Origin of the sequence: Saccharopolyspora taberi, assembly GCF_039534165.1 — a bacterium.
In the GTDB taxonomy this organism is placed as follows: Bacteria; Actinomycetota; Actinomycetes; order Mycobacteriales; family Pseudonocardiaceae; genus Saccharopolyspora_D; species Saccharopolyspora_D taberi.
In genome coordinates this window covers 151,580-261,744 of the sequence record NZ_BAAAUX010000001.1, presented here as the reverse complement: position 1 = coordinate 261,744, position 110,165 = coordinate 151,580, and the positions used below count along the sequence as shown (strand labels likewise).

119 protein-coding genes, 1 tRNA gene and 2 pseudogenes (2 of these 122 running past the window's edge) are annotated in these 110,165 nt (G+C 69.0%); 57 read left to right on the top strand and 65 right to left on the bottom strand.

Annotated features, from left to right (window positions below; genetic code table 11):
- Both ABD691_RS01565 and ABD691_RS01560 read right to left on the bottom strand, forming a co-directional pair.
- A protein-coding gene (locus tag ABD691_RS01565) for a non-ribosomal peptide synthetase (RefSeq protein WP_344677492.1) crosses the window boundary here: on the bottom strand, positions 1–3,084 show its 5' portion. Its footprint begins 303 nt before the window's first position; only the first 3,084 of its 3,387 coding nucleotides appear in the window; its start codon is at positions 3,082–3,084; the stop codon falls past the left edge of the window.
- Positions 3,085–3,095: 11 nt separating this feature from the next.
- Entirely contained in the window at positions 3,096–5,579 is a 2,484-nt protein-coding gene (locus ABD691_RS01560; protein WP_344677491.1) for a Pls/PosA family non-ribosomal peptide synthetase, read from the bottom strand.
- Positions 5,580–5,982: 403 nt separating this feature from the next.
- On the opposite strand from ABD691_RS01560, the gene sbnA reads away from it, so the two are divergent.
- The 8 genes from sbnA to ABD691_RS01520 all read left to right on the top strand — a co-directional run bounded on the left by sbnA (position 5,983) and on the right by ABD691_RS01520 (position 13,649).
- Positions 5,983–6,966 (top strand): 2,3-diaminopropionate biosynthesis protein SbnA, encoded by a 984-nt coding sequence (gene sbnA, locus ABD691_RS01555; RefSeq protein ID WP_344677490.1) that lies wholly within the window; start codon positions 5,983–5,985, stop codon positions 6,964–6,966.
- 298 nt (positions 6,967–7,264) lie between these two features.
- Entirely contained in the window at positions 7,265–7,909 is a 645-nt protein-coding gene (locus ABD691_RS01550) for an HAD family hydrolase (RefSeq protein WP_344677489.1), read from the top strand.
- Entirely contained in the window at positions 7,906–8,925 is a 1,020-nt protein-coding gene (locus ABD691_RS01545; RefSeq protein WP_344677488.1) for a phosphotransferase family protein, read from the top strand. The genes ABD691_RS01550 and ABD691_RS01545 overlap by 4 nt, the downstream gene beginning before the upstream one ends.
- 1 nt (position 8,926) lies before the next feature.
- Positions 8,927–10,138 carry an acyl-CoA dehydrogenase family protein gene (locus ABD691_RS01540; RefSeq protein ID WP_344677487.1) on the top strand — a complete coding sequence of 404 codons (1,212 nt, stop codon included), beginning with the start codon at positions 8,927–8,929 and terminating at the stop codon, positions 10,136–10,138.
- A gap of 34 nt (positions 10,139–10,172) precedes the next feature.
- The gene (fabG, locus tag ABD691_RS01535) at positions 10,173–10,934 is read left to right on the top strand and encodes a 3-oxoacyl-ACP reductase FabG (RefSeq protein ID WP_344677486.1); all 762 of its coding nucleotides are present in this window, start codon (positions 10,173–10,175) and stop codon (positions 10,932–10,934) included.
- A complete protein-coding gene (locus ABD691_RS01530; RefSeq protein WP_344677485.1) occupies positions 10,931–12,112 on the top strand; it encodes an acyl-CoA dehydrogenase family protein in 1,182 nt (393 codons plus the stop codon). The genes fabG and ABD691_RS01530 overlap by 4 nt, the downstream gene beginning before the upstream one ends.
- Positions 12,109–13,188 (top strand): acyl-CoA dehydrogenase family protein, encoded by a 1,080-nt coding sequence (locus ABD691_RS01525; RefSeq protein WP_344677484.1) that lies wholly within the window; start codon positions 12,109–12,111, stop codon positions 13,186–13,188. Before ABD691_RS01530 ends, ABD691_RS01525 begins: the two co-directional genes overlap by 4 nt.
- 8 nt (positions 13,189–13,196) lie before the next feature.
- On the top strand, positions 13,197–13,649 hold the full coding sequence (locus ABD691_RS01520; protein WP_344677483.1) for a MaoC family dehydratase: 453 nt from the start codon (positions 13,197–13,199) through the stop codon (positions 13,647–13,649).
- A 196-nt stretch (positions 13,650–13,845) separates the two neighbouring features.
- Here the strand turns inward: ABD691_RS01520 and ABD691_RS01515 are convergent, their stop codons facing one another.
- Complete coding sequence (locus tag ABD691_RS01515) at positions 13,846–14,838, bottom strand: NADPH:quinone oxidoreductase family protein (RefSeq protein ID WP_344677482.1); 993 nt, start codon at positions 14,836–14,838, stop codon at positions 13,846–13,848.
- 140 nt (positions 14,839–14,978) lie between these two features.
- On the opposite strand from ABD691_RS01515, the gene ABD691_RS01510 reads away from it, so the two are divergent.
- Positions 14,979–15,749, top strand: a complete 771-nt coding sequence (locus tag ABD691_RS01510) for a GIDE domain-containing protein (protein ID WP_344677481.1) — start codon at positions 14,979–14,981, stop codon at positions 15,747–15,749.
- 4 nt (positions 15,750–15,753) lie between these two features.
- Here ABD691_RS01510 and ABD691_RS01505 read toward each other — a convergent pair whose 3' ends face one another.
- The 4 genes from ABD691_RS01505 to ABD691_RS01490 form a co-directional block, all read right to left on the bottom strand.
- Complete coding sequence (locus ABD691_RS01505; RefSeq protein ID WP_344677480.1) at positions 15,754–16,365, bottom strand: TetR/AcrR family transcriptional regulator; 612 nt, start codon at positions 16,363–16,365, stop codon at positions 15,754–15,756.
- A 129-nt stretch (positions 16,366–16,494) separates the two neighbouring features.
- Positions 16,495–17,262, bottom strand: coding sequence for an SDR family oxidoreductase (locus tag ABD691_RS01500; RefSeq protein WP_344677479.1), 768 nt, complete (start codon positions 17,260–17,262; stop codon positions 16,495–16,497).
- The gene (locus tag ABD691_RS01495; RefSeq protein ID WP_344677478.1) at positions 17,262–18,011 is read right to left on the bottom strand and encodes an SDR family oxidoreductase; all 750 of its coding nucleotides are present in this window, start codon (positions 18,009–18,011) and stop codon (positions 17,262–17,264) included. The genes ABD691_RS01500 and ABD691_RS01495 overlap by 1 nt, the downstream gene beginning before the upstream one ends.
- A complete protein-coding gene (locus ABD691_RS01490; RefSeq protein ID WP_344677521.1) occupies positions 18,008–19,663 on the bottom strand; it encodes an AMP-binding protein in 1,656 nt (551 codons plus the stop codon). Before ABD691_RS01490 ends, ABD691_RS01495 begins: the two co-directional genes overlap by 4 nt.
- A gap of 182 nt (positions 19,664–19,845) precedes the next feature.
- Here ABD691_RS01490 and ABD691_RS01485 point away from each other — a divergent pair, with 182 nt between their 5' ends.
- From ABD691_RS01485 to ABD691_RS01475, 3 genes are all read left to right on the top strand, one after another.
- Entirely contained in the window at positions 19,846–20,862 is a 1,017-nt protein-coding gene (locus ABD691_RS01485; RefSeq protein WP_344677476.1) for a chitinase, read from the top strand.
- A 168-nt stretch (positions 20,863–21,030) separates the two neighbouring features.
- Positions 21,031–21,615, top strand: coding sequence for a DNA-binding protein (locus tag ABD691_RS01480; RefSeq protein WP_344677475.1), 585 nt, complete (start codon positions 21,031–21,033; stop codon positions 21,613–21,615).
- A 36-nt stretch (positions 21,616–21,651) separates the two neighbouring features.
- Positions 21,652–22,308, top strand: a complete 657-nt coding sequence (locus ABD691_RS01475; protein WP_344677474.1) for an RES family NAD+ phosphorylase — start codon at positions 21,652–21,654, stop codon at positions 22,306–22,308.
- A gap of 85 nt (positions 22,309–22,393) precedes the next feature.
- Here the strand turns inward: ABD691_RS01475 and ABD691_RS01470 are convergent, their stop codons facing one another.
- Positions 22,394–23,365, bottom strand: a complete 972-nt coding sequence (locus ABD691_RS01470; protein WP_344677520.1) for a TerC family protein — start codon at positions 23,363–23,365, stop codon at positions 22,394–22,396.
- A gap of 608 nt (positions 23,366–23,973) precedes the next feature.
- On the opposite strand from ABD691_RS01470, the gene ABD691_RS01465 reads away from it, so the two are divergent.
- Genes ABD691_RS01465 through ABD691_RS01455 form a run of 3 tightly spaced genes read left to right on the top strand, consistent with a single transcriptional unit; the run spans position 23,974 to position 28,281 of the window.
- On the top strand, positions 23,974–26,805 hold the full coding sequence (locus ABD691_RS01465; RefSeq protein WP_344677473.1) for an alpha/beta fold hydrolase: 2,832 nt from the start codon (positions 23,974–23,976) through the stop codon (positions 26,803–26,805).
- Complete coding sequence (locus ABD691_RS01460) at positions 26,802–27,716, top strand: ABC transporter permease (RefSeq protein ID WP_344677472.1); 915 nt, start codon at positions 26,802–26,804, stop codon at positions 27,714–27,716. Before ABD691_RS01465 ends, ABD691_RS01460 begins: the two co-directional genes overlap by 4 nt.
- A 25-nt stretch (positions 27,717–27,741) precedes the next feature.
- Positions 27,742–28,281 (top strand): SMI1/KNR4 family protein, encoded by a 540-nt coding sequence (locus ABD691_RS01455; RefSeq protein WP_344677471.1) that lies wholly within the window; start codon positions 27,742–27,744, stop codon positions 28,279–28,281.
- Between the two features lie 37 nt (positions 28,282–28,318).
- Here the strand turns inward: ABD691_RS01455 and ABD691_RS01450 are convergent, their stop codons facing one another.
- Positions 28,319–28,693, bottom strand: a complete 375-nt coding sequence (locus ABD691_RS01450) for a MerR family transcriptional regulator (RefSeq protein ID WP_344677470.1) — start codon at positions 28,691–28,693, stop codon at positions 28,319–28,321.
- Between the two features lie 88 nt (positions 28,694–28,781).
- Here ABD691_RS01450 and ABD691_RS01445 point away from each other — a divergent pair, with 88 nt between their 5' ends.
- The 7 genes from ABD691_RS01445 (at position 28,782) to ABD691_RS01415 (ending at position 34,935) form a co-directional block, all read left to right on the top strand.
- Positions 28,782–29,681 (top strand): LysR family transcriptional regulator, encoded by a 900-nt coding sequence (locus ABD691_RS01445; RefSeq protein WP_344677469.1) that lies wholly within the window; start codon positions 28,782–28,784, stop codon positions 29,679–29,681.
- Positions 29,682–29,824: 143 nt separating this feature from the next.
- A complete protein-coding gene (locus ABD691_RS01440; RefSeq protein ID WP_344677468.1) occupies positions 29,825–31,018 on the top strand; it encodes a CaiB/BaiF CoA transferase family protein in 1,194 nt (397 codons plus the stop codon).
- Positions 31,015–31,791, top strand: a complete 777-nt coding sequence (locus ABD691_RS01435; protein ID WP_344677467.1) for a crotonase/enoyl-CoA hydratase family protein — start codon at positions 31,015–31,017, stop codon at positions 31,789–31,791. The genes ABD691_RS01440 and ABD691_RS01435 overlap by 4 nt, the downstream gene beginning before the upstream one ends.
- Complete coding sequence (locus tag ABD691_RS01430) at positions 31,776–32,531, top strand: acetoacetate decarboxylase (protein WP_425564935.1); 756 nt, start codon at positions 31,776–31,778, stop codon at positions 32,529–32,531. The genes ABD691_RS01435 and ABD691_RS01430 overlap by 16 nt, the downstream gene beginning before the upstream one ends.
- On the top strand, positions 32,528–33,463 hold the full coding sequence (locus tag ABD691_RS01425; RefSeq protein WP_344677466.1) for a 3-hydroxyacyl-CoA dehydrogenase family protein: 936 nt from the start codon (positions 32,528–32,530) through the stop codon (positions 33,461–33,463). The genes ABD691_RS01430 and ABD691_RS01425 overlap by 4 nt, the downstream gene beginning before the upstream one ends.
- 8 nt (positions 33,464–33,471) lie before the next feature.
- Positions 33,472–34,653 (top strand): acyl-CoA dehydrogenase family protein, encoded by a 1,182-nt coding sequence (locus ABD691_RS01420; RefSeq protein ID WP_344677465.1) that lies wholly within the window; start codon positions 33,472–33,474, stop codon positions 34,651–34,653.
- A 129-nt stretch (positions 34,654–34,782) separates the two neighbouring features.
- Positions 34,783–34,935: a hypothetical protein gene (locus tag ABD691_RS01415; protein WP_344677464.1), complete on the top strand. Its 153-nt coding sequence runs from the start codon at positions 34,783–34,785 to the stop codon at positions 34,933–34,935.
- Positions 34,936–35,169: 234 nt separating this feature from the next.
- On the opposite strand, the gene ABD691_RS01405 is transcribed toward ABD691_RS01415, so the two are convergent.
- The 6 genes from ABD691_RS01405 to uvrB form a co-directional block, all read right to left on the bottom strand.
- Positions 35,170–35,613, bottom strand: a complete 444-nt coding sequence (locus tag ABD691_RS01405) for a VOC family protein (RefSeq protein WP_344677463.1) — start codon at positions 35,611–35,613, stop codon at positions 35,170–35,172.
- Between the two features lie 61 nt (positions 35,614–35,674).
- Complete coding sequence (locus ABD691_RS01400; protein ID WP_344677462.1) at positions 35,675–35,932, bottom strand: SHOCT domain-containing protein; 258 nt, start codon at positions 35,930–35,932, stop codon at positions 35,675–35,677.
- 108 nt (positions 35,933–36,040) lie between these two features.
- Positions 36,041–36,697, bottom strand: coding sequence for a response regulator (locus tag ABD691_RS01395; protein ID WP_344677461.1), 657 nt, complete (start codon positions 36,695–36,697; stop codon positions 36,041–36,043).
- On the bottom strand, positions 36,694–37,842 hold the full coding sequence (locus tag ABD691_RS01390; RefSeq protein ID WP_344677460.1) for a sensor histidine kinase: 1,149 nt from the start codon (positions 37,840–37,842) through the stop codon (positions 36,694–36,696). The genes ABD691_RS01395 and ABD691_RS01390 overlap by 4 nt, the downstream gene beginning before the upstream one ends.
- Positions 37,843–37,921: 79 nt before the next feature.
- Positions 37,922–38,998 carry an FAD-dependent oxidoreductase gene (locus tag ABD691_RS01385; protein ID WP_344677459.1) on the bottom strand — a complete coding sequence of 359 codons (1,077 nt, stop codon included), beginning with the start codon at positions 38,996–38,998 and terminating at the stop codon, positions 37,922–37,924.
- A gap of 56 nt (positions 38,999–39,054) precedes the next feature.
- Positions 39,055–41,208 (bottom strand): excinuclease ABC subunit UvrB, encoded by a 2,154-nt coding sequence (gene uvrB / locus ABD691_RS01380; RefSeq protein WP_344677458.1) that lies wholly within the window; start codon positions 41,206–41,208, stop codon positions 39,055–39,057.
- A 295-nt stretch (positions 41,209–41,503) separates the two neighbouring features.
- On the opposite strand from uvrB, the gene ABD691_RS01375 reads away from it, so the two are divergent.
- From ABD691_RS01375 to ABD691_RS01365, 3 genes are all read left to right on the top strand, one after another.
- Positions 41,504–41,935, top strand: a complete 432-nt coding sequence (locus ABD691_RS01375) for an SPW repeat protein (RefSeq protein ID WP_344677457.1) — start codon at positions 41,504–41,506, stop codon at positions 41,933–41,935.
- 141 nt (positions 41,936–42,076) lie between these two features.
- Entirely contained in the window at positions 42,077–42,631 is a 555-nt protein-coding gene (locus ABD691_RS01370; protein WP_344677456.1) for a ribonuclease FAU-1 family protein, read from the top strand.
- Positions 42,632–42,809: 178 nt separating this feature from the next.
- The gene (locus ABD691_RS01365) at positions 42,810–43,289 is read left to right on the top strand and encodes a DUF402 domain-containing protein (protein WP_344677455.1); all 480 of its coding nucleotides are present in this window, start codon (positions 42,810–42,812) and stop codon (positions 43,287–43,289) included.
- A 14-nt stretch (positions 43,290–43,303) separates the two neighbouring features.
- Here ABD691_RS01365 and ABD691_RS01360 read toward each other — a convergent pair.
- Together ABD691_RS01360 and ABD691_RS01355 are read right to left on the bottom strand one after the other, a co-directional pair.
- A pseudogene (locus tag ABD691_RS01360) lies at positions 43,304–43,938 on the bottom strand (response regulator).
- Complete coding sequence (locus ABD691_RS01355) at positions 43,935–45,080, bottom strand: sensor histidine kinase (protein WP_344677454.1); 1,146 nt, start codon at positions 45,078–45,080, stop codon at positions 43,935–43,937. The pseudogene ABD691_RS01360 and the gene ABD691_RS01355 overlap by 4 nt, the downstream one beginning before the upstream one ends.
- Positions 45,081–45,280: 200 nt before the next feature.
- Between ABD691_RS01355 and ABD691_RS01350 the strand changes: the two genes are divergently transcribed.
- Positions 45,281–45,820: a GlcG/HbpS family heme-binding protein gene (locus ABD691_RS01350; protein ID WP_344677453.1), complete on the top strand. Its 540-nt coding sequence runs from the start codon at positions 45,281–45,283 to the stop codon at positions 45,818–45,820.
- A 367-nt stretch (positions 45,821–46,187) separates the two neighbouring features.
- Positions 46,188–47,693: a PucR family transcriptional regulator gene (locus tag ABD691_RS01345; protein WP_344677452.1), complete on the top strand. Its 1,506-nt coding sequence runs from the start codon at positions 46,188–46,190 to the stop codon at positions 47,691–47,693.
- 205 nt (positions 47,694–47,898) lie between these two features.
- On the opposite strand, the gene ABD691_RS01340 is transcribed toward ABD691_RS01345, so the two are convergent.
- Complete coding sequence (locus ABD691_RS01340) at positions 47,899–48,747, bottom strand: polysaccharide deacetylase family protein (RefSeq protein ID WP_344677451.1); 849 nt, start codon at positions 48,745–48,747, stop codon at positions 47,899–47,901.
- Between the two features lie 163 nt (positions 48,748–48,910).
- On the opposite strand from ABD691_RS01340, the pseudogene ABD691_RS01335 reads away from it, so the two are divergent.
- Positions 48,911–50,164, top strand: a pseudogene (locus tag ABD691_RS01335) (NAD(P)/FAD-dependent oxidoreductase).
- The gene (locus ABD691_RS01330; protein ID WP_344677450.1) at positions 50,161–50,316 is read left to right on the top strand and encodes a hypothetical protein; all 156 of its coding nucleotides are present in this window, start codon (positions 50,161–50,163) and stop codon (positions 50,314–50,316) included. The pseudogene ABD691_RS01335 and the gene ABD691_RS01330 overlap by 4 nt, the downstream one beginning before the upstream one ends.
- Here the strand turns inward: ABD691_RS01330 and coaE are convergent.
- Complete coding sequence (gene coaE, locus ABD691_RS01325; RefSeq protein WP_344677449.1) at positions 50,285–51,475, bottom strand: dephospho-CoA kinase; 1,191 nt, start codon at positions 51,473–51,475, stop codon at positions 50,285–50,287. The two genes, ABD691_RS01330 and coaE, sit on opposite strands and share 32 nt — an antisense overlap.
- A gap of 391 nt (positions 51,476–51,866) precedes the next feature.
- Positions 51,867–53,366, bottom strand: a complete 1,500-nt coding sequence (gene rpsA / locus ABD691_RS01320; protein WP_344677448.1) for a 30S ribosomal protein S1 — start codon at positions 53,364–53,366, stop codon at positions 51,867–51,869.
- A gap of 306 nt (positions 53,367–53,672) precedes the next feature.
- Here rpsA and ABD691_RS01315 point away from each other — a divergent pair, with 306 nt between their 5' ends.
- From ABD691_RS01315 to ABD691_RS01300, 4 genes are all read left to right on the top strand, one after another.
- The gene (locus tag ABD691_RS01315; RefSeq protein ID WP_344677447.1) at positions 53,673–54,569 is read left to right on the top strand and encodes a class I SAM-dependent methyltransferase; all 897 of its coding nucleotides are present in this window, start codon (positions 53,673–53,675) and stop codon (positions 54,567–54,569) included.
- Positions 54,570–54,720: 151 nt separating this feature from the next.
- A complete protein-coding gene (locus ABD691_RS01310; RefSeq protein WP_344677446.1) occupies positions 54,721–55,659 on the top strand; it encodes a GNAT family N-acetyltransferase in 939 nt (312 codons plus the stop codon).
- A 56-nt stretch (positions 55,660–55,715) separates the two neighbouring features.
- Complete coding sequence (locus ABD691_RS01305) at positions 55,716–56,384, top strand: hypothetical protein (protein WP_344677445.1); 669 nt, start codon at positions 55,716–55,718, stop codon at positions 56,382–56,384.
- Positions 56,381–58,447: a YhgE/Pip family protein gene (locus ABD691_RS01300; RefSeq protein WP_344677444.1), complete on the top strand. Its 2,067-nt coding sequence runs from the start codon at positions 56,381–56,383 to the stop codon at positions 58,445–58,447. Before ABD691_RS01305 ends, ABD691_RS01300 begins: the two co-directional genes overlap by 4 nt.
- 252 nt (positions 58,448–58,699) lie before the next feature.
- Here the strand turns inward: ABD691_RS01300 and ABD691_RS01295 are convergent, their stop codons facing one another.
- Positions 58,700–59,086, bottom strand: a complete 387-nt coding sequence (locus tag ABD691_RS01295; RefSeq protein ID WP_344677443.1) for a VOC family protein — start codon at positions 59,084–59,086, stop codon at positions 58,700–58,702.
- A gap of 191 nt (positions 59,087–59,277) precedes the next feature.
- Positions 59,278–61,959 carry a DNA polymerase I gene (polA, locus tag ABD691_RS01290; protein WP_344677442.1) on the bottom strand — a complete coding sequence of 894 codons (2,682 nt, stop codon included), beginning with the start codon at positions 61,957–61,959 and terminating at the stop codon, positions 59,278–59,280.
- A 125-nt stretch (positions 61,960–62,084) separates the two neighbouring features.
- Between polA and ABD691_RS01285 the strand changes: the two genes are divergently transcribed.
- On the top strand, positions 62,085–62,465 hold the full coding sequence (locus tag ABD691_RS01285) for a PaaI family thioesterase (RefSeq protein WP_344677518.1): 381 nt from the start codon (positions 62,085–62,087) through the stop codon (positions 62,463–62,465).
- Here ABD691_RS01285 and ABD691_RS01280 read toward each other — a convergent pair whose 3' ends face one another.
- On the bottom strand, positions 62,466–63,080 hold the full coding sequence (locus ABD691_RS01280) for an ANTAR domain-containing response regulator (protein WP_344677441.1): 615 nt from the start codon (positions 63,078–63,080) through the stop codon (positions 62,466–62,468).
- A gap of 120 nt (positions 63,081–63,200) precedes the next feature.
- Positions 63,201–64,556, bottom strand: coding sequence for an amino acid permease (locus ABD691_RS01275; RefSeq protein ID WP_344677440.1), 1,356 nt, complete (start codon positions 64,554–64,556; stop codon positions 63,201–63,203).
- Positions 64,557–64,701: 145 nt separating this feature from the next.
- Here ABD691_RS01275 and ABD691_RS01270 point away from each other — a divergent pair.
- Both ABD691_RS01270 and ABD691_RS01265 read left to right on the top strand, forming a co-directional pair.
- Positions 64,702–64,774, top strand: a tRNA-Leu gene (locus tag ABD691_RS01270).
- Positions 64,775–64,867: 93 nt separating this feature from the next.
- The gene (locus ABD691_RS01265) at positions 64,868–66,100 is read left to right on the top strand and encodes a site-specific integrase (RefSeq protein WP_344677439.1); all 1,233 of its coding nucleotides are present in this window, start codon (positions 64,868–64,870) and stop codon (positions 66,098–66,100) included.
- Between the two features lie 101 nt (positions 66,101–66,201).
- On the opposite strand, the gene ABD691_RS01260 is transcribed toward ABD691_RS01265, so the two are convergent.
- Positions 66,202–66,441: an HC3 family zinc finger protein gene (locus ABD691_RS01260; protein ID WP_344677517.1), complete on the bottom strand. Its 240-nt coding sequence runs from the start codon at positions 66,439–66,441 to the stop codon at positions 66,202–66,204.
- Positions 66,442–66,691: 250 nt separating this feature from the next.
- On the opposite strand from ABD691_RS01260, the gene ABD691_RS01255 reads away from it, so the two are divergent.
- The 3 genes from ABD691_RS01255 (at position 66,692) to ABD691_RS01245 (ending at position 68,750) form a co-directional block, all read left to right on the top strand.
- A complete protein-coding gene (locus tag ABD691_RS01255) occupies positions 66,692–67,594 on the top strand; it encodes a helix-turn-helix domain-containing protein (protein WP_344677438.1) in 903 nt (300 codons plus the stop codon).
- Complete coding sequence (locus ABD691_RS01250) at positions 67,542–67,733, top strand: DUF397 domain-containing protein (RefSeq protein WP_344677437.1); 192 nt, start codon at positions 67,542–67,544, stop codon at positions 67,731–67,733. The genes ABD691_RS01255 and ABD691_RS01250 overlap by 53 nt, the downstream gene beginning before the upstream one ends.
- 639 nt (positions 67,734–68,372) lie before the next feature.
- Entirely contained in the window at positions 68,373–68,750 is a 378-nt protein-coding gene (locus tag ABD691_RS01245; RefSeq protein ID WP_344677436.1) for a hypothetical protein, read from the top strand.
- A 17-nt stretch (positions 68,751–68,767) separates the two neighbouring features.
- Here the strand turns inward: ABD691_RS01245 and ABD691_RS01240 are convergent, their stop codons facing one another.
- From ABD691_RS01240 to ABD691_RS01115, 26 genes are all read right to left on the bottom strand, one after another.
- Entirely contained in the window at positions 68,768–70,528 is a 1,761-nt protein-coding gene (locus tag ABD691_RS01240; protein ID WP_344677435.1) for a glycerophosphodiester phosphodiesterase, read from the bottom strand.
- Positions 70,525–70,842 carry a hypothetical protein gene (locus tag ABD691_RS01235; protein ID WP_344677434.1) on the bottom strand — a complete coding sequence of 106 codons (318 nt, stop codon included), beginning with the start codon at positions 70,840–70,842 and terminating at the stop codon, positions 70,525–70,527. The genes ABD691_RS01240 and ABD691_RS01235 overlap by 4 nt, the downstream gene beginning before the upstream one ends.
- Positions 70,843–70,847: 5 nt before the next feature.
- A complete protein-coding gene (locus tag ABD691_RS01230) occupies positions 70,848–71,795 on the bottom strand; it encodes a peptidoglycan recognition protein family protein (RefSeq protein ID WP_344677433.1) in 948 nt (315 codons plus the stop codon).
- Positions 71,795–72,328 carry a 3'-5' exoribonuclease domain-containing protein gene (locus tag ABD691_RS01225; RefSeq protein WP_344677432.1) on the bottom strand — a complete coding sequence of 178 codons (534 nt, stop codon included), beginning with the start codon at positions 72,326–72,328 and terminating at the stop codon, positions 71,795–71,797. The genes ABD691_RS01230 and ABD691_RS01225 overlap by 1 nt, the downstream gene beginning before the upstream one ends.
- Complete coding sequence (locus ABD691_RS01220) at positions 72,325–73,191, bottom strand: hypothetical protein (RefSeq protein ID WP_344677431.1); 867 nt, start codon at positions 73,189–73,191, stop codon at positions 72,325–72,327. Before ABD691_RS01220 ends, ABD691_RS01225 begins: the two co-directional genes overlap by 4 nt.
- Positions 73,188–73,493, bottom strand: coding sequence for a hypothetical protein (locus ABD691_RS01215; protein ID WP_344677430.1), 306 nt, complete (start codon positions 73,491–73,493; stop codon positions 73,188–73,190). The genes ABD691_RS01220 and ABD691_RS01215 overlap by 4 nt, the downstream gene beginning before the upstream one ends.
- 14 nt (positions 73,494–73,507) lie before the next feature.
- Positions 73,508–73,798 carry a hypothetical protein gene (locus ABD691_RS01210; protein ID WP_344677429.1) on the bottom strand — a complete coding sequence of 97 codons (291 nt, stop codon included), beginning with the start codon at positions 73,796–73,798 and terminating at the stop codon, positions 73,508–73,510.
- 20 nt (positions 73,799–73,818) lie between these two features.
- Complete coding sequence (locus tag ABD691_RS01205; RefSeq protein WP_344677428.1) at positions 73,819–74,469, bottom strand: hypothetical protein; 651 nt, start codon at positions 74,467–74,469, stop codon at positions 73,819–73,821.
- 9 nt (positions 74,470–74,478) lie between these two features.
- The gene (locus ABD691_RS01200; protein ID WP_344677427.1) at positions 74,479–76,731 is read right to left on the bottom strand and encodes a hypothetical protein; all 2,253 of its coding nucleotides are present in this window, start codon (positions 76,729–76,731) and stop codon (positions 74,479–74,481) included.
- Between the two features lie 2 nt (positions 76,732–76,733).
- Positions 76,734–77,579 (bottom strand): phage head spike fiber domain-containing protein, encoded by an 846-nt coding sequence (locus ABD691_RS01195; RefSeq protein ID WP_344677426.1) that lies wholly within the window; start codon positions 77,577–77,579, stop codon positions 76,734–76,736.
- Between the two features lie 3 nt (positions 77,580–77,582).
- Positions 77,583–81,242 carry a phage tail tape measure protein gene (locus ABD691_RS01190; protein WP_344677425.1) on the bottom strand — a complete coding sequence of 1,220 codons (3,660 nt, stop codon included), beginning with the start codon at positions 81,240–81,242 and terminating at the stop codon, positions 77,583–77,585.
- 18 nt (positions 81,243–81,260) lie between these two features.
- The gene (locus ABD691_RS01185) at positions 81,261–81,644 is read right to left on the bottom strand and encodes a hypothetical protein (RefSeq protein WP_344677424.1); all 384 of its coding nucleotides are present in this window, start codon (positions 81,642–81,644) and stop codon (positions 81,261–81,263) included.
- A 92-nt stretch (positions 81,645–81,736) separates the two neighbouring features.
- Positions 81,737–82,099: a hypothetical protein gene (locus ABD691_RS01180; protein ID WP_344677423.1), complete on the bottom strand. Its 363-nt coding sequence runs from the start codon at positions 82,097–82,099 to the stop codon at positions 81,737–81,739.
- A 9-nt stretch (positions 82,100–82,108) separates the two neighbouring features.
- On the bottom strand, positions 82,109–82,957 hold the full coding sequence (locus tag ABD691_RS01175) for a phage tail tube protein (protein ID WP_344677422.1): 849 nt from the start codon (positions 82,955–82,957) through the stop codon (positions 82,109–82,111).
- Positions 82,958–83,051: 94 nt separating this feature from the next.
- Positions 83,052–83,378, bottom strand: a complete 327-nt coding sequence (locus ABD691_RS01170) for a hypothetical protein (protein ID WP_344677421.1) — start codon at positions 83,376–83,378, stop codon at positions 83,052–83,054.
- A 101-nt stretch (positions 83,379–83,479) separates the two neighbouring features.
- Positions 83,480–83,728, bottom strand: coding sequence for an HK97 gp10 family phage protein (locus tag ABD691_RS01165; RefSeq protein WP_344677420.1), 249 nt, complete (start codon positions 83,726–83,728; stop codon positions 83,480–83,482).
- A 56-nt stretch (positions 83,729–83,784) separates the two neighbouring features.
- Positions 83,785–84,138: a hypothetical protein gene (locus tag ABD691_RS01160; RefSeq protein WP_344677419.1), complete on the bottom strand. Its 354-nt coding sequence runs from the start codon at positions 84,136–84,138 to the stop codon at positions 83,785–83,787.
- A gap of 136 nt (positions 84,139–84,274) precedes the next feature.
- On the bottom strand, positions 84,275–84,652 hold the full coding sequence (locus ABD691_RS01155) for a Gp19/Gp15/Gp42 family protein (protein WP_344677418.1): 378 nt from the start codon (positions 84,650–84,652) through the stop codon (positions 84,275–84,277).
- Between the two features lie 2 nt (positions 84,653–84,654).
- Complete coding sequence (locus ABD691_RS01150) at positions 84,655–84,939, bottom strand: hypothetical protein (RefSeq protein WP_344677417.1); 285 nt, start codon at positions 84,937–84,939, stop codon at positions 84,655–84,657.
- Complete coding sequence (locus ABD691_RS01145) at positions 84,939–85,976, bottom strand: major capsid protein (protein WP_344677416.1); 1,038 nt, start codon at positions 85,974–85,976, stop codon at positions 84,939–84,941. Before ABD691_RS01145 ends, ABD691_RS01150 begins: the two co-directional genes overlap by 1 nt.
- Positions 85,977–85,988: 12 nt before the next feature.
- Positions 85,989–86,366, bottom strand: a complete 378-nt coding sequence (locus ABD691_RS01140) for a hypothetical protein (RefSeq protein WP_344677415.1) — start codon at positions 86,364–86,366, stop codon at positions 85,989–85,991.
- A gap of 11 nt (positions 86,367–86,377) precedes the next feature.
- The gene (locus ABD691_RS01135; RefSeq protein ID WP_344677414.1) at positions 86,378–86,896 is read right to left on the bottom strand and encodes a hypothetical protein; all 519 of its coding nucleotides are present in this window, start codon (positions 86,894–86,896) and stop codon (positions 86,378–86,380) included.
- Positions 86,897–86,932: 36 nt separating this feature from the next.
- The gene (locus ABD691_RS01130; protein ID WP_344677413.1) at positions 86,933–87,919 is read right to left on the bottom strand and encodes a VG15 protein; all 987 of its coding nucleotides are present in this window, start codon (positions 87,917–87,919) and stop codon (positions 86,933–86,935) included.
- Positions 87,846–89,327 (bottom strand): phage portal protein, encoded by a 1,482-nt coding sequence (locus ABD691_RS01125; protein ID WP_344677412.1) that lies wholly within the window; start codon positions 89,325–89,327, stop codon positions 87,846–87,848. The genes ABD691_RS01130 and ABD691_RS01125 overlap by 74 nt, the downstream gene beginning before the upstream one ends.
- 9 nt (positions 89,328–89,336) lie before the next feature.
- On the bottom strand, positions 89,337–91,109 hold the full coding sequence (locus ABD691_RS01120) for a terminase large subunit (RefSeq protein WP_344677411.1): 1,773 nt from the start codon (positions 91,107–91,109) through the stop codon (positions 89,337–89,339).
- Positions 91,078–91,560, bottom strand: a complete 483-nt coding sequence (locus ABD691_RS01115; protein ID WP_344677410.1) for a phage terminase small subunit P27 family — start codon at positions 91,558–91,560, stop codon at positions 91,078–91,080. Before ABD691_RS01115 ends, ABD691_RS01120 begins: the two co-directional genes overlap by 32 nt.
- Before the next feature lie 596 nt (positions 91,561–92,156).
- Between ABD691_RS01115 and ABD691_RS01110 the strand changes: the two genes are divergently transcribed.
- On the top strand, positions 92,157–92,564 hold the full coding sequence (locus ABD691_RS01110) for a hypothetical protein (protein ID WP_344677409.1): 408 nt from the start codon (positions 92,157–92,159) through the stop codon (positions 92,562–92,564).
- A 19-nt stretch (positions 92,565–92,583) separates the two neighbouring features.
- Here the strand turns inward: ABD691_RS01110 and ABD691_RS01105 are convergent, their stop codons facing one another.
- Both ABD691_RS01105 and ABD691_RS01100 read right to left on the bottom strand, forming a co-directional pair.
- On the bottom strand, positions 92,584–92,787 hold the full coding sequence (locus ABD691_RS01105) for a hypothetical protein (protein WP_344677408.1): 204 nt from the start codon (positions 92,785–92,787) through the stop codon (positions 92,584–92,586).
- Positions 92,784–92,936, bottom strand: coding sequence for a hypothetical protein (locus ABD691_RS01100; protein ID WP_344677407.1), 153 nt, complete (start codon positions 92,934–92,936; stop codon positions 92,784–92,786). The genes ABD691_RS01105 and ABD691_RS01100 overlap by 4 nt, the downstream gene beginning before the upstream one ends.
- A gap of 43 nt (positions 92,937–92,979) precedes the next feature.
- Between ABD691_RS01100 and ABD691_RS01095 the strand changes: the two genes are divergently transcribed.
- Positions 92,980–93,138 carry a hypothetical protein gene (locus ABD691_RS01095; RefSeq protein ID WP_344677406.1) on the top strand — a complete coding sequence of 53 codons (159 nt, stop codon included), beginning with the start codon at positions 92,980–92,982 and terminating at the stop codon, positions 93,136–93,138.
- A 65-nt stretch (positions 93,139–93,203) separates the two neighbouring features.
- Here the strand turns inward: ABD691_RS01095 and ABD691_RS01090 are convergent, their stop codons facing one another.
- Together ABD691_RS01090 and ABD691_RS01085 are read right to left on the bottom strand one after the other, a co-directional pair.
- Entirely contained in the window at positions 93,204–93,620 is a 417-nt protein-coding gene (locus tag ABD691_RS01090; RefSeq protein ID WP_344677405.1) for a hypothetical protein, read from the bottom strand.
- A 230-nt stretch (positions 93,621–93,850) separates the two neighbouring features.
- A complete protein-coding gene (locus tag ABD691_RS01085; protein ID WP_344677404.1) occupies positions 93,851–94,654 on the bottom strand; it encodes a hypothetical protein in 804 nt (267 codons plus the stop codon).
- 152 nt (positions 94,655–94,806) lie between these two features.
- Between ABD691_RS01085 and ABD691_RS01080 the strand changes: the two genes are divergently transcribed.
- Positions 94,807–95,025 (top strand): hypothetical protein, encoded by a 219-nt coding sequence (locus ABD691_RS01080; protein ID WP_344677403.1) that lies wholly within the window; start codon positions 94,807–94,809, stop codon positions 95,023–95,025.
- Positions 95,026–95,423: 398 nt separating this feature from the next.
- Here ABD691_RS01080 and ABD691_RS01075 read toward each other — a convergent pair whose 3' ends face one another.
- Positions 95,424–95,855, bottom strand: coding sequence for a helix-turn-helix domain-containing protein (locus ABD691_RS01075; RefSeq protein WP_344677402.1), 432 nt, complete (start codon positions 95,853–95,855; stop codon positions 95,424–95,426).
- 109 nt (positions 95,856–95,964) lie between these two features.
- On the opposite strand from ABD691_RS01075, the gene ABD691_RS01070 reads away from it, so the two are divergent.
- Positions 95,965–96,711, top strand: coding sequence for a hypothetical protein (locus tag ABD691_RS01070; protein WP_344677401.1), 747 nt, complete (start codon positions 95,965–95,967; stop codon positions 96,709–96,711).
- 9 nt (positions 96,712–96,720) lie between these two features.
- Here ABD691_RS01070 and ABD691_RS01065 read toward each other — a convergent pair whose 3' ends face one another.
- Complete coding sequence (locus ABD691_RS01065) at positions 96,721–96,876, bottom strand: hypothetical protein (protein WP_344677399.1); 156 nt, start codon at positions 96,874–96,876, stop codon at positions 96,721–96,723.
- A gap of 61 nt (positions 96,877–96,937) precedes the next feature.
- Positions 96,938–97,528 carry a helix-turn-helix domain-containing protein gene (locus ABD691_RS01060; protein ID WP_344677398.1) on the bottom strand — a complete coding sequence of 197 codons (591 nt, stop codon included), beginning with the start codon at positions 97,526–97,528 and terminating at the stop codon, positions 96,938–96,940.
- A 294-nt stretch (positions 97,529–97,822) separates the two neighbouring features.
- Between ABD691_RS01060 and ABD691_RS01055 the strand changes: the two genes are divergently transcribed.
- The 14 genes from ABD691_RS01055 (at position 97,823) to ABD691_RS00990 (ending at position 107,629) form a co-directional block, all read left to right on the top strand.
- Positions 97,823–98,371: a GntR family transcriptional regulator gene (locus tag ABD691_RS01055; RefSeq protein WP_344677397.1), complete on the top strand. Its 549-nt coding sequence runs from the start codon at positions 97,823–97,825 to the stop codon at positions 98,369–98,371.
- Between the two features lie 3 nt (positions 98,372–98,374).
- Positions 98,375–99,091, top strand: coding sequence for a GntR family transcriptional regulator (locus ABD691_RS01050; RefSeq protein ID WP_344677396.1), 717 nt, complete (start codon positions 98,375–98,377; stop codon positions 99,089–99,091).
- A 159-nt stretch (positions 99,092–99,250) separates the two neighbouring features.
- A complete protein-coding gene (locus ABD691_RS01045; protein WP_344677395.1) occupies positions 99,251–99,463 on the top strand; it encodes a helix-turn-helix transcriptional regulator in 213 nt (70 codons plus the stop codon).
- A 57-nt stretch (positions 99,464–99,520) separates the two neighbouring features.
- Complete coding sequence (locus ABD691_RS01040; RefSeq protein ID WP_344677394.1) at positions 99,521–99,778, top strand: hypothetical protein; 258 nt, start codon at positions 99,521–99,523, stop codon at positions 99,776–99,778.
- Positions 99,775–100,068, top strand: a complete 294-nt coding sequence (locus ABD691_RS01035) for a hypothetical protein (RefSeq protein WP_344677393.1) — start codon at positions 99,775–99,777, stop codon at positions 100,066–100,068. The genes ABD691_RS01040 and ABD691_RS01035 overlap by 4 nt, the downstream gene beginning before the upstream one ends.
- The gene (locus ABD691_RS01030) at positions 100,068–100,226 is read left to right on the top strand and encodes a hypothetical protein (RefSeq protein WP_344677392.1); all 159 of its coding nucleotides are present in this window, start codon (positions 100,068–100,070) and stop codon (positions 100,224–100,226) included. Before ABD691_RS01035 ends, ABD691_RS01030 begins: the two co-directional genes overlap by 1 nt.
- Before the next feature lie 2 nt (positions 100,227–100,228).
- Complete coding sequence (locus ABD691_RS01025; RefSeq protein WP_344677391.1) at positions 100,229–100,492, top strand: hypothetical protein; 264 nt, start codon at positions 100,229–100,231, stop codon at positions 100,490–100,492.
- A gap of 19 nt (positions 100,493–100,511) precedes the next feature.
- Positions 100,512–101,807 carry a DUF2637 domain-containing protein gene (locus ABD691_RS01020; RefSeq protein WP_344677390.1) on the top strand — a complete coding sequence of 432 codons (1,296 nt, stop codon included), beginning with the start codon at positions 100,512–100,514 and terminating at the stop codon, positions 101,805–101,807.
- Positions 101,807–102,235, top strand: a complete 429-nt coding sequence (locus tag ABD691_RS01015) for a hypothetical protein (RefSeq protein WP_344677389.1) — start codon at positions 101,807–101,809, stop codon at positions 102,233–102,235. The genes ABD691_RS01020 and ABD691_RS01015 overlap by 1 nt, the downstream gene beginning before the upstream one ends.
- Positions 102,232–102,756, top strand: a complete 525-nt coding sequence (locus ABD691_RS01010; RefSeq protein ID WP_344677388.1) for a hypothetical protein — start codon at positions 102,232–102,234, stop codon at positions 102,754–102,756. Before ABD691_RS01015 ends, ABD691_RS01010 begins: the two co-directional genes overlap by 4 nt.
- Before the next feature lie 25 nt (positions 102,757–102,781).
- Positions 102,782–103,192, top strand: coding sequence for a hypothetical protein (locus ABD691_RS01005; RefSeq protein ID WP_344677387.1), 411 nt, complete (start codon positions 102,782–102,784; stop codon positions 103,190–103,192).
- Positions 103,193–103,194: 2 nt separating this feature from the next.
- Entirely contained in the window at positions 103,195–104,646 is a 1,452-nt protein-coding gene (locus ABD691_RS01000) for a DnaJ-like cysteine-rich domain-containing protein (RefSeq protein WP_344677386.1), read from the top strand.
- Positions 104,647–104,728: 82 nt separating this feature from the next.
- Positions 104,729–106,648 carry a hypothetical protein gene (locus ABD691_RS00995; RefSeq protein WP_344677385.1) on the top strand — a complete coding sequence of 640 codons (1,920 nt, stop codon included), beginning with the start codon at positions 104,729–104,731 and terminating at the stop codon, positions 106,646–106,648.
- A 147-nt stretch (positions 106,649–106,795) separates the two neighbouring features.
- Positions 106,796–107,629 carry a metal-dependent hydrolase gene (locus tag ABD691_RS00990; protein ID WP_344677384.1) on the top strand — a complete coding sequence of 278 codons (834 nt, stop codon included), beginning with the start codon at positions 106,796–106,798 and terminating at the stop codon, positions 107,627–107,629.
- Positions 107,630–107,710: 81 nt separating this feature from the next.
- Here the strand turns inward: ABD691_RS00990 and ABD691_RS00985 are convergent, their stop codons facing one another.
- The 7 genes from ABD691_RS00985 to ABD691_RS00955 all read right to left on the bottom strand — a co-directional run.
- Complete coding sequence (locus tag ABD691_RS00985) at positions 107,711–107,956, bottom strand: hypothetical protein (RefSeq protein ID WP_344677383.1); 246 nt, start codon at positions 107,954–107,956, stop codon at positions 107,711–107,713.
- 1 nt (position 107,957) lies between these two features.
- Positions 107,958–108,116, bottom strand: coding sequence for a hypothetical protein (locus ABD691_RS00980; protein WP_344677382.1), 159 nt, complete (start codon positions 108,114–108,116; stop codon positions 107,958–107,960).
- 150 nt (positions 108,117–108,266) lie between these two features.
- The gene (locus ABD691_RS00975; protein ID WP_344677381.1) at positions 108,267–108,857 is read right to left on the bottom strand and encodes a hypothetical protein; all 591 of its coding nucleotides are present in this window, start codon (positions 108,855–108,857) and stop codon (positions 108,267–108,269) included.
- A 279-nt stretch (positions 108,858–109,136) separates the two neighbouring features.
- Positions 109,137–109,334 carry a hypothetical protein gene (locus tag ABD691_RS00970; protein ID WP_344677380.1) on the bottom strand — a complete coding sequence of 66 codons (198 nt, stop codon included), beginning with the start codon at positions 109,332–109,334 and terminating at the stop codon, positions 109,137–109,139.
- A gap of 12 nt (positions 109,335–109,346) precedes the next feature.
- On the bottom strand, positions 109,347–109,787 hold the full coding sequence (locus ABD691_RS00965; RefSeq protein WP_344677379.1) for a DUF3307 domain-containing protein: 441 nt from the start codon (positions 109,785–109,787) through the stop codon (positions 109,347–109,349).
- On the bottom strand, positions 109,787–110,053 hold the full coding sequence (locus ABD691_RS00960; protein WP_344677378.1) for a WhiB family transcriptional regulator: 267 nt from the start codon (positions 110,051–110,053) through the stop codon (positions 109,787–109,789). The genes ABD691_RS00965 and ABD691_RS00960 overlap by 1 nt, the downstream gene beginning before the upstream one ends.
- A gap of 66 nt (positions 110,054–110,119) precedes the next feature.
- Positions 110,120–110,165, bottom strand: partial view of a hypothetical protein gene (locus tag ABD691_RS00955; protein WP_344677377.1) — the final stretch only. 149 nt of this gene lie beyond the right edge of the window; 46 of the gene's 195 nt are visible here — the last part of the coding sequence; the start codon falls outside the window, past its right edge; it ends in the stop codon at positions 110,120–110,122.

The following is a 110,165-nucleotide window of genomic DNA, read 5'->3' as shown; positions in this document are numbered from 1 at the left end:
CAGGTCGGCGGCGATCTCGGCGTCGCCGCGCCCGTCCAGCTCGGTGATCGCCGCCCGCCGTCCGGCGGCGTCGCCGAGCAGCTGCGCTCCGACGAACACGCGCTGGACATCGCGCAGCTTCCGCGCCACCGCCAGCGCGAACGCCGCACCCGACGAGTGGCCCCACAGCAGAACCCCGGTCAACCCCCGCGCTTCGATCTCGGCGACGACGCGGTCGACGACCTGCTCCAGGGAGGCGAACTCCGGGCTCCCGGCCGGATCGTGCCCCGGCAGTTCCACCGCGAACACCCGGATCCCGTGCAGCGCGTCGGCCAGCGGGCGGAAGTTCACCGCGTTCCCGCCCGCGGGCGGGAAGCACACCAGCGCCGGACCGTCCGATTCGGACAGCTGTTGCAGCAGTCCGGTGTGGACGCCCGCCCGGTCGTCGGCCAGCTCGGCCTGGTCGGCCAGCACGGGGTGCCGGGTGATGTCGGCGAGCGAGATCTCCCGCTTGAGCCCGATCGCCAGCTTCACCGCCGACAGCGAGGTTCCGCCGCGGTCGAAGAAGTCGTCGTGCCTGCCGACCTCGTCCTCCGGCACGCCGAGGACCTTCGCCCACGCCGCGGCCAGCCGCCGCTCGGTCGGCGTGCTCGGCGCGCGGTAGTCGTCCCGGGCCGCGCCCAGTTCCTCGGCCAGCGCGGTCAGGACCTTGCGGTCGATCTTGCTGTTGGCGGTCAGCGGCAGCTGCTCCCGCCAGTGGAAGTCCGACGGGACCATGTACTCCGGCAGCGCCGCGGCCAGCCGCTCCCGCAGCAGTTCGCCGTCCAGCTCCCGCGGACCGGAGTAGAACGCGACCAGGTGCTTGTTCTGACCGGCCCGTTCGGCGACGACCACCGCACCGTCGCGGACCCCGGGCACCCGCAGCAGGGTGTTCTCGATCTCGCCGATCTCGATGCGGAAACCGCGGATCTTGACCTGGGTGTCCCGGCGGCCCAGGAACTCCAGCTTCCCGCCCGGCCGCCAGCGCCCCTGGTCGCCGCTGCGGTAGAGCCGCTGGCCGGGGCGGTGCGGATCGGTGGTGAACGCGCGCTTCGTGCGCTCCGGGTCGTTGACGTACCCGCGGCCGACGCAGATCCCGGAGAAGACGATCTCGCCGGGTGCGCCGAGCGGCACCGGGGACAGCTGCTCGTCGACGACGCGGACGCTGACGTTGTTGACCGCGGGCCCGAGCGGCACCCGGTCCCCTTCCGGAGGCCGGTCCATGACCTCGTGGTTGGTGTCGTCCGAGGTCTCGGTCAGCCCGTAGGCGTTGACCAGCCGGATTCCCGGTTCGGTGGCGAACCAGCGGTGCGCGAGCTCCAGCTTCAACGCCTCGCCGGTGACCGAAACGCACCGCAGGTCCGGCAGCTCCCGGGGATGATCCTCCAAATAGGACAGAACGACTTCCAGGTAGGACGGCACGACCTGGAGCACGCCGACCCGGCCCTCGGCGATCCGGTCGACGAACCGCTCGACGTCGAGGACCACCTCCTGCTCGACCAGAAGCGTGCGCCCGCCGACCAGCAGCGCCGAGACCAGCTGCCACAGCGAGATGTCGAAGCACTGCGGGGCGGTCTGCGCGACCACCTGCCCCTCGGCGATCTCCAGGTCGTCGATCTTGGCGAAGAGGTGGTTGAGCATGCCGCCGTGCTCGCACATGGCGCCCTTGGGCTCGCCGGTCGAACCCGAGGTGAAGTAGATGTAGGCGAGCTGGTCCGGGGTCACGGCCACCCCGGGATCGCTGTCGTCGTGCTCCTCCTCGTACGCGTCGGTGATGAAGATCCGCCGCACAGCGGGGAGTTCGTCGAGCGCCTGGTCCAATGTGGTCGTGCTTTCCGGTTCGGTCAGCACGAGCGAGCACTCCGCGCGGGTGAGCGTGGTCGCGATGCGGTCGGCCGGGAAGTGCGGCTCGATCGGCAGGTACGCGCCGCCCGCCTTGAAGATCGCGATGACCGCGGCCATCCAGTCCAGGTCGCGTTCGGTCACCACGGCGACGACGCCCTCCCGGCGCAGCCCGCGCGCCAGCAGCGCCCTGGCCAGCCGGTTGGCGCGGGAGTTCAGCTCGCCGTAGGTCCACCGCCGGTCGCCCTGCACGGCCGCGACGGCGTCCGGGTGCAGCGCGGCCCTGGCCTCGAACAGCTCGTGGAACCGGCGGTCCGGCAGCTCCCGGCGCGGACCGGCCAGGTCGTCGAGCTGGTGCTGGAGCTCTTCGACCGACAGCAGGCTCTGGCGCCCGTGCTCGGCGTCCGGGTCGGCCGCGATCAGCTCCAGCGCGGTCCGGTGGTAGCCCGCGATCCGGGCCGCGGCCCCGGCGTCCAGCGCCTCGGTCCGGTAGCGCAGCACGAGCCGGTCCCCGCGGAGGCCGACGTGCAGCACGGTGTCGGCGGCGAGGTCGCCTGCTCCGAACGAAGTCTCGAACAGCGGCTCGGTCAGCCCGGGGAAACCCTTGCGCGACAACAGTTCCGACTCGGTCCGGTGAGTGGCCAGGACCAGCTCCCGCCAGGTCACCGGGCCGGTGGACAGCCGGCACGGCCTCCCGTCGCGGCCGGTCACCACCTCGGTCTCGCCGGAGAGCGCGGACAGCACCTTGGCGTGCGCGGCGAGCAGCACGGCGCCCAGCGGCACCGCCAGCTCGTCGGCCAGCCGGCGCACCGGCTCCAGCGGCAGCGGTTCCTCGTGCTCGGCGACTCCGGGGGGTTCGGCGGCACCGGGACGCTCGGCGGCACCGGGGTGCTCGGCAGCGCCAGGACGCTCGGCGGCATCGGAGCGTTGGGCAGCGCCAGAGCGCTCGGCGACACCGGGACGCTCAGCGGCGCCAGGACGCTCCGCGACGCCAGGACGTTCGGCAGCACCGGGACGCTCGGCGGCGCCAGAGTGCTCGGCGACCCCGGGCCCCTCGGCAGCACCGGAACCCTCGGCAGCACCGGAACCCTCGGCAGCACCGGAACCCTTGGCAGCGCCAAGATCCTCGGCGGCGCCCGCCGCCGGGACGGCGGTCCAGCGCGGAATCGAGGTGCCCCCGCCCGCGGACAGCACGTCGCTCCAGAACTCGGCGTCGGTCCTCATGCGGTCGGTCCTCATGCCACTGCCCTTTCGCCTGCCAGTTCCCGCGCCGGGTTCCCGACCCACTGCGCCTGGTCGGGTACGTACTCGCCCTTCATCAGGAAGGAATCCGGCCCCAGCACCGCGTCGTCGCCCACGGTCACGCCGTAGTGCACGAGCGTGCTGATGCCGACCGTGCAACGGCTGCCCAGCTCGCTGTGGTCGGACTTGAACGACCCGTCCTCCTGCGAGTGGCACTGGATCTTGCTGCCCACGTTGAGGATCGCGTCGTCGCCGATCGCGGTCAGCCTGCGCTCGGAGATGTAGCAGCCGTCGTCGAAGACGCGCTTGCCGACCCGCGCACCCATCAGCCGCCACAGCAGCGGTTTGAACGCGGTGCCGTTGAACATCGCCAGGTAGTCGGTCTCCGGCACCTTCCAGTACCGCTCGTGCCGCCAGAAGCGGAGGTCGTAGATCGAGCAGAACATCGGCCGCTGCGGGTGGACCTTCGTGACGATCCGGTCGACCAGCACGTTGTAGGCGACGGTGAACAGCAGGACCAGGACGGTGGCCAGCGCGACCGACCAGGACGCCATGTGCCCGTAGAGGTCGGCCGCTGCCCCGGCCAGCACGGTGACGACGAAGAGGTGCACCCAGCGGACCAGCAGGAACCAGCCAATGGTGGCGAGGTTGTGCCGGTTCTTGATGCGGAGCCTGCTGTGCCGCTCGTGGTCGGCGACCTCCAGGCTCTTGTCCCGCTGCACCGTGCGCGGGATCTCCATGCTGGGCGCGCCCAGCAGCCCCACGCCCTCGCGGACCTTGCCGTCGATGGGAACCATGACCTTGGTCGCGAGCAGGCAGTCGTCGCCGGTCCGCCCGCCGGGCGGGTAGACGATGTGGTTGCCGAGGAAGTTGTGCGGCCCGACCTTCGCCTCGGCCACGCGGAACGACGTGTTCGAGTACTCGGCGTTGATGACCGAGAGCCCGTCGGCGACCATCGTGCCGCTGCCGACCGTGGTCACGAACGGGTTGTCGTGCTTGACCTCGGTGCCGAAGTTCGACCCGGTCTGCACGACCGGGGTCAGCCGGTACCCGATCCAGCGCAGGTAGGGCACGACGTAGGAGCTGTCGCCGAACAGCAACATGAGGAACTTGCTGTTGGTCATCCGCGCGATGGCCCGCTGGGCCCAGAACCGGATGCCGTAGAGCCGGTACGCCTTGCCCGGAGTGATGGCGAGGTTGAGCAGCCGCGGGATCGTCGCCACCGTCAGCAGGCCGACCACCAGCGCACCGAAGAACAGCAGCAGCGACACGGCCAGCGCCTCGCGCCAGAACGCCCAGGACGTGAAGGCCAGTTCGCCCGCCTGCAGGATCTGGGCCAGCCGCGGGACGCCGGTGAGCAGCATCGTCGCGCCACCGGTCACCAGCGGCAGCGAAATGCTCAGCAGCACCACCAGTTGCAGCGTGGCGTAGACCGCGCGGCGCAGGGTGCCGCAGCGGGCGGGTTCGACCGCCGGGTACTCCATGCCGGTCCGCTGCGCCGGGGAACCGTGCCACCGCTCGCCCGCGGGCACGGCCTGCCCGGCGTGGAGCGAGGAGGACCGGCCGAGCAGGGAGCCGTCGCCCATGGACGTGCCGATGTCGACCACGGACGCCTCGCCGACGAACACGTTTTCGCCGAGGGAGACCGGTCCGGTCTGGATCATCCCGGAGTGCGCGCGGTAGCTCTGGACGTAGGCGTCCTTGCGGACGACCGTGCCCGCGCCGATGGACACCAGGTCAGTGCACACCGGGAGGTGCCTGGTCAGGATCACCACGCCGCGCCCGACCCGCGCGCCCAGCAGGCGCAGGTAGAGCACGTTCAGCGGGGAGCCGGTGAACAGGGCGAGCGGGTTGGCCCGCACCAGCGTTTTGACGAACCAGAAGCGGAAGTAGTCCAGGCTCCAGATCCGGATCTCCCGGGGCTTCCACCGGCCGATGATCGTCCACTTCGCGAGGATCGGGAGCACGCACGCGGCGGTGAAGGTCACGCTGGTGAACAGCAGGGCCCGCAGGTAGATGCCGACAACGCCGGCGCCCTCGGAGATCCACTCGAAGCCCGCGGTCAGCACGATCGAACCGACGCAGGCCAGCAGCAGGAAGGCCAGCAGCTGGAGCGTCCCGCAGAGCAGGTGCTGCGCCCTGCTCACCGGTTCGGCCACCCGCGCCGGCTCCGGGGCGGGCGCCGCGGGCGCCTCGTCGCCGGACAGCGCGGTGGCCAGGCTGCTGATCGTGGGGTGCCGGTAGACGTCCTTCATCGACACCGACGGCAGGTCGTCCCGCTTGCGCACCCGGGCGCAGAACTGGGCCATGACCATGGAGTCGGCTCCGAGGTCGTCGAAGAAGTTGCTGTGGACCGAAACCTGCTCGGTGCGCACGACACCGGCCAGCACCTCGGCGAAGATCTGTTCGGTGCCGACCGGTGTGGTCGTGTTGTCGGTGAGGTCGTCCGGCGCGACCTCGACGGGGTGTCCCGGCACGTGAGCTCCCTTGTGGAGGTGGGCATTTCGCGATGTGTCCGCGGAGTACCCCGGACGAGGTGAAACGATCCGCCGGAAGCCTGCGGCGAACCACCGGGCAGACCCCACAGCCGCTTGGTGCGAGCCCCCGGCTCCGGGTAGGGACAGCACCCCGGGCCCCTCGGGGCACGAGGTCGACCCACCGGTATGGCTCCCGCCGTTCACCTGCCACCGGTAAGGCGCTGCTCAGCTCCGATCCGGAGCGGGGTAGGGATGGCCCCCGCCGCCGGGGCGGGATGACCCCAGCCGGGCTCGGGGGTCGGCTCCGCGCGCGAGGGGGACGACACCATCGATCCGGCGACTCCCGAGTCGGAGCCTGGAGGAGCACCAGCCGCCAAGTGCTGCTTCACCGTAGGGAGTCACCGTGCCAGTCATCTCCGCCCCCCTCGACTTCAACGAGGACGAGCTCTACGTCGACCTGCGGTCGATCTTCGGACACTCGCTCTTCCTGAAGTGCGAGGGCTTCAACTTCGCAGGCTCGATCAAGCTCAAGGCCGCGACCGAGATGGTGGAGGCCGCCGAGCGCGACGGGCTGCTGCGGCCCGGATCGGTGCTGGTCGAGTCCTCGTCCGGGAACCTCGGCGTGGCGCTGGCCATGATCGCGGCGAACCGCGGATACCGGTTCCTGTGCGTGACCGACGCCCGCTGCAACCCGGCGACGATCCGGATGATGGAGGCGCTGGGCAGTCAGGTGCACGTCATCGGCGAGGCCGCGACCAACGGCGGTTTCCTGGCCGCGCGGCTGCACTACGTCCGCGCGCTGTGCGACTCCGACGACCGGTACGTCTGGCTCAACCAGTACGCGAACCCGGGCAACTGGCAGGCGCACTTCCGCCGGACCGCGCCCGCCATCGCCCGCCAGTTCCCCATGCTGGACGTGCTGTTCGTCGGCGCGGGCACCACCGGGACGCTGATGGGCTGCGCCCGCTTCTTCCGGCAGTGGCACCGGCCGGTCCGCGTGGTCGCGGTCGACAGCGTCGGCTCGGTGACCTTCGGCGGCCCGCCCGGGCGCCGGATGATCCCGGGGCTGGGCACCAGCGTCCGGCCGCAGATGCTCGACGAGTCCTACGTGGACGAGGTGGTCGAGGTCGAGGAGGTCGACACCATCCGGGCGTGCCACCGGATGGCCGGGCGCGGGTTCCTGTTCGGCGGGTCCACCGGGACCGTGGTCAGCGGCGCGATGAGCTGGCTGGCCGACTACCCGGACAGCGACCTGACCGCGGTGGCCATCGCTCCCGACCTCGGTGAGCGGTACCTGGACACCGTCTACCGGCCCGACTGGTTGCAGGAGCTCTACGGCGCGGACGCACTCCGCACGGACGAGCCCGCCACCACCCAGGCCGCCTGAGCCGAGGGGGAGGCGGGGCGGCTTGCCCAACGGCAAGCCGCCCCGCCGCGTTCAGGACCAGAACCCACCCCGACCATCGTCCTCAAGCGGCGCCAGCCGCTTAGCCCACCCAAGCAACCGGCACCGCCGCGGGTTCTCAGGCGTCGCCTCGCGAGGACAGCTTTTTCCGTCGTATTGGACATACGTCGGAAAAAGATTCCGGAGCGAGGCGGCGCCTGAGGTTCCGCCACCCGCGCCGCCACCCAAAACGAGCCCCGGAACCCTGGCACACATACCGGCTAGTCGGTATGGTCCAGGCATGTCCTCGACCAACATCAGCGCGGCGATCTTCGACTACGGCGGGGTGCTCACCACCTCCGGCCGGAAGGCGATCGCGGACTGGACCGCGGCAGAGGGCATCCGGCCCGAGACCTACTCCGCCGCGCTCAAGGAGTGGCTGTCGCGCAGCGCTCCCGACGGCACTCCGATCCACCGCCTGGAGACCGGCGAGATCGGTGCCGAGGAGTTCAACGCCGCGCTCGCGCCACGGCTGCGCACCACCGACGGCGGCCCGGTCGCCCCGGAAGGGCTGCTCGGCAGGCTCTTCGCGCACATGCGCGACGACGACGCGATGCTGTCGCTCGTGCGCGAGCTGCGCGACCGGGGCGTGCGCACCGCGCTGCTGTCCAACAGCTGGGGCCACAGCTACCCGTGGGACGTGCTCGACGGGCTGTTCGAGGTCACCGTGATCTCCGGCGACGTGGGCCTGCGCAAACCCGACCCGCGGATCTACCGGCTTACCCTCGAACGCCTCGGCCTGACCCCGGCGGAGGCCGTCTTCGTCGACGACGCCCCGCCCAACGTCGAGGCCGCCGAGCAGCTCGGCCTGCGCGCCGTGCTGCACACCGACGCCGACCGGACCCGCGCCGCACTGGACGCGCTGCTACCCCAGGAGACCCGTTGAACGACCTGCCCGGCCTCGACCTCACCGCCCTGCGGGCGCACCTGGACGCCGAGCTCCCCGGACTCGTCGGCGGCCCGCTGCACGCCGAGATCGTCCAAGGTGGACGGTCGAACCTCACCTACTTCGTCGGCGACGGTGAACGGACGTTCGTGGTCCGCAGGCCCCCGCTGGGCCACGTGCTGGCGACCGCGCACGACATGGGCCGCGAGCACAGGGTTCTGTCCGCGCTGTCCGGGACCGCCGTCCCGGTGCCGCGAACCCGCCTGCTCTGCCAGGACGAATCCGTCATCGGCGCGCCGTTCTACGTCATGGACCACGTGCCCGGCACCGTCTACCGCACCCCGGAGCTGACCGCGCGGCTGAGCGTCGAACAGCGCCGGGAGCTGTCGATGCGGCTGGTGGACGTGCTCGCGGACCTGCACGCGATCGACCCGGAATCGGTGGGACTGGGCGACTTCGGCCGCCCGGAGGGGTTCCTGGAACGCCAGGTCCGCCGCTGGAGCAAGCAGCTCGCCGCCTCGCGCAGCCGGGAACTCGACGGCATCGACGAGCTCTCCGAGCGCCTGGCCGCGACCGTGCCGGCGACCAGCCGCGCGGCCATCGTGCACGGCGACTACCGGCTGGACAACGTCATCGTCGACGACCAGCGGATCGCGGCCGTGCTGGACTGGGAGATGGCCACCCTCGGAGACCCGTTCACCGACCTGGGGCTGCTCGCGGTCTACTGGGAGGGCTTCCGCGGAATCCCGAGGAACCCGATCACCAAGGGCGTCGGCCCCGAGTACGGCTTCCCCACCGCGCGGGAACTCCTCGACCGCTACGCCGGCCGCAGCGGCGCCGACCTGTCCGGGCTGGACTGGTACCGCGCGTTCGCGTTCTTCAAGCTCGCGGTGATCCTCGAAGGGATCCACTACCGCTTCACCCGCAAGCAGACCGTCGGCGAGGGTTTCGACCACGTCGGCGCTCTCGTCGCACCGTTGGTCGCCCAGGGCCTCGCGGCCCTCCAGGAGGTATGACATGGACTTCGCGTTCGACGACCGGACCGAGGAGCTGCGGGAGCGGCTCACGGCGTTCATGACCGAGCACGTCTACCCGGCCGAACCCGTGCTGGCCGAGCAGACCGCCGCGGCCTCGGACGTCTGGGCGCACCCGCCGATCGTCGAGGACCTCAAGGCCGAGGCCCGCGCGCGGGGGCTGTGGAACCTGTTCCTGCCCGGCGAGGAAGGTGCCGGGCTCACCAACCTCCAGTACGCGCCGCTGGCCGAGATCATGGGCCGCAGCCCGCACCTGGCCCCGGAGGCCACCAACTGCTCGGCCCCGGACACCGGCAACATGGAAGTGCTGTCGATGTTCGGCACCGAGCAGCAGCGCGCGCAGTGGCTGAAACCGCTGCTGGAAGGCGAGATCCGCTCCGCGTTCTGCATGACCGAGCCGGACGTGGCGTCGTCGGACGCCACCAACATCGGCACCCGCATCGAGCGCGACGGCGACCACTACGTCATCAACGGCCGCAAGTGGTGGTCCTCGGGCGCGATGAGCCCCCGGTGCAAGATCCTCATCGTGATGGGCAAGACCGACCCCGGCGCGGAACGGCACCGCCAGCAGAGCCAGGTCCTGGTGCCCATCGACACCCCGGGCGTGCGGGTCAAGCGCGGCATGCACGTCTTCGGCTACTCCGACGGCGACCACGGCGGGCACGCCGAGATCGTGTTCGACGACGTCCGGGTGCCGGTCTCCAACGTCATCGCCGGGGAGGGCGAGGGCTTCGCCATCGCGCAGGCCCGCCTGGGACCGGGGCGCATCCACCACTGCATGCGCGCGATCGGCATGGCCGAGCGGGCGCTGGAGCTGATGTGCCGCCGGGTCAGCGAGCGGGTCGCCTTCGGCGGGCCGATCGCCGACCAGGGCGTGGTGCAGCAGTGGATCGCCGACGCCCGGATCCGCATCGAAACCACCCGGTTGCTCGTTCTCAAGACGGCGTGGCTGATGGACACGGTCGGCAACAAGGGCGCGCACACCGAGATCCAGGCGATCAAGGTGGCGGTGCCGGAGATGGTCACCTGGGTCATCGACCGCGCCATCCAGGCCCACGGCGGCGGCGGGGTCAGCCAGGACTTCCCGCTGGCGAACCTGTACGCGCACGCCCGAACCCTGCACATCGTCGACGGACCCGACGAGGTGCACCGGCGGTCCCTGGCCCGCCGGGAGCTGAAGAAGTACCGAGCCTGAGGCGAAAACCCGTTCCCCGTCAAGGAGAGAGAGCATGACGCAGTCCAACCCCCGAGTCGCGATCGTCACCGGAGCCGCGCGCGGCATCGGCGCCGCCACCGCCGTGCGGCTGGCCGAGGACGGCTTCGCCGTCGCCGTGATCGACCTCGACGAGAAGCAGTGCGCCGACACCGTCGCGGCGATCGAGGGCGCGGGCGGCCGGGCGCTGGCGATCGGTGCCGACGTCAGCGACGCCGCGCAGGTCGACGCCGCGGTGACCCGGGTGGCCGAGCAGCTCGGCGCACCGCTGGTGCTGGTCAACAACGCCGGAGTGCTGCGCGACAACCTGCTGTTCAAGATGTCCGAAGAGGACTGGGACACGGTGATGAACGTGCACCTGCGCGGCTCGTTCCTGATGAGCCGCGCGGCGCAGAAGTACATGACCGAGGCGGGCTGGGGCCGGATCGTCAACCTGTCCTCGACCTCGGCGCTGGGCAACCGCGGGCAGGCCAACTACGCCACCGCCAAGGCCGGCCTGCAGGGCTTCACCAAGACGCTGGCCATCGAGCTGGGCAAGTTCGGCGTGACGGTCAACGCGATCGCGCCCGGGTTCATCGCCACCGACATGACCAGGGCGACCGCCGAGCGGGTCGGCGTCTCGTTCGAGGACTTCACCAAGGCCGCGATCGCCGCGATTCCCGTCGGCCGGGCGGGCAAGCCGGAGGACATCGCCAACACCGTGTCGTTCTTCGCCGGCGAGCAGGCCGGGTTCGTCTCCGGCCAGGTCATCTACGTCGCGGGAGGGCCGAAGGCGTGACCACCGCGGAGGAGTTGCGCCGCGGCGTCGCGGACTTCCTCGCCGCGCACGACCCGGCGACCACCGACCGGCTGGAGTTCCTGCGCGCCCGCTTCGACGCCGGGCTGGCGTGGGTGCACTACCCGGCCGGGCTGGGCGGGCTGGGCGCCGCCCGCGAACTGCAGCAGGTGGTGGACGAGGAGCTGGCCACCGCGGGCGCGCCGGACAACGATCCGCACCGGATCGGCATCGGCCTGGGCATGGCGGCGCCGACGATCCTGCGCTTCGGCACCGACGAGCAGCGCCGCCGCTACCTCCGTCCCCTGTGGACGGGCGAAGAGGTGTGGTGCCAGCTGTTCAGCGAGCCCGGCGCGGGTTCGGACCTCGCGGCGCTGTCGACCCGTGCGGTCCGCGACGGCGACGACTGGGTGGTGGACGGGCAGAAGGTGTGGACTTCCCTCGCGCACACGGCGAAGTTCGCGATCCTGGTCGCGCGCACCGATCCGGACCTGCCCAAGCACAAGGGGCTGACGTACTTCCTGTGCGACATGACCGCGCCCGGCGTAGAAGTGCGGCCGTTGCGGCAGATCACCGGTGAGGCCGAGTTCAACGAGGTCTTCCTGACCGGTGTGCGCATCCCCGACTCGCAGCGGCTCGGCGAGGTCGGCCAGGGCTGGGAAGTCGCCATGGGCACCCTGATGAACGAGCGGGTGGCCATCGGCGGCGGCAACACCGAGCCGGAGTCCGGGATGATCGGCGTGGTCGCGCGGCTGTGGCGGGAGAACCCGGAACTGCGCACCCCGGGACTGCACGACCGGCTGCTGCGGCTGTGGGTGGAGGCCGAGGCCACCCGGCTCACCGGCCTGCGGCTGCGCGAGCAGCTCGCCGTCGGCGGCCCGGGACCGGAGGGCTCGGCGGTCAAGCTGGCGTTCGCCCGGCTCAACCAGCAGATCTCCGGCTTCGAGGTGGAGCTGCTCGGCGAGGCCGGACTGTCCTACGAGGACTGGAGCTTCCGGCGGCCGGAGAGCACGGACTTCACCTCGCGCGACGCCGGGTACCGATACCTGCGGGCCAAGGGCAACTCCATCGAGGGCGGCACCTCGGAGGTCCTGCGCAACATCATCGCCGAGCGGATCCTCGGCCTGCCCGCCGAACCTCGGGCCGACAAGGACGTGCCGTGGAAGGAGCTGCCCCGATGAGCCTGCTCTACACCGAAGTCGAGGACGACCTCCGGGCCGGGGTCCGCAGGCTGCTCCAGGACCGCTGCGACTGGACCGCGGTGCTCGCCCGGTGCGAGACCGATCAGCCCTACGACCTCGACCTGTGGCGGACGCTGGCCGGTGAGCTCGGGCTCGCCGGGCTGCTGGTGCCGGAGGAGGCAGGCGGTGCGGGTGCGAGCGCCCGCGAGGTCGCGGTGGTCGCCGAGGAGCTGGGGCGTGCGGTCGCGCCGGTTCCGTTCCTCGGGAACCTGCTGGCGACCACGGCGCTGGCCGAGTGCGCCGGAACCGGCGAGGTTCTGCGGCAGCTGGTCGACGGGACACGGGTCGGCACCGTCGCGGTCGGCCTGACTTCCCTTCCCCACAGCGGATTCCCGTCGTCGGTGAAGGCCGAGGGCGGTGCGCTGACCGGGACGGTCACGACGGTCGTGGATCTGGAGGCGGCTGATGTCGTGGTGGTCCCGGCGGTCGACGGAGACGGTCCGGCGCTGTACCTGCTGGACCCGGCGGCGGCCGAGGTCGTGCCGACGACACCGCTGGACCTGACCCGCCGCATCGCGACGCTGGACCTGCGGTCGGTGAGCGCGGAGCGCGTGGACGGCGACGCGGAAGCCGCTCTTCGGCGCGCGCTGACCGTCGGGGCCGGGATCCTCGCGTCCGAGCAGGTCGGACTGGCCCAGTTCTGCCTGGATTCCACTGTGGACTACGTGCGGACCCGGTACCAGTTCGGCCGCCAGATCGGCTCGTTCCAGGCGGTCAAGCACCGGCTGGCCGACCTGTGGGCGGGCGTCAGCACCGCGCGGGCCACCGCCCGGGCAGCCGCCGCCGCGCTCACCGGCGACGAGCCGGACCTCCGGGTGGCGCTGGCACAGGCGTACTGCTCGGACCTCGCCGTGCTCGCGGCGGAGGAAAGCCTGCAACTGCACGGCGGAATCGGCATGACCTGGGAGCACCCGGTGCACCTTTACCTGGGTCGCGCCAAGAGCTCCCAGCTCGCCTTCGGCATCCCGGACCGCCACCGCACCCGCATCGCCGAACTCGTCGGCCTCGACAGCTAGGAGTACCCATGCGCGTGTTCACCAGCCCAGAGGAAGTCCTCGCGGCCAAGGGCGAGAAGCTCGGCACCAGCGACTGGCTGACCATCACCCAGGAGCAGGTGGGCCTGTTCGCCGACGCCACGCTCGACCACCAGTGGATCCACCTCGACACCGAGCGGGCGGCGCAGGGACCGTTCGGCGGCACGATCGCCCACGGCTACCTCACGCTGAGCCTGCTTTCGGCGCTGAACGCCCAGATCTACCGGTTCGAGGGCGTGAAGATGGGGATCAACTACGGGCTGAACAAGGTTCGCTTCCCGGCGCCGGTGCCCGTCGGTTCGAGGATCCGCTGCCACAGCGAGCTGGCGGACGTGACCGAGACGGCGAACGGGTTGCAGCTGACCATCAACGCCACCATCGAGATCGAGGGCGGCGAGAAGCCCGCCTGCGTCGCCGAGAGCTTGTCCCGGCTGGTCTTCTGACGCGGCGGCCTGTCGGCGCCGGTCGCGGTGTTCGGTGATCGCACCGGACACCCGATCGGCGCCTTCGTCGTCTCCGGGTGGCACGCTCACCGCTCAAGTTCGGGGAGTGAGCCGGCGCCTCACCCTCCGATGTGGACTCCCCCGCTGCGGCGGATTCCCGTGTCCCGCATCGGCAATCCGCCGTCGAAGAGCCCCGCTACGCCCCGGCGTCGAAAGCGACCCGGCCGACGGTCCTGCCGTCGCCGACGCGCTGCACGGCGTCGGCGACGCCGTCGAGCGCGACGCGCTCGCTGATCAGCGGCCGGACCGCGCCCTGCTCCGCGAGGCGCGACAGCTCCGCGTGCGCGTGCCGGACAGCCTCCGGGTCGCGCTCGTTGTAGAGACCCCAGTGCAGGCCGAGGATCGAGTAGTTCTTCACCAGCGCGTGGTTGAGCCCCGGGGACTGGATGGTGCCTCCGGCGAAGCCGATGACCAGGATGCGCCCCTCGAACGCGATGCACTTGGTCGAGCGCTGGTAGGTCTCGCCGCCGACCGGGTCGTAGACGACGTCCGCGCCGCGTCCACCGGTCGTTTCCTTGACCACGGCCACGAAATCCTCGCTGCGGCGGTCGACCACGACGTCGGCGCCGAGCTCGCGGGCGACCTCGGCCTTCTCCGGGCCGCCGACCACGCCGATCACCGTCGCGCCCGCGGCCTTGCCGAGCTGGATCGCCGCGCTGCCGACGCCTCCTGCCGCGGCGTGCACGAGCAGCGTCTCCCCCGCACGCAGGCCCGCCCTGCGGTGCAGCCCGAACCAGCCCGTCTGGTACCCGATGTAGAGCGCGGACGCCTCGGCGTCGGACAGCGCCTCGGGCGCGGGCAGCACCCGGGCGGCGTCCATCAGCGCGTACTCGGCGAACGCGCCGCTGGGCATCACCGCACCGCCGATCACGCGCTCGCCCGCCGCGACTCCGGTGACCTCCGGCCCGAGCTCGACGACCTCGCCGCACAGCTCGACGCCCGGGGTGAACGGCAGCGGCGGCCTGACCTGGTACTCGCCCCGGCACATCAGCACGTCCGGGAAGTTCACCGGGCTCGCCGCGACCCGCACCAGCACCTGGCCGGGCCCGGGCCGCGGCTCCTCCAGCTCGACGAGCCCGAGCACGTCCTTCGGCTCCCCGGTTTCGCCGACCTGCCACGCCTTGACCACGACATCACCTCACAGATCCGAGACCGACTGGTCGGTATGCTAGTCGTGAACTCCGGCGCTGTACACCTCCGCCGCTCCCCTCCGGCCGCGGTCCCCGATAGGGTCACCCCGTTCGTGTCGCCGCGCCGGAAGCCCGCCTCATGCCCCTGATCGTCATCGGATCCCTGCTTCTGCTGCTCGTCCCCGTCGGCCTGACCTTCGTCTTCTCCGCGCGACGCGATCTGCGCGCGGTGCGCGGCGCGGCGACGCTGACCGGGCAGGAGCTGGAAACCCGGCGCCGCGCCGGCGCGTTCCGCGAGTACTGCGCCTTCGTCGGCAAGGCCGACGCGCGGGCCACCGGCATCGCGACCTCCCACTTCGGGCGCACGCCCTGCGCCTGGTACCGCTACCAGGTCGTCGAGCACTACCAGGTCAGGGAGATCAGCGCCAACGGCCGCCGCTGGGTTCCCCGGGAGCAGGTCGTCTTCCAGCACAGCGCCCCCGGCTCGGTCGTCCTGCGCGACTCCTACAGCGCGGTCCGGGTCGACCTGCACGAGGTCGACGCCGACCAGCCCACCGGGCTGGACCAGGTCTTCCACCTCCGGCCCGACGACCAGCGCGCCGCGGCGCCGAGCGCCTTCGGCATCCAGGTCCCCGCGCCGACGCACGGCGGCCGGACCACGGGCTACGAGTACCGGGAGTGGGTGGTCCGCCCCGACCAGCAGCTCTACGTCCTGGGCGAGGCGAGCAACGCCGACGGCTCGATCGCGATCGGCAAGCCCGCCGGCAACCAGCGCTTCCTGGTCTCGACCCAGACCGGCGGCCAGCTTGAACAGCAGGGACGCCGCAACCGCAACGGACACCTCGGCTGCGTCACGGTCGTCGGTGTCCTGGGAATCGTGCTGCTGGCCCTGGGCCTGTTCGTGATGTGACGAGCTAAGGCCGGAGCGAGGCCAGGAGCAGGTCGGCGAAGTTGCGGCCCACTTCCTCCCCGGTCAGCTCGCCGTCCTGGCGGAACCAGGTGCCCAGGTGGTGCACCGCGCCGAAGAAGAAGTCCACCACCAGGTCCGCTGACTTGTCCGAGCGGAACACCCCGGACCGCTGCCCCTCCTCGATCAGCTCCCGCACCCGCTCGTGGTACTTGCGGCGCTGCGCGCGCACCTCGGCCTGCTTGTCCGGGTGCAGCAGGTGCATCGAGCGGAAGAAGATCACCGTGTCGTCGAGGTTGGCCGCGGTGGTCGCCACGACGTCGGCGGCCACCGCGTGCAACCGCTGCTGCACCGGCTCGGAGCTGTCGGCCGCGGTCTGCATCCGCGCGGTCTGCGCGCGCAGCAGCCGGGCGTAGATCTCGTAGAGGAGGTCGTCCTTGGACCCGAAGTAGTGGTACATCGCGCCCTTGGTGACACCGGCCGCGTCGACGATCTGCTGGACCGAGGTCGTCTCGAAGCCCTGCTCGGCGAACAGCCGGGTGGCCACCGCGAGCAGCCGCTGCGGGACCGGTTCCCCGGCCGCCTCCGCGATGCGGACCTCCGTGCCGGCGCGCGCCATGTCTGCCTCCTTCTCCTCCCCCTCAAGGGTACTGACCGACCGACCAGTCCACGCGCGGACCAGCTCGGCGGCCCGGCCGAAGAACGGCCGCTCCGCGCGTTTCCGCAGCTCGGGGCCGGTCGGCCGGGCTCAGTCCCCGTCGAGGCGGCGCTGCAGCTTGCGCATCCCGCCGTGCCACTTGGCGGGATCGCTCGCCCGCAGCGCGTAGTACTCGGCGACCTCCGGGTGCGGCAGGATCAGGAACCGCTTGTCCGCAAAGGACTCCAGCACCAGGTCCGCGACCTGCTCCGGGTCGATCGCTCCCTCGGCCAGCAGCAGCTGCCCCGTTTCCCCGGTCTCGGCCAGCATGTTCGTGCGCACGCCCTGCGGGCACAGCGCCTGCACGGTGATTCCGCGGTCGGCGTAGGTGACCGCGAGCCACTCGGCGAAGGCGAGCGCGCCGTGCTTGCTCACCGCGTACGGCGCGGAACCCAGCATCGTCAGCAGGCCCGCCGCCGACACCGTCGCCAGGAAGTGGCCGCCGCCGTTGTCCAGCCAGTGCGGCAGCACCGCGCGGGCGGCGCGGACGTGGGCCATCACGTTGACCTCCCACGCCCGTGCCCAGTCCTCCTCCGATGCCTCCGGCCCGCCCGCGTGCGCGACCCCGGCGTTGGCGCAGAAGACGTCGATCCGTCCGTACTGCCCGATCGCGGCTCCGACCAGCCTGGACACCCCGGCCTCGGTGGCCGCGTCGCCCGGCACCGCCAGGCCGCCGAGCTCCCCGGCCACCCGGTGCACGGCGCTCGCGTCCAGATCGGCCAGCACCACCTTCGCGCCCTCGGCGGCGAACCGGCGGCTCAGCGCCTCGCCGATGCCGTGGCCCGCCCCGGTCACCACGACCACCTTCCCCGCGAGCATCACACGCCCCCGGTGAGGGTCACGCCGCCGTCGAGGACCAGCACCCGGCCGGTCACCCACGACGCCTCGTCGGAGAGCAGGAACGCCGCCGCACCGCTGATGTCGGACGGAACTCCCAGCCGCCGCAACGGGTACTGCGCCGCGACCGCTTCCTCGTTGTCCTCGTAGAGCGCGGTGGCGAACCGCGTCTTGACCACCGCCGGAGCGACGGCGTTGACCCGCACCTTCGGGCCCAGCTCCACCGCGAGCTCCTTGGTGAGGTAGGTCAGCATCGCCTTGGACGCGCCGTAGAAACCGATCCCGGGCGCGGGCTTCTCACCGGCCACAGAGGACACGTTGAGCACCGAACCGCCGTGCTCGCCCATCCACGCCGCGTGCACCCGCTGCGTCCAGGACAGCGCGCTGAGCACGTTGACCTCGAAGATCTTGCGGGCCACCCCGTGGTCCAGTTCGATCAGCGGGCCGTAGGCCGGGTTGATGCCGGCGTTGTTGACCAGCAGGTCCACCCGGCCGAAGGTCTCCAGCGTCCGCGCGACCGCGTCGGCCTGGTGCTCGGCGTCGTCGGCCTTGCCCGCGACACCGATCGCGCGGTCGCCGAGCTCCTGCACCGCCTCGGCCAGCGGCTCGGGCTTGCGCGCGGTGACGCACACGCTGGCGCCCTCCGACACCAGCCGCTGGGCGATCGCCAGCCCGATGCCCCTGCTGGCACCGGTCACGATCGCGACCCGGCCGTCGAAACGCTTGCTCATCCAGTCTTCCCTTCTCGCAACTCGCGCCGCAGGATCTTGCCCGTGGCCGTCTTCGGCAACTCGTCGAGGATCTCGACGATGCGCGGGTACTTGTAGGCGGCGAGCTGCCGCCTGCAGTGCTCCACCAGCTCCTCGGCGGTCGCCCGCTGCCCGGCGCGGAGGCTGACGTAGGCCTTGACCGTCTCACCGCGGTACTCGTCGGCGACACCGACGACGGCGACCTCGCGCACCGCCGGATGTCCGTAGAGGACGTCCTCCACCTCGCGGGGCCAGACCTTGAACCCGGAGGCGTTGATCATGTCCTTCTTCCGGTCCACGACGTAGAACCAGCCCCGCTCGTCCATGAACCCGACGTCACCGGTGTGCAGCCGCCCGTCCCGGATGCCCGCGCTGGTCTCCGCGGGCTTGTTCCAGTAGGCCGGGACGACCATCGGCCCCTCCACCACGATCTCGCCGACCTCCCCGACCGGCAGGTCCGCGCCGTCGTCGTCGACGATCCGCAGGACGGTGTTGAACGTCGGCAGCCCGACGCTGAGCGTCCCCGTCTCCTCGTGCACCGGCGCTTCCAGGTGGACCGGCACCGACGTGGCGGTCGCGGTGGTCTCGGTGAGCCCGTAGCCGTTGTGGATGTAGTGGCCGAACCGCTCCCGGAAGCGCTCCACCACCGCGGACGGCAGCGGGGCGCCGCCGGAGAAGACGTGGTCCAGCGACGCGAAATGGTCCCGGGTGACGTCGGGGTGGTTCATCAGCGCCATGTACGCGGTGGACGGGCCGATCAGGTAGTCCGGCCGGTGCTCGGCCAGCGCGTCGAGCACCACGCCGGGCTCGAAGCGGTAGGCCAGGTCCAGCCTGCCGCCCAGGGCGATGGCCGCGCCGAGCTGGCAGACCATGCCGGTCATGTGGAACAGCGGCGCCAGCGCGAAGAACCCGGGCGCGTCCCGGGTGGCGCGGGCGCGGAAACCCGCGCAGTTGAAGGTGATGTTGCCGTGGGTGTTGGTCGCGCCCTTGGGCACGCCGCTGGTGCCGGAGGTGTAGGCGAGCAGCGCGATGTCGTCGGCGCGCACCTCGACCTCCGGCGGCCGGCCGCCCTTCCGGGCCACCGCGAGCAGGTCGGCCGCGTCTCCGGCCGGCCTGCGGCGGATCCTGCCGAGGACCCGCTCGTCGCCGCGGGTCTGGAGGTCGAGCTCGCTGGTGGTGATCGCGATCCGGACGCCCGCGTCACGGGCGAGCTCGCCGAGCACCTCGTGCCAGCCGTGCTCGGAGGAGACCACCGCGGTGGGCCGGGCGTCGCCGAGGATGCCGGTCAGCTCGTGCGAGCGGTACATCGGGTTCAGCGGCACCACGATCGCCCCGGCCTTCCAGCCCGCGAGTGCGGCGATCACGAACTGCGGGACGTTCTGCAGGTAGATCGCGAGCCGGTCGCCGGGCGCGAGGCCGCCTTCGGCGAGGTGCGCGGCGAGGCCGTCGCTGAGCTCGTCGAGCTCGCGGTAGGTCAGGCGGCCGTCGAAGTACGTGGTGGCGGTCCGGTCCGGGTACCGGGCCCGGGTGGCGGCGAACATCGCGAGCATCGTGTCGTGCTCCGGGACCAGTTCGCGGGGCAGCTCGTCGCCGTAGCTGGCGAGCCAGGGCCGTTCGTCGTAAGCGCTGACCAACACGCACCTCCGTCCAAGACCGACCAGTCGGTACGCCCAGTCAACGGGGTTGGCCCGCTCGGCGTCAAGCCTTCCGGTCCGCCGTGCTCCGAGCGGAGCAACCCGGTTCCCGGGATCTTGACTCGGGCATTGGTCCAGTCCATTTTTGCGTGACGCAGGTCTCGACCCCCACGGAGGACCGCATGAGCACCCGGTACGCCCTGGCCGCCGCCGCGCTGGCCTCGACCCTGGCGATCAGCCCGGCGATCGCCACCGCCGCACCCCCAGCCCCCGAGTCCCCAGCGCCCGCGCCCTCAGCGCCCGCCCCCGCGGCCAAGCACCAGCTCACCGGCTACTGGCAGAACTTCGTCAACAACGCCAAGCCGCTGAAGGTGAGCGACATATCCCCCGCCTACGACATCGTCGCCCTGGCGTTCGCCAACGCCGACCCGGCCAAGCCCGGCGCGGTCACCTTCGGCGTGGACCCGAAGCTGTCCGAGGCCCTCGGCGGCTACACCGACGCCGACCTCAAGGCCGACATCGCAGCGCAGAAGGCCGCGGGCAGGACCTTCGTGCTCTCGGTAGGCGGCGAGCTGGGCAATGTGGACCTCGGCAGTGAAACAAACGTCGCAAATTTCGTCGATTCGGTGGGAAAAATACTTACGGAATTTGGCTTAGACGGGTTGGACATTGACCTGGAACACGGGTTGAACGTCCCCAACACAGCCTCCGCAATTCGGCAACTCCGCGACCGGGCCGGCGACGGATTCCGGCTGACGATGGCCCCGCAGACGCTCGACGTGCAGCCCGGCGGCCGTTACCTGGAGCTGATCGAGCAGGTCAAGGACCTGATCACGGTGGTGCACACGCAGTACTACAACTCCGGCTCGATGAACGGCTGCGACGGCGGCGTCCACAGCCAGGGGTCGGTCGACTTCATCACCGCGCAGGCGTGCACGCTGCTGAAAACCCTGCGCCCGGACCAGGTTTCGCTCGGCCTGCCCGCGTCACCGTCCGCAGCGGGCAGCGGCTACGTCGACCCACCCGTGATCACCGCGGCACTCGACTGCCTGACCTCGGCGACCAACTGCGGTCAGTACAAACCCGAGCGGGGCCACCCCGAGCTCAGCGGTGTGATGACGTGGTCGATCAACTGGGACGCCACCTCCGGGGACGCGTTCTCCAAGCCCGTTCGGGCCCACCTTGATTCACTCCCGTAACGACTGACGATCACTGCGGGGTGATCGACACCGAGAAGGTGGAATGTTCACCCCGCAGACCCGGGAACTGCTGTTACCCCGTGCATTGCGGCTGCTACTAATAGTGATTTTTCCCACCTGGCGCACGTTGGCGCACACCTTCTCGGCGAAAAGCGTTATCCTGGGGACATGACAGCCGCGTTGGAGACAGTGCTGGCCCGTGCCGGATTGAAGGTCACGGCCAGCCAATTCCTCTCCCTGGTCGAGGACGCAGCCAAGAAGCTGACTTCGCCCCCGGCCGACCCCGCGGCGCACTTCTCCGCCGCCGAACGCCTCGCCCTGACCGACGCCGGGCTGGACCTGGCGCCGCTGGCCGACACCGAACTCGACCCCCGCGCGCGCACCGTCGCCGAACAGGCCGTGCTGCGCGACACCGCGCTGTCGGTCAACCAGGCCGCCGAACGCATCGGGGTCGACAGCAGCCGCATCCGGCACCGCATCGGCGACCGCAGGCTCATCGGCTGGAAGGACCGCGGCGGCTGGCGGCTGCCCGCGTGGCAGTTCACCGACAACGACGTGCTGCCGGGGCTGGAGAGCGTCCTGGCCGCGATGCCGATCGACCAGCCCGCGCTGGTGCTGGCCAACTTCATGGCGACCCCGCAGGAGGACCTCGAACTCGGTGACCGGGCCGTGAGCCCCCGGGAGTGGCTGATGGCAGGCGGCAGTCCGCAGCAGGTCGCCGACCTGGCCGCGACCATCGGCATGCCCGCCTAGCCCCCGCCGCCGACCAGACGACCCCCAGGACCCCCATTGGCACGGCTCCCCCAGCCGCCTGCGCCGGCAGTGCTGCAGGCGATGCTCCGGCGCACCGAGGACGTCATCGCGGTGCCCGCGGGCACCCGGTTGGTCCGCGTGTTCACCTCCGGCGGCAACCACCCGCAGCAGTGGGACACCTTCCGCTACGCCGGACCGCTGCCGCACGCCCGGTTCGACCCGCACGTGGCCAACCCGCAGGGCGGACCCACGGTGACCCGCGAGCACGGCGTGCTGTACTTCTCGCTGTCGGTGCGCACCTGCATCGCCGAGGTGTTCCAGGCGACGTCCACTGTGGACCGCAGGACGCGGAGCCCGCACCTGGTGCTGTTCCGGCCGCGGCGCACCCTGCGGCTGCTGGACCTGTCCGGGCTGTGGCCGACCAGGGCGGGCGCCTCGCAGGCGATCAGCAGCGGCCCGAAGGAGCGCACCCAGGCGTGGGCGCGCAGCATCCGCGCCGCCTACCCGGAACTCGACGGCCTCTGGTACCGGTCCTCCATGGACGCGGGCAACCCGTCGATCTGCCTTTGGGACCCGCCGTCGGCGAGCGCGCTGCCGGAGTCACCGGACGTCCTGCTCCCGCTGAACCACCCCGGCCTGGACGTGCCGCTCGGCCGGGTGTGCAAGGAGCTCAGCTACACCCTCCTGGACTGAAACGTATCGCTGGATCTTGGGGGATCCACCCCGGACGTGAAGCGGCGCCGCGGGCCGGTTGGTCCGCGGCGCCGGTCCACACGGGTCAGGCGGGTTCGGACTCGGCTTCCTCCGCCGCGTCCTTCTTCGCCTTGGCGAGGCTGGCCCAGGTCGTGACGGCCAGCACCACGACGATGACGCCCAGCGACATCCAGTTGTTGATCTCCAGCCACTCCGGCACCAGGTGGTACTCGTGCAGCGCGTGCAGGATCAGCTTCAGGCCGATGAAGCCGAGGATGACCGCCAGTCCGACAGACAGGTAGACCAGCTTGTCCACCAGCCCGCCGAGCAGGAAGTACAGCTGCCGCAGGCCCATCAGGGCGAAGGCGTTGGCCGCGAAGACCAGGAACGGGTCCTGGGTGATGCCGAAGATCGCCGGGATGGAGTCGACCGCGAACAGCAGGTCGGCGCTGCCGATCGCGATGATGACCACGAACATCGGCGTCAGGTAGCGCTTGCCGTCGATCTTCTTGGTCATCTTGGCACCGTGGTAGTCCTCGGTGACCGGGTAGAGCTTGCGGACCCAGCGGACGACCGCGTTCTCCTTGTACTCCTCCTCCTCGTCCTTCTTGCGGACCATCCCGATCGCGGTCCAGAGCAGGAACGCGCCGAAGACGAAGAAGATCCACACGAACTTGGCGATCAGCGCCGCACCGACGGCGATGAACACGCCGCGCATCACCAGCGCGAGCAGGATTCCGATCAGCAGCACCTTGTGCTGGTGGATCGACGGCACCGCGAAGCTGGACATGATCACCATGAAGATGAACAGGTTGTCCACGCTCAGCGAGTACTCGGTGATGTAGCCGGTGAAGTACTCGATCGCGAAGTGCGCATCACCGAACAACCACACACCGATCCCGAACAGGATCGCGCAGCCGACGTAGAAGCAGACCCACTTGGCCGCTTCGGAGGTGGTCACCTCGTGCGGTTTGCGGTCGACGATGACCAGGTCGATCAGGAGCAGCACGGCAAGCCCGCCAAGGGTGGCGGCCCACACCCACCAGGGAACGTGCATCGTGTCGACCGCGGCGGGCTGTACGTTCTGGGCCAACACCATGTCGGCGCCCATGGATCACCTCCGGTTCAGGGCATGCGCCGGGGACCGGAGGTCTCTTCCACCGGCCAGCGGCCGGTCGGCGGCACCGGGCCCGCGCACAGGCAGGACCTGCTGACGAGTGCCGTGATGACGATGCCGTCGCGAAGGAATACTCCCCTCCACAACCTTGCCAAGATTGTCACTTATGTCCTGGCTCGGACACCAGCGGGGGTGACCATCGGCACCGAAAATCAACACGCGGCGACGTTACGAGTCCCGCATCGGGGTGGCAACGGCAGGGTGGGGCTTTCACACCCACGGCGGTGCGGCGGTGATTTCGCCACTTCGATCACGTCCCCGCAGCACATCGCCGACGCCCCGACGCGCCGTGGATTCCGGTGTTGATCGGACGCGCACCGGGCTGGTTATGATCTCGCGCGGTTCGCATGCGGGGATGCGGCGCGGCCTCACCCGGTCGGGCGAGAACTGCCTTGCCCGGTTGCTGTTTGGTCTCTGGTTCATAGCGTCTTCGACTCCCCCGCGTCTGGATGAAACTGGTGCCGCTCTCTTCACCTACTGTCGGTTCCGTGTCCCCGACCCCCCGTCGCCGAAACCGCTTCGTCCTGCTCGCCCTCGCCCTGGTCGCGAGCGTCGTCGCGGGCGCGTTCCTGTGGTCCGGCGACGAACGTCCGGAGGCCGCGCCCGCGCCGCCGCGGGAGGCGCTGCTGGACGTGATCGACGGGCCGGGACGCGGGGAACGGGTCCAGATCGACCTCACCCTCTACGCGCCCGCGGACACCCCGGCGCCGGCGGTGCTGCTCTCGCACGACTTCGGCGGGGACAAGAACACCGTCGCCGACCAGGCCAGGGAACTGGTCTCGCGCGGGTTCACCGTGCTGACCTACTCCTCGCGCGGCTTCGGCCGCAGCACCGGGCGGATCGCGCTGAACTCGCCGGAGTACGAGGTCGCCGACGCGCGCCAGCTGCTGGACTGGCTGGCCCGCCAGCCCGAGGTGCAGCGCGACCACGACGGTGATCCGCGCGTCGGGGTGACCGGGGCTTCCTACGGCGGCGCGCTGAGCCTGCTGCTGGCCGGATCCGATCCGCGGGTCGACGCCGTGGCACCGGTGATGACCTACAACGACCTCACGCAGGCCCTTCTCCCCAACACCGCTTCCTCCGGCCCGGTCACCGAGGACACCGCGGCCCGCGGCACCTACGGCGACGACGGCGTGTTCAAGCGGGCGTGGGCGGGTCTGCTGTTCTCCGCGGGCGCCGCCCCGGCGCCGACCGACGACCGGAACGGGCCGAGGCGCGCGGAGGACCAGCCCGCTCCGCCGTCTCCGATCACCTGCGGCAACTTCACCGCCGAGGTCTGCGCCGCCTACACCGAGGTCGCGCAGACCGGCCGCGCGGGCCCGCAGACGCTGGCGCTGCTGGATTCGGTGTCTCCCAAGCGCGTGACCGGTTCGATCGGCGCCCCGACGATGCTCGTGCAGGGCACCCGCGACACCCTGTTCGGCCTGGACCAGGCCGACGCCAACGCCCGGCAGATCGCCGCGGCGGGCACGAAGGTCAAGGTCGTCTGGTACGCCGGGGGCCACGACGGCGGTCCGCCCGGCCCGGAGCTGCGGTCGCGCATCGCCGACTGGTTCGCCTTCCACCTCGGCGTCACCGAGCCTGCCGAACCGGGCATGCCGCCGACTCCCCCGGTCGATCCGGGCACCGGCTTCGACTACGAGGTCGCGGGCAAACCGCGCCGCAACGGCGAGATCCCGGTGCGCACCTTCGCCGCGCCCGCCTACCCCGGCGTGGGCGCCGAGCGCAGTCCGCGGTTCTCGCTGCCGCTGCACGGCCAGCCGCAGCCGGTGGTCAACCCGCCGGGCGGTACACCCGCGTCGACCAGTTCGCTGCCCGGTGCCGGGGAGGTGCAGGACCTGGCTGGCGGTCTCGGCCGCTCGCTGGCGCGGGATCTGCCCGGTCAGGTCGCGGTGTTCCGCACCGAGCCGGTGACCGACCAGCTGGTGGTCACCGGGATTCCGCGGACCAGGCTCGCGGTGGCCGCGATGCCGGGGCAGCCCGCGACCGGGGACGCGGTGCTGTTCGCCAAGCTCTACGACGTCGGCCCGGACGACCGGCGGACGCTGCTGGGCAACGCCGTCTCGCCGATGCACCTGACCGATCTGCCGACCGACGGCACCCAGCGCGAGGTCGAGGTGGCGCTGCCGGGGATCGTGCACGCGCTGGCGGAGGGCCACCGGCTCGAACTCGCGGTGGCCTCCACCGACCAGGCCTACGCGACGCCGACCACGCCCGCGGTGCACCGCGTCGCGCTCGCGGGCGAGAAGGAGCTGTCGGTGCCGTCGGTGCGCGGCACGCCGATCACCAGCTCCGGCGTGCCGCTGACTCCGGTGCTGGGCATCGGAGCGATCCTGGTGCTCGCGGTGCTGGCGTGGCTGCTGTCCCTGTTGCGGCGCAGGCACATCGTCGACGCCGACCCCGCGCTCGTCGAGACGCCGTTGGTGATCAAGGGGCTGACCAAGTCCTACGCGGGCGAAGATCCGGCCGTCGACGACGTGTCGATGCGCGTCGAGAGCGGCCAGATCGTCGGCCTGCTCGGTGCCAACGGCGCGGGCAAGACGACCACGCTGCGGCTGCTGCTGGGGCTGCTGCGGCCGACCTCCGGCGAGATCCGGCTGTTCGGCAGGCGGGCGCGGCCGGGAGCGCCGGTGCTGTCGCGGGTCGGGTCGCTGGTGGAGGCGCCCGGGTTCCTGCCGCACCTGTCCGGCATCGACAACCTGCGGTACTACTGGGCGGCCACCGGCAGGCCGATGCTGCAGGCCCGGTTCGACGAGGTGCTGCAGATCGCCGGCCTCGGGCCGGACGCGCAGCGCAAGGTGCGCACCTACAGCCAGGGCATGAAGCAGCGGCTGGCGATAGCGCAGGCCATGCTCGGGCTGCCGGAGCTGCTGATCCTCGACGAGCCGACCAACGGCCTGGATCCGCCGCAGATCCACCGGATGCGCGAGGTGCTGCGCCGCTACGCCGCCACCGGGCGGTCCGTGCTGCTGTCCAGCCACCTGCTCTCGGAGGTGGAGCGGACCTGCACGCACGTGGTGCTGATGCAGCGGGGCAGGGTGATCAGCACCGGCACGGTCGAGGAGATCATCGGGGCCAACGGCGACGTGACCTTCGTGGTCGACTCGCCGGAGCTGGCGGTCTCGACGCTGCGCCGCATCGAGGGCCTGGGCCGGGTCAGCGCCGAAGGTGAGCTGGTGCACGCCGATCTCGCCGGGCACAGCGCGGCGGTCGCGGTCAACGCGCTGGTGGCCGCCGGGGTGCTGGTCAGCCGGGTCGGGCCGCGGCGGCGGCTGGAGGACGCCTTCCTGCAACTGGTCGGAGAGGACGCGCGCGCATGAGCGAGGCCGAGACCGAGACAGCCAAATCCGACGCAGCCGTCGTCAAGGCCGATCCGCGGCACGCCTGCCAGCCGGACGGCAGCGTCGACGGCTACCGCGCCAACCGCACGCTGCCGTTCCGGGTCGAGCTGGCGCGGCAGCTGCGGCGCAGGCGGACCCGGTTGACGCTGGGTTTCCTGGTGCTGCTGCCGCTGCTGGTGCTGCTCGCCTTCGAGCTGGGCAACGGCGGCAGGCCGCGGGCGCGGGGTCTGGCGGAGCTGGCGACCTCGGGCGGGGCGAACTTCACCTCGTTCACGCTGTACGTGTCGACGAACTTCCTGCTGGTGGTCATGGTCGCGCTGTTCTTCGGCGACACGGTGGCCAGCGAGGCGTCGTGGTCGAGCCTGAAGTACCTGGTGGCCGCGCCGGTTCCGCGCGGGAGGCTGCTGCGGCAGAAGGCCGCGACGGCGGCGCTGCTCTCCCTGCTCGGGCTGGTCCTGCTGCCCGCGGTCGCGTTGACGGCGGGGCTGATCTGGTACGGCGGGGCCGATCTGGTCAACGCCACCGGTGATGTGGTCCCGCTGCCAGGAGCGCTGCTGCGGCTCGCGGTCGCCTGCGTCTACCTGGCGGTGCACCTGACGTGGATCGCGGGACTCGCGCTGCTGATGGGGGTGAGCACGGACGCGCCGCTCGGCGCGGTCGGCGGCGCGGTGCTGGTGTCGATCCTGTCGCAGATCCTCGACCAGATCACCGCGCTCGGCGACCTGCGGGCGTACCTGCCGACGCACTACTCGCGGGCCTGGACGGACCTGTTGTCGGCGGACGTCGACTGGAGCGGGATGGCCTACGGCACGTTCTCCGGCCTGGCCTACGGCACCGCGTTCGTGCTGCTGGCCGCTTGGCGCTTCGGCCGCAAGGACATCACGAGCTGACGGTCCCCGGTGCCAGGATGCCCGCATGAGCCGAGTCGAACAGGAATGGCAGCGGATCGAGGACTGGCTGGCCGCCAACGCGCGCGCGAGCCACGCCGCGCTTCACCCACCGGCCACCGCGGCGGAGATCGCGGCCGCGGAGGAGGTCATCGGTTTCCCGTTCCCGGAGGATCTGGCCGCACTGCTGGGGATCCACAACGGAGCGCGGGCGGAGCTCTGGTCGGGTGCGATCCTGCCCGGTGGTGAGATGCCGCTGTCCGCGGACCGGATCGCCCACGACCACCGGAGGCGGACCCGCATCCAGCTGGCGAACGACTCCGACGGCTACGAGTGGTGGAGCCCGAGCTGGGTTCCGTTCACCGCCAACGGTTGCGGTGACGGGATGATCCTCGACCGGCACCGCGCGGTGGGCTGGTTCGGGCACGAGGGCGACACCAGGCTCGGCGACTGGCCGTCGCTGGCCGATTTCCTCGCGGCCACGGCGGATTCGCTGGAGAACGGGATGCCTTTCGCCCACTGGATGCCCGCGGTGAACGACGAGGGGTGCTTGGTGTGGGACATCTGAGGTTCTGTGGCGCGGGCGTTCCGGGGCGGGAGAACCACTAAGGAGTCCCGGCCCGCTTTGCCCGAACGGCATCCAGGTACTCGCCGATGGCGTCCCGGTTGCGGATGAGGCACTCGATCCGGTCGGACATCCGGTCGCGCTCGTGTTCCAAGGTCGCGAGCATCTCCGGGGTGGCGTCGGAGAAGTGGATGATCCGCGGCTTGTCCAGGCACGGCAGGATCTGCTTGATGATCCGGGTCGGCAGGCCCGCGTCGAGCAGCCCGCGCACCTGCATGACGCGGTCCACTGTGGCCTCGTCGTAGTCGCGGTAACCGTTCGGCGCCCGCGACGAGACGATCAGCCCCTGGGCCTCGTAGTACCGCAGCAGCCGCCGGGACGTGCCGGTGCGCTCGGACAGCTCCCCGATCCGCATGTGCTCATCCTTCACATCCGTGTGACGGTTCGAGCCTACGCCCCGGCGTACACTCGGGACTCCGGCACCGTTCCCCCGAGGTCAGGCGATGGAGATCTTCCACCTGCGGTACTTCGTGGCCGTCGCCGAGAACCTGAGCTTCTCGCGCGCGGCCCGCGGCCTGCACATGGCGACCTCGCCGCTGAGCCGCCGGGTGCGCGACCTGGAGGACGAGCTGGGCACCGCGCTGTTCGAACGCGACTCGCACAGCGTCCGGCTCACCGACGCGGGGTCCGCGCTGCTGCCCATCGCCAAGGACGTGCTCGGGCGGTTCGACGACATTCCCTGGCGGCTGCGGGAGAAGTCCTCCTCCCGGCAGCTGACCGTCTACATCGGAATCCCGCCGGGGCTGCACTCGCGGATGCGCGAGAAGCTCAAGGAGCTCGAACGCGCGGTGGCGCCCGACTACGAGATCAAGCGCTGGCCCGGCGGGACCGGCGAGCTGCTCAACGCCGTGCAGCGCGGCGAACTGGGGCTCGCGCTGGTCCGCCTCCCGGTGCACGCCGAGGGCGTCGACGTGCTGGAGGTGATGCGGGAACCGCTCGGCGCGGTGGTGCCCAGCGCCGAGTTCGCGGGCCGGGAGTCGGTGTCGCTGACCGAACTCCTCGACCACACCTACGTCCTCCCGGCGCCCGGAATGGTGCCCACCTATTTCGAACAGCTGAAGGTCCGGCTCGCCGCGGCCGGCATCCGCAAGACCATCACGCTCAATTCCGGGGATTACGCGGCGACCACCGAAATCATTTCGAACGGCTCCGCTTTCTCCATTTCCATGCTCGATCCGGGCAGCAGCATGCAGCGCTACCGGACCGAGGCGACCACCGTGCTGCCCTTCGCCGACTTCGACCCGGCCCTGGCCACCGGCCTGATCTGGCGTCGCGACCGCGCCGGGTCCGACCTGGCCGCGCTGGTCGAGCGCGCGCGGGAGATCCTGCCCGAACCGGCGTGACCGCTGCGGTCACGCCGTTGTTCGCGCATTGGTGGCGCAGATCGATTGCCAGGGTCCTGATTCGGCTCGTAGCGTAGTTAGCGAAGCAAACAAAGCGCCGCCCAACCGCGACGACGCTGTTTTCCACCGATTCAGGAGTGGTGATGACCGCGCCCACGAATTCCGTGCCGAGCGCCACCGAGAACGGCCCGCTGGCCGGTGTTCGCGTCATCGACCTGGCCACCGTCGTGATGGGCCCTTACGCCGCCCAGATCCTCGGCGACCTCGGTGCCGACGTGATCAAGATCGAGTCCCCCAAGGACACCGTGCGCTTCGGCACGACGTACCGCACACCCGGCATGACGCCGTTGAACCTCAACGTCAACCGCAACAAGCGCAGCGTGGCGCTCAACCTCAAGGACGACGCCGACCGCGAGCGGGCCCTCAAACTCATCGGCGGCGCCGACGTCCTCATCACGAACATGCGCATCGGCGCACTGCAACGGCTCGGCATGGACTACGAGAGCCTGGCCGAGCAGAACCCGCGCCTGGTCTACGCGCACGCCCAGGGCTTCCGCCCCGACTCCGACCGCGCCGACCTCGCCGCCTACGACGAGACCGTGCAGGCCGCGTCCGGGCTGATCGACCTCGCCCAGCGGGCCGGTGACATCGGCACGCCCGCCGTGCTGCCCAGCATCTTCGCCGACAAGGTGGCCGCGCTGACGATCGCCTACTCGGCGATGGCCGCGCTGGTGCACCAGCGGGCGACCGGGCGCGGCCAGCTGGTCGAGGTCCCGATGGCCGACACGCTGCTGGCGTTCAACCTGGTCGAACACCTCCAGGGCCGGACCTTCGAGCCGCCGCTGGGGCCGACCGGGTTCCCGCAGTCGCTGATGAAGGGCCACCGGGCCAAGCCGACCAAGGACGGCCTGGCCATGATCATCCCCTACACCCCGCAGAACTGCCGCGACCTCTTCCACGCCGCGGGCCGCCCCGACCTCGCCGAGGACCCGCGGGTCAACGGCGAGTTCCTGGACGCCCGCAGGCACGGCGAGGAGATCACGAAGCTGGTCGAGTCGGTCACGCCGGAGCTGACCACCGCCGAGTGGATCGAGGTGTGCACCAAGCACAGCATCCCGGTCGGCCCGGTGCTGCGGCTGGAGGACGCCGCCGAGGACGACTACGTCCGCGACGGGCACCTGCTCGACGTCGCCGAGCACCCGAGCGAGGGCGCCTACCGCGTGATCGGCATCCCGACCGGGTTCTCGGCCACGCCGCCCTCGGTGCGCAGGCACGCCCCGCTGCCCGGCCAGCACACCGCGGAAATCCTCGCCGAGCTCGACAAGGACCAGTCATGACAGCACTTCCCGACACGGCGGTGCGCACCGAGACGGCCGGGCGCACCCTCGTGATCACGATCAACCGCCCCAAGGCCCGCAACGCCGTCAACGCCGAGGTCGCCGAGGGCATCGCCGCCGCGATCGACGAGCTGGAGGCCGATCCCGCGCTGCGGGCCGGCGTGATCACCGGCGCGGACGGCACCTTCAGCGCGGGCATGGACCTCAAGGCCGCCGCGGGCGGCGAGGTCGTCAACGTCGCCGACAAGGGCTTCGCAGGCCTGGCCGAGGCCGCCACCACCAAGCCGCTGATCGCGGCGGTCGAGGGCTTCGCGCTCGGCGGCGGTTTCGAGCTGGCTCTGGCCTGCGACCTGGTGATCGCCTCCGACACCGCCCGGTTCGGCCTGCCGGAGGTCAAGCGCGGGCTGATCGCCGGCGGCGGTGGCGCGCTGCGGCTGCCGAAGCGGATCCCGCACCACCTGGCGATGGAGCTGCTGCTGACCGGCCGCACCATCACCGGCGAGCGCGCCTGCGCGCTGGGCGTGGTCAACCAGCTGGTCGCCGAGGGCGGCGCGCGGGAGGCCGCGCTGACGCTGGCCGACGAGATCGCCGAGAACGCGCCGCTGGCGCTGGCGGCGGTGAAGAACATCGTGCGGGACACCGCGGGGATGTCCGAGCGCGAGGGATTCACCAAGCAGTACAAGGAGATCGAGGCGCTGCTGCGGTCCGAGGACTTCGCCGAGGGCGTGCGCGCCTTCAGCGAGAAGCGCGCTCCGGAATGGGCGGGTCGCTGATGGAACGGGAGCAGATCCTGCGCAGTGTGAACACCCCGCTGACCAGTCCCGCGTATCCGCCGGTGGTGGCCAGGTTCACCGACCGGGAGTACCTCAACATCGTCTACCGCACCGATCCCGAGGTGCTGCGGGCGGTCGTGCCCGAGCCGCTGGAGATCGACGAACCGCTGGTGCGGTTCGAGATCATGAAGATGAACGAGGTCACCGCGTACGGCCCGTACGTCGAGGCGGGGCAGGCGATCCCGGTCCGGTTCGGTTCCGAGCGGGGCGAGTACCTGCACGCGATGTACCTGGACAGCTTCCCCGCGACCGCGGCCGGGCGGGAGCTCAGCGCTTTCCCGAAGGTGCTGGGCAAACCCTCGCTCCGCACCGACAACGGCGCGCTGGTCGGCACGCTCGACTACGGCACGCTGCGGGTCGCCACCGCGACCATGGGCTACAAGCACCACCCGATGGACCTCGAAGAGGCCAGGGCCGAGATCACGGTGCCGACGTTCATGCTCAAGATCGTGCCCGGCTACCGGGGCGCGCCCAGGGTGTGCGAGCTGGTCCGCAGCCAGATCACCGACATCACCGTGAAGGAGGCCCACACCGGCCCCGCGCGGTTGCAGCTGTTCGAGCACGTGCTTGCGCCGCTGGCCGACCTGCCGGTGCGCGAGGTGGTCTCCGCCAGCCACATCCTCACCGACCTCACCCTGGGCGGCGCGGTTCCGGTCCACGACTACTTGGAGGAGTCATGAGTCCTCAGTGGAGCAACGTTGCCGTGGTCGGCGCCGGGACCATCGGCTTGTCGTGGGCTGCGCTGTTTTCCGCACAGGGGTTGAAGGTTCGGGTCACCGATCCCCGCGACGACCTTGAGCAGGCGGTGCGCGACGCGATGCCGCTGCTCGCGGAGAGCATGCAGGCCGACGCCGACGATCTGCTCAGCCGCATCCAGGTCACTCCCGATCTCGCCGAAGCAGTGTCCGATGTGGACCTCGTGCAGGAGAACGGTCCGGAACGGCTGGAGTTCAAGCAACAGCTGTTCGCCGAGATCGCCCGGCACGCGCCCGCTCGGGCAGTGCTGGCCTCGTCCAGCTCGGGCATCGTCGCCAGCGCGATCGCCGGGCCGCTGCCCGATGATGTCGCGGAGCGGCTGCTCATCGCGCACCCGTTCAACCCGCCGCAGGTCGTGCCGCTGGTCGAGATCGTTCCCGGCGAGCGCACCTCGGAGCAGGTGACCGAAGCGGCGATGGAGTTCTACGCGGCGCTGGGCAAGACGCCGGTGCGGCTGCGCAAGGAGATTCCCGGCTTCGTCGCGAACCGCCTGCAGAGCGCCGTGCTGCGGGAGTCGATCCACCTGGTGCTCGAAGGCGTGGTCAGCGCCGAGGAGCTGGACGCGGTCATGAAGACCTCGCTGGGCGGCCGGTACGCCGCGATCGGGCCGTTCGAGAGCTTCCACCTCGGCGGTGGTCCCGGCGGGATCCGCCACATGATGGAGCACCTCGGCCGGGGGATGGCGAAGCGCTGGGACGAACTCGGCCGCCCGCGGCTCACCCCGGAGGCCATCGCGACCGTGGTCGAGCAGACCGAGGCCGCCTACGGCGCCGGTCCCGACGCCCACAACGCACGCTCCCGGGCCCGCGACCGCAAGCAGGTCGCCATCAACCGGATTTCCCACGACCAGAGGTGATTGCCGCTATGCCACGAACCAACACCAACCCCGACTTCTTCGGTTTCGGCCAGTTGCTGCCGGAGTCCGAGCGGGCCGAGCTCGCCGAGATCCGCGAGTACCTGGAGCGCGAGATCAGGCCGCTGGCCGACGACGCGTGGGCCAGGGCAGAGTTCCCGGCCGAGGCGGTCGAGCGGTTCGCCAAGCTCGGCCTGTCCGGCGTGCAGTACCCCGAGTACGGCGACGGCAGGCAGCGCAGCGCGCTGTTCAGCGGGTTCCTCAGCATGGAGCTCAACCGGGTCGACCCGTCGCTGGCGGTGTTCTCGGGTGTCCACAGCGGACTCGCGATGGGCAGCATCCACGGCGGCGGCGACCAGGAGCAGCGCGACCGCTGGATGCCCGACATGGTCGCGATGAACAAGATCGGCGCGTTCGCCCTCACCGAGCCGGAAGGCGGCTCGGACGTCGCGGGCGGCATGCGCACCACCGCGCGCCGCGAGGGCGGCGAGTGGGTTCTCAACGGTGCCAAGCGCTGGATCGGCAACGGCACCTTCGCCGACCTGGTCGTGGTGTGGGCGCGCGACGAAGCCGACGGCAACGTCAAGGGTTTCGTGGTGGAGAAGGGCACGCCCGGCTTCACCGCGACCAAGATCGAGGGCAAGATCGCGCTGCGCACCGTGCAGAACGCCGACATCGTGCTGGACGGCGTGCGGGTCCCGGAGGCCAACCGGCTGCAGAACATCAACACCTTCCGCGACACCGCGCGAGTGCTGGCCAAGACCCGCGGCGGGGTGGCGTGGCAGGCGCTTGGGGTGGCGGTGCGCGCCTACGAGCTGGCCCGCGAGTACGCGGTGAACCGGGTGCAGTTCGGCAAGCCCATCGGCGGTTTCCAGATGATCCAGGACCTGCTGGTGAAGATGCTCGGCAACGTCACCGCGATGTTCGGTGTCGTGGTGCGGCTGGCGCAGCTGACCGAGCAGGGCGAGGCCGGAGCCGACCAGGCGGCGCTGGCCAAGGCGTTCACCACGACACGGATGCGCGAGGTCGTCGCCTGGGCGCGGGAACTGTTCGGCGGCAACGGGATCGTGCTCGACTACGGGATCGCGAAGTTCTTCTCCGACGCCGAGGCGGTGTACTCCTTCGAGGGCTCGCGCGAGATGAACACGCTCATCGTCGGCAAGTCGATCACCGGCCTGAGCGCTTTCGCGTGATCTTCAGCGGGGCCGGACCGCTTGAGGTGCGGTTCGGCCCCGGAGGGACCGTACTTCCCGATTCCTACGGCGAATTCATCGGTTCGCACTCCGCGTCACGGGTTCGACGTTCCGGCATTCCTGAACGGTGTGGCTCCCGTTCGCCTGGCCTACGTGAACCAGTACGGCGTGCACGCCGTCATCTTCGACGACCTGATGCGCGGCGAGTTCCACTCCGAGGCGGCGAGCGGATCGCCGCCCGGCTGCCCTGAACCCGTCAGCCGAGGTCGGTGGCGGCGGTGATCGCCTCGCCCAGGGCGCCGTCCGCGTGGTGTCCGGCGTAGGCGTCGGCCAGGTCCCCGTCGCGGTCGGCTTCGGGCACTCCGGTCCGGAATTCCGCCCAGGCGCCGGGAAAGATCTCTCCAGATCGCGGGTGAGGAGGTCGGCCCGCCGCCCGGTCGCCAGCCCGCACCGTCCGGACCACCGGACCGCCACCAACTCCTCCACCCCATCCGCCTGAACGCCTTCACACACCCGTCACTGCACGCAGAACTCGTTCCCCTCCGGGTCCTTCAAAACGATGCAGTAACCGCTCGGTTCGTCGACCTCCCGCTGCACGACGGCGCCGAGCGCCTGGAGGTACTGCACGTGCTCGGCAATGCGGCGCCTGCGCTCGGCGGCATCATCCGAGGGCACCAGTCCGCGCCGGCTGACGTTGACGTCGAGGTGCACCCGGTTCTTCACCGTCTTGTCCTCGGGGACCTTCTGGAACAGCACCCGCGGCCCCCTGTTCTCGGGGTCGACCACCGCCGACAGGCGGTCCCGCCGATCCCCGGGAATGCCGATCTTCTCGGCGAAGGCGTCCCAGGACTCGAAGCCCTCGGGCGGCGGCTGCACCTGGTAGTCCAGCGCCGCCGCCCAGAACTCCGCCTGCCTGGCCGGGTCGTGCGCGTCGAAAGTCACCTGGAACTCGATCCCCATCGGCGACCACCTCCCCGCACAGGCTAGGCCGCGGCACCGACGTCCGCCGGTGCCGCGGCGATCACAGCTGGTCGTACCGCTCGCGGTAGTCCTCGGTGCTGATCTCGCCCCGCGCGTACCGCTCGGCGAGCACGTCCTTCGCCCGCTCCGAACTGGACCGCTGCCGGGTGTTGCGCGCGACCAGCCACACCCCGGTCGCGAGCAGTCCGAACAGCACCAGCAGGAATCCCAGCGGGATCAGCCAGAACGGGCCGCCGCCCGCGTGCGGGCCCCACGGGCCCGGGTAGGCGAGGGCCTGGGTCAGAAGCACGGTAGTCATCGCGGTCTCCTCCGAATCCGTTTGAGCTTGCGGATTCAGCTTGCGCCGCGGCGGTTTCTCCGTCGTCGGCCGTGGAGCGGCTTTCGTCCTACCGCGCCGGGCGTACGGTCAGCCGCGCGCGAGGCCGGACTGGTAGGCGATGACCACGAGCTGCGCCCGGTCCCGGGCGTGCAGCTTGATCATCGCGCGGCTGACGTGGGTGCGCGCGGTCGCGGGGCTGACCACCAGCCGTTCGGCGATCTCCTCGTTGGACAGCCCTTCAGCGACCAGGGCAACGATCTCCCGCTCCCGGCCGGTCAGCGTGCCCAGCTGCGGGTGCGGGCGGTTGCCGCCCGCCGGTTTGGCGGTGAACTCGGTGATCAGCCGCCGGGTGATGGTCGGCGACAGCAGCGACTCCCCCGCCGCCACCACCCGGATCGCCCGCAGCAGCTCGGCCGGATCGGTGTCCTTGATCAGGAATCCGCTCGCACCCGCGCGCAAGGACTCGAAGACGTACTCGTCCAGCTCGAACGTGGTGAGCATGACGACCCTGGTCCGCTCCAGCGCGGGGTCGGCGGTGATGGCGCGCAGCGCCTCGATCCCGTCGGTACCCGGCATCCGGATGTCCATCAGCACCACGTCCGGCCGGTGCTCGCGGACCGCGGCGATCGCCTCGGCACCGTCGACGGCCTCGGCCACCAGTTCCAGGTCCGGCTCGGCGTCGAGCAGGACGCGCAGGCCGAGCCGGATGAGCGTCTGGTCGTCGGCGACCGCGACCCGGATCATCGGTGTCCTCCGAAGGGCAGGTGAGCGCGGACCTCGAACCCGCCTTCCGGGCGGGGTCCGGCTTCCAGCACACCACCCACGGCCGCCGCGCGCTCCCGCATCCCCACGATTCCCTGCCCGCCCTGCCGGAGATCGTCGGTGGGACGCGCCCGGCCGTCGTCGGTGATCCGCACGTCCACCGCACCCGGCCCGTGCTCGATCTCCACCGTCGCGGTGGCCGGTCCGGCGTGGCGCAGCACGTTGGTCAGGGACTCCTGCACGATCCGGTAAGCCGCCAGGTCCACCGCCGCGGGCAGGTCGCCGCTCTCGCCGGTGACCGTCGTCGTCACCGGCAGGCCGGCGTGGTTCATGCGCTCGACCAGCGCGGCCAGCCGCGCGAGCCCCGGGGTGGGGCCGCGGTCGCCGTCGGGACTGCGGAACACCGCGAGCGTGCCGCGCAGCTCGTCGAGCGCGTCCTTGCTGGTCTGCCGGATGGCTTCCAGCGCGGGCCGGGCCTGTCCGGGCTGCTGTTCGAGCACGTGCAGGGCGACCGCGGCCTGGAAGTTGATCGCCGACAGCCCGTGCCCCACCACGTCGTGGACCTCCTGCACCACCCGGATGCGTTCCTCGTAGGCCCGCCGCCGTTCCTTCTCCTCGCGGCTGCGCTGCCCGGACTCGCGGTAGAGCCGCACGATCGTGCCGACCGCCCACGGCACCACGACCAGCGCGGTCGCGCCGTAGGGCGCGGTCTGGAACTCCCGCCAGAAGTCACCGCCGAGCAGTCGCGGCAGGTGCCCGAGCAGTTCGAGCAGCATGGCGCCACCGCACGCCAGGGCGGACCACCACATGCTCAGCCGCACCGCGACCGAGTACGCCGCGATCACCAGTGTCAGGAACACGGGCCCGTACGGGTAGTCGAACGCGACGTAGGCGGCCGTGGCTCCGGCGGCTCCGGCCAGTGCCGCGATCGGCCAGACCCGCCGCACCGCCAGCGAGACGACCGCGACCACGACGAGCGCGTGGGCGAGCGCGTCGAGCGGGCTGCGCGGCGGCACCTGCCACCGCGCCGCGAACTGGGACATCCCCAGGATCACCACGCCCAGCACTGCCGCGAGCAGCACGTCAGCGACCACCGCACGTGGTTCGACTCTCCTGGCGATGCTCATGGCGATGACGATAGGCGCGATCGCCGTGCGGGGGCATCGTTGCCGCGACGTATGGGACGTACGTCGAGCTGCGTACGGGTCACACAGGGCGGTGCCACTGCGGTTCCGGCTCGGCTCCGCTCTCGTCGCGCCGCAGGCGCTCGACGACCTCCGGCCGTTCGGCGTAGTCGGACGCAGTGAGATCGGCGCTGCGGACGATGTTGTTCTCCGCTCTCGGGCGTCTCAGTCGTTCGTAGACCTCTGTGCTGCCGTGGTCGCGGAGCGCTTTGGCCAGCACGACCGCGTCTTCGAAGGCCATCGACGCGCCCTGGCCGGTGGCCGGTGACGCCGCGTGCGCCGCGTCGCCGATGAGCGCGATGCGACCGCTGCGCCAAGGCGGCGGAGTCGCGACGTCTCTGGCGTCGGTGGCGAGGACGTCTTCGGTGGACGCCACGATCTCGGCGGCCGGTGTGGCGTCGGACCGCAGCGCTGCGAGCAGGCGTTCGCGCAGGGCGGGGCCGGGTTCGCCGTCGAGCGGTGGCGCCGGGAGCCGGGCGAACCAGTAGGTCCGGCCCTCGGGTTCGACCGCGTAGCCGAAGGCGGTCCCGGAGCCCCGGATCATCTCGATGCGGCCCGGCTCGTGCGGCGGGACGTGGTCGGAGTAGCCGTAGAAGACCCGCTGGCCCGCGTACCGCTCCGGGACCGGGTCGATCAGCCCGCGGACCGCCGAGTGCAGTCCGTCCGCGCCGAGCAGCAGATCCCCTTCGGCGGTCCGGCCGTCGGCGAAGCGGGCGAGCACGCCGGTGCCGTCCTGCTCGACGCCGGTGAGCCGCGCGCCGAACTCGATCGGGATGCTTCGCCGCCGCAGCTCCGCTTGGAGTTGCGCGCACAGCTCCGACCGGCGCAGGCAGCGGAAGCCGTCGTCCAATGTGGACTTCGCGAGTTCGGAGCCGGTGCTGTCGGTGAGCCGGAGCCCGGTGAGCGCGAACCCCGCCTCCGCGACGACGTCGATCTGCCGCAGCGCCCGGGCCCCGTTGGCGGCCAGCGTCAGGAAGGCACCGATGTCGTCCCCGGCGTGCGGATGCGCCTCGTGCACGCCGACGTCGAATCCGGCCTTGTGCAACGCAAGCGCGGCACTGGAACCCGCCAGGCCACCACCGATCACGACAATCCGCACGAGGGCTCCTCACTGCCCGCGGACTCTGGTGAGCCGCGCGAAGACGACCCCTGAACCTACTCGATCCCGGCGGCGTCCATTCCCCGGAGTTCCTTCTTCAGATCGTGGATCTCGTCGCGGAGCCTGGCCGCGAGTTCGAACTGGAGCTCGCGGGCGGCGTTCATCATCTGGTCGTTGAGCTGCTGGACCAGGTCCGCCAGCTCCGCGCGCGGCATCGACTTGATGTCGCGGTCCTCCAGCAGGCCCGCGCTGCCGACCGACTCGCCGCTGGGCTTCTTGCCCCGCGAGACGTTGCGGCCGGAGCCGCCGACGGCGACCTCCTCGGTGTCCTCCGACTCGCTGTAGACGCGGTCGAGGATGTCGGCGATCTTCTTCCGCAGCGGCTGGGGGTCGATGCCGCGTTCCTCGTTGTAGGCGATCTGCTTCTCGCGGCGGCGGTTGGTCTCGTCGATCGCGTGGCGCATCGAGTCGGTGATCGTGTCCGCGTACATGTGGACCTGGCCGGAGACGTTCCGGGCCGCTCGGCCGATCGTCTGGACCAGGCTCGTGCCGGAGCGCAGGAACCCCTCCTTGTCCGCGTCCAAAATGGACACCAGGGAGACTTCCGGCAGGTCCAGGCCCTCGCGCAGCAGGTTGATGCCGACCAGCACGTCGTAGTCGCCCAGCCGCAGCTGGCGCAGCAGCTCCACCCGGCGCAGGGTGTCCACTTCGGAGTGCAGGTAGCGGACCCGGACGCCCAGTTCCAGGAAGTAGTCCGTGAGATCCTCGGCCATCTTCTTCGTCAGCGTCGTGACCAGCACCCGCTCGTCGCGCTCCGCGCGCACCCGGATCTCGTGCACCAGGTCGTCGATCTGCCCCTCGGTCGGCTTGACCACGACCTCCGGGTCCACCAGCCCCGTCGGGCGGATGACCTGCTCGACGAACTCACCACCGGCCTGCCCCATCTCGTACGGGCCCGGGGTCGCCGACAGGTACACCGTCTGGCCGATCCGGTCGGCGAACTCCTCCCAGGTCAGCGGGCGGTTGTCCAGCGCGCTCGGCAGCCGGAACCCGTGCTCGACCAGGGTCCGCTTCCGGGACGCGTCGCCCTCGTACATGCCGCCGACCTGCGGCACCGTCACGTGCGACTCGTCGATGATCAGCAGGAAGTCCTCGGGGAAGTAGTCCAGCAGCGTCGCGGGCGCCGACCCGGCGGGCCGGTCGTCGATGTGCCGCGAGTAGTTCTCGATGCCGCTGCAGAAGCCGACCTGGCGCATCATCTCGATGTCGTACTGCGTGCGCATCCGCAGCCGCTGCGCCTCCAGCAGCTTGTTCTGCTTCTCCAGCTTTGAGAGCTGGGCCTCCAGCTCCGCCTCGATGCTGCCGATGGCCTTCTCCATCCGCTCCGGCCCGGCGACGTAGTGGGTGGCCGGGAAGATCCGCAGCTCGTCCACCTCCCGCACGACCTCGCCGGTCAGCGGGTGCAGGTAGTACAGCCGGTCGATCTCGTCGCCGAACAGCTCGATGCGCACCGCCAGCTCCTCGTAGGCCGGGATGACCTCGACGGTGTCGCCGCGCACCCGGAAGGTGCCGCGGGCGAAGGCGATGTCGTTGCGGGTGTACTGCACGTCCACCAGCGCCCGCAGCAGCACCTCGCGGTCGATCTCCCCGCCCACGCTGAGCTGGATCGACCGGTCCAGGTACGACTGCGGGGTGCCCAGGCCGTAGATGCACGACACCGACGAGACCACCACGCAGTCCCGGCGGGACAGCAGGTTCGACGTCGCCGAGTGCCGCAGCCGCTCGACGTCCTCGTTGATCGAGGAGTCCTTCTCGATGTAGGTGTCGGTCTGCGGGACGTAGGCCTCGGGCTGGTAGTAGTCGTAGTAGCTGACGAAGTACTCGACCGCGTTGTCCGGGAAGAACCCGCGCAGCTCGTTGGCGAACTGGGCGGCCAGCGTCTTGTTCGGCTCCAGCACCAGCGTCGGCCGCTGCAACCGCTCGATCAGCCACGCCGTGGTGGCCGACTTGCCGGTGCCGGTGGCGCCCAGCAGCACCACGTTGGTCTCACCGGCCCGGATCCGGCGCTCCAGCTCTTCGATCGCCTGCGGCTGGTCGCCGGCGGGCTGGTAGTCGCTGACCATCCGGAACCGGGCGTCCGACCGCGGGATGTCGCTGACGGGGCGGAACTCGGATTGGGCGAGGACGGGGTGCTCAGTCGCGAAAGCCATAGCCTGCCGAACCAGAATCGAGGGGTGGGTTGCTACCGGTCCACGCTACCCCGCACCCACGACATCCAGCGCCGCGCAGGCAGTGACGGCCGGCTCCCGCAGCCGCGTGCCCGACGAGGTTCCGCGCCGAGGTCGGCGTGCTGCGGCGGCGGCAGGTGCAGCTGGCGCTGCGATTCGCCGCTCCAGCAACAGCAATCACATCGGTTGACTCGCGTACCGAGGTTCCGGAGAACCCGTGCCGAACGGCCCGGAAGGGCTGATACTGGGCTCGTCGCCTCAGTTGTGGAGGTGTGCGATGTCCACTCCCATCGCCGGACATCCGGATCTCGCCGAGATTCGCGCGCGGTACGAACGCGCCGCCGAGACGCCCACAGCCCAGGCTTCCGACGGGCTCATCGTGCTCGGCGGGCTGTTCGTCGCTCTCTCACCGTGGATCTTCGGGTTCAGCGCGGTGGGTCCGCTCGCGGTGAACAACTTCGTCACCGGCGTGGCCGCGGCGGTACTCGGGCTGTGCCTGGCAGCCGCCTACCACCGCACCCACGGCATCGCGTGGACCTGCCCGGTGCTGGGCCTGTGGATGATCCTGTCGGTGTTCCTGGTCAGCGGGACGTCGATCACCGCGGCCACCGTGCTCTGCAACGTCATCGGCGGAGCGATCGTGCTGCTCGCCGGCCTGGGTGCCATCGCCCCGGCGATGATGCCCGCTCGCGGGAGCAAGCGAGCTTGACCCCGAACGATCGGAGGTGTCTGGATATTGCGGATCGAATCGGGCGCGGCGTTGGACGCAACGCCGCGTCCTCTTCATGTGCGGGTCTCCGCCAGGCCGTGAGAGCCGCCGTGACCACCCCGGGTCGCATACAGTGTCTCTGTGACGACGCAGCGCGAGATCGCCGAACGGCTCGGGCTTCCCGTGCACCCGCCGAAAACCGAGGTCTTCGACCTCGATGCGGGCACCAACACCGATCCCAAGGGGCACGTGCGCGCGGTCGACGAGTACCGCGTCGAGCCCTTCGGGCTCTACCTCGCCCGCCCGCTGCCCGGCCACCCCCGGCTCGCCTACGTCGAGTCGTGGCTGCTGCCCGCGGTCGGGCTGCGGGTCTCGCGCTGGCGGTGGCACCCGGGCCACGAGTCCGATCTCGACTACTACCTGGACGTCGTCGACATCGACAGCACCCCGGCGCGCTGGTCCACTGTCGACCTCTACCTCGACATCGAGGTCCGCACCGGCCGCGAGGCCCGGCTGCTCGACGTCGACGAGTTCGTGATCGCGGCGAAGGCCGACCTGCTCGACACCGCGACCGCGCAGCGGGCGCTGGAGACCGCCAACGCCGCCGTCGACGGGGTCGCGCGGCACGGCTACGACCTTCCGAAGTGGTTGCTCCACAAGGGAATCGCGCTGACGTGGCGCGGGCATCCCGAGTAATCTGCCGAACCCGCGCGGTGACCGCTACCGCCATCCCGGTGATCCCGCGACCACGGAGCGGATCGATATCAGACGACCGCTGAAAAGTTACGTTAAAACTCGCTACTGATGATCTACCTGCCCAATTCCGGCAGTAATCTCTGTGGCCGTGGGCATGGTGACTTCTTCTCCGCAACTCGTGGATGTCATTGATCTGTTCAGCTCGCGGCGCTCGCATTCCTCCGGTGGGCAGCGCCAGCTCGACGTCTGCCGCGTCGAACCGTGGGGACTGTCGCTGGAATGCCCGACCCCGGAGGATCCGCTCGCCGACGGCGAGGTCACCTGGCTGATGGCCGACCTCGGGCTGAAGCTGACCCGCTACCGCCCGCGCCGCCGCCACTCCCGCCGCGGCCCGAGCCTGCTCACCGCCGTCCGGGTCGAGCGCGACACCCGCTCCTGGACGACCACCGACCTGCTGCTCGGCCTGGAGGTCCCGGACCAGGGGCCCGCCCGGATCGCCCACTACGAGGAGTTCGCCGACGCCGTGTCGCAGGGCGTGATCCGGCTCAGCGAAGCCGATTTCGCGCTGCGGACCGTGCACCGGACGCTGGAGGAGATCACCCTCCACCGCGATCTCAACCAGTGGCTGGCGCACCGGGGGATCTTCGACATCTGGTGATCGTCAGGCGGTGGTCAGCCGCCGTCGAGCCGGATCAGGCGGCGCTGGATCGCCTCGCGCACGGCGGCCATGCGGCTGTCCACACCGAGCTTCGCGTAGATGTGCACCAGGTGCGTCTTCACCGTCGCCTCGCTGATGAACAGCTTCTTCGCCAGGTCCCGGTTCCCCAGCCCCTGCGCCAGCAGTTCCAGGATCTCGACCTCGCGGCAGCTCAGGGACCGCTCCGGCGCGCGGCTGCGCTCCAGAGCCGGGAGGCGATCTCCGGCGACAGCGTGGTCCTGCCCCGCGCCGCCGCCCGGACCGCCTGGAACAGCTCCTCCGGCGGTCCCGCCTTCAGCAGGTACCCGGTCGCTCCCGCCGCGATGGCCCGGTTGATGTCGGTGTCGGCGTCGTAGGTGGTCAGCACGAGGACCCGCGGCGGTTCGTCCAGGGCCAGCAGCCGCCGGGTGGCTTCGACACCTTCGACGCCGTCGCCGAGCCGCAGGTCCATCAGGACCACGTCGGGCCGGAAGGCGCTCGCCTGCTGGACGGCTTCGGCCGCGGTGGCCGCCTCGCCCAGCACCTCGACGTCGTCCGCCCCGGCGAGCAGCGCCCGCAGTCCTGCCCGCACCACCGGGTGGTCGTCGACCACCAGCACCCGCACCGTCACGAGATCCCTCCCACCGGCAGGGTCGCCGCCACCGCCGTGCCCTCCCCTGGGCGGCTCTCCACCGCCAGTTCTCCGCCCAGCTGCTCGATCCGCGCCCGCATTCCGGAGATCCCGTAGCCTCGGTCGGCATCGGATCCCGGTGCCGCGGGGTCGAAACCGGTTCCGTCGTCCCGCACGTCGAGCGTGACCGCATCGTCCAAATAGGACAGAGTCACCCCGGCCACGCGGGCCGCGCTGTGCTCGCGCACGTTGGCCAGCGCGCCCTGCGCGACGCGCAGCAGGGCCGCGTCGACGTCCTCCGGTGTCGGCAGCGGCTCCCCGACCGCCTCGAAGCGGACCTCCATACCGGACTCCGCCGCCGTCCGCTCGGCCAGCTCGCGCAACGCGTCGGCCAGCGACTGCCGGGTCAGCGCCGCGGGCGCCAGCCCGCGCACGAACCGGCGGGCCTCGGCGAGGCTGTCCTCGGCGACCTCGCTCGCGCGCCGCACGTGCTCGCCGGAAGCGTCCTCGCGCTCGGCGGCCTGCAACAGCAGGCGGATGCTCGACAGCCCCTGCGCGATGGTGTCGTGGATCTCCCGCGCCAGCCGCTCCCGCTCCCAGCCGATCCCGGCCTCCCGCTGGGCCTGGGCCAGCTCCCCGCGAGTCCGCACCAGCTGGTCGATCAGCTCCTGGCGCCGCTCGCCCTCGCGCCGCAGCTCCAGGAAGACCGCGGTCGCCATGGCCGCGACCGCCGGCGGCACCAGCACGTCGACGACCTCGAAGCGCGGGGCCAGCCGCAGCTGCGCGAAGATCACCGTCGCGGTCAGCAGCACGACCGCGACGAGCAGCGGTCCCGGCCGCAGCAGCCGCAGGCACACGAAGAACAGCGGCACCGCGCACCAGCTGAAGCTCGGGGCCACCAGCACCAGAGCACACCACACCCCGACCACCGCGGCCAGCCACAGCTGCCCGGCCCGCTCCCACCACAGCACGCCCAGCACGTAGATCAGCACCAGCGCGGCGGACAGCCCCAGCAGCAGTGGTGTCACACCGCGCAGCCCGTGCCCGGCGACGTAGCGGGACGCCGAGGAGGCGAGCAGCACGAAGAACCCCGCGTGCATCGCGCGGTAGAGCCAGCCTCCGGGCCGCCCGGTGTCGATCAACGCGTTCCCTTCCGCCCAGGTCGTGGCGCACCCACGACACCCGCGCGCACTGTAAGCCGGTCCGCGCCGGGCCACATCAACAGTTCGGTTGATCCGGGATCGACCGAGCGGCGCCCGGACCGATCCGTTCCGACGACGCCGGGATCCGTTCTACCGCCGAGCCTGGAGTCATCGATCCGGAAGCGAAGGAGCCAACCCCGATGCAGTCCACCACCCGCAACCGCGCCGTCGTCGGCACCCTGGTCGGCCTCGGCATCCTCGGCGGGGCGACCGGCCTCACCGCCGCCCAGGCCGGCCCCGCCGCCCAGCAGCAGGCCCCGGCGGCAGTTCTTCAGCAGCCGGTGCTCAGCGTCGACGCCGCCGCCAAGGCCGCGCAGGCCGCGCTCGACGCCGCCGAGGCCAAGGGCCAGCGCGTCACGGTGTCCATCGTGGACCGGGCGGGCAACGAGCGGGTCCGGCTCACCGGCGACGGAGCCGGGCCGCAGAGCGGCGAGTCGGCCAAGCGCAAGGCGTTCACCGCGGTCGCCTGGGGCCGGGCGACCTCGGAGCTGGGCAGACAGGCCACCGGCGACGGCCCGACGCTGCGCGACATCCCGGGCACGCTGTTCCTGGCGGGCGGCGTGCCGGTGACCGCCGGTTCGCCGATCGCGGGCATCGGCGTGGCAGGTGCGCCCAGTGGCGACCTCGACGAGGAGTTCGCCCGCGCCGGGCTCCAGGCGGTCCAGGCCGGGCTGCGATGACCGGGGATCGACCGCCATCGGCCCTGCCCGCGGACCAGGCCCCGCCGCCAACCCTCGGCCACCAGCTGCGGACCGGCAACCATCAGCCGCCCACCAGCAGGCCCCAGCCGCCCAACCAGCAGCACGCGGCCAAACCCACCGCCAACCAGCGGCGCCCAGCCAGCCTCGCCGCCAGCCAGGAGCTCCGGGCCGCCGCCTGCTCGCGGACGCGGGCACCGACGTCAACATCCCCGACCGCAACGGCGTGACCGCGCTGCGGCATGCCGAGAACGCGGGATACGCCGGGATCCTCCGCTCGGCGCCCTGGCCGCGATGGGGGCGAGCACCCCGAACTCACCCCCACCGCCCAGCCTGCTGGAATGGCCGAATGGTCACGCTCGACCGGTTGATCAACGTCCTCGGCGGGTTCGGCGCCCGGCTGGCGTGCGCGCCGCGCAGCAGGCGCACCGAGCTGCGCTCGGCCGCGCTGCACGATCCGGCGGAGCCTGCCTCGGGTGCCGACGAGGTGTTGCTGGCCGTCGGGGTCGACGAGTCCGGTGCCGCCGGGCTGCTCGCCGAGACCCGCGCGGTGGTCGTCGTGTTCCGGTCCGCCGGGCTCGGCGACCGGGCGCTGGAGATCGCGCGGGACCGCGATGTCGCGGTCGTGGTGGTCGACCCGGCGGTGTCGTGGGGCCAGCTCGCGGGGATCGTCTACGGGCTGGTGCTGGAGGGCCGGGAGACCGAGGCCGGGCGCGGGCCGACCGACCTGTTCGCCCTCGCCGACACGCTCGCCGAGTCCGTGGGCGGCCCGGTGACGATCGAGGACCACCGCTCCGGCGTGCTGGCCTACTCCAGCGAGCAGACCGGGGCGGACCCGGCCCGGCTGGAGACGATCCTCGGCAGGCAGGTGCCGGAGTCGGTGCGGCGCGAACTCGCCGAACGCGGGGTGTTCCGGCACCTGTCGGCGTCCGACGATCCGCTGTTCGTGGAGCCGCTGGAGAGCGGCGGGCGCGGCCGGGTGGTGGTCGCGGTCCGGGCCGGCCGGGAACTGCTCGGCTCGATCTGGGTGGACGTCATGCGTCCGCTGGCCGACGACACCGCGCTGGTCAACGGCGCGCGGACCGCGGCGCTGCACATGCTGCGCACCCGCGCGAGCGCTGACCTGGAGCGCCAGATCGAGTCGGACCTGGTGATCGGGCTGGTCGAAGGCCACGCCGACGCCCCGGCGGAGCTGAGCCGGCTCGGCTTCCGCGGCGACCGGTTCCGGGTGGTGGCCGTGCAGGCGCTCGACAGCGCCGAGCACCCGGCGGCGGCGCTGCTCGCCTTCGAACGCGCCACCACCGGGTTCGGCTGGACCAGGCCGGGCCGCAGCGCCCTGTTCGCCAACACCGTCTACACGGTCCTGCCGCACGACGACGCCGCGCCCGCGCGCGAGTGGGTCCGCGCGCTGGCGCGCGACCTGTCCGCCGAGATCACGCTGGTCGCCGGGATCGGCGGGGCGGCGGGCCCGGAGGAGCTGGTCAACAGCAGGCAGGAGGCCGACGAGAGTCTCGCGCTGCACGCGCGCACCGGCGGATCCGTCGCAGTGGTCTACGACGAGTCCTGGCACGAGATCCTGCTCGAACGCCTCCGCCGCGCCGCCGCGTCCGGGCGGCAGCCCGCGCGCGGGCCGGTCGCCGAACTCCGCCGCCACGACCGGGAAACCGGCACCCGGCACGTGGAAACGCTGCGCGCCTGGCTGGAGTGCCACGCCGACCTGGCCGCCGCGGCGGCCCGGCTGGGCATCCACCCGAACACCGTACGGAACCGGCTACGCCGAATGAGCGAGCTCGCCCCCCTGGACCTGGACAACCCCGAGACCCGCCTAGCCCTAATCATCGCCCTGGCGATCTAGCCGTTCCGGGCGGACCGGCCCCAACCCAACCATCGTCCTCAAGCGGCGAAGCCGCTTAGCCCACGCACGCAGGACGACCACCCGCGGGTTCTCAGGCGTCGCCTCGCGAGGACAGCTTTTTCCGTCGTATTGGCATACGTCGGAAAAAGATTCCGGAGCCAGCGGGCGCCTGAGGTTCCGCCACCCGCACCGCCACGCAAACCGTTCACCTGCAATGAGAAGCAATCTCGTCGCTGGTGGTGACCCAGACGTCGGAATGATTCACCACATACTCCAAGGCCTGATCCAGGTACTTCGCCCGGAACGGCTGCCCGATGACGAACGGGTGCAGCGCGATCGCCATCACCCGGCCGCTGTCGGCCGACTCGGCGTGCAGCTGGTCGAGCTGGTCCTTGACGATCCGCACGAAGTCCGGGCCGGTGAGGCTCTTGCTGACGAACAGGCTGATGTCGTTGATCTCGATCGAGTAGGGCACGCTGAGCAGCCCCGGCACGTTCAGCGGGTACGGCTGGTCGTCGTTGGTCCAGTCGAGGACGTAGTCCAGGCCCAGCTCGGCGAGCAGTTCCGGGGTCCGGAAGCTCTCGGTCAGGCCCGGGCCCATCCAGCCGCGCGGGCGGTGGCCGGTCGTCCGCTCGATGGTGTCGACGACGTCGGTCAGGTACGCGCGTTCCTCCTCGGCCGGGATGTCCGGCTGGAAGATCGAGTTGTTCTTGCCGTGCGCCAGCCAGGCCCAGTCGCGTTCCCGGCCCGCCCGGATGATCTGCGGGTACCGCTCGCCCACGTCCGAGTTGAGCAGCGCGCTCGCCCGGATCCCGTGCCGGTCCAGGGTCTCGATCGTCCGCCAGATGCCGACCCGGGCGCCGTAGTCCCGCCAGCCGTAGTTCAGCGGATCGGGGGTCAGCCGCGAGGTTCCCTCGAAGATGCTCGTCGCGGGGCGGTCGACCTCGAAGTGCTCGATGTTGAGCCCGACGTAGAAGGCGACGCGGGCGCCGCCGGGCCAGCGGATCGGCTCGCGGTCGGTGATCGGGCTGTAGTCGAAGAGCTCGTTGTCCATGCGCCCATGCTCAAACCCTGACACTAATGTCATGGTCAATCCGGCGTGAACCGGTTCACAGTGGGAATCGGCCAAGACCGGACGATCGAGTTGTGCGGAATCGACAACGCCTCCGTCGCCCGCCCGGTCCATGCTCGCTGCAACGACGCGAGTGGAGGGTGAGATGCGCGAGGACGGGATGGACGCGGCGCCGCGGAAGGTCGCGGTGGTCGGCGCCGGCGTGGTCGGGCTGTCGACGGCTTGGTTCCTCCAGGAGCACGGCGTGGAGGTCACCGTGCTCGACCGGCGCGGCGTCGCGGCCGGCGCTTCCTGGGGCAACGCGGGCTACGTCTCGCCCGGATTCTCGATCCCGCTGCCCGAACCCGGCGTCCTGCGCTACGGGCTCCGCTCGCTGACCGACCGCAACGCGCCGCTGTACGTGCCCGCGTCCGTCGACACCCGGCTATGGGCGTTCCTCGCGCAGTTCGCCCGGCACTGCACGACCCGCGCGTGGCGCCGCTCGATGCGGGCGTTCGTCCCGGTCAACGCCGCAAGCCTGGAAGCCTTCGACGAGCTGGCCGCTGGCGGGGTGACCGCGCCGACGGTGCCCGCACCGGTCACCGCCGCGTTCGAGAAGCGCAAGCAGGTCGCCGAACTCCGCCACGAGTTCGAGATGATCCGCGAAGCCGGGCAGCCCGTGGAGTTCAGCGAACCCGCGGTCGGCGAGGCGGACGTACCGCAGCTGTCGTCGCGCATCGAGGCCGTGCTGCGGCTGGAGGGGCAGCGGTTCGTCGACCCCGGCGAGTTCACCCGCGCCCTGGCCCGCGCCGTCGAGGAACGCGGCGGCACCATCCACAGTGGATTCTCAGTGCGCGGCGTACTCCGCGACGGCGGGCGGCTCAGCGTCCGCAGCGAGCGGCACGAGCACGTCCAGGCCGACGCGGCCGTGCTGGCGACCGGCGCCTGACTCTCCGCGCTGGCCCGGCCTTTCGGCGTCGGACGGCCGGTGCGCGCCGGGCGCGGCTACTCCTTCACCGTCCCGACCGACGAACCGGTCCCGGGCCCGATCTACCTGCCCGCGGTCCGGGTCGCCTGCACCCCGTACCAGGGCGGGCTGCGGATCGCGGGAACCATGGAGTTCCGCTCCCCCGACGCCGCTGCGGACCCGGCCCGGATCGAGGCCATCGTGCGCTCCGCCCGGCCGCTGCTGCGCGGTGTCGACTGGGGCCGCCGCCGCGACGACTGGGTCGGCCCGCGACCGGTGACCGCCGACGGGCTGCCGCTGATCGGCGCCTCCCGGATGCCCGGGGTGTTCGTCGCGGGCGGTCACGGCATGTGGGGCCTGACGCTCGGCCCGCTGACCGGCAGGCTGCTGTCCGAGCAGATCATCTGCGGCAAGCAGCCCACCGTCCTGCGACCGTTCGACCCGCTGCGATGAGCGCGCTCGCGGAGGACGAGCGGGCCGAGCTCGACCGGCTGCGCCGGGAGAACCGGCTCCTGCGGGTCGAGAAGGACATGCTGCTGCGGATCGCCACCGAGTACGCCCTGGAGCGGCGGGTCACGCCGCCGGAGGTGTCCACCCCGCGCTGAGCGCCCACTGTTCGGCGCGAGGAAGCGCGGCGGCGAACCACGGCTCCTTCGCGTCGGTGTACGCGTCGTTGTCGGGGTGCTGACGCGCCGCTTCCCGCTTGGTGCGGAGGTATTCCTCGCGCGGCCCGTCCTCGGCGCGCAGCCAGTCGCGGAACAGCAGCGCGCAGCGCCAGGCCGCTGTGCCTTCGACGCGGACGTGCAGATCGGCGTGGCGACCGGGGTCGGCGGCGGTGTGGAAGCGCTTGGCCCACTGCTCCGGATCCGCCGCGACCGGGTGCGGCGGGTCGCCGCGGATCTCGGGAACCAGCGGGAAACCGGCCCGCGACAACGGTTCCGCGAGGGCGTCGGCGTCGGCGAGCGAGCGGACCGTCAGCTGGAGGTCGATCACGTCCCTGGCGGGCAGGCCCGGGACCGAGGTGGAGCCGATGTGGTCGACCCGCACCGCGCGGTCGCCCGCGACGTGCTCGATCCGGGCGATCAGCCGCCGCGCCGCGCGCGGCCACTCCGGGTCCGGCCCGGTCAGCTCGGGCGACGGCTTCGGCGTCCGGCTGCCCGTTCGGAGGTTGTCCTCGAACGGCACCAGCCGATCCCGCCACAGCGCGTCGACCCGCGCCAGCACGTCCTCGACCGGGCCGCTGTTGTCCAGCCACACGTCGGCGACCTCGCGCCGCTGCTCGTCGGTGGCCTGCGCCCGGATCCGCGCCCGCGCGTCGGACTCCTCCAGGCCGCGCCCGACCAGCCGCCGGACCCGTTCCTCCACCGGGGCGTCGACGATGACGACCAGGTGGAACTGCGGCGCGAAGCCGAGTTCCACCAGCAGCGGCACGTCGCGCACGACGATCGCGTCCGCGGCGGCCTGCGCCATCAGCTCGTCGGAACGGGCCGCGACCCGGGGGTGCACGATCGCGTTCAGCGCCGCCCGCGCCTCGTCGTCGCCGAAGACCTTCCTGGCCATCGCGGGCCGGTCCAGCGACCCGTCCGCGTCCAGGACGTCCGGGCCGAAGCGCTCGACCAGCGCGGCGAGCCCGTCCGTGCCGGGGGCGACGACCTCGCGGGCCAGCACGTCGGAGTCGATGATCGTGGCGCCGAGCTCCTCAAGCCGCCGCGCGACCGTGGACTTGCCCGAGCCGATCCCACCGCTGAGTCCAAGCAGCAACACACGCCCATCCTGCCAGCCCGCCCCGTCCGCTCGGGGAGCTGCCCGCGACCCGGCTGTCCTGGACGGTGGTTGCCCGGGACGGTGGCCGCTCCGGGCAGCGGCAGTCCCCGGACGGCGGTTGTCCTGGACAGCGATCCCTCGCCCCGCCACGACAACCGTCCCGGACAGCGGCTGTCCTGGACAACGGCTGCCCGCGACGGCGATCCTCCTGGGCAGTGACTGCCCCGGAAATCGGCAGTCCCCGGACGACGGCTGTCGCAGACAGGACCGCCCACCCCGACGACCGCGCCCGACAAGTCACCGCCCCGGACGCCGGCCGCCCGGAACGCGGAACGGCCCCGCACCTGGCGAACCAGATGCGGGGCCGTTGCCGTCAGTCAGCCGTTACGGCTCACGCACCGCCGGAGAGCTTCTCCCGCAGCGCGGCGAGCTGGGCGTCGCTGGCCAGCGAGCCCGCGTCCTCGGCCTGCTCCGCCGGAGCCGACGAGTAGTTCCCGCCCTGCTCCTCGGCGCCACCGCCGGCCGCGGCCTGGGCAGCGGCTTCCGCGTCGGCCTCGGCGGCCTTCGCGACCTGCTTCATGTGCTGCTCGTAGCGGGCGAGGGCGTCGGCGTACTGGCGCTCCCACTCCTCGCGCTGCTGCTCGTAGCCTTCCTGCCACTCCTGGGTCTCCGGGTCGAAGCCCTCGGGGTAGATGTAGTTGCCCTCGTTGTCGTACTCGGCGGCCATGCCGTACTGGGTCGGGTCGAACTCCGAGTCCGGGGTGAAGCCCTCGTTGGCCTGCTTGAGCGACAGCGAGATCCGGCGGCGCTCCAGGTCGATGTCGATGACCTTGATCATCACGTCGTCGCCGACCTGGACGACCTGCTCCGGGATCTCCACGTGGCGCTCGGCCAGCTCGGAGATGTGGACCAGGCCCTCGATGCCCTCGTCGACCCGGACGAACGCACCGAACGGAACCAGCTTGGTGACCTTGCCCGGCACGATCTGGCCGATCGCGTGGGTGCGGGCGAACTGGCGCCACGGGTCTTCCTGGGTCGCCTTCAGCGACAGCGAGACGCGCTCGCGGTCCATGTCGACGTCGAGGACCTCGACGGTGACCTCCTGGCCGACCTCGACGACCTCGCTCGGGTGGTCGATGTGCTTCCAGGACAGCTCGGAGACGTGCACCAGACCGTCGACACCACCGAGGTCCACGAACGCACCGAAGTTGACGATGGAGGACACGACGCCCTTGCGGACCTGGCCCTTCTGCAGCTGGTTGAGGAACTCGCTGCGGACCTCGGACTGGGTCTGCTCCAGCCAGGCGCGGCGGGACAGGACCACGTTGTTGCGGTTCTTGTCCAGCTCGATGATCTTGGCTTCGAGCTCGCGGCCGACGTAGGGCTGCAGGTCGCGGACGCGGCGCATCTCGACCAGCGACGCGGGCAGGAAGCCGCGCAGCCCGATGTCGAGGATGAGGCCGCCCTTGACGACCTCGATGACGGTGCCGCGCACGGGCTCGTCCTTCTCCTTGAGCTCCTCGATGGTGCCCCAGGCGCGCTCGTACTGCGCACGCTTCTTGGAGAGGATCAGCCGGCCTTCCTTGTCCTCCTTCTGGAGGACCAGGGCCTCGACGAAGTCGCCGACGGTGACGACCTCGGCGGGGTCGACGTCGTGCTTGATCGACAGTTCGCGGGACGGGATGACGCCCTCGGTCTTGTAGCCGATGTCAAGCAGCACCTCGTCACGGTCGACCTTGACGATGGTGCCCTCAACAATGTCGCCATCGTTGAAGTACTTGATGGTCTGGTCGACGGCGGCGAGGAAGTCCTCCTCCGTCCCGACGTCGTTCACTGCGACCTGCGGCTTGGTGGCGGCTGCAGTCGGGACGGTGGTGGTGTCGGTGGACATCAGGTGGGTTGCTCCGGTACGGATAGGTTGGTCGCTGGTTCTACGTGTGGCCGCACCCTGGGCTTCCCACCGCCCGGCGGCCAACGGCCCCGGCTCCGCGAAGCGGTGCCGACGACGGTGTTCCGACCAGGAACGGCGCCCTCCTGACATCCTCTGCCGCATCCTTTCCGGGGGCGAACCCGGACCGGATGCTCGAACGACGAAGAGACCCACGGCGCGGCCGGTATCGTACGCGCTTTCTCGATCGCCGGGCAAACCGCGGTCCACCGGGAACCGCCGCCCGGACACCGGCGAGGAGAATGCGCCATGACGGAGCAGTACCCACTTTCGGCGGAGGAACAACCCGTGACGGGTTCGCACAGCACGGACAACACCGCAACCCCGCACGCCGCGGCCGAGCAGACCCTGGGCACGGTCGGTGTGACCAAACGCACGGCCGGGGTGGTCGAATCGCGGCTGGCGAGCCGGCTGTGGTGGGACGCCGACGCCGACGATTACCACGCCGAGCACGGCAAGTTCCTCGGAGTCAGCGACTTCGTCTGGTGCCCGGAGGGCTTGCGCGAGGAGGAAACCCGGCTGCTCGGCGAGATCGAGGGCCGCGAGGTGCTGGAGGTGGGCTGCGGATCGGCGCCGTGCGCGCGCTGGCTGGCGGCCCAGGGCGCGCGCCCGGTCGCGCTCGACATCTCGGCGGGCATGCTGCGCCACGCCGTCGACGGCGCGCGGGAGAGCGGCATCGAGGTCCCGCTCGTGCAGGCGAGCGCGGACGCGCTGCCCTTCGCCGACGACTCGTTCGACCTCGCCTGCTCGGCCTTCGGCGGGGTGCCGTTCGTGGCCGACTCCGGCGCGGTGATGCGCGAGGTCGCGCGGGTGCTGCGCCCGGGCGGCCGGTGGGTCTTCGCCGTGACTCATCCGATGCGGTGGATCTTCTCGGACGACCCCGGCCCTGGCGGGCTGACCGTCGTCCAGTCGTACTTCGACCGCACCCCGTACCTGGAGGTCGACGGCAACGGCCGGGCGACCTACGTCGAGCACCACCGCACGCTCGGCGACTACGTCCGCCAGCTGACCGCGGCCGGGATGCGGCTGGTCGACCTGGTCGAACCGGAGTGGCCCGAAGGCCACACCCAGGTCTGGGGACAGTGGAGCCCGCTGCGCGGGAGACTGTTCCCAGGCACCGCGATCTTCAGCTGCGTCCTGGACTGAATCCACGTCCGGGCTCGCCCTGAAACGCGGTGCGGGTGGCGGAACCTCAGGCGGCGGTGCCGGTTGGTCGGGCAGGCCAAGCGGCTGCGCCGCTTGAAGATGATGGCCGGGGCCGGGCCGGCCGGTCGCCAGGCCGGAGAACGGAGTGCAGGTGAGCAGGGCGCAGGAACTGCTGGACGCGCAGAGCTCGCGGCTGAAGGCCCTCGATCCGCAGTTGCCGGACCGCTACCTGCTGCCCAGCGGTGAGCCGGTGATGGCCCGGATCCCCGGCGGCGAGGCGGTGGCCGGCCTGATGGCGCACGCCCGCAACGAGCCGGGGTCGCAGCAGAGCCTGTGGCAGGCCGCCGACACCTTCGAACTCTTCCCCGTGATCGGCGACCACCCGCGCGCCGGGATGGACGCGCTGCTGCACGCCTGGCGGGCGGCGCTGACCCAGCGCGGGACGCCGTCGACGGACTCCTCCTGCGTGGTCGTGTGGCCGAGCCGGGACGTGCAGGCGACCAGGGCGTTGCTGGACCACGGGTTCGTGCCGCTGTCGGTGCTGGCGGTGCGACCACCGTCACCCGGCTCGGCGCCACCCAATACGAAACGCTCTGGTACCGTAAAGATTCGTCGGGCCGGACCCGCCGATCTGGACGCGATCGTCGAGCTCACCCTCGCGGAGCTGGACTACGCGGCCCTGGTCGGCGCCTCCACCCGGCGCCCGAACGCCCGCAGGCTCAAGCGGACCGCGACCGGAGTGCGCCTGCACGCCGGGGATCCGGTGTGGCTGGCGGAGTTGGACGGGCAGCCGGTCGCGGTCGCCGAGTGCGGCTGGTTCGACACCGACCGCCACCAAGGCGGCCACCGGCTGCGGCCCGGCAAGTGGGCCTACGTCAACTGCGTGTCCGTGCGCGAAGAGGCGCGCGGCACCGGCATCGGCGGAGAGCTGATGGCCCTGGCGCATGACGAGTTCGCCCGCGCCGGGGTCCTCGGCAGCTTCCTGTACTACAACCCACCCAACCCGCTGTCCTCGGTGTTCTGGCCCCGCCAGGGGTACCGGCCGCTGTGGACGATGTGGGAGGTGCGCCCGGCCACCGCGCTGCACTGACCGCCCGTGGCCCGGTCGGCGCACCGAGCCAACGGATCGAGAGGTCGAGGAACGGCGTGGAGATCGTCGCTGAAGGCGTCGAGGTCAACGGAGCGCACGGTCCGCTGCTCGAACGCACCTCGCTGCGCGTGCGGGACGGCCAGCTCCTGCTGGTCGCCGGCGACGTGCATTTCGGGCGCACCGCGATGGCGCTTGCCCTGTCCGGGCGGTTGCAGCCCGGCAGAGGCACCGTCCGGCTGGACGGCGCGGTTTCGCCCGCACGGCTGCGCGACGCGGTGGTCGTCGTCGACGCCCCCGGGGTCACCGAGCCCGAGGGCGCGGTGTCGGTGCGCACCGTCGTCGCCGAGGGGCTCAGCATGGCGGGCCGCCCGTCCCGGCGGTCCCGGGTGCGCTCCTGGCTGACCGAGCACAGCGCAGGCCAGCACGAGCGCGAGCGGTTCGAGAACCTGCCCGCGCCGGTGCGCACCCGGCTGCTGATCGACCTCGCCCGCGAGACCGGCGCCCGGGCGCTGGTGCTGGACTCCCCCGACCGCCACGGCGGGGATCCGTCGACCTGGTACTCGCTGGCCCGCGGGGAAGCCGAGCAGGGACGCGCCGTGGTGGTGCTCTGCTCCCCGCACTCCGCGCACCGCCTGCGCGCACCGCACGCCCTCCTCGGCGAGGACAACCGCGCCGGGGAAACCGCAGTGGATCTCACCCCCGCTTCAAGTGAAGGTTCCCGATGACCACGTTCCGCCTCGCCCGCACCGAGTTGCGGCGGCTGACCTCCGGCAAGCTCCCCAAACTGGCGCTGGTGGCGGTCACCCTGGTGCCGCTGCTCTACGGCGCGATGTACCTGTACGCGAACTGGGACCCCTACGGCAGGCTGAGCTCGGTCCCGGCCGCCGTGGTGATCGACGACGAGGGCTCGGCCCGCGACGACGGCACCCGACTGCAGGCCGGCCAGGACGTCTACGACGAGCTGATGGAGTCGGACGCCTTCGACTGGCAGCGCACCGGAGAAGTCCAGGCGCAGCAAGGGGTTTCCGACGGCACCTACACGTTCGCCCTGGTGGTGCCGAAGGACTTCTCCGCGGCGCTGCTGTCCCCCGGCGAGTTCGAGCCGCGACAGGCCCAGCTGCGGCTGATCACCAACGACGCCAACAACTACCTCGCGGGCACGATCGCCGACAAGGTCGTCTCCGAGGTGCGCAAGGCGGTCGCCAAGAACGCGGGCACCGAGGCCGCCGACCAGTTCCTGCTCGGCTTCAGCACCGTGCACGAGAAGACCGTCGAAGCCGCTGACGGCGCGGGCAAGCTCGCCGACGGCGCGGGCAAGCTGCGCGACGGCATCGGCGTCGCCAAGGACGGCACCGCGCGGCTCTCCGCGGGCGCGCACCAGCTCCTCGACGGTCAGCGCCGGCTCGCCGATGGTTCCGAGCAGCTCGCCGACGGCACCAAGGACCTGACCGCGGGCGCCGACCGGCTCAACGGCGGCCTCAAGGAGCTGCAGCAGAAGACCGCGCCGCTGCCGGAGCAGACCGCCAAGCTCGCCGACGGCGCCGAGCAGGTCGCCGCGGGCAACGAGCAGCTGGCTGACAAGGCCGACGTCCTCGGCGGCGTCTCGCAGGACATCGTGGACCACCTCGACGAGTCCAAGTCCCGGATCGCCGACCAGCTGCGCCAGGTCGGCGTGGACGAGGCGACCATCGAGCGGGTCATGAGCGACCTGGACAAGCTCAACAGCCCGATCACCGACGCCAACGGCAAGGTGCAGACCCAGGTCGGGCAACTGCGCAAGCTCGCCGACGGCTCGCGGCAGGTCGCCGACGGCAACCGCAAGCTGGCCAACGCCACCCCGCAGCTGGCGAGCGGGATCAACCAGCTCGCCGACGGCTCCGGGCAGCTGGCCGCCGGCGCCGGCCGGCTCGACGACGGCGCGATCAAGCTCCGCGACGGCGAGCGGGAGGCGGTCACCGGCACCACCAAGCTCACCGACGGCGCCGACCAGCTCAACGGCGGCGCGCAGCAGCTGGCCGACGGATCGGGCCAGCTCGCCGACGGCTCCAACACGCTGGCCACCGAGCTCGGCAAGGGCGCCAACGACATCCCCAACCCCGACGACCCGACCCGCGAGGCCACCGCGGCCACCATCGGCGACCCGGTCGCGGTGGACACCAACGCGCTGGTCAAGGCCGACACCTACGGCGCGGGGCTGGCCCCGTTCTTCATGGGCCTGGCGCTGTGGATCGGCGGGTTCGTGCTGTTCCTGCTGATGCGCCCGCTGTCCAACCGGGCGCTCGCCGCCGGGGTCGCGCCGTGGCGGATCGCCGTCGGCGGCTGGCTGCCCGCCGCGATCGTCGGCCTGGTGCAGGCGGTGCTGCTGTACGTGGTCGTCGTGTTCGGGGTCGGTGTGCACCCCGCGCACGCCTGGTGGACGCTCGCGTTCCTGGTGCTGACCTCGTTCGCCTTCACCGCGGTCGTGCACGCCCTGAACGCGGCCTTCGGCCCGAAGGGCAAGTTCATCGCGCTGATCATCCTGGTGCTCCAGCTGGTCACCGCGGGCGGCACGTTCCCGTGGCAGACCATCCCGGAACCGCTGCACCCGCTGCACCAGGTGCTGCCGCTGAGCTACGTCGTCAGCGGCCTGCGCCACCTGCTCTACGGCGGACCCGGCCTGGAGGCGGCCGGGCAGGCGGCGGGCGTCCTGCTCGCCTACCTGGTGGCGGGCCTGCTGCTGAGCACCATCGCGGCGTGGCGCCAGCGCACCTGGACCGCGGCCCGGCTCAAGCCGGAACTGGCGCTGTAGCAAGGAAAACCCGGTAGCAACGGAAAACGGCGGGCGGGCCCTGGAACCCCAGGCCCACCCGCCGCTCCATCTTCAAGCGGCGCAGCCGCTTAGCCCACGCACGCAAGACGACCACCCGCGGGTTCTCAGGCGTCGCCTCGCGAGGACAGCTTTTTCCCTCGTATTGGCATACGTGGGAAAAAGATCCCGCAGCGAGGCGGCGTCTGAGGTTCCGCCAAGCAACCACCCACGCAAAACGAGCGAAGTGACGAATCAATCGTCGTAGCGGGCGATTTCGATCAGGTTGCCGTCCGGGTCGCGCAGATAAACCGACGTGATCGGCCCCAGCGCACCGGTCCGGCTGACCGGTCCCTCCTCGATGCGCACGTCGTGGGCCCGCAACTGGTCCTGGACCTCGCTGATGGCGTTCGTCGTGACGAAGCACAGGTTCGCCGATCCGGGCACCGGGTGCGTGGCGGTGGGTTCCACCAGCTCGCTGGCCGCGTGCAGTTTGATCGTCTGCCGGCCGAAGCTGACCGCGCGCCGGTCACCGGCGAAGGTCACCGCACGCATGCCCAGCACGCGCTCGTAGAAGTCCGCTGCCCGATCGACATCGGCCACGGTGAGGACCAGGTGGTCCACTCTGTCGATGCTGATCATGCTGCTCCTGTTGAGGATGTTCGCGAAGTACGAAGGCTATCCGGACCGCCGCACCGCGACGGAAGGCGGCCCGGAACCGTTGGGCGCCATCCAAGGGGCACCTGCCCTTCCCACGCCTGGCGAACGCCGGATTCGTGACCCGGCCGCAACATCGCGTCACCGGTCGGGTGCGGACGGTCGCTTGTGGCCGGTCAGTGCGCGGCGGCGTCCCAGGACCGGCCGACGCCGACCGAGACCTCCAGCGGCACCGCCAGCTCGTGCGCCGAGCCCATCTGCTCCCGGACCAGCTTCTCGACCTCGTCCCGCTCGCCCTCGGCGACCTCGATGATCAGTTCGTCGTGCACCTGCAGCAGCATCCGCGACCGCAGCGGCTGCAGCGCCCGCTGCACGCCGAGCATCGCGACCTTGATGATGTCGGCCGCGCTGCCCTGGATGGGCGCGTTGAGCGCCATCCGCTCGGCCATCTCCCGGCGCTGCCGGTTGTCGCTGTTGAGGTCGGGCAGGTAGCGGCGCCTGCCCAGGATCGTCGAGGTGTACTGGTCCTTGCGGGCCTGCTCGACGACCTCGCGCAGGTATTCCCGGACCCGGCCGAAGCGGGCGAAGTACGCCTCCATCTGCTCGCGGGCCTCCTCGGTGGAGATCCGCAGCTGCGAGGCCAGCCCGAACGCCGACAGCCCGTAGGCCAGCCCGTAGGACATCGCCTTGACCCGCCGCCGCAGCTCGTGGCCGACCTCGTCGATCGGCACCCCGAACGCCTTGGAGGCGACGAAGTTGTGCAGATCCTCACCGGTGCGGAAGGCCTCGATGAGGCCCTCGTCACCGGACAGGTGCGCCATGATGCGCATCTCGATCTGGCTGTAGTCGGCGGTCATCAGCTCGGCGTAGCCCTCGCCGACGACGAAGACCTCCCGGATCCGGCGGCCCTCCTCGGTGCGGATCGGGATGTTCTGCAGGTTCGGGTCGGTCGACGAGAGCCTGCCGGTGGCCGCGATCGTCTGGTTCAGCGTGGTGTGGATCCGGCCGTCGTCGGCGACCGACTTCACCAGGCCGTCCACAGTGGTCTTGAGCCGGGTGGCGTCGCGGTGCTCCAGCAGGTGCTGGAGGAACGGGTGCTCGGTCTTCTCGTACAGGCCCTGCAACGCGTCGGCGTCGGTGGTGTAGCCGGTCTTGGTGCGCTTGGTCTTGGGCATGCCCAGCTCGTCGAAGAGCACGACCTGGAGCTGCTTGGGCGAGCCGAGGTTGATCTCCTTGCCGATCACCCCGAACGCGTCCTGCTCGGCCTGCTTGACCCGCGCCGCGAAGTGCGCGCCCAGCTCGGCCAGCTGCTCCGAGTCGACCGCGATGCCCGCGCCCTCCAGCTCGCTGAGCACCTGCAGCAGCGGCAGTTCCAGCTCGGTGAGCAGCCGGGTGCTGTCGATGCGCGCGAGCTCGCCGTCGAGGGTGTCGGCCAGCTCGGCGACCGCCCGGGCCCGCACCAGCTCGGCGGCCGCGGCGTCGGCCTTGACGTCCTGCTCGTCCTCCAGCAGCGACAGCTGACCGTCGTCCTCCGACTCGGCGCGCAGCTCCCGCTGGAGGTAGCGGACCACCAGGTCGGGCAGGTCGAAGGAGCGCTGCCCCGGCCGGACCAGGTAGGCGGCCAGCGCGGTGTCGCTGCTCAGCCCGGCCAGCGTCCAGCCCCGGTCGCGCACCGCGTGCAGCGGGCCCTTGACGTCGTGCGCCGCCTTCGGCACCGACGCGTCGGCCAGCCAGTCCGCGAGCGCCTGCTCGTCGTCGGCGGTCAGCTCGATGACGTCGGCGAACGCGCCCGCGCCGTCGGCGCTGACCAGGGCGATGCCGGTCAGGTCGCCGCTGCCGCGCGCCCAGGTGCCGGTGAACGACAGGCCGACGCGGCGGCCGTCCCTGGCGTGCTGGTCCAGCCACGCCCGCAGCTCACCCGGCGCCACGAGCCCGCCGCTGATCTCGAAGCCCTCCTCGACCTCGGGCTCCTCGGTCGTCAGCGTCGCGAACAGCCGCTCGCGCAGCACCCGGAACTCCAGGTCGTCGAACAGCCGGTGCACCGCGTCGCGGTCCCACTGCCGCACGGCCAGGTCGCCGGGCGCCAGGTCCAGCGGCACGTCCCGCACCAGCTCGGTCAGCTGCCGGTTGAGCAGCACCGAGGACAGGTGCTCGCGCAGCGCGTCGCCCGCCTTGCCCTTGACCTCGTCGACCCGGTCGACCAGCTCGGCCAGCGAGCCGAACTGCTGGATCCACTTGGTGACCGTCTTCTCCCCCACGCCCGGGATCTTGGGCAGGTTGTCGGACGGGTCGCCGCGCAGCGCGGCGAAGTCGGGGTACTGCTCGGGGGACAGGCCGTACTTGTCGGACACCGCCTCCGGGGTGAACCGGGTCAGCTCGGAGACGCCCTTGGTCGGGTAGAGCACGGTGACGGTGTCGGTGACCAGCTGGAGCGCGTCGCGGTCGCCGGTGCAGATCGAGACCTCGATGCCTTCCGCCGCGGCCTGCGTGGCCAGCGTGGCGATGATGTCGTCGGCCTCGAAGTTCTCCTTGCTCAGCACCGGGATGTTCAGCGCGCCGAGCACGTCCTGGATCAGGCTGACCTGGCCGCGGAACTCGTCCGGGGTGGCGCCGCGGTTCGCCTTGTAGTCGGCGAACGCCTCGCTGCGGAAGGTCTTGCGGGAGACGTCGAAGGCGACCGCGAGGTAGGTGGGCTGCTCGTCGCGGAGCAGGTTGATCAGCATGGAGGTGAACCCGTAGACCGCGTTCGTGTGCTGACCCGTGTTGGTCTGGAAGTTCTCCTTGGGCAGCGCGTAGAACGCTCGGTAGGCCATCGAGTGGCCGTCGATCAGCAGCAGGCGTCGGTCTCCGGAATCCATCACGGCAGGCGAGTCTAGGCTTAAGGGCTGACAGGCGGTACGCGGAGGCGAAGGAGCGGGTGAGGGTGTCGGTCACCGACGACAACAGCGCGACGACCAGCGGGAACGGTTTACCGCAGGAGATCATGGGCGCCGCGGACGAGCAGCTCGGCGACCGGATGGGGCTCCGGATCACCGAGTACGGCCCCGATCGGGTGGTCGGCACGCTGCCGGTGGCGGGCAACCGCCAGCCCTACGGCCTGATCCACGGCGGCGCAAACGCGGTGCTGGCCGAGACCCTCGGCTCGGTGGCCGCGGCGATCCACGCGGGCGAGGACCGGATCGCCCTCGGGCTGGAGCTGTCCTGCACGCACCACCGGGGCGCTTCCGAGGGCCTCGTGACCGGAGTGGCCACGGCGGTCCACCGGGGCCGCAGCACCGCGACCTACGAGATCGTCATCACCGACGAGAAGGACCGCCGCACCTGCACCGCCCGCCTCACCTGCGTCCTGCGCGACAAGAGCTGACTACTGGCTCAGGTTTTCCAGCACCGCCTCGGCGACCGCCTTCATCGTGGTGCGGCGGTCCATGGCGGTGCGCTGGAGCCAGCGGAACGACTCCGGCTCGGAGAGGTTGTGCTTGCTCATCAGCAGGCCCTTGGCGCGCTCGATGGTCTTGCGCGCCTCCAGCCGGTCGTTGAGGTCGGCGACCTCGGACTCCAGCGCCTTGACCTCGGCGAAGCGGGAGACGGCCAGCTCGATCGCGGGCACCAGGTCGCGCTTGGCGAAGGGCTTGACCAGGTAGGCCATGGCGCCTGCGTCGCGGGCCCGCTCGACCAGGTCGCGCTGGCTGAACGCGGTGAGGATGACCACCGGCGCGATCCGCTCGCCGGCGATGTTGGAGGCGGCCTCGATGCCGTCCATCTTGGGCATCTTGATGTCCAAGATGACCAGGTCGGGCCGGAGCTCGTCGGCGAGCCGCACGGCCTCCTGGCCGTCACCGGCCTCACCGACGACCTCGTAGCCCTCCTCGCGGAGCATCTCGACGAGATCGAGCCTGATCAACGCCTCGTCCTCGGCCACGAGTACGCGACGTTCGACGGGCTTGGCCTCGCGTGTGTCCTCGGCAGCCGGCGTGGTCACCGGGTCCTCCTGGATCAATCTAGGGTCGGCCGGCGCGGTCGCACCGGAAAGTGCAGCCTACCGGTCCGGAGGCGTGGCCGAGGGGCGCAGGCGGCGTGAGCATCCCGACATCGGTGACGATCACGTTTCCCGCGTCCGCCCGCGCACGAACAGCGCGTAGACCAGCAGGATCGCGGCCAGGCTGACCAGGCTCAACGCGAGCTGCGAGCGGGTGTCGCCGAGTACTGCCATGGTCAACACCACGACGCCGATCAACCCCAAAGTGGCCCACGTGAGGTAGGGGAACAACCACATCCGCAGCTTCAGCCGTTCGGGGGCTTCACGCTCGAGCCTGCGCCGCATCCGCAGCTGCGACAGCGCGATGATCGCGTAGACGAACAGCGCGACGGCGCCGGCGGAGTTGATGATGAAGTAGAAGACGGTGTCCGGAGCGACGTAGCTCATCGCGACGGCGACGTAGCCGACGAGGGTCGACAGGACGATCGCCTTCCACGGCACGCCGCGGGAGTTGACGTCCCGGATCCAGCCCGGAGCGAACCCGCGCCCGTGCAGCGCGAACAGCATCCGCGACGCGGTGTAGAGCCCGGAGTTGAGCACCGAGAGCACGGCGGTGAACACCACGACGTTGACGATCACCTCGGCCCCGGGCAGCCCGAACCTGGTGAAGGCGGCGGCGAACGGACTCGACTCGGAGGGGACGTCCCGCCAGGGCGTGATCATCACCAGCAGCGCCACGGACCCGACGTAGAACAGCAGGACCCGCCACACGACGGCCTTGGTGGCCTTGGCGACGGCCCGCTCGGGCTCGGCGGACTCGGCGGAAACGATGGTCACGATCTCGGTGCCGAAGTACGAGAAGATCACGATGACCACCCCGTGCAGCACGGAGAAGCCGCCGCCGGCGAAGAACCCGTCGAGCGCGATGTTGCCGACGGAGAAGGAGGAACCGGGCCAGAGCCCCAGCGCGAACAGCGAGCCGAACAGCAGGAACACTACGATCGTGACGACCTTGACCGACGCCAGCCAGAACTCGGTCTCGCCGAAGGAGCGAACGGACACGAGGTTCGCGGCGGTCAGCAGCAACATGAGCACCAGCGAGAACGCCCACTGGGGAACGGAAGGAAGCAGCGGCTGGAGCAACTCGGCCCCGGCAACGGCCTCGAACGCGACCACGCCGACCCAGAAGTACCAGTACAACCAGCCGACGGTGAACCCGGCCCACTCCCCGAGCGAAGACCGCGCGTACTCCATGAAAGACCCGAGCGCGGGAGCGGCGGTGGCCATCTCCCCGAGCATCCGCATCACGAGCACGACGATCATCCCGCCGAGCGCGTAGGAGAGAACGGCGGCGGGCCCCACGGTGCGGATGACGGCCCCGCTGCCGATGAACAGGCTGGCCCCGATGATCCCGCCCAGCGCGATCATCCGAAGGTGCCGCCCCTTCAGACTCCGCCGCAACGCGTGCTGCTGATCCATCCCGGCCCCCCGAAAGGTAGGTCCAATCCAGGCAGAGCCGTGAACCTAACCGGTGACGATCACCACCGCCAGGGTCCCGAACCGGACACTCCCCGGCCCTCCCGCCCGGAGTTGATCAAGCGTGGCGTATGCTCGCCGCAGGTAGGCCCCCGTAGCCCAACGGCAGAGGCAGCGGACTCAAAATCCGTCCAGTGTGCGTTCGAATCGCACCGGGGGCACTCATTTTCCCAAGTCAGCGCCCATAGCAGGCCGCCACGAGATCGCGATACCATAGATCATCCATGCAAAACCCATGGCTTTGGGAGATGATCATGGCTCGTCCTCCGCTCCCCCTCGGCACCTGGGGCGCCATCCGAACCTACGGCCGCATCGACGGCCAGTGGACCCCAAAGGAATCCATCCCCGAAGGCGCACGTGCCGACTCGTGGCGAGCGGTCACCAACTATCGCGGCCACGACGGAAACACACGGCAGGTCGAACGCAGCGGCAGCAGCGAGACCAAAGCCCGCCGCTCCCTTCGCGAAGCGCTTGGCAAGCAGGCCGGCCAACAAGCCACCCTAGGCGCCGGATCACGGTTCGCCGACGCCGCCAAGCTCTACCTCGAGCAGATCCAAACGCGCCGCAGCGGAACCACCTACGACCGCTACAAGGGACGGCTGAACAAACACGTCCTCCCGGCGATCGGGCAGCTCCTCCTCCGCGAGTGCACCGTCAGCCGCCTAGAAAAGTTCATGACCGACCTAGAACGCAAGAAGGTCGCAGCCAACACACGCCGCGGGATCCGCACTGTACTGTCCGGCGTGATGCAGTACGTCGTCCTCAACGATGAGACGGGCATCATCAGCCGAAACCCTGTTCGCGACCTCTCCAATATTGAGGGTGCTGCGAACAAGCCTGTCGCGATGACCGCCGATCAGTTGTCGGACTTCCTGGCCAAGCTCGACGCTGACGAGACAGCGGCGAAGGCTGACTTGCCGGACTTCATCCGGTTCGTCTTCGGAACCGGCGTGCGGTTCGGGGAAGCACTGGCTGTGCGGTGGCGAGACCTCAACCTGACCGACGAGTCAATCACGGTCTACGACGGAACTGGAGCGCAAGAGGTACTTCCGCCCAAGTCCGTGTGGATCAACGGCAACATCGTTGCGGTATCGGGCAAGGGCTTGGTTCGCCACGAAGGCAAGACCTTCCGGGCCAAGCGCGTCATCGGGATGCCAGACTACCTGTTCACCCTGCTGCTCGTCCGCAAGCCGTTTGAGGCATACGAAAACGAGCCGGTGTTCCCGTCGGGCACTCTGGGATGGCGCCATCCCAGCAACATGCAGCGGTCAGTGCGGCGGATGCGGGAGCGTATTGAATATCCGGGCTTCAAGACGCACATCGGCCGCAAGACCGTCGCGACGATCCTTGACATGTCCGGGCAGACGGCCCGCGAGATCGCCGACCAGCTCGGTCATGCGAACCCGTCGATGACGCAGAACGTGTACATGGGCCGTGGCATGCAAAACCCTGGCGCCGCTGCGGCTCTGGACGCGGCCTACAAGTAAGCCAGCATGGAAAGGCCCCGATCCCGGTCGGGGAGACGGGATCGGGGCCGACGGTCGGGCCGCGGGTGACGACTGGGATTGACACCGCGGCGCGGCCGGGTCTAGCGCAACAGCGGTTTCTTCGCCGGCGGCATCGGACACCCTGCGATCCGATGAGCCACCTGGTTGCAGTCGGGGCACGTGGGCCAGAGCCATGCGATGTCGGAGTTGTCGACGGAGAGTTCTCGACCGCAGAGGGTTTCGACGCATTCGCCGTTCGGGTAGAGGCCACCGGCGGGCGCGGTGTCTCTGCTGGCGTGGCGTTCGTTGGCGGCGGGCGCCCAGCGGAAGGGATGGGTCATCACGACCACCGCCCGAACATGCCGCGGTGGAGCAGGATCGGGCCGATGGTTAGAGCTAGGGCGGTGAGGGTGAAGAGGACGTGCATGGTGTCCCCCAGTGGTGGGCGGGAGGTTGTCGATAGCCTCCGGGTGAATGGCCAGCCATATTGCTGATACCGGATTCAAGTAGATGATACCGGTATCAACCAGGCAAGGTCGTTACCCTGATCGGACGCAATGAGCAGGGGTTTCCCTGGACTACTCTTGATTCATGGGCGGAATCAACGAGAGTCACACTCCGAAGGCTCGTCTACTCGGCGCCGAACTTCGTGATCTGCGGAAGGCGGCCGGACTGAACGGTCGTCAACTTGCTGCCCGCCTGGGAATCAGCCAGCCAACCCTGTCGAGGTATGAATCAGGCCAGCGGACCGCGCCCGTCGACATCGTCGCCCGCGTCCTCGGCACGCTCGGAATCATCGGCGAACGATGCGATGAACTCATCGAGTTCGCCCGCACCGCATCGGAGCCAAACATGGTCGCCGACCACAGAGGGAGCCTTCACGGCCATCTTATCGAGCTTGCCGAGTTTGAACGCGCCGCCACGCGCATCACCCACGTAGCCCCGCTGGTCATCCCGGGTCCGCTGCAGACTCGCGCATACGCCACGGAGATCATGGCGTCGATCCCCGCCGACCAACGTGGCGTTCGAGTCGAGCTGCGCATGGCGCGTGGCGAGACGCTGCGATCGGATCGCCAGATCACGGCGATCATCATGGAGCGAGCCCTGCGCGAGCCGATCGGTAGTTACACGATCATGGCCGAACAGGTTCGCCACCTCGTACAGCTCGCCGGGCGACCGAACATCACCGTGCAGGTCATCCCATCGAACATCAGCCGGTGGACTCTCGCCCACAACGGCTCGTTCATCCTGTTCGAGTTCGACAAGGCCGCCCCAATGGTGCATCTCGAGCACTTCCGAGGGCCGACGTTCCTGTACGGCGAGAATGATGTTGAGGCGTACCGATCTGAACTGTCTACGCTGATGGGCGCGGCCATGAGCCCAGAGTCGTCAGCCGAGCTCATGACCGCTGTTGCGCAACAACTGGCGGAAAGGACCAGCGATGACGACGGTACCAAGCAACTGGCGGAAGGCGAGCTATTCCAACCCGAATGACTCGTGTGTCGAGGTCGGCCGGGTTGACGGTGGAGCGGCAGTGCGGGACACGAAGGACCGCAGCGCCGGCTACTTCACGACCACCACCGAGCAGTGGCAGGAGTTCCTGACAGCGGTGAAGGCGGACCGCTTCGCCTGACCCAGGCACGAAAAGAGCCCCCAGTGCCGGAAGGCACTGGGGGCTCTCCATCACCCTGCGTTCCGCCCGAGACGCACCCCCGCGCACCCATCGCGAAGCCTGTACAGATCATTATCCCTGATCAGACTGCCGATTGCCACCAGCACGAGGGGTCTTTCGTGCTGGCTCGTCCTGCCTCGGTGACACCGCGTGCGCCGGCACCCCAATAGGTCAGGCGCATGCCCTCAGAGCCTCCGCCACGGGCCATGCGGTAGTGCACCGGCGCGATCCACTGACCTGTGGTTGACCGGGACCAGATGTGCAGTTCCCCAGGTACTTGTGCTTGCGTGTCCCACCCGTCCGCGTAGGGCCGAGGCTCGTCGCAGGGGAACAGCGCGGCGAGCGACACCCACACCGGCCTCGGTGGCCTGAACTTCTTGTCGGGTCGGTCACCATGGGGTGGCAGGGCTGACAGCCATCGAACACAGGTTCTAGACTAAATGTGTGTCTGTCCCGACGCCAGACACACAAGGCCCCGGACCCTGCTGGGGGAAGCAGCAAGGTCCGGGGCCTTCTTCTTAGGCGGTAACGCCTTCGGGTGATCGGCGATATGAGCTTCGACCGGCGCCGCCGGATCATTCCCTCCAGAGCGAGGACAGAATGCCCGAACTCATCACCTTCACCATCCCCGCCGATTCTGCTCCCGAGCCTGGCGAGGTCGTCTCGATCGAGCAGGACGGATACCTACTCCTCGTCGAGAACACGCACCCGCCTGTCGAGCGCGCTGATGACGCTGAACCGCCAGCGACGGACAAGATCGTCAAGTACGTGCCAGTCGACATCACGGCGCGGTCGTCCGTCGTGCGCCATGCAGCGGCCGTGTACCAACGTCGCCAGAAGACCAGGGTGAATCCGTACACCCTGTGCGACCGATCCGGCGGACGCAAGGTCGACCGTCGCCTCGATCACGAACCGCTGACAAACGTGACCTGTGCTCAGTGCCGGAAGGTACTGATCGATGAGGGTCTGTTGAACTAGGGGATGAGGTGCTCGGCTCAGCTGATCGCAAGGTTGCGGAGTGCGAGCACCCCATCTGTCGACGACTTCCCCATGTGTAGGTAGCCTCCGCGATTCGCCGAGTTCGTGACCGTGATGGAGTTCGGCGCACCCACATCGGTCCTGGTCCACGTGATGTCCGTAGGTGTCACCGTGACCCGGAAGTGCATCCAGGTGCCCGCCGTGGGAGCGGCCGTGGTGACCGTCGACCCGAGCTGACTGCCGGCGGTGGATCCATCGACGTGGGCGTAGAGCTGCAGTTGCCCGTTGGCCCGCAGGATGGCGTGGTAGCCGTTGCCCTTGCCGTACTGGTGCTCGTAGTACTGGTCCGTGGCCCGGCCGAAGGCAAGCGTGAGGTTCGTTGTGGTATCTGCCGGCAGTGTGTCCCAGCGGGCGTCGAAGTCGACGGTGTAGGTATCCGACGGGTTCGGGACCGCGCCGAGCGACAGGAAGTGCCGTCCCGTCCGCCCCAGGGTGAGAATGTTCGGCGCCGCCCAACCCGGGGCATACGAGGCTCCGGACTGGTCGAGAGTGAGTTCCCCGGGCGCGATGGCCTGCGTCCACCACGAGTCCGTCAATGACCGCGGGGTTGAGGTGTTGACATAGCCGTAGCCGCTGGTCACGAACCCGCTGACACCGCGGGCTACGTTGTAGCCGATGTCGTAGCGGCGGTGCAGCGGGTACATCCACACCGACTTGCCCGTGGCGGTGCACCGCGTGACCTCGGCGTCGGGCATCGGCGTCAACACGTCCCCATCGAAGTACGGGATGACGATGTAGTCCACGCCCCGACTTACGAGTGAGTCGACGGCGGCCTGCGTGATCTCCGCCTTGTTCCCGAAGTACCCGAACACCTTGTAACCAGCACTTTTGGCTTCGGCGATCCTGGGACTGCTGTGGAATGCCTTGATGATCGTCGAGTCCTTCAAGCCGTAGCGTTCGATCATCGCGACCATCGGCGTGTAGGCAGCATCAGCCTTAGCCTCGGCGCACATGACAACCATGCCGCCGTAGCGACGCAGGATCTCCTCGAACAGCACGACCTTCGGCCCGTTCGTTCCTGACCAGGCCGCCCCGGTTTGCGTCATCTTGCTGATCTGCGTCGACCGCAGGACGCTCGAGGGCTGCGAAGCGATCGCGCCCGTGGCGTTCGTGGTGCGGTCCCACGTCGCGTCGTGGTTGACCACCAGCACCCCATCCAGAGTGAGGTGCACGCTCACCTCCATGCAGCGTGCACCATGCTGGATTGCCCACTCGAACGCTTCCATCGAGTTCTCGGGGATGATGTCGCCGCTGCCGCGGTGGGCGATGTAGTACGGAGCACTCCCCCGCTCTGTCTCCCACGAAGAGACCGTGACCCGGTTGGCGATCGCGTCCGCGCCAGGTGGGCCGACCACGATTGCCGTGCCGTTCGCCGTCGGCACTGGGGCGATGTCGGAGAGCTGCAGGTCCCCGCCCTCAGGGGCTTGGATCGCGTACGACCTGCCGCCGCCCACGGTGAACTGCTCGTTGATCGTGTACGTCCAGCCCGTTGGGTTGATGTCCAGGTCATCAGTGGCGGGCACCGTGAAGTCGACGGAGCCGTTCTCGTCGAGGTTCACCTTGCGGGCGACGGGCACGATGATGCGGTCCGACTGCGCAGCCAACAGCACCTTCGGGGACGCCGTGACCGAGATGTACCCGGCCATCGGCGTCCCGAGCAGGTCAACCCAGGTCCCGCGTATGCGGCAGGTGCCCCACTCGGGAGCGGGCGACGTCATGCGGTCTCCTGCGCATGCTTCGCCTTCGGGGCGCCGACGCCAGTGTTCGGCGCGATCGCGAGGACCAGGCCGGCGACGTAGGCGCGGGCCGAGGTCAACCAGGCCGTAAGGATCGCTGCGAGATACCCGAGCACGGTGGCGTGGTCATCGACCACGACCGTGGTCACTGCGCCAACGGCCGCGGACAGTGCGAACGTGATCGTGCTCTTCAGCCAGGTCGGCGCCTTGCTGTGCGTGATCGACTCGGTCAGGCTCGGTACGACAAGAGCCACCACACCAGAGACCAGCAGGGCAATCAGTTGAACGTTGCTCATGGCGATCACTTCCACTGGGGGTCGATCTCGACGTTCACGCTGAGCGTCGATCGGGACTTGTAGCGGATGCAGAACGAGGTTGCTGCGCCCGGCACCTTGAACGACTGCCGGTCGTTCGCGACGAGCGTGTAGCGGCCCTGGACGCCGACTTTCCTGCCGGCCTTACCGTCCGGGGACCAATCCTCGATGAAGTAGACCTCTTCGACCTCGGCGTTCTCTCCTGCCTGCAGGGAGACGTACACCTGGCCTTCGTTGCCGGTGACCACGCCCATCTTCGGCGGGATCCCCACCGATTCGGTCAGCGTTTCGGGGTGCGCGGGCAAGTTGACTGTGTAGCTGGAGTCGCCGCCGGAGTACTTGCGGACGAGTTCGAAGATCTGATCGGCAGTGGCCATGTCTATCTCCTGGTCTCCGATCGCCACCTGGGCGCGGAAGAGGTCGAGGTTGACGTGACCGGGATCGATCTTCCCGGTCACAGAGGTTTCGCGGTGCCCGCGAGCTGCGTCCGCGGGTCGCCCAAGGTGGCGAAGAACGGCGCGGGTGGCCTTCACAGCCGCGGTGTACTGCTCAGGACTGGGCTGTTGGTTGACGCCCTGGTAGTCCCACTCGAAGCCGACGTAGCGCAGGTTCCCGTCGCCACCGGGGTTGGGGCCGGATGCCTTCGCCGCGCCGGCATGATTGGCGCGGCCGGCGGAGATCAGGTGGCAGGTGCCGTCGTATCCGACGACGACGTGACAGAGTGGTCCGTCGAGGTCCGGCCTGCCGGTGATGCACAGGTTCACGGTCGGTGCGGGTCGGGCATAGCTGGTTGTGGTGGCGGTGTGGTGCTCGAGGACGCCGACCGGCAGTGGCTGCGCGCCAGAGGCGGTTCGCGTCTTCCAGCCGGGGGGCTCGACGACGCGCAGCCCAGCCTTTCGGAGCACGTCACCTAGCCACACCAGAGGTAAAGCCATCAGCCGTTCACCCCCTGGAGGTGCTCCCACTTCACGCGGGTGCGGCGGGCGTCAGCGAGCGCGTTGTGCTCGACGCCCTGCTGCTCCGGGAACTCGGTCACGCCGAGCCGCACGGCCTCCTGCTGCACATCCATCGTGTGCATCGGCACCCCGGGCGGGAGGTCCATCATCGTGCCCCAGAGCTGGCACAGGACGACGTGGTCGTAGGCGGCATAGTCAGCCCACAACTCCGCCTCACCATCGTGAAGCAGGAAGTCACGCACCTCGTCCGCGATCTGCTTGCGGGACTTCACGAGGGGGTCGGCGAAGTCGAGCGGCCAGCGTGCCGGGACGTGGAACCGTCGATCGCCGTGGCCCTGCGGCAGGTGCGGCACGACGTTGGCCATCAGCCACGCGTGCTTCTTGATCCGCCGCCACGGGGCATCGTGGTTGACGGCGTAGTACTCGCGGCCGTCGTCGGCGACGATGCCGATCGAGATCAGGTCGATGGTGCGGCCATCCTCGATGAACTCGGTGTCGTAGAAGTGCCTCATCGTCCCTCCGTGGGGATAGGTAGAAGCCCACCGTCGTCGGGCGGCGGGGTGGCAGTGACCGTCGTTGTCTCGGTTGCCGTGGTGGTCGTGGTCTCAGTCGGCGGATCCGTCGGCCCACCAGACGCCGTGCACGAGTACGTCGGTGCCTCGTCCGGGCTGCCCGCGTTGCGGCTGCAGTGCTCGGTTGACCCGTCGGCGCGCTGCACCGTCCAGCCCGCCGGCGGCGGACCGCGCTTCCCCTCAGGGCCTCGCGGGAGTTCCCCGGCGTCCTGGGTGGTGCCGTCATCGAAGGTGATGAGCAGGCGCCCCGTGGAGCCGTCAACGCTGGTGATTCCGCGGCCATCGCGACCGACGATCCGGCCGAGGTTCTCCCGCTGGCCGTCCGAGTAGATGGCGACCAGGTCAACGCCATCGAGGATGGTGGAGACCACCCCACGACCCGGCGCGCCGACTGCACCGGGTGCACCGGGCTGGCCGACCACCTGGCCGACGTCGCGACGCACACCATCGTCGTAGGACACGATCAGTCGACCGGCCTCGATCGCGGTGGCCACGATGCCGCGCCCGTCCTGCCCGTTGACCGCGATCGGTGCGGTTGGCTGCCGCTTGACCTCGGCGGCTTTCTGGCACGCCTCGCCTGCGCGCTGCGCCACCGACGGGTCGGTCCGACACAGTTCCGCCAGAGGATCAGCAACCGCCCGAGCATCCTGTGCCGACTCCGCCGCTTGCTGTTGAGCAGCGGCTTTCTGGTCGGCTTGGTCGTTCGCCTCGGAGCGAGTCACAATCTGCGAGATGATCAGATAGGCCACCGCGACTCCCAGTAGCGCGATAGCCAGGCGCTCTACGCGGATCCAGCGGCTCACGACGAACCACCTCCGGACCGCCGTAGCACCTCCGCAGCCGAGTCTTCGGCTTTGCGGCGTTCTTCACGTTCGATATCCAACTTCAACTGCAGGTCATCGACCTGCTTGCGTAACGCTGCGATGTCAGCGCGCAGCTCGGACAGTTCGGCGTCGTGCGCGTCGTTCACGCGCTTCAGCTCCACCGTGTGCCGTTCCTCCGAGCTGGACTCCCGCCGCAAGAGCAGCACGACGAGCCAGACTGCGACTCCCCCGATGCCGAGCTGCGGTGCGGACTGCAAAGCAGCCGTCAGCACCGCATCCACGGATCACCTCCAGGTCAGGACACGTAGAAGTCCTCGTACGGCGCCAGCCCGATCGAGCTGGTCCGTGTTGGGTCGATCGACCAGCCGTCGCCGTCGTTGCGGAGCACGACCGAGGTGCTAGCCGCGTACGAAGGGGATGAGGAGCCCATCAGCAGGTAGATCGTGGTACCCGCGACCGCGGTAGTAGCCGCGATCGAGTGCGCCGCGAGGAAGTCCTTGACCTCCTGTTCGTTGGTGCCGGTCCACTCCTGCATCGCCCACAGGGTGGGCGGCTGGACGTAGCGCGGGTAGGACGGTGAGGTCACTGTTCTCCTTCGGTTAGGGGTTAGGGGCCGATCCACGTGGCCAGGAGGCCGCAGCCTTGCGCTTTCCAGACCTGGACGGACCCGCTGGTCGTCCAGCACGCCGCGTAGATAGACACAGACTGGGATGCTGCGAGCGTGAGCGTCGTGCTCGACGAGATCGCATCCGAAACGGCTGCCTGCAGGCCGTACTTCGCACCTGAGGGGGTGTTGCTCGCGGTGCTGATGGCGAGGTAGATCGCCCGCATAGCCGACGAGCCAGCAGCGAACTGCACGCTGAAGTCGAACGTCCACCTGCCCGGATACGTCGGGGTGAACGTTCCGGACGACATGGAGCACCCGGCGGGGGTGCCGATGACCACGCCGATGTCGGTGACCTTGACGCCGGCGCCTCCGCCGCCGCTGGCGTTGTTGATAGTGATGCCAGCGCCGCCGTTGTTGTCGGTCCAGTCGCCGCGGTAGGCCGCGGCCCGCGCCTGGCCTTGCAGGGTGGTGATGTTCGACTCGGCGGTGCCCATGCGCGTGTTCAGGCTCGCGATGGACGTGGAGTGTGCCGAGACGGAGTTGTCGAGTGTGGCGATGTCGTCGGTGTTGGTGTTGACCTGGTCGATCAAACCGTTCTGGTGAGCCGAGCTCGCTACTGATTCGAAACCGACGTGCGTGATCACGGCCATGGCCACCTCCTAGGTTGCCCAGACGAACGTGTCGTCCCAAACGCCGTAGATGCTCGAGTCCCACTCGCCCTGACCAGGCGGCGTGAGCAGGCGCATCGTGAGGTCAGCGGACAGACCGTTGCTGCCGAGGGTCTGCCGGATGCCGGTGACCTGCCCGAGGATGTAGTCGCCGAGTCCATCGGGATCCCGGATGGGGATTGCGTCGGTGAGTTGGATCCGCGGATCCCCGACGATGCTGACCTGGTCGAGGACCGGTAGCGGGGCACCGAGCTCGGACAGCAACGATGCGGCGATGTTCGCCTGCCCTGAGTAGGACTGCGCCCAGCGGGTGTTGGGGATCTCCCAGAGTCGACGGCCGTGGATGTCAATCGACGCCTGGTTGGTGACCAGGTTCTTTTTCGTGGGCCAGTACACGATGCCCCTGCCGCCGACCCGCAGCCGCGGTGTCCCCGGGTAGTTCGGGTCGGTGTTGGCGCGGTCGGCGAGGCGGATCGCGTAGGCGTTGCCGTTGCTGACCGTGTACGAGAACGACCGTTGACTGATCTGGGTCACCGACACCGTCACGTTGGGCGCGACGGTGCCGTTGCTGGCGTGCACCGGGTAGAACCCGCGCAGCGGATTGTCCCCACGGTCCCACGTCGCGTCGTCCCAGTACGGGATATCGACGAAGTACGACATCGCGTTCTCAACGTCCGTGATGGTGACCGTCGTACTACCTGGCTGAAACGTTAGCTGGTCGTTGTTCGTCGCTTCCCATACCCGAACTGGGTCCTTGTACATGCCGAGCGTGGAGCTAACCGCAATGCAGTTCACGATGGCATCGGACGTGTCCGACACAGCCACGTCCTGGAGCTGATCCGGGCCGATCTCCCGGTCGATCGTGTCCTTCGCCTGCCGTGCGTCCTCACGGTTGAGGAACCAGACGTGGTTGTGCTCGTCGGCGAACAAGGTCCCAAACTCGGCGTGCACGAGTTCCTTAAGCACGTCCCACGATGATTCGTCGACTACGTCCGGCAGGTGGCTCAGCAGATTGAGTCCGCTCGACAGGGTGGAATTGGGCTCGAAGTCGGGGGTCCAGGACCAGTTGTTCGTACGGGTCATCGACTGCCAGTGCTGGATGCACTGCGCTGAACGCTGCAGCTCGCAATTCGCGAAGTGGCTATTCGAGGACGCGGGTGCCCAGCGGGTTCCCGTCGCCGTGGTAACCGTGCCGTCGATGTTGAACCGGATCTGCATGTTGCTGGCGGTGATCGTCGCTTCCACCCCGACGTAGGCGAAGCGCGAAGGACCCGAGAGCATTGGCCCGTCCACGGTCCACGTGGTCGTCCCCGTGTCGGCGACGAAAAACGCCTGCACCTGGCCAGCACCGGTGATCCGCAGCCCGAGACGGTCCTGGGTGTTGTACCAAGCACGGACCTCGGACACGCCGGGATTGCTGCCGCCGACTTCGAAAAACCCGCCGAACCCGTAGGTGAGACCGTTGGTGTGGGGCAGGTTCGCGAATCCGCTCATGCTCGACCCGTGCACTTCTGTCGCGCTGGCTCCGAGCGCGAGCCCGTAGCGGCCCTGCACCCAGCGGTACACGGGCCCGCCGGAATCGTCATCCGGGTGGCCGGTCTCGGCGATCTGGGCACCGTGCAGAGTCGCGGAGTACCGGCACTCTGCGACCATCGGTGGCGACTGGAAATACCCGTTGCGCCGGAGGATGTGGTCGATCAACCATTGTGAGTTGATCAGGCGTCCCTCGTCGGCACGTTGCTCGTGCGCCCACACCGGAAGGGTGATCGGCGCCCGCAGTGGCTCCGCAAAGTCCAGACATCTCAACGTCGCGGTGCCGTCCGCCGAACTCGCCACGATCTCGCGGGTCCAGCCGGTGAACTGGCGGACCTGGCGTAGCCCGGTAGTCGTGTGCACGACAATCTCGTAGTACACCGGCACCGGCTTGCGGGGAATGTTGTAGAGCGGCGACCGAGTCGAGTACGGCGCGAACAGTTGTGCCGCGTTCGGCTCGCCGTATACCCGCCGTCCCTCCAGCTTCACCGTGAGTTGCGCTGCCGAGTATCCCTCGATCAGGGTGGCGTTCTCCGGAAGTGCGCCCTCCATGCTGCGGTCCGTCGTTGCCTCGACCACCAACTTCGAGAGGTCGCTATACGGGTGGTCGTGCAGCCCGTCGCGGTTCCAGTCGACCATCAGGCGTGCCGAGAACCGCCTACTGCGGGAGTTGACCGCTTCGGCCAACTCGATGTCGTCCGGGTACTGCACGCTCACACCTCCAGCAGCGTCAGCCCCGCATCAGTCATCGGGAAGTAGGGAGATTCCTCAGGCATCTGGTCGATCACGACCTCAGGGCAGCCGCCACCCAACATCCAGTCGGTAGCGGTCTCCCCTACTTCCAGCTGCCATGCTGCGGTCCGAATCACGCCGGTACTGGCAACGCTGGTCAGCACCACCGCTACTGCCGCGTCAGTGGCAGTCGGCGTATAGGAGACCGTGAGCCGCTGCCACGATGCCGACGTGGTGATGGCGCCCGTAGTCGTGGCGTTCACGGCGCCCGTCGCGCTGTAGGACCGCAGCGCCACCTGAGCTGACCGACCATCCGGTGAACGCACGTAGGCAGAGGCGGTGACCGCTTCGCCTTCGAGCACCGGGATCGCATAGGCAGGATCGGACGACGTCAGCTCTCCGCCCGTATCGGGCGGCGTCCACGCGATCGACGACGACAGCGGAACCTTGCTCGCCCCGGATGGCCACTCAGACACCAGCTGCGCCGAACCCTGCACCTCGTGGGCGACCAGGACGCCGTCGTATCGCACCGATCCCGTAGAGGCAATCTCAGCGGGCAACCTGTTCAACACCATCGGGTCGATGATGCGCAGCGCCCCCGCCGTCGCCCCGTAGTGCATGAGCCGGATCGCCTCCAACTCCGACTGAAACCGCCAGTCGAACGCCAGCGACCACGACCGCTTCATCCCGAACGAGTCGACGGTCTTCGAACCGTTTCGGCTGACGTGGATACCGCCGATCCGCTCCACCGGGCGCTGCACGCCTGCCTGCGGAACAGGCAGGGGCACCATGCCTCCGAGTGGGCCGAGGTAGAACGTGCCTGCCATGTCCTACCTCCCACGCCGCCGGGCGTTCTCCTTGTTCACAAGCCTGACCAGACCATCGCTATCCAACGCGAACTGCATGCCCGCCAGCGCCTCGCGGATCGCCCGGGGAGACACCGTCGACACCTGCGGAACCGCGCCCGACGGACCGCCGGTGGACCGAGCCTGGACGGCGATCCCGCCGTCCGCGTACCGACGCAACAGCTGGTAGCCCATTCGTCGGGCCGTCTCCTCTAGCAGCGCAGTAGACCGAGCAGACCGGTTGATCGGGATGTACGCCTCGTCGTCCCGGATCCGGTCGCCGACGATGCGCCAGGTGTTCGGCGGCACGATGTCGGCGAGCCCGGCGCGCATCGGCGTCAGCCGGTGGATCCCACCGGCCGCGTAGGCGGTGGCGATCCCGCCGCGGGCGTAGTCGAGCCCCTTGACTGGCCCCACGAAGCCGGGAAACCGCGACGTCATGCGGGCCCGGACATCGAGGTACACGGTGGTGTTCCTGTACCGATCGATGAAGCCGTTCAACTGCCGAGCAGCACCCGCAGTGTCGGCGACGATCTCGGTGCGCCCGTCGGGGAAGGTGTTCACCATGTAGCCCAGCTCGTTGAGCCGCTTCACGGCCTCCGCGGTCACCGCCTGCGTCACCGTGATCTTGTGGTCCGGCACGGCATCGACCTTCGCCTTCAACAGGACAGCTTCCTGCTGCGCCGCGGTCATGCCCGGCTGCGAAATGAGCGTGACCACGTTCTCCGGGATCAGGCCGTAGTGCGTGGCGAGCAAGTCCGCCTGCTCTCGGGTCAAGCCCATCTGGATCGCCTGATCCACGAACGCCTGTCGAGCGTTATTGGCCGCAACCCGCGCAGCCTCGTTCGCAGCAGGAAGATCCTGACCCGCGGCAAGCGCGGCATCCCGTGCCGCCAATGCCATGTCCGCCATGCTCTGCCGCTGCTGCAGCAACGATTCCCGGAACCGGCGCCCGGTCTCCGTCGTCGTGTTGATCGCACCGTCGAGCCCGATCAACGAGGCGAGGTTGCCGCCCGCAGCTTGCCCTGCGGACTCCATCGCCTGCCGCACCTGATCGGTCGATTCGTGCAGCTTGGCCTGGGCATCCTCCGTGGTCAGCGCCTCACCGGCCAGTGCGCCAAGCGCCTGATCCAGAGCCCGGACCTTCTGATCAGCATCGGACGTGTTCTTCGAGAGCACACCCATTGCCTCAGCGAAGGAGCGTCCCGTTTCGGTCGCGGTGAGGATCGTCGGGTTCGTTGTCCCCATTGCCGCAGCGAACGCCCGGTTCGCCTCCTCCGCCTCGCCAACTTGGCCGGTGAACGCCCGGAACTGGTCGCGGGCGTTCTGCGCCGCAATGCCCTCCGCATCGAGGCTCTGCTGCGACGTTCCACCCGTGTAGGGGTTGCGCTCGGTCATGCTGTGCGACTGGATCAGCGCGTCATAGGCTCGGTTGACCTCGCCGATCGCGCCCTGCTCGCCCATCAGCGCCCGAGTCCACACGCCCTGATCGACACCGAGAGCCTTGTATCCCTGAAGCAAGTTGTCGTTCGTGCCAGCCAGGGATTGCTGTTGGGCATCCAGGAGACGTTGTGCCTGGATGGACTCGGTCATGACGCCGTTGGACTCACGTAACGCCTGCGCGAGGTTCTGCACCTGCTGCTTGTGCTGCTCTGCTGCTTGCTGCGCCTTCGCTTGCGAATCCGCGAGAAACCCGAGGCCGACCACTGCGGCGCCGATCGCCAAACCCCACGGCCCACCGAGCGCGCCGACAAGCCCCCCGACCGCGGACCGCAGTCCCGATCCCAGCGCCGCCGTAGCGCCACCAGCCCGAGCGACAAGGCCCCCGAGCGCATTGCTCGCACCTGTCACCACAGGGGCGAGACGACCGAACGAGTGCCCCGCTGTCGCCGACGCCGCGGCGATAGCAAGGTTCGCGCCAACCGTGTCCCGGATCCTCTCCGACACGTTCCGGTAGGCATCCGCCATACGACCGATCGCCGGCACCCGGGACTCCAGAGCTGCCATCGCGAGGCCGACGTTGCCGACGCTCTGCGACATGATCTGGGTCGACCCGGTTAGCAGCGCCTGCTGGAGTCGGATCTCCTCGCCCATCGCCCGGAACGGTGCGGTGACCCGATCCCGCACCGTCGCACCGAGCGCTTCGAGCTGCGGCCTTGCCAGCCGGAACGCGAGCATCGCCAACACCGCGGCCTGCACCGGTGCGGGCAAATCGCCGAAGCCCTGCACGAGCCCGCCGACGAGGTTGCCGAAAGGTACCAGCAGCGAAGACAGAGCAGAGAGCGCATCGCCGGACAGCTCAATCGAGGCCCCGAGGATGCCCGCCGCTCCCCCGGCCGTGAACATCTCGCTCGCGACATCCGCCAGGCCATCGGCGGTGGGGTCGAGCGTGGCCATGAGATTGTCGACGATCTCCGCAGCGTCACGCCAGATGTCCAGAGACCCGATAGAGGTAGCGATCTGCGGCCCGTACCTGCCAGCCGCGTCCGCAGCGCCTCGCAGGCCGTCGATGACGGACTGCCCGTAGCGATCGACCGCCTGCGCGCTGCCGCGCACGAGGTCTTCGAGCGGGCCATCAATGACGTCGTACACGCCGAGAGCGAACGTCTCCAACTGCGAGACCAGGCCGTCTATCGCCCCGCCGAGCCCCTGGGTCTTGGCCGCAGCGAGATCCGCAGCACCGCCCTGGCGACGAACAGCGACAGCCATGCGGTCGAACGCCTCAGCACCGGAGGAGGCCAGTGCATTGGCGGTGGTCATACCCTCGTTGCCGAAAGCAGTTGCCGCGGCGGACTGGAACTCCTGATCCGTCATCCTCGCCTTGGCGGCAGTCAACTGCTCGGTGATTGCCCGCAAACCAACGAACCGACCTTGCTGGTCGAACGCGATGATGCCAAGCTCACCGATCGCCTGCGCGGCTTCCTTCGACGGCGCCGACAGCGACGCCAGCACGCCCCGCAACGAGGTACCGGCCTGCTCGCCGAGGATGCCCTGGTTGGACAGCAGGCCGATCGCAGTGGCGGTGTCGTCGATGTCGATCTGCAGGGAACGGGCAACCGGTCCGACGTACTTGAGTGCGTAGCCGACATCGGTGATCGAACCCGCTGCCGCGTTGGCCGTGTTCGCCAGGACATCCGCGACCCGCCCGGCCTGGTCAGCCTCCAGTCCGAACTGGTTCACAGCGGTGCCCTGAATCTCGGCAGCCGTCGCCGCGTCGATCTGCGCAGCAGCGGCCAGTTGCAGGGTGCCGCGGGCCGCGGTCATCGCCTCGTCGACCGACAGCCCCGACTTCGACAGCTCCACCATCGCCGCAGCCGCGTCAGCGGCCGACGTGGCAGGCAACGACAGGTCGGACCCCAGTTCGTTGGCCAGCGCACCAACACGTTCCATCTGGGCCCCGGTCGCTCCGGTGACCGCCTGGAGCTGGTTCAGGTTCGACTGGTACTCGTTTCCGAGACGGATGACCTGGGCCAGGCCAGCGGCGGCGGCGACGGTGCCCGCCACGAGCCCGAGCGACAGCCCGCGCCCCAAGTTGGCGGCGATGCCGGACACGCTGCGGCCGGACTGCTGGAGGCCAGCGCCCAGCTTGTTCGTGAAACCCCGCAGATCCGGCTCGACCAGGATGTCGATCGCTCCACCCGCCACGGAGTCACCCCCTAGCGGTCAGAGACCCATGATCCGATCGAACTCATCGGAAGTGACCTGGCGTTTCCCGCCCTGTTGTTCCTGGCGCTTCGTCTGGTACTGGCCGACCTCGTCCAGGTACGCCTGGAACCGCTCGTCAGCGATCTCCGACGGGCGCAAGGCCACGGGCGGAATCAGCGGATGCGGTGGCGGTTTGATGCCTGCACGCTTCGCCTCGGCCCGTTCCCGCTTGACCTCGGGGTCGTCGGGATCAGTGGTGCGGTCGATCCACGCCAGCTCGAGCCAGTAGTTCAGTGCCTCGTACAGGCGGGCGGTGTTCTCCTCGTGCCATCCCCACCCGCCGGCGGCAACACGGTTAAGGGCCGATCCAGGGGTGCGGATGGTCTGCTTCACCATCGCCACGAAATCCACCGCAGGGAGCGCCTTGAGCGCGTCCCTGAGCGGCTGCCCGTAGTACCTGGGCCAGTCGGTGAGGGAGGCGTCCCACCAGTCCGTCAGGACCGCGGTGAGGACGCCGAGGATTCCCCCTCCGACTCCTCGCTCTCCTCGTCCTCAGGAAGGCGGGTCAGCACGCCGGAGATCTGCATCAACCGGCGGAAGACCTTCGTGACGTGCTCGGCGGGCAGCACCGACAGCTTCGCGTCGACCTCGCGGGCCGCGTCCTCTCCGATGAGCATGGTGAGCGCATCGAAGTTCTTGCCGGATGCGGACTTCTCGAAGAACGCAATGACCTCTTCGCTGGTCAGGTCGCGACGTACATCGAACGTCGCGCCAGCCACTGTCACTCGCCGCGGTCGCAGCGAGCGGGCCGTGAACAGCGAGTTGAGATCCAAAGGGGCTTGGGCGCCTTGCGTCATCGTTGCTCCTTACGCGGTAGTGCTGACGGTGACCACGTTCGACGCGGCAGAGCTGTTGAGCGCGGCGTCACGGGCCCGGACGTAGAAGCTGTACGAGGTGCTGGCAGTCAGACCAGAGACGGTGGCGCTCGTGGTCGACGACGTGGTCCTCAGCAGGCCATTCGCGAACACGTCGTAGGACACCACACCCACCGCGTCAGTGGACGCGGTCCAGGTCAGCGCAACCGAGTTCGCGGTGATCGTGCCAGCCGCCAGATTCGTCGGAGCGGTCGGCGCAATCGTGTCACCACTCGCACCACTCAGCGGGTTCCAGCTGGTAAACCGTCGAACCGCCTTGTTGCCGGACGCGGGCGCCAACGGGGCGACCTCAAGGTCCCATCCTTCGAGGTCTTCCGCGTTCATCGTCTCAGTGGGAATGTTCGCCAACTCGCCGCGCTCGACGAAGTAAGCCTTCTTCTTGTCTCCGTCGACCAGCCGAAGGATGGTCGCGAACTCGGGGTCGTCGCCCTCGATCCACTCCCACATGCCAGAGCCGGTCGAGGTTTCGCTGATCGACCCGCCGGTGAGCAGGGTCAGGACGGTGGCGTTCGAGTAGTCGACCGGGCGTAGCTTGATGGTCGGCTTCGCCGGGTCCTTCTTGTTTCGGTAGGCAGCACCCGAGGTGTTGTTCCAGACGTCCAGTGGCGTCGTCTCACGCTCGGTCTCGATCTCGAAGCCAGCCTTGATGCCACCGAACGCGTCCCATCCAGGCAGGGTGTCGGCCCAGATGTTGGTGGGCAGCGGTGTACCTGCCGGCGCCCGGAAAGCGTCCCCGTCCAGCCACAACCGGGCCTTGGACGAGTCGATGTGCGTGCTCATGCAGTCCTCCTGCACTCGATCCCGCCCGTGGCGGGTACGGATTGGGTAAGTCCGGCCCGCCCGCCAAGGCGCCCACCCGCGAGCGGGCCGGGGTTCACTGGTTGTGGACGGTCAGCTCGGCCCGGACGAGGACTCGCAGCAGCGGGGACGCCAGTCCACGAGAGGTGTCCGGCGCGCCCTCCATGGGGCCGTCGACCACGCGAGCGGAGTAGTCGATGCTTTGCCAGCGGACGTTCGCTGCGGCGGCGAGGACACGGGCTGCGTGGGCAGCGACGTTCCAGGCCGCGAGGGTGGGGTCCGCGGTTGTCATCGACTCGGGCGCCCATCCGTCGACCTGCACCAGCGGTCGGTAGGCGACGTTCCCACCTAGCGAGTAGTTGCCGACCATCCGGCACTGCGCGAACGGGCCTGTGATGCTCACTGGCGCTGTTGCGGCGCAGTACCCACCGCACGATGCGGAGAACTCCTCATCGGCCAGCAGGAGCGATCTGACGGCCCCGGGGATCCATGGGAGTGCGGCGGTCATTGCGGATTCCAACCGCGATATCGGCCGCGCTTGCGAGCCGCGTCCGTGAGCACCGCGTGCGCCGGCGTGTCCGACGTGCCGTACTCCTTGTAGATCGACTCCGGATCGGTGTCGACGATCCGCACTTCGTCGCCCGACACCTCGACGCCGATGCCCGAGCGGTACTCCCCCGTTCGCACAGGGGCGTCAGCACGAGCTTCAGCGGCAGCCTCCCGGGCGATCCGTGCCCGCTCGTCCGTCGACAACGCCCGAGCCTCGCGCAACGCCTCAGAAGCGAACACCCGCACACGTACGCCAGCCATCAACTCACCCCCTGCAAATCGGAGACCAGCCGCAGCCACGCTGCGATGTAGCGGACCCGACCGCCATTCAGCCGGGCACGACGCTCAGCGGGATGTCCAACCACCACGTACCGAGCGCCAGCCTCGTCGATGACGGTCGAGTCCATCGTCAGCGGCGTCCCTGCCGGAACGAGCAGGATGAAGTCCGTCGTCGCCGTCGACTGACTGGCCTGGTACTCCTGCTGCGCGTACAGGCTGCGCTGCTCCAGGTACGCCCTACTTGGTGTCGCTATCGGTGGCCCCGGACGCTCGTTTCCGGTCACCGGATCCACGACGGGAGGACCGGGATTCTCCAGCATCACCTGCTGGCGCATTCGAGGAGCCCGCATCGCTGACCTCCTCGAGCGTCCCGTTCGCCAAGCCTTCGCGCACGAACTTCGACTCGGCGGCCCCGTAGTGGACTCGCCCGTCCTGGTCGCGCACGACGGCCACATTGCTTGCAGCCATGTGTCACCTCGGCATGATTGAAAACGCCTTCGAGCGCTGCGACACAGGAGTCAACAGCGCCAACTCCGATTGGGTCAGCTCAAGCCCGTTCGCCGCGGCAGTCGTGAGCGTGTATCCGTACTCCGGGTGCTGCTCAGACCGCACACCGATCCCGCCGGAATCGACGGTCGACATGTAGCGGGCAACCACCTGACAGGTCACCATCCGCACCACGTCAGCGGAGATCCGCTCGGCTTCAATGTCGGCATCGATCGAGGGACGTGCCTGCCGGATCAGAGCGGACACGTCCGTGATCAGGGCCTCGACCTGAGGGCGCTCGGCGTCGTCGTACTGGACGCCGAGACGCACCTCCAGGTCCTCGTAGGTGGCGAACGGTCCCATGCTCACTCCCGGGTCGCGGCCTCGATGATCTCCTCACGGCCCATGTCGTCCGTGATCGTCACGCCACGCGACTCGGCGTAGGCTACCCACGCCGCCTTGTTCGACCCGGGACCGGACCGCGGCGGCTCCTCCATCGCTTCGCTCTTACTGCCGGTCGGCGACTGCTCCCACGCCTTCGAATTCTTGATCCGATCCGCGGCCCACGCGGGAGGCGTGTCACCCGGGCCGAACCGGTGCGGGTTGCCGTCGTCATCGACCAGATGCACGTACGCAGCCAGCTTCGCCATCACAGCACCGTCGCAGCCATCGCCAGATTCGGGTTCGCCATGATCGGGATACCGATCGCAGAGCCGATCGTGTACACGCGGATCGGGGTCTTGGTCTCACGGAACGCCGCCACGACCATGCCCGGGTGGTCACCCTGCCCGATGCCGTAGCCGGCCTCCTGCGCCTCCGCTGTGGTTCCCCACAGCGTCGCGCCGAGCTCACCCTCAGTCGGTCCGCCCGAAGTGCCCGTCTGCGGCAGCAGCAGGAACTTGTCCTCGGGGATGATCCGCGTCGACACACCATCCCGACGCACCCGCGCCTCGTAGGTGGTGACCGGCGGCAGACCCCACTGCTCCAGGAACGCGTTCACATCCTGAGGGGTCATCCGCATCTGCGGAGCGTTCGGATACAGCTGCGCCCGGATCTGGTCGTTCTGCAGCAGGTGCCGGAACACCATCCGCGAGGTGAGCACCGCCTGCGGCGGGGCGCCGTTGATGTCCTCGTACGCCTCGGTCCACGCCTGGATGTCATCCAGCGGCGTCGAAGTAGCGTGGTTCGACCACGCGACCGCGGCAGTGACCTCCATCGACGGGTCGCGCCCGAAGTCGACGGTGGCCTCCACGCCGTCCTCCGACAGCGTCACCGAGCCGTTCACCAGAGCATCGCCGCGGGCGATCTCCAGGCGGGCATCGATCGACCGCGAGATGCGCTCGGCATCGCGCAGCAGCAACTCCCGAATCTCCGGGGCCGCGTTAGCGCGCAGCCGCAGATGGTCGTACTCGCCCAGAACGTACTGCTCACCAAGCGGAGGTAGCTCGCCCTGCACCCGCGAAATGCCCTCGCGCCGGCCGAAGCCCGGCTCGGCGTCGTAGGCCCGGTAGCTCGCGGCCTCGATGAGACCGCCGCCGCCACGCGAGAACCGGTACACCAAGTCGTTGACCTGCCGGTGCGGCAGCCACCTGGTCAGGGAGAACTGGTTGTCGGCACGGTCAGCCAGCGACTGCCGCGCATACCCCGTCAGTTCGGCCGGGGTGATGAGGTCGTAGAAGTCAGCCATTGGTCACCCCTCTCAGACGAACAGGAATCGGGACGTGGTCGGCGCAGTGAACGCCACGGGCAGTCGGTCGACACGGACACGGCCGCGCTCCAGCGCTGCACCCACGACGTTGGACGTGCCGTCCTTCGGCGTGCGCAGGCTGAACAGCAGGAACCCGATCAGGGTCTGCCGGCCATCGGTCGCGCCCGAGTCGTACGGGCCGACCAGCCCAGTAGCGGTGACCCGGCCCAGCGGCAGACCCGACGGGAAGAACCCGTTCGGGTAGTGGGTGGCTGCGGTAAACAGCGACGTGTTGAGCGTGACGGAGTGAGCGAACTCCACGCCGTCACGAGAGCCCAGCCACGACTGGTCGTCAGCCGCGAAGGACTCGGTGGACAACTTCAGGTCCATGAGAATGTCCTTTACGAGTTGGAATGCTTCTGCCGGTAGAGATCTCTCCCCGACTGCACCGACGGCGTCACTGGTTCGCCGTTGCCGGCGCCCTGGCCGGGGTTGCGGGCGAACTCGGGGGCCGAGCTGGCCTTGACGAGCTGCGCGACCCTCGCGGCCTGCTGCTCCAGTGCCTCTTCGTCGTCGGCGGTGAGTAGATCCACGTACTCGGCGGGGATGGAGTGCTGCGTAGCGACGGACAGGCGCAGTCGCTGCGCCCGCTCCTCGCCGTACTGCTTCTCCAGTTCAGCGAGACGGGACTGTGCCCGCTCCAGCTCCGACTTGTCCTTGTCCTCGATCGACTGAAGCCGGGCGGTCAGCTCCTTGAGCTGCTTCTCGGCTTCCCGGCGGGCCTTACGCTCGGCGGCAAGCGCTGCCTTGCCCGGCTCTCCGAGCTGATCGGTCTTGTCGGATGCACTCTCCTGGGACTGCGGGGCCTCCTGTTCGGGGGCCTCCTGCTGTTCCTCGGGCGCCTGGGTCTCGTCCGCCATCGCGGCGTCCTCCGTGTGTCATGGACCCGTCGCGGGTCAGATGATGTATCCAAAGCGCCGGAGCTGTCGCAGCGTCTCGGCGCGGTCCCAGCTGAACTCTTCAGCCAGCTGGAAGATCTGGTCCGGCATCAGCCGGAGCTCGGTGGTTCGGCGGTAGCGCTCCCCTGGGAGTCGTCGCAGCTCCGAATCAGGGCGCCGGCGAACTGTTCCGTCAGCCAGCACTTCGTACCCGCCGAACAGTGCTCGCACGGTGGTGCCCGTGGTGGTCACAGTCAACTCGCGGCCATAGGCGGAGACAGTCGTGACGCCCTGCTCAGCGTTGACCACCTGCGAGATGTTGGCCCCAAGCCTGATCGCCTCGGCATTCTCGGGACCGAACGTCTCGTCCTGCTCCTCCGCTGTGAGCGAGTTGAAATATCCCCGCGGACTGGTGGTCCAGTCGTCGCCATCCTCGGCCTGTGGGATGTGCCTGCAGTCGCACCGCGGATGGCGACGGAACGGCGTAGCCGATCGGTACACGCGGCCCGCCAGGATCACGCACCGGCTGCACGACGGCGCGTTGAGCATCCGCACATAACCGGACACCGACGGCTCAGCCTGCATCGCGGTCTGCACCGCGGACCGGCCGACATCCTGCATGCCGGTCAACACGATGCTGCGAGCAACCCACAACGCACGCTCAAGCTCCGGTGCTTCAACCTCGGCGACCGCAGCGACCGCGAACACCAGCTTCCGCAACCACGACCCGCCGCCGTCGGTGAGATCGGCAAACGCTGCGGCTGACACCGCGCCCTCAGGTGCAGGTGTGGCGCCCTGGGCAGCGAGCACGGCCGCAAGGTAAGCGTCCGCGCCGGCAGCAGCGGAGACCTGGATCTCCAGCAGATCGTCACCGATCTCCAAGACCTGGCCAGCCCAGTCCTCAGGCTTGCCGGACCAGTTCTGCAGAGCTTTATCGAGCAGTAGCAGCGCTTCCGTTTGCAGCTCTTGCTGACTGGCCAGATGCTGTTCCGCTGCCGTCTGCACCGAGGATGGAGGCGGCACTCGGCACCCCCTGCATGTCGATGGCCCGAACGTCGGCGGTCACCCGCTGGCGGCGCTGAGCATCGCGCTCAGCCATCCGCTTCTGCTGGCCCCGGGTGTAGCCGGCGTCCTCTCGGCCCTGCTCCACATCGATGAGCGGGCCGCCCACTGCCTTCACGGCGGCATCGATCATCGAAGCCTTCGTCGGGGTCGCCGGATCGCGCCACACGGTCTCCAGCGCGACAGCCTTGCTCGGGTCGTTGCCGAGCATCGCCCACGCTGCACGCATCGCCTGCTCCCACGTGCCACCGAAAGTCCGCTGGCGGCGCTCGGCGCGTTTGATCAAGCGCGACTCCGAAGCCCGGATCGCATCCGCCGACGCCGGGTTCTCGCTGGTGAAGCCCATGAAGTGCGGCGGCAGCCCGTAGAGGCTGGCGGCGATCTGCGCCAATTGCTTGATGCTGTCGTGGAAGTTCCTCAGGTCCGAGGCGCTGAACTGCTGGATCTGCGGCTGCGGCACCTGCTCGCCCTGCCGCATCTGACGCAACGGCGGGATCGCCCAGATCGCGCCGATCGCGGCCTTCCACGGCGGGATCTGCTTCCCGGACTCGTCCACGAAGTCCTCAGGGCTGACGTTCACCGCGGCCTTGCGGGGCACCGCGTGGTGCTCGATCGCGGCCATCATGTTCGTCGCGGTCTGGTTCGCCCCGTCCACGATCGGCTTGAGTGCGACCAGGTCCGAGCGTCCGCGCTGGCCATCCTTCCGACCACGGCGCCGACGATTGAACATCGGGAACACCGGCACCAGCGACGACCGCTGCTCGATCACCGCGGACTCGTACCAGTCCAGCGACTCCGAGTGGTACGGCTGGCCCTTCTCGAACTCCACCATCCGGCCCGGCAGATACAGGACCGCGTGTTCCTCAGTCGGGCGCACCCAGTCGTCCCGCCACACCTTCAGCGCTGCGACCACCTGACGGGTCCGTGGGTCGATCTCAACAGCCACCTCTTCGGCGGTCTCGACCGTCACCAGCGGCACATCATCACCGGGCCCGACCATGACGTACGACTCGCCCGTCACCAACGAAGCGAGATGCGCTTGACCAGACTCCTCATCCAGGTCGTTGGCCTGCCACACACGCTCCAGATCATCCGAGGCGTCCTCGTCCTCGCCGAGTCGAAACCACTCGACATCGAGCCGTTCCTCCAACGCGTCGGTGACGAGCTCGCTCCAGTCGACCAGCAGCGGCGGAAACGCGTCCTCCTGCTCCCGCAAGATCCGGGCCACGTAGTGCAGCGGCTGCTCATTCTCGTAGTACGGCCACCACTCCATCGCGTTCTCGGCCTGCTTCAGCCGGCGGTCGTTCAGCCGGGCGAACCACTCCTTGTCCGTGAGGTCAGACAGCCCCATGACGCCTCCTCACGACACCACGACCTTGCGCCGAACCGGCTCCGACCACTTCATTGGTTCCCGCATCCACGCGTTGCACGCCATCGCCGCGGTCACGACCGGGTCGATGCGCTTCCCGCTCTTGTCACGCTCAGGCTTGTCCGGACGAATCAGCTCCGGGTTGTACGGCGCCCGCCGCACCTCCACCGCATCGAACGCCAGCTGGCTGATCGGATTCCCGTGATGTCGCAACTTGTCCGTTCGGACCAGCTCCATCAGCTTGTCCATGCCGCCTGTCATGTGCTGGTAGGTGTTGTTATAGGCCTGCACTTCCCAGACACCGATCCTGGCTTCGACCTCCTGGATCACCGGGGCCATCGACCACTGATCAGCGTCCGCGGCCACCAGGTGGAAGTCAGCAGCGTCCTGCGCGATATCGGCATAGATTCGCTGGTAGTCGACGACATCGCCATCCGTCACCGTCACCCACCCATCGCGAGCGAACCGCGACCACTTTCCTGAGGTGTGCTTGTCCAGGTGCTCAATCGCCGACTCCGGCGCCCAGCACCGCCACAGCGCATGCACCTCGTCGCCATGCGGGATCAGCAGACACCATGACGTGAGGTCGAACTTCGCCGCGAGGTCGAATCCAACCCACGCTGACGAGCCCACGAACTTCGCCCGCTGCTGATCCGGCCGAGACCACACCTCACCTGCGCACCGGTCGAACAGGTGCATCGGCATCCACCGCGACTTCTGCTGCACCCGCTGATTCACCTGGAACTGACGGAACCCGTTCTCCTTGCTCGGTTCCGTCCGAGCCTCCAGCGCCTGCCGACGCATCGCATCCCGCGACTTGAACTGATCCAACGCCGGGTTCGGCCACTTCCAGTTCCGCTCATCAAACGGATCCACCGACACCGGCAGATGCGGGTGCCCCGGAAACGCCTCCCGCAGCCGAGTCAGTTCCTCCCGGCTGAACGGCAACTTGCGCACAAACGAGAAGACGTGCGGCGCCCGCGCCGGATCCACTTGAATCCGCTCGGCCTCGTCGATCAGCTCCGCACCGAACGATGCCCCGTCATCGGTCTCCGTCGTCGTCGCATACATCAGCTCCTGCAGACGAGCACCCGCAGCGGTCGTCATGGCCTCCCACATCGAACCGTCCGGCTGCGACAGCACCTCGTCGAGGTTGAAGCCGTGCGGATTGTGCCCGAGCTCGCCCTTCGCATCCGCCGTCAGAATCTCGTAGTGGCTGCCGGTCTTCTCGTCCACCAGGCGCCGAGCGTTCTTGACGTGCCGCAGCCGCTTCGACAGCACCGGCGACAGCTGCACCATCCGCAGCGCCGGCTCGAACACCTTCCCCGCCTGCTTCGTGTCCGCCGCGGCGCAGTAGACCTCAGCGGAGTCCTCGTCGTCGCCGACCAACAGGTACAGCTGGATACCGGCGGCGATCTCGGACTTGCCGTTCTTGCGGGCCACGACGATGTAGCCGATGCGGTAGCGCCGTGCGTAGCACTCCCACTCCGTCGACCACTGCACCTCGCCGAACAGTGGGCGGATGATCTCGAACTCCTGCCAGTCGAGCAGCACGAACGGGGTGCGCTTCAGCGGACCCTTGATGTGCACCAGCAGCTGCCGGAAGAACATCACGACCCGATCCGCCCGGGGCTCGCAGTAGTGAGCCCCGGACTTCGGGCAGGTCTTCTCGCGGAACGTGTAGCCGCACTCTGGGCCGGTCTTGTCGTCTGGGCGCCACCGGGCATCTAGGTCAGCCAGAGAGGAGGTCTTCCGTCGGGTCACGACGAGCCTCCCCGATGCTCAGGTCAGCCCGGTCCGACGGCGTCAACCCGAACCGGGCCGCATACTTCTGAAACTGCGCGTCGGCCTCGTTCAGCACCAGCGTCCACGGCGACTTCGCCAGCCGGTAGCCGGTCTGCTCGCCGTTCTTGTTGAACACCGGCAGCTCGATCACCTCGCCGGTCTTCTGCAGCTCCAGCACCGCGTGGCGCCGGCGCACCACCGCGTCGCACCACAGCGCATACGCCTCGACATCCCACGCGGTCAGCACCCCAGTGCGCTGCAGATCTGCGGCCAGCCGGTGCCACACCTCCACCGCCTCATCCGAAAGCCACTCAGGCGGAGCGACCTCGAGCGACGCGGGCTTCGGCTCCAGCGTGTTGATCCGGTCCTTGCGGTCCCCGTGCAGCACCTTCAGTGAGGTCGGCTTCTTGGGTCGGCCTGTGGTTCCCATGCCTCACCTCCTGGTTACGGCGGGGTCGACGTTTCGTCAGCGCGAGAGCGAGCCTTGCCCGGGGCGTCGCAGCTCACGGGCCGGGGGACGGGGTATCCCCCTGGGGTTAATCACGATCGTTGATCACGTTTCTTGATCGTTCGTCGTGTTCGCTGCGTCAGCGATGCGCCTTGCGCCCGTTGCATGCCCTGCACAGCACTACGAGGCGCTGCATCGGGTCACCACCACATGCGATCGGTGTTGGATCGTCAGCGGTTAGATCACTAGCTGCATGTGCTGGCCGTTCGTAGCCAGGGCACCAGTCACCATGCATGGCCCTGTGCTCGGCTACCGCTCTTGCTCTGTGTCTACGTACGTCGTGGGTGCGTGCCCGCTTGGTGGGGGTGGTGGCCCGGTACTGCCGGTCCAGTCGTGGAGCGCAGCGTGCGCAGCGGGACAACCTGACCGCTGGCGCTCTGCAACCTGGAGTGAGGCACGGAGTTGGTGCGCGTCTGGCCATGGCCCACCTGCCTGGAGTAGAACGTAACCGGTTGGGACGTGGCCGCGATGTCGTGGTGAGCGCGACGCGTTGTCGTGCCTTCATGGTGGGAGCACGCATGATCAGCAGGCGGGTCTGGATGGTGGGCGCTGTGGTCGTAGCCCTGACCGGGTGCAGTGGTGGCTCGACTCCCCCGCCAGCTCCGAACCTGCTGGACTACCGGGCTATTCTCGCCGGCGTCTCGCAGCGCCAGGCATGCACCCGGCTCGACATGTCCGCGGCGATGACCGCGTGCCGCGACGACATGGTTCAGGTTCGAGACGCTATGGCTAGGTTGATGCCGACGCTGCCGCACGACCCTGACGGCAGGCTGTACAACACCGCCTCGTCTGCCCGCCTGCGCGCCTCGGACTACCTGCAGGCTGGCTGCGGCATGGGCGACACCGTGACGCCGTCGATGGAGTGCTCGTCGTACTCGAGGGACGCCACGGTCTTCACTGAGAACCTGCTGACCGCAATGCGCTAAGCATGCCGTCCCGCGTCACCTACTCGTCTTCGACTTCCTGCATGCGTGCGCGGAAGTCGTCGGATGCGGAGATGAGCATGCCGACCGCTTCCCACCGCGAGAGGTCTGCACTACGGGTGTTCATGAGGGTGACTTCGCCGTCTTCGGGGTCGATGTACTTGATGCTTGCGACGTAGCCGATGACGATGGCGCCATCGGGAAGGTTGGCGTCGACGACGTTCACTGCAGCCTCCTAGCCAGTTCGTCGAGCAGTGCGTCGATGGCGTGCCCGAGTTCCTCGGTAGCTCGGAGCGCGAGCTGTGCGGTGCGGGCGACGGTGATCCGGTAGGCGATCTGCTCGTGCGGAACGTCGGCGAGGTTGGGCATGGTCACCCCGTCTCGATCGTGTCGCCCTGGTGCCCGAGACGATGCGCTCATGGATGAGTCGGAGCAGGCTCGGCTGCAGGTGGTGGCCGCGGCGGGTGGATCAGCGGCGCACTACGACGCCGAGTCGGACGAGACGGACCAGCAGGCAGCGGACGCGAACCTCGGGGAAGCGTTGGCCCGGTATCGGCGGGCCCTTCTTGAGGAGTAGGTGTCGGTCGCGGGTCCCCTGTCGGCACTCCGAGACGCACAGCCCAAGCGGTCGGAGCAGTCAAGTCAGTCGGGGCAAGGGCCGCTGTGGCTCGTCCACGTGTCCACGCCGCGGTTCGAACCGCACCAGTGCGGCTCAGTCGGGTCTGCTGGCAGGAGTCGCGGCACGTTCGGATAGATGCCCATCGCCTTCTCGACGTTGTTGGCCATGTTCTGCGCGACCGCGATGATGTCCATGTCGCTCCACGGCAGGTCATAGACTGAACCCGGCCATTGCTCGATCGGCAACCCGGACGACTCGAAGCAGGCACGAATGAACGCGTCTCGGAGGTCGCGGAAGGTGATGCCCCTGATCTCCGTCCGGCCACGCTCGCCGTAGGCGGTCTGTGGTTGCCCGTCGTAGGGGCGAGTGGGGTCGAGATGGGCGGCCATGCTGGACGGGTTGATCTGTTCGAGGGCGATCGGCAGCTCTTCGAATTGCATGGATCCTCCTGGGCCAGGGAGAGGGTTTTGCCGACCGCGACTAAGTCCGCCAGCTCTCCGACGTCGGCGAGGATGCACCTCGTGGCGTACAGCCGTGACGGAGTGGAAATGCGAGGAGCCCCCGCGCCACTGAAGGCTGCTGAGGGCTCCTCTGAGACCTACTGATCTCGATCTAACACCAATCTACTGTCGAGATCGCGTTAGCGCAAGAGGGTCGCTGATCACAACCGCTAGGCGGCGGTTTTCGTCAGATCGTGATCGGTCGGGAACAGGATCTCCAACAGGTCCCCCACCCGGTACTGCGGCTTACCTCGCTGGTCCCGCGACCGCACCTTCAGCCTCCCCTGCTGCACGTAGGTGCGGATCGTGCTCGGCGCGGCCTCGACCCCGAGTGCGGCCAGCAGGCCCGACAGCTGCACCGAGTTCGCATGCTCGTGATGCACACGAGCCAGCATCCACTGCCGGCGGGCGTTGACGTCCCACTCGGTTCCGCATGCCCTGCAGCGGGCTGTGGAGCGGTTCTCGCGCCCGTACAGCTCCTCCCGGCACATCTCGCCGTCCTCGAGGTCAGCGGTGCACGGAGCGAGGTAGATACGGCCCGGAGCGAGGTCGACGATCGCCACGGCGCGGCGGATGGAGTCACGAAGCTCGTCCCACAGTTCGTCAGCCGCGGGATGCATGCGGCACCAGGACGGGTGGCGCAGCAGCCACGACGCCAAGCCTTCGAGCGTGTCCTCAGCATCGAACCGACCAGTGCCGTAGTGCTCCCACAGCACCCGCACCCATCCGACGAGCGTGCACCGCAGCTCGTCCTTGCGGTCCCTGGCCTCGGCATTGAACAGGATCGGAGTCTCACTCGCCCGCGTGGCGATGCCGATACCGCGACCGGTGCGGGCTTGCTTCGTGATGGTCACCTCGAGCTCGTCCGCGAGCCACGACACCGACCGGAGCGCCTGCTCAACCTCGCCCCAACACCCCGAGCAGAGCAACGCGTCCTCGACCGGACGACCACAGTTCGTGATGCAGGTACTCACCGCTACCCCCTCGTGATCAGCTCACTCGTTCGGAAGGTAGCAATCGGGTGGGGACAACCAGCCGCATCGCCTGTAGCGAGCACGCCACCAGTCTCGATACCTGATCGTCAGCAGCGGCCACCCTGGGGCGCTGCACGAACCGAAGGGCACCCATGGCCTTCCCCGAGAGCGTTCCCGACTTCATCCGACGGGCAGCCGACCGGCTCGACTCGCCGACCGAGAACACGCCGACCAACCACGGCGTCACCGCGGAATGGCTCCGCACCGCGGCGGACCGCTGGGACGCCGGCGAGGAGACGAACGGGCACGCGATGGAGCGGGCCTCGTTCATCCTGCAGGAGGGCTACGTGCAGGTGCATGTGGAGCTATAGCCGACGCATGGAGCGCCCCGACCACTGATGGTCGGGGCGTTTTGCTGTCTTCGTCGAGAGCTGAACAACATAGTCGCAGGTCAGAGCAGCATCACTGAGCATTCACTGAAGGCTCACTGAATGCTCAGTGAGTGCGCAGTGAGCCTTCACTGGCGGAGGGGAGGGGAGAGGAGGGGAGATGGAGCAGTGGAGAAGGAGTGGAGGGGGTCTTCGCGTGCGCGCACGCGAGCCACGACCCCAGAAGCCCCGTTCGGAGCAAAGTTGGCGCCATGAACAGGAAAGGGCCTGAGATCGCCCAGGATGCTCGACAATGCTCGATCCGCAGTCCATGTACCCCTACGGCCCGATAGGCGATCAGCGGCCAAACTGGGGGCATCTACGGGGCATCGCTGACGACGTCACTGATCGGCATCCAGCGGTTCACGCTTCGGCGGCTCCCGGTCCGGATCCAACATCGCGTCGATCGTCGCCAAGACCGCAGCCTGTTGAGCGGGCGTCAGCCGAGCAACTTTTGCCGCGATCTCTGGCCCCGTGATGCTCGCCGTCGGCTCCAGGTCCGGCGCGTCGATCGCCGGGTCGTAGCCAGCCGCCTCCAGCGCCTCCCGAGGGTCCGCGTGCACAGCACGAGCTGCTTTCACGACCATGTGGGGAGCCGGGTGGTATGGCCTGCCGTCGCTGCGGCGGCCGCGCTCGATGTTGTGCCACTGACCCTTGCTGACGCCGGCGCGCTCGGCTGAACCTGCGATGCTCAAATGTCGACGCTTTCGGGCGGCGATCAGCAGGTCACCGAGCGGGTAGGGCTCGCTTCCGGAGGCGTCAGTGGTCGTCATGGGCGCCAGTCTGGATCATCCCGCAGTGCTGCTACAACGCTTCGGTCCGCCACTCGTCCGTGTGGCTCCCCATTCGGCCGCTACCAAGCACAGAATCGACCACGGAAGCATGGGCGCCATGTGGAATGAACAAGACCAGCAGCTCGTCCGTATCGAGGCGCACGGCAAGAAGTTGCAGGACTGCTCGTTGAACGCCTCCGAGCAGGTCGTTGACCTCGTTGGGCAACGGTGCTTGAACAGGTGGGCGACGAACCTCTTCCCGCTTGCCTGCCAGACCTGCCGTGCACCGCTCGTCGAGTCCGCAGACATAAGCGCTGATGAGCTCTCCGGGCGCGACAAGGTACTCCTGAGCCTGCATCACGCTGAGTGTCGTGTTTCCTCGACGACCCCAGAGGAAGGGGTCGACCTCTGGGCGGCGACGACGTCTACCGCGGTCACCGTGGTCGGAGACCCCGGCGATGAACTCGCGCTAATCGTGATCAACCCTTCGTGTGAACAGCTGCTAGTCCAGAAGGGCGCGTTCGGGAGGTGGCGCAATGCGACCCTCGATATGTTCATCGACCTCGGGTTCAAAGCCTCAACAGGCACGTTCCCTGGCATGACCGACACTGTAGAAGCTCAGCTCGACGGGAACCGTATGACCGTAAAGGTCGTCGCTGACCTTCCGGGTCACACGGTTCCCGTCTCTCGTTCCTGGTCGCTTAGCGTGGAGGAGGAAACTCGCCGCAAGATAGCGCGAAGCTCTTATGTCGCCGTGGCAATGACCACAAAGACGCTGCCCACGCTTCTTAGCGACCTCACTCCGGCATTCAACGATCCCGAAGCTGTGTCGATCGGCGTCCCATTGACGCGCTGAGCTGAGGCGTCACGCCCTGATCTTGTTGGGTTGGGGCGTGACGACTGTGTACGTTACGCCGCCGTCAACGTTGCGACGTTCGACGAGTTCCTTCTGCGGTAGGGCGCTGTCGCCGGTGCTCAGATGCTTGTTCCATGTCGTGGCTACCTGATCAATGTTGGACATGCCTGTTCTCCATTCTTCATTGAGGTTGACCCGCAAGCTGCCCTGCGGGGGTTTCGGGGATTCACGCTGCTGCACGTCTGCCAGCCAGGATCTTGTTGATGACGGCCTTCGGGTGCACGCCGTTGGAGAGCATCCCAAGCGCGGTCCTCTCGTCGCAGCCCTCGAAGCCGTGCACGGCGTGCTCGATGCGTTCGAGGTCGTCCTCGTAGTCCCAGTCATCGAGGTCGGGCGCAGGCTCCACGCGCAGCGTTGAGCCCGATGCAGAGACATCGGAATGTTCTGAGGTTGGTCTATTACCCATGGTCTGTTGGTCTGCCACGGGCGTCAGGTGGGTATCGCCACCAGTGGCAGGCGCTTTGCCATCGGTGTCAGGTGCTATCGGGTGAACCGACGCCTCGGCTGGCAACGTCAGCCGGTAAACCGTGCACAGCCCTTTCGCCCCTCGTTGCCCTCTCGGGACCTCGGAGACATCCAGGATGTAGCCGCGGTCTGCCAGTTGCTTCAGCGACCGGTACACGGTGCGTTCCGAGGTCTTGCACTCACGCGCAAGCGTCTCCTTCGACGGGAAGATGTTGGTTCCGTCAATGCGCCCGTGGGCAGACAGCACCATGGCTATAGCCACGTCTGTGGTGGTGAGCTCGTCATCAGCCATGATCGCGTCCCACCATCGGTACCGGAGTGGCCTGCTACCATCGCGCTTGTCACGTTCTTTTGAGTCCCGGCCGGTACCAGCGGCCGGGACTCGTTCGTTTGCGGTCACGCTCTCTCCTAGATCAATCCCGATCCATTGGGTCTCCTGGTCGTGCGACACCGGGGCGTGCGGGGTGACGTGTTGCAACGGCCTGGCATACAGCCCGTGACCAGCGGGAACCGGTGGCCCCCTCACACAGATATGCGATCCTTGTCGCTGTACCGCTATGGCGATAAGGCTGAGAAGGGGGAGACCGTGTCTGAGCAGCTCGGAGGCTGGGTGGAGGCGTCCACGCAGTACCTCACTCCACGCAGCGGTGCCCACGGAGACACGTGGGCCGGCGAAGCTTCGAAGCACGGCCAGTCCGGTACGCAGGTGCTTCGAGAGGTCGCCGAGCTTGCCCCTCCCCTCGAAGTGACGGAGGCGCTCGGGCTTGCAGAGGGAGAACTGGCCGTCGTGCGGCGTCGGACGATGCTGCTCAACAACACCCCGGTCGAGCTGACCGACTCCTACTACCCGACGCCGGTAGCTGGCGGCACTGCGCTCGCCGAGCACCGGAAGATCCCTGGCGGCGCGGTGGCACTCCTTGCCGAACGCGGGTTCACCGCAGCCAAGGCTGTCGAGGACGTCACCGCACGCCCAGCAACGCCTGATGAGGCAGACGCGCTCCAGCTTCCTCCCGGCGCCTTTGTCCTCGTGCTGGACCGCACCTCCTACACCGCGGATGGCACTCCATTCGAGTCGGCTCACATGGTCATGAACCCGGTCGGTCGGCGCCTCCGCTACGAGATCACGATGGGTTGACCTGTGGCCAAACGAACCGATGACCGACCACGGCACGTACAGATCGCCGCGCACCTCCGCTCTCGGATCCTGTCGGGCGATTACGAGCCAGGAACCAAGCTGCCGTCCACCCCCAAGCTGATGGAGTGGTTCGACGCCGCGAGCGTGACCGTTCAGCGCGCCATCTCGATGCTGAAAGCCGAGGGCTTCGCCACTAGTCGTGCTGGCGCCGGCGTGTACGTGCGAAACCGACAGCCGTTCGTCGTTGACGTAGCGAACTACTACGCGCCGAGTCCCGGCGGCTACAAGTACGAGCTGCTGGAGGTGGACGAAGTCGCACCGCCGGCCGACGTGGCCCAGGTGTTCGGGCTCGCGGAGGGCGAGACGGCCATCCTTCGGAAGCGGGTGATGCGCTACGACGGAGAACCGGTTGAGATGAGCTGGAGCTACTACCCGCCTGATCTGGCGAGGGGTACCGCTCTGGCCGAGCACGGCAAGGTACGAGGCGGAGCGCCCCGCGTGCTGGCCGACCTCGGCTACCCGCAGCGTTACTTCGACGACGAGGTATCCGTCCGTGCGCCGGAGACCGACGAGGTGGTCCTCCTGGATCTGCCGTCCGATGTGCCAGTGATCCGCCAACTGCGAGTCATCTACTCGGACAACGAGCGCCCGGTTGAGGCTTCCGTGCTGATCAAGGGCGGACACCTGTACGCGCTGCGGTATCGACAGCAGATCCACTGACACCTCCCTCCGGCGCCAGGCCCCCGACTTCGGTCGGGGGCCTTTTTCCTGCTCAGGACCATCTTCCTTCTTCACCTTGTCACCTTACACAGAATGCGCTAAGGTTCCAACCAGAGCAAGGAACGCAAACCTCGCAACACGCCTCGGGAGGAGGACTCAATGCAGAACAAGCCCGGATGGCTGCGACTGAAGGACGTCGCGCTGCGACTGGGTGTCAGCCGCAGCACGGCGCTGACGCTGGTCAAGGCGGGATCGATTCCCGGCGGCAGGCAGCTTCGCGATCGGGGCATGTGGCTCGTCCACGAGCCGACGTTCATCGCCTACGAGGCGTCCGTCGCTCCCGCCCCCACTGCGGCTCCAACCGCCGCATGAAAAGAGCCGCCCGGATGCGACCCGGACGGCTCTCAAGACCCCTGAAGGGATCACCAAATGTTCCCGAAGCCTAGCACCCTGACCGAGGGCTACAGCGAGACAACGACCACCGCAGTCGTCCCGCTGGTCGACCTGAGCCAGCAGTTGGCCGTGGCCCGAGAAACCCACGTCGACCACGACGGCATCACCGCCGAGGTGTCGCTGTCGGCAATCGACGACGCCGGATGCGTAGTCGACACCCTGACCGTCACCCGCGAAACCGCGGTTCACCTGGCGATCGCGCTCATCGAAGCCGCGCTTGGAGGTGCCCGATGAACGCGATGCACCTTCTCAAAAGGCTCATTGACCACACCCCGCCGAAGCCAGCGACCCCACTGGACGAGCAACTGATCGACGCCGCCCGGGTCCTGACCGCCACCGACCGGGAACTCGCCGTTGAGGTGGCCGACGTGATCGCGATCAGCCGGGGCGAGATCTCCGACTCGCTCTACGCCGTGTTCGAAGACCTGCTGGTCACGTTGCGGTGGCACGAGGAGCACCCGGACGAAGAGCACGTCGCAGATGCCCGAGCGCTGCTGGCACTGATTCGAAAGGTGGCCATCTGATGTCCACCCGCCGAGCTGACGGCCAGCCCGAAACCGAAGCCGACACCAAGTTCTTCGACCTCCGCGCCGAGGGCTACCTCGGCCCGATCGACCAGGACGGCAACCCCGTCACCGACGGCGAAGCCGTCGAAATCCTCAACCGCCTCCAGGAGGGCTGATCGTGTCCCAGCAGCAGAAATTCGAAGACCTCGCCGCATCCATGCTCCGAGAGGCCAAGCAGCACAGCGGACCCCGTCGCGACAACCTGCTGTCCGCCGCCGACCTCGCCACCACCGTGGCCCGAGCCGCGAAGAACCCCAACGCCCCCGAGCAGCACCTCGACTCGATCTACGACGAGTTGACCCAGTACGCGAAGTGGCCCTACGGCAATGCGTTGGAGACCGCCACGCGCTACCTCGCCCTGATCAAGAACCACATCAACTGACGAAGAAGGGAGCATCACCGTGACCACCAAGAAGCGCGGACGCGGCCTCGTCTGGTTCGTCGCGCTGGCCGCCGCAACCCTCCTCGGCCTCGTGGTCGTCTTGACGCAGGTCGGCTTCTACCGGGAAAACCTCGGCGACTCCACCCCCGTGGAATGGCTGCCGCAGCTCGACCTCGCGTACCTGACCCCGATCGCCGTCGAGGGTGTGGCGTGGGTGTTCACGGTGATGGTCGCCTTCGCGGTCGTCAACAACCGCCCCTCCGGTCGCTACGAGCGGCTGATGTGGCTCTTCTCGTCCATCGCGGCCGGCGTCAACGGTTGGCACAACATCCATGGCGGCGACTGGCTGACCGGAGTCGTGCTCGGTGGCATGTCGATCGCTGGCCCGCTGATCGTGCACATGACGCTCCGGTGGGACCGGGACGCGCAGCAGGACCGCACCGCCGAGCAGATCCGTCGAGCAACGATCGAGCGTACTGTGCGTGCTCTGCGGCGCGGCGCCCAGGTGGGCCGGCACCCGATCTACTCGTGGCGGGCGTTCAGCATCGCAACGAACCTCAACTGCCCGTGGGACAGCGCCTACAGGATCGCACTCACCGGCCAGTACAAGGCCGTGCACGCGGTTCTCGTGCAGCAGGTGGCCCGCTCCTTGCCGACCGTGCGCACACCCGAACTTGAGAGCGTGCACGAGGACGACGAGTTGCCCGTGCACGGCACGGTTGGGGCTGACATCTTCCCGGCGTGCACGGACCCGTTGGTCGCTGATCTGCACGACGTGCACGACACCCGTGCACTGTTCGCGATCTGGGGTGTGCACGACCCCGTGCACGAAGACCGTGCACGGCAGGAGACCAGCGAGAACGACCGTGCACAGGACAGTGCACCGGAGGCCGTGCACGACTCCGACGAAGAGCGTGCAAACGACACCGTGCACGGCGTGCACGACCAGGACGTGCACGGTGCACGAGACGCTCTGCACGACCGTGCACCGAAGCGTGCACAAGGCAGTGCACGGCGTCGTGCACAGGACCGTGCACCGTCGAAGTCCGAGCGTGCACAGCACACCTCGAAGGGTCGTGCACGGGAGGTCGTGCACGCCCGTGCAGAGCGGCAGGACGAGACCGCTGCACGGTTCTGGCACGCCGCCCGTCGGCGCGGTGTCGACATCAGTGCACTGACCCGTGCACAGGTCGTCGAGCGCATCGGCATCAACAACACGACCGCGGTGACTCGCGGGTTCGCGAAGGCCGAGTCGGGTGAGTTCCCGGACCCAGGCGAGCAGTCCGACGAGCGCGAGTGGTTCGGGGAGTCGTGATGCCGACCGCACGCCGAACCCCCCGCAAGCTTCGCCGGTTCCAGCGGGCAGCCGCGTTCCACAACGCCCGCGCCACCACCGCCAGCACCCCGGCCGCGCAGTTCAGGGCCGCCGCTGACGCTCTGATCTCCGCAGCGAAGCACACCAGGAACATCAAGCAGGTGCGTGACCTGCGTCAACAGATCGCGCAGCACGCGAAGTGGGCGCTCGAAGCGTCGGGCGCCAACGACAAGAGCCGCGCCCACGGGGAGCAGACGCTCGCCAAGCCCGGCAGCGAGTCTCAGCGGCTCGGGATCGCGGTGATGGTCCTGCAGGGAGCCATCAACGCGCTACCGGCCACCGAGCGTGACAGCAAGTTCGAGTTCTACATCGAGCAGTTCAAGTCCGAATCCAGTCGGATCGACACGTTGGGAGGTGTCCGGTTATGACGATCCCGAACCCCTGGGGCGAGGCCCAGAAGTCTCTGCAGGAGCCCGAAAACGGGGATCAATGGGCGCGTGAGCGTGCGCGTGAGCACGCGGGCGCGGGAGAGTACACGGCCGAAACTGATGCCGCTACCGACAACAACGTGTCCTGGGGTCCGTGGCCCGCGCAGTCGGATCCGGCGGGTGACGGAGCGCAGTCGACGGAGATCGCTCCCCGCCCGACGACTGGCGCGTTGGTGAAGGTCAGCGAGTTCGGTCGCGACGCATGGAAGTCGGCGAAGGACGTCTTCGACGGCACGGTGTACCGAACCCGACCGTCCGCTCCTCGTGACCGTGTGGAGCGGTGGCGCCGGGCGGAGTGGGCCGGCGACGTCGACACGCTCCGTCGCGTCGGCAAGGTCCTCGGCCTCCTTCCGCTCGTGCTGTCGCTGCTGCTGGATGCGCTGCGGTGGCTGTGCACGCCGCTGCGGTTCTACGTGACTTCGACGATCGTCCTGATCGTCGCCTTGATCATCATCCTCTGATCACCCACACCCGAAGGGAACTGTCATGTCCTGGGCAATCCTGATCACCGCCATCGGTCTCATCTGGGTCATCTGGAAGCGCAAGAAGCTCGCCCCGTGGTGGCTGAAGGCAGCACTCGTCGCCATCGCTGGCTGCGCGCTCGCCGATGTCGCCCTCGGCGCCTGGCTCGCCAACCGGCTGATGGACCTGCTGAGCAACATCCCCGGTGTCCCCCCGACTCTGATCGTCGGCGGCGCCGTGCTGGTCGGCCTGCTGTTCGTCTTCTACGCAATCTGGGTCGACAAGTCGGCGGACAAGCGGGAGATGGTCGTGCTGTTCCTGCTGCCGACCCTGTTGCTGCCCGCAGTCGGACCGCTGGCAAACGCTGGCGAGAGTGCGACTGCTGGCACTAACGAGATCTCGTCCGGCTCGATCGGCCGTCTGATCGGAGGCTGACAGTGGAAGCGCTGCTGCTCCTGGCGATGGTGCTGTCCGCAGCGGTCACCCACGCCATCGACAAGAGCAAAATCCGCTCAAAGGCCGTCTACGACGAGTACAGGCAGCGGGCACAGGATCGGGCCGCTGCACGGGAGAAAGCCCGCGAGGAGGCTGCTCAGGCTTGGGAACAGCGCCTCCAGGACGCTCGCTCAACCGGCCCCCGTGCTCCGCTGTGGTGGGCGTACAGCGGCGGGATGGTCATCGCAGGCACAGCGGCGGCGGTAGTCGCCGGCGCTACGGGCGCGCTGACGGGACTCGTGCAGGGCGCTGCGGGCGGCTGGATCGTCGGCCGCGAGGGCGGTCGTCAGGGCTGGAGCTTCGTCGAGCGGTGGGCGGAGTGGCGGCGTCGTCATCCTCGTACGCCGATCGAGATGCAGCAGTGCGCCCGCTGCGGGGGCTACACCTCCGAGCAACTGATCGAGGTCGCCCCGTATGGGCGGGTGTGCAACGACTGTGTCCCTGCGGCGACTCCCGAACCGCCGCCGAAACCGACTGACGACGAACCCGAGGACATCGTCCACGAGCGTCCCGGCCAGCCGCATTCGAGCAGCGACGAGAAGCCGCGATGTGCACGTGGATGCGGTAGGGCGGCCGACGAAGGATCCACGGTTTGCCCCGTGTGCTTCTTCGCCGAGGAGATCCGCAAAGAGCGTGCGAAGCGTCCCGACAGTTGGTGGGACGAGACAGCCGAGCGGCCATGCCCGGCCTGCAACGGCCAGGGAAAGGTGATCATCGGCGGCCACCTGGTGCGGTGCCAAGAATGCCGCGGGTGGGGCGTGTACCCGACCCCTGACGGCACCCCGCCGCCCTCGTGCAACGGGAAGTGCAGCAACTCGAACCTCGACCCGACTGAGGCGATGAAGCGGGGCCTGTGCCCCGACTGCGGTGGCCTCGGTGAACTCATCACGAACTTCGGCGGCGAGCACAGGCACGTGCCGTGCGGCAAGTGCAAGGGCTCGGGTGGGTACAGCGGTCCGCCGCCGCGAGAGCAGAACGAGAAGCCCGAAACGATCCGAGTGACCGCAGAGCGCGTGTACCCGGACCAGAAAGAAACCGAACCGAAAGGAATCGAGAACACCATGACCGCACTCGAACCCGCCACCAGCCAAAACATCGACGACAGCGGCGAGGGCTACAGCTCAACCGTCGCCAGCCTCGAAGGACTCGCCAATCTGATGAAGCAGGTCCACGAGAAGGTCACCAACCTCAACGAGAGCCTGACCGCGAACTCCATGGACATCGACACCCTGTCCAAGCTCAGCGACATGACCGACGAGATCGAATCGGTCGCGGAGAAGGCGGCGGATCTGCACCGGCACGTGTCGGACCGTCACGGCGGGCTGGCGACGGCCACGGCAGAGGCCGGCGGGTCGCAGAACGTGGCGACGAAGACGTTCTACGACGACATCTGATCTGCCGGGTGTGTGTCCCGCCTCGACATCGGCCGAGGCGGGGTGCAGACCCGGACAGGCCGGGGCAGTGAAGGAGGTAGCTATGACCGCGGCAACGCAGGTCGAGTCCGGGCCAACCATCGACCAGGACCAGGACACGGGCGGCGAACAGAAGTGGGGACCAGAAGCGCTGCGACTAGCACGCCGATACCGCAACTCACTCATTCCCGTGGCTGCGATAGCTGCAACCTACGGAGTCGGCGCGACCGCTGCCGCTACCGAGATGCCAACAGACCTCGTACCACTGGGTATCGGCGCGATCGGTGCTGGGGGCGCCTACATGTACGCCGCGAAGCACACCAACGGCGTCCAGAAGGTGTACGCCGGGATCGCTGCGGTGGCGTCGGAGATGTTCCAGCTCGGTATCGGCGTGTTCGGTGGTAGTTCGTTGGCTGCCGCGATGATGTTCGTCGTCGGCTCGGCGCTGTCTCTTCCGTGGTGGATCAAGCACTCTGAACCAGACCCGGATGTCACCGCGGAACAAGCCTTCGCGGTGAAGGCAGAGCAATCGCGACCGGTGCTGCCCGCAGCCGAGGTTCCGACTCAAGAGGCTCCGGCTGAAGAGGAAGTCGTTGTTACGCTGTGGGACAAGCACCTTGGCGCGAGCGGCAAGCGCCTCGCCGGCTCTCAGCTCACCAACGTCGAATCGTTCGAGTACGGATGGACTGGACTCGTAGAGCTGCAGACCGAGGACCACTGGCACCAGATCCTCGGCGTTACCAAGACCGTCGCCAGCGTCTATGACCTGCCCGACGGGCGAGTGTTCCCAGAAGCCACAGGGACTTCTGTGCGTCGGGCCAAGCTGACGGTCATCGAACGCGACCCGCTGGAAGAGGTAAGGCGCTGGCAGGGCCCCGGGCTGAATGAGAGCGGGACGTTCCCGCTGATGACCCCGGCGGATGGCGGGGAGCCGCTGCGCTACCGACTGTGGACCCCTGGAGGAGGCGCAAACCACGGCCTGATATCGGGCGGCACACGGTCAGGCAAGTCGAAAGTCTTGGATGTTGCGCTGACGGAGTGCGCGATGTCCCTGATCACCCGGCCAATGATCATCGACGGTGGTGGCGGCGGATCATTGGTGCAGTGGCTTGGCCGCGTCGAGGAGTACGCGACAAACCTGAATGATGCCAAGGAGCTGGTCAAGTACCTCCTGAACCTGGCGTCGAAGCGGCGTCCCGCGCTGATCGACCAGGGTGGCGGGTCGATCGAACCGTCCGAGGAGCATCCGCTTGTGCCGCTGTTCATCGACGAGGCGCACGAGTTCCTGATGGCCGACAAGGAGTTCGTGAGGTTGTGCGAGCGGTACGCGCAGCAACTCGCCAAGTATGCGTTCGGGCTGCACCTGTCGACCCAGGTTCCCTCGCTGGAGCAGCTGGGCGGCTCGGGTGCGCTGCGCGGCCAGTTGAAGACCGGCACGATCGTCGCTCTGCGGATCACCGAGGGCTCGAACCAGTCGATGATCTCCGTCGGGCACCCTCTCCCGGAGAAGTTGAAGGACCTTCCCGCGGAGTTCTCTAACGGACAGCCGACTCGCGGCCTCGGATACGTGATGACCGCGGAACGGAAGATCCGGTCCCGGGCGCTGTACCTGGAGAACCCAAAAGACTTTCCCTTCGTCGACGTGCCGCTGGAGCCTGCGCTGCGAGCTGTTCCGGTGCCGACGATGACGGCGCCTGGAACCGAGGAACTGGTGACGCCCGAGGACGTCGATGTCAGCAACAAGATCGCCGACGCCATCGCCGAGGGCATCGAGCCCTCCGACATCCACGGCCTGATGCAGGCGACCGGATGCACGCTGGGCCAAATCAAGCAGGCGGTCAGCAAGTGGGGATCCGGCGCGTCCTCGGTGGACGATCTCGTCGCGCACGCATTGGCGGACGGTTGCGCGAAAAACCCGGTCGACATCATGCAGGCAACCGGGCTGTCGCTGGGGCAAGCACGGGAAGTGCTCAAGCGGTTCTGATCACGTCCGGTTGAAAAGCCCGGTGATCATCGTCATCGCACGCAAGACGAGCAGCCGGTCCATTTCCTCGTTCTTCATGCCAGGGAGATTGCGAACCTCGTCGTTCAAATTCAGGGCCATTCAACAAGATTAGAGGGTGAGTGCGACATGGAGGCAGGCGGACACGCATGCACCGGCGCATTGGCAGGTGCGCTGACGAGTTCGGCGATCGGCGGACTCACAGGTGCCGAGCTCGGCCCAGCAGGGACCGCGGTCGGCGCGTTACTCGGCGCCGGCGCGGCACTCCTACCCGACCTCGACGCTGACGGCGCCACCGCCTACCGCTCAGGAGGCACTGTCACCCGCCTCGTCGGCGAAGGGTTCCAGGCATTGGCCCGCACCGCATACCGCGGAACCCGCCTCCCCCACGACCCGCCTGGCGACGGCGAACACCGCGGCCTGGTCCACACCCCGGTGTTCGCCGTCGGACTCGGGTTGCTCGTCGGACTCTGCGCGCTCATCACCCCGTTGCTGACTGCGGCCGTGATGGTCCTCGTCCTCGCCCCCGGCATCAGCGCACTTTCCCGGAGCGGTCCGCGGTGGGTCCGCCAGCAACTCCACACCCACCGCGACCTTCCCGCGATGTTCGTCGCGATCCTCATCGCCGCGAGCCTGTGGATGTCGGGGGCCATGGTCGATCTCGGTTGGTACGCGGGAGCGAGCATCGCCGTGGGGATGGTGGTGCACTCCGCCGGCGACTCCGCGACCCGCAGCGGCATTCCGTGGTGCTGGCCGTTCAGGCGGGCTTGCGAGAAGTGCGCGATCAAGGGCCAGTGCGCTGGCTCGCGGTGGAGGCGGTCGCACATCCTGCCCGAGGCCCTTCGCTGGCGAGTCGGATCAGCATCCGGCAAGCGCATCGAGCGGGGCATCGAGATGGTGTGCCTGCTGGCTGTGACGTGGCTGCTGCTGCCCGACATCGCAGCGATGATGCATCTCGCCTGATCTCAAATCGCAGCTCGCCCCGACCGACGATGGTCGGGGCGAGCTGCTGCGTTTGGTTCTGGAGGCACAGCGATGTCGAAACTACAGTGCCGTGCCAGCCTTCAGCGCGGCCTTTCCCTCGGGAGAGTTTGGGTGTGCTATGACGGGAATCGGCCCCGTCCCTGGCATCGTCAGCGTCTCCACGAGAACGAAGGCACTGTCCCACTCCACCCACACAAGTGTCTCGTCCACCTTCGTGATCGTCGTCAGATGCACGTTCTGATAACCATCAACACCCTCCTCCCAGTACACGACCTCAACACCGGGCTGCAGCCAGTCAGGTGCCATCTCACTTGCCTCCAAAGGTCTGGTGGATGCTGCCGTGGTTGTCGCCTTGGATGATCGTAGCCCCGTCTCCGGTGATGACCGGAGCATTTACATCGCCGTCATGCCGGCTGGACTGGACGACGTTGTTGGCGTCGCCCTCGTTTCGGTTGTCGTTGCTCACTGCTCCTCCTCAGAGCGAGTGTGGATGTCCTTGCGGTCGACGGTGTTCATTGGATCCTCCAGAATTCGATCGTGCGCGCCGCTCGTTCGTCGGCTCGTGCCCCGACCAGGTCCGAACCTGGTGCACACCCGTGAGGGCCGGGGCTGTGGGTCAGTCCCCGTCCCACCCGCCCGGTTCCCACGAGAACGGGCGGAGGTGAATGATGCGTTGAACAACGTGCGCAACCGGTTCGGCAGGGTCGCGGCCGTCACGAACAGCGCTCAGAATCGATGACGTGCCACCTTGCAAGGTCCCATACAGAACGACAGGTTCCGTGCTGCCGTGGGGCAGCTCTCCGGGCAGCGTCGCCAGGCTCATCGACCGCAGCCACAGCGTGGCTGGAGTCGGTCCCGTGTCGAACGTGTGGCGGATGAATCCGACGGTGGTGGCGACGAACATGGGGGCGTCGTCGCACTGGACCATGTTCATGGTCATCACCTTCGGGTCGTCTCGGGTTCGGTAAGCAAGCCCTCGCGGTTGCATCTCCGACAGCCGCGGTGTGCTGGCCAGCCATATTGGAAAGCCCGTCCCGCGATTCTTGTACCGATAGTCGAGTACCCGGGCGTGGACGACTATCTGGTCAACCAGGCTGCCTTCGCCATCGCGCACCCTGGTAGCCAAGTCCACGACCTTCTCGATCAGGTCCTCGTGCCCGAGCTGAGCGGCGGTCTCGAACATCGGTCGCCAGTCTCGTTCGACCATTCTCATGTCCTCCTTGTTTAGTTGCGCGTGCTCTGGTCCCGTCCTGAACGGCGCCGCCCCCACGTGGCGGTAACCAGAGCCGATGTGGTCACTCCGACTGGTACTCGACTCGCCACGTCGGATGGCACGGCGTGGAGCGGGATTCGCCATCGAACCTGACCAGGAGATGCGCATCCCGGAATCCGGTGATTCGGCCTGACTGCCCATCCACCCTGACGCTCATACCTTGCTTCGCTGGCACCCCGTAGTAGCGACGCACGTACTCGGCAGATCCCTTCGTCATGACATCGCCGCCTCGGCAGCCTGCTGCAATGTCTGCGCGGCCTTCTGCCACGCGTCATACGCGGAGTACGCAGCTTCGGCTGCTTGCTTCACTTCACCCTCCAGATCATCGATCGAGAGCCACCGTTCCTCGATCACGCGTGCCGCGCCCTCTTCGAGGATGTTGTCCAGCGTTTCGTTGGTGTTCTCGTTCACCGATCCTCCTCCTCAGATCGTGGCCGTGATAACCGACGCAGCAGCGAGGCATACCCGGTGCGCCCACTGGTCCAACGCGTATGCCCCCGTTCCCAGCGACGGGTTGTCATCCCGCCCCGGCCGCGGCGCACCCAGTCGGTAGAACTCGGCCTTGCCGATCACGCTCATGGCCGTCGCGAACCACGGCCTCCGGTCGATCACGACGTGCGTCGCCGCCGAGAACACTTGCCCCAGCACGAACCCCAGCGGGCTGTACTCCACATCGGGCAGCAGGCCCGCCAACAGCACCAGCGCCGACGTGCACACCGTGTACGTGCCAACATGCCCCAGCAGCGCCCGCCAGTCGTGGCCCTTGTTCGCTGCCTGCCAGCCGGTCTGCACGGGGTGGTCGCCGGTGTCGTGGCCAATGCGCATGGCGAGGTACACGGCGATGATCGTGATCGTTGTAACCATCACGCCACCGCCAAAGTCAGCCGGGGAATGCTCTGGCTGCGGCGCAGTGCCCGCCGCTCCTCCGGGGTCATGCCACCCCGGACCGTGGTGTCGTCCTCCTGGGCGATCGCGCCCTGCAGGCACTCGTCGACCACGGGGCAGCCAGCGCACACGGCCTTCGCCGCCTCCGCCTGGACCGCACCCGGTCCCTCGTAGGACGCCGGTGCGAACAGCTCCGGGTCCATGTCCTGGCAGGCTGCATCAGCCCGCCAGTCCTGTGTCAGCATTGCGTTGCTCCTCTCGTGGAGTGAAGGGGGTCGGGTGGGCCGCGAAACTCAACCCGACCCCCGTTCTCAGTTCTTCGCTCGCAACTTCTTGACCACGTCTCCGACCTCGACC

What these genes read in the sequence shown, in the direction of transcription:
- ABD691_RS01550 (WP_344677489.1), top strand. Translation starts at nt 7,265, where the DNA reads ATGTCCTCGACCAACATCAGCGCGGCGATCTTCGACTACGGCGGGGTG.
- ABD691_RS01540 (WP_344677487.1), top strand. Translation starts at nt 8,927, where the DNA reads ATGGACTTCGCGTTCGACGACCGGACCGAGGAGCTGCGGGAGCGGCTC.
- fabG (WP_344677486.1), top strand. Translation starts at nt 10,173, where the DNA reads ATGACGCAGTCCAACCCCCGAGTCGCGATCGTCACCGGAGCCGCGCGC.
- ABD691_RS01525 (WP_344677484.1), top strand. Translation starts at nt 12,109, where the DNA reads ATGAGCCTGCTCTACACCGAAGTCGAGGACGACCTCCGGGCCGGGGTC.
- ABD691_RS01520 (WP_344677483.1), top strand. Translation starts at nt 13,197, where the DNA reads ATGCGCGTGTTCACCAGCCCAGAGGAAGTCCTCGCGGCCAAGGGCGAG.
- ABD691_RS01510 (WP_344677481.1), top strand. Translation starts at nt 14,979, where the DNA reads ATGCCCCTGATCGTCATCGGATCCCTGCTTCTGCTGCTCGTCCCCGTC.
- ABD691_RS01505 (WP_344677480.1), bottom strand. Translation starts at nt 16,365, where the DNA reads ATGGCGCGCGCCGGCACGGAGGTCCGCATCGCGGAGGCGGCCGGGGAA.
- ABD691_RS01500 (WP_344677479.1), bottom strand. Translation starts at nt 17,262, where the DNA reads ATGCTCGCGGGGAAGGTGGTCGTGGTGACCGGGGCGGGCCACGGCATC.
- ABD691_RS01495 (WP_344677478.1), bottom strand. Translation starts at nt 18,011, where the DNA reads ATGAGCAAGCGTTTCGACGGCCGGGTCGCGATCGTGACCGGTGCCAGC.
- ABD691_RS01485 (WP_344677476.1), top strand. Translation starts at nt 19,846, where the DNA reads ATGAGCACCCGGTACGCCCTGGCCGCCGCCGCGCTGGCCTCGACCCTG.
- ABD691_RS01480 (WP_344677475.1), top strand. Translation starts at nt 21,031, where the DNA reads ATGACAGCCGCGTTGGAGACAGTGCTGGCCCGTGCCGGATTGAAGGTC.
- ABD691_RS01470 (WP_344677520.1), bottom strand. Translation starts at nt 23,365, where the DNA reads ATGCACGTTCCCTGGTGGGTGTGGGCCGCCACCCTTGGCGGGCTTGCC.
- ABD691_RS01460 (WP_344677472.1), top strand. Translation starts at nt 26,802, where the DNA reads ATGAGCGAGGCCGAGACCGAGACAGCCAAATCCGACGCAGCCGTCGTC.
- ABD691_RS01455 (WP_344677471.1), top strand. Translation starts at nt 27,742, where the DNA reads ATGAGCCGAGTCGAACAGGAATGGCAGCGGATCGAGGACTGGCTGGCC.
- ABD691_RS01450 (WP_344677470.1), bottom strand. Translation starts at nt 28,693, where the DNA reads ATGCGGATCGGGGAGCTGTCCGAGCGCACCGGCACGTCCCGGCGGCTG.
- ABD691_RS01445 (WP_344677469.1), top strand. Translation starts at nt 28,782, where the DNA reads ATGGAGATCTTCCACCTGCGGTACTTCGTGGCCGTCGCCGAGAACCTG.
- ABD691_RS01440 (WP_344677468.1), top strand. Translation starts at nt 29,825, where the DNA reads ATGACCGCGCCCACGAATTCCGTGCCGAGCGCCACCGAGAACGGCCCG.
- ABD691_RS01435 (WP_344677467.1), top strand. Translation starts at nt 31,015, where the DNA reads ATGACAGCACTTCCCGACACGGCGGTGCGCACCGAGACGGCCGGGCGC.
- ABD691_RS01430 (WP_425564935.1), top strand. Translation starts at nt 31,776, where the DNA reads ATGGGCGGGTCGCTGATGGAACGGGAGCAGATCCTGCGCAGTGTGAAC.
- ABD691_RS01425 (WP_344677466.1), top strand. Translation starts at nt 32,528, where the DNA reads ATGAGTCCTCAGTGGAGCAACGTTGCCGTGGTCGGCGCCGGGACCATC.
- ABD691_RS01420 (WP_344677465.1), top strand. Translation starts at nt 33,472, where the DNA reads ATGCCACGAACCAACACCAACCCCGACTTCTTCGGTTTCGGCCAGTTG.
- ABD691_RS01405 (WP_344677463.1), bottom strand. Translation starts at nt 35,613, where the DNA reads ATGGGGATCGAGTTCCAGGTGACTTTCGACGCGCACGACCCGGCCAGG.
- ABD691_RS01400 (WP_344677462.1), bottom strand. Translation starts at nt 35,932, where the DNA reads ATGACTACCGTGCTTCTGACCCAGGCCCTCGCCTACCCGGGCCCGTGG.
- ABD691_RS01395 (WP_344677461.1), bottom strand. Translation starts at nt 36,697, where the DNA reads ATGATCCGGGTCGCGGTCGCCGACGACCAGACGCTCATCCGGCTCGGC.
- ABD691_RS01390 (WP_344677460.1), bottom strand. Translation starts at nt 37,842, where the DNA reads ATGAGCATCGCCAGGAGAGTCGAACCACGTGCGGTGGTCGCTGACGTG.
- uvrB (WP_344677458.1), bottom strand. Translation starts at nt 41,208, where the DNA reads ATGGCTTTCGCGACTGAGCACCCCGTCCTCGCCCAATCCGAGTTCCGC.
- ABD691_RS01375 (WP_344677457.1), top strand. Translation starts at nt 41,504, where the DNA reads ATGTCCACTCCCATCGCCGGACATCCGGATCTCGCCGAGATTCGCGCG.
- ABD691_RS01350 (WP_344677453.1), top strand. Translation starts at nt 45,281, where the DNA reads ATGCAGTCCACCACCCGCAACCGCGCCGTCGTCGGCACCCTGGTCGGC.
- ABD691_RS01345 (WP_344677452.1), top strand. Translation starts at nt 46,188, where the DNA reads ATGGTCACGCTCGACCGGTTGATCAACGTCCTCGGCGGGTTCGGCGCC.
- ABD691_RS01340 (WP_344677451.1), bottom strand. Translation starts at nt 48,747, where the DNA reads ATGGACAACGAGCTCTTCGACTACAGCCCGATCACCGACCGCGAGCCG.
- ABD691_RS01330 (WP_344677450.1), top strand. Translation starts at nt 50,161, where the DNA reads ATGAGCGCGCTCGCGGAGGACGAGCGGGCCGAGCTCGACCGGCTGCGC.
- rpsA (WP_344677448.1), bottom strand. Translation starts at nt 53,366, where the DNA reads ATGTCCACCGACACCACCACCGTCCCGACTGCAGCCGCCACCAAGCCG.
- ABD691_RS01315 (WP_344677447.1), top strand. Translation starts at nt 53,673, where the DNA reads ATGACGGAGCAGTACCCACTTTCGGCGGAGGAACAACCCGTGACGGGT.
- ABD691_RS01300 (WP_344677444.1), top strand. Translation starts at nt 56,381, where the DNA reads ATGACCACGTTCCGCCTCGCCCGCACCGAGTTGCGGCGGCTGACCTCC.
- ABD691_RS01295 (WP_344677443.1), bottom strand. Translation starts at nt 59,086, where the DNA reads ATGATCAGCATCGACAGAGTGGACCACCTGGTCCTCACCGTGGCCGAT.
- polA (WP_344677442.1), bottom strand. Translation starts at nt 61,959, where the DNA reads ATGGATTCCGGAGACCGACGCCTGCTGCTGATCGACGGCCACTCGATG.
- ABD691_RS01285 (WP_344677518.1), top strand. Translation starts at nt 62,085, where the DNA reads ATGGGCGCCGCGGACGAGCAGCTCGGCGACCGGATGGGGCTCCGGATC.
- ABD691_RS01275 (WP_344677440.1), bottom strand. Translation starts at nt 64,556, where the DNA reads ATGGATCAGCAGCACGCGTTGCGGCGGAGTCTGAAGGGGCGGCACCTT.
- ABD691_RS01265 (WP_344677439.1), top strand. Translation starts at nt 64,868, where the DNA reads ATGGCTCGTCCTCCGCTCCCCCTCGGCACCTGGGGCGCCATCCGAACC.
- ABD691_RS01260 (WP_344677517.1), bottom strand. Translation starts at nt 66,441, where the DNA reads ATGACCCATCCCTTCCGCTGGGCGCCCGCCGCCAACGAACGCCACGCC.
- ABD691_RS01255 (WP_344677438.1), top strand. Translation starts at nt 66,692, where the DNA reads ATGGGCGGAATCAACGAGAGTCACACTCCGAAGGCTCGTCTACTCGGC.
- ABD691_RS01250 (WP_344677437.1), top strand. Translation starts at nt 67,542, where the DNA reads ATGACGACGGTACCAAGCAACTGGCGGAAGGCGAGCTATTCCAACCCG.
- ABD691_RS01245 (WP_344677436.1), top strand. Translation starts at nt 68,373, where the DNA reads ATGCCCGAACTCATCACCTTCACCATCCCCGCCGATTCTGCTCCCGAG.
- ABD691_RS01240 (WP_344677435.1), bottom strand. Translation starts at nt 70,528, where the DNA reads ATGACGTCGCCCGCTCCCGAGTGGGGCACCTGCCGCATACGCGGGACC.
- ABD691_RS01235 (WP_344677434.1), bottom strand. Translation starts at nt 70,842, where the DNA reads ATGAGCAACGTTCAACTGATTGCCCTGCTGGTCTCTGGTGTGGTGGCT.
- ABD691_RS01230 (WP_344677433.1), bottom strand. Translation starts at nt 71,795, where the DNA reads ATGGCTTTACCTCTGGTGTGGCTAGGTGACGTGCTCCGAAAGGCTGGG.
- ABD691_RS01225 (WP_344677432.1), bottom strand. Translation starts at nt 72,328, where the DNA reads ATGAGGCACTTCTACGACACCGAGTTCATCGAGGATGGCCGCACCATC.
- ABD691_RS01205 (WP_344677428.1), bottom strand. Translation starts at nt 74,469, where the DNA reads ATGGCCGTGATCACGCACGTCGGTTTCGAATCAGTAGCGAGCTCGGCT.
- ABD691_RS01195 (WP_344677426.1), bottom strand. Translation starts at nt 77,579, where the DNA reads ATGGCAGGCACGTTCTACCTCGGCCCACTCGGAGGCATGGTGCCCCTG.
- ABD691_RS01180 (WP_344677423.1), bottom strand. Translation starts at nt 82,099, where the DNA reads ATGACGCAAGGCGCCCAAGCCCCTTTGGATCTCAACTCGCTGTTCACG.
- ABD691_RS01175 (WP_344677422.1), bottom strand. Translation starts at nt 82,957, where the DNA reads ATGAGCACGCACATCGACTCGTCCAAGGCCCGGTTGTGGCTGGACGGG.
- ABD691_RS01160 (WP_344677419.1), bottom strand. Translation starts at nt 84,138, where the DNA reads ATGCGCCAGCAGGTGATGCTGGAGAATCCCGGTCCTCCCGTCGTGGAT.
- ABD691_RS01155 (WP_344677418.1), bottom strand. Translation starts at nt 84,652, where the DNA reads ATGGGACCGTTCGCCACCTACGAGGACCTGGAGGTGCGTCTCGGCGTC.
- ABD691_RS01150 (WP_344677417.1), bottom strand. Translation starts at nt 84,939, where the DNA reads ATGGCGAAGCTGGCTGCGTACGTGCATCTGGTCGATGACGACGGCAAC.
- ABD691_RS01145 (WP_344677416.1), bottom strand. Translation starts at nt 85,976, where the DNA reads ATGGCTGACTTCTACGACCTCATCACCCCGGCCGAACTGACGGGGTAT.
- ABD691_RS01140 (WP_344677415.1), bottom strand. Translation starts at nt 86,366, where the DNA reads ATGGACCTGAAGTTGTCCACCGAGTCCTTCGCGGCTGACGACCAGTCG.
- ABD691_RS01135 (WP_344677414.1), bottom strand. Translation starts at nt 86,896, where the DNA reads ATGGCGGACGAGACCCAGGCGCCCGAGGAACAGCAGGAGGCCCCCGAA.
- ABD691_RS01125 (WP_344677412.1), bottom strand. Translation starts at nt 89,327, where the DNA reads ATGGGGCTGTCTGACCTCACGGACAAGGAGTGGTTCGCCCGGCTGAAC.
- ABD691_RS01115 (WP_344677410.1), bottom strand. Translation starts at nt 91,560, where the DNA reads ATGGGAACCACAGGCCGACCCAAGAAGCCGACCTCACTGAAGGTGCTG.
- ABD691_RS01110 (WP_344677409.1), top strand. Translation starts at nt 92,157, where the DNA reads ATGATCAGCAGGCGGGTCTGGATGGTGGGCGCTGTGGTCGTAGCCCTG.
- ABD691_RS01095 (WP_344677406.1), top strand. Translation starts at nt 92,980, where the DNA reads ATGGATGAGTCGGAGCAGGCTCGGCTGCAGGTGGTGGCCGCGGCGGGT.
- ABD691_RS01090 (WP_344677405.1), bottom strand. Translation starts at nt 93,620, where the DNA reads ATGCAATTCGAAGAGCTGCCGATCGCCCTCGAACAGATCAACCCGTCC.
- ABD691_RS01080 (WP_344677403.1), top strand. Translation starts at nt 94,807, where the DNA reads ATGGCCTTCCCCGAGAGCGTTCCCGACTTCATCCGACGGGCAGCCGAC.
- ABD691_RS01075 (WP_344677402.1), bottom strand. Translation starts at nt 95,855, where the DNA reads ATGACGACCACTGACGCCTCCGGAAGCGAGCCCTACCCGCTCGGTGAC.
- ABD691_RS01070 (WP_344677401.1), top strand. Translation starts at nt 95,965, where the DNA reads ATGGGCGCCATGTGGAATGAACAAGACCAGCAGCTCGTCCGTATCGAG.
- ABD691_RS01065 (WP_344677399.1), bottom strand. Translation starts at nt 96,876, where the DNA reads ATGTCCAACATTGATCAGGTAGCCACGACATGGAACAAGCATCTGAGC.
- ABD691_RS01060 (WP_344677398.1), bottom strand. Translation starts at nt 97,528, where the DNA reads ATGGCTGATGACGAGCTCACCACCACAGACGTGGCTATAGCCATGGTG.
- ABD691_RS01045 (WP_344677395.1), top strand. Translation starts at nt 99,251, where the DNA reads ATGCAGAACAAGCCCGGATGGCTGCGACTGAAGGACGTCGCGCTGCGA.
- ABD691_RS01040 (WP_344677394.1), top strand. Translation starts at nt 99,521, where the DNA reads ATGTTCCCGAAGCCTAGCACCCTGACCGAGGGCTACAGCGAGACAACG.
- ABD691_RS01035 (WP_344677393.1), top strand. Translation starts at nt 99,775, where the DNA reads ATGAACGCGATGCACCTTCTCAAAAGGCTCATTGACCACACCCCGCCG.
- ABD691_RS01030 (WP_344677392.1), top strand. Translation starts at nt 100,068, where the DNA reads ATGTCCACCCGCCGAGCTGACGGCCAGCCCGAAACCGAAGCCGACACC.
- ABD691_RS01015 (WP_344677389.1), top strand. Translation starts at nt 101,807, where the DNA reads ATGCCGACCGCACGCCGAACCCCCCGCAAGCTTCGCCGGTTCCAGCGG.
- ABD691_RS01010 (WP_344677388.1), top strand. Translation starts at nt 102,232, where the DNA reads ATGACGATCCCGAACCCCTGGGGCGAGGCCCAGAAGTCTCTGCAGGAG.
- ABD691_RS01005 (WP_344677387.1), top strand. Translation starts at nt 102,782, where the DNA reads ATGTCCTGGGCAATCCTGATCACCGCCATCGGTCTCATCTGGGTCATC.
- ABD691_RS00995 (WP_344677385.1), top strand. Translation starts at nt 104,729, where the DNA reads ATGACCGCGGCAACGCAGGTCGAGTCCGGGCCAACCATCGACCAGGAC.
- ABD691_RS00990 (WP_344677384.1), top strand. Translation starts at nt 106,796, where the DNA reads ATGGAGGCAGGCGGACACGCATGCACCGGCGCATTGGCAGGTGCGCTG.
- ABD691_RS00985 (WP_344677383.1), bottom strand. Translation starts at nt 107,956, where the DNA reads ATGGCACCTGACTGGCTGCAGCCCGGTGTTGAGGTCGTGTACTGGGAG.
- ABD691_RS00975 (WP_344677381.1), bottom strand. Translation starts at nt 108,857, where the DNA reads ATGGTCGAACGAGACTGGCGACCGATGTTCGAGACCGCCGCTCAGCTC.
- ABD691_RS00965 (WP_344677379.1), bottom strand. Translation starts at nt 109,787, where the DNA reads ATGGTTACAACGATCACGATCATCGCCGTGTACCTCGCCATGCGCATT.
- ABD691_RS00960 (WP_344677378.1), bottom strand. Translation starts at nt 110,053, where the DNA reads ATGCTGACACAGGACTGGCGGGCTGATGCAGCCTGCCAGGACATGGAC.